At 60.7% G+C, this 113,129-nt stretch carries 103 protein-coding genes (1 of these 103 running past the window's edge); 40 read left to right on the top strand and 63 right to left on the bottom strand.

What is annotated here, in order from left to right; all coding sequences use genetic code 11:
• The 4 genes from QA648_RS12240 to QA648_RS12225 all read right to left on the bottom strand — a co-directional run.
• Positions 1–5,119 carry the 5' portion of a hypothetical protein gene (locus tag QA648_RS12240; RefSeq protein ID WP_283047180.1) on the bottom strand. Its footprint begins 1,340 nt before the window's first position, so 5,119 of the gene's 6,459 nt are visible here — the first part of the coding sequence; its start codon is at positions 5,117–5,119; its stop codon lies beyond the left edge, outside the window.
• A gap of 478 nt (positions 5,120–5,597) precedes the next feature.
• Entirely contained in the window at positions 5,598–5,840 is a 243-nt protein-coding gene (locus QA648_RS12235; RefSeq protein ID WP_104824123.1) for a DUF982 domain-containing protein, read from the bottom strand.
• A 114-nt stretch (positions 5,841–5,954) separates the two neighbouring features.
• On the bottom strand, positions 5,955–6,215 hold the full coding sequence (locus tag QA648_RS12230) for a DUF982 domain-containing protein (protein ID WP_104824122.1): 261 nt from the start codon (positions 6,213–6,215) through the stop codon (positions 5,955–5,957).
• Positions 6,216–6,368: 153 nt separating this feature from the next.
• Complete coding sequence (locus QA648_RS12225; RefSeq protein ID WP_283047178.1) at positions 6,369–7,025, bottom strand: TetR/AcrR family transcriptional regulator; 657 nt, start codon at positions 7,023–7,025, stop codon at positions 6,369–6,371.
• A gap of 321 nt (positions 7,026–7,346) precedes the next feature.
• Here QA648_RS12225 and QA648_RS12220 point away from each other — a divergent pair, with 321 nt between their 5' ends.
• From QA648_RS12220 to QA648_RS12210, 3 genes are all read left to right on the top strand, one after another.
• Positions 7,347–8,549, top strand: a complete 1,203-nt coding sequence (locus QA648_RS12220; RefSeq protein WP_283047176.1) for a multidrug effflux MFS transporter — start codon at positions 7,347–7,349, stop codon at positions 8,547–8,549.
• 132 nt (positions 8,550–8,681) lie between these two features.
• Positions 8,682–9,377 (top strand): DNA-3-methyladenine glycosylase I, encoded by a 696-nt coding sequence (locus QA648_RS12215; RefSeq protein ID WP_283047174.1) that lies wholly within the window; start codon positions 8,682–8,684, stop codon positions 9,375–9,377.
• A 56-nt stretch (positions 9,378–9,433) separates the two neighbouring features.
• On the top strand, positions 9,434–10,465 hold the full coding sequence (locus tag QA648_RS12210; protein ID WP_283047172.1) for a hydroxyacid dehydrogenase: 1,032 nt from the start codon (positions 9,434–9,436) through the stop codon (positions 10,463–10,465).
• A 155-nt stretch (positions 10,466–10,620) separates the two neighbouring features.
• Here QA648_RS12210 and QA648_RS12205 read toward each other — a convergent pair whose 3' ends face one another.
• From QA648_RS12205 to QA648_RS12190, 4 genes are all read right to left on the bottom strand, one after another.
• Positions 10,621–11,277 (bottom strand): methionine ABC transporter permease, encoded by a 657-nt coding sequence (locus QA648_RS12205; RefSeq protein WP_283047171.1) that lies wholly within the window; start codon positions 11,275–11,277, stop codon positions 10,621–10,623.
• Entirely contained in the window at positions 11,267–12,352 is a 1,086-nt protein-coding gene (locus QA648_RS12200) for a methionine ABC transporter ATP-binding protein (RefSeq protein ID WP_283047170.1), read from the bottom strand. Before QA648_RS12200 ends, QA648_RS12205 begins: the two co-directional genes overlap by 11 nt.
• Before the next feature lie 121 nt (positions 12,353–12,473).
• Positions 12,474–13,319, bottom strand: coding sequence for a MetQ/NlpA family lipoprotein (locus QA648_RS12195; RefSeq protein ID WP_283047169.1), 846 nt, complete (start codon positions 13,317–13,319; stop codon positions 12,474–12,476).
• A 211-nt stretch (positions 13,320–13,530) separates the two neighbouring features.
• Positions 13,531–14,022, bottom strand: a complete 492-nt coding sequence (locus QA648_RS12190) for a cupin domain-containing protein (protein ID WP_104824115.1) — start codon at positions 14,020–14,022, stop codon at positions 13,531–13,533.
• Positions 14,023–14,365: 343 nt separating this feature from the next.
• Between QA648_RS12190 and QA648_RS12185 the strand changes: the two genes are divergently transcribed.
• Positions 14,366–14,758, top strand: a complete 393-nt coding sequence (locus QA648_RS12185) for a hypothetical protein (protein ID WP_104824114.1) — start codon at positions 14,366–14,368, stop codon at positions 14,756–14,758.
• 63 nt (positions 14,759–14,821) lie between these two features.
• Here the strand turns inward: QA648_RS12185 and QA648_RS12180 are convergent, their stop codons facing one another.
• Complete coding sequence (locus QA648_RS12180; protein ID WP_283047167.1) at positions 14,822–15,235, bottom strand: carboxymuconolactone decarboxylase family protein; 414 nt, start codon at positions 15,233–15,235, stop codon at positions 14,822–14,824.
• Positions 15,236–15,428: 193 nt separating this feature from the next.
• Between QA648_RS12180 and QA648_RS12175 the strand changes: the two genes are divergently transcribed.
• A complete protein-coding gene (locus QA648_RS12175; protein ID WP_283047165.1) occupies positions 15,429–16,589 on the top strand; it encodes a CaiB/BaiF CoA-transferase family protein in 1,161 nt (386 codons plus the stop codon).
• 42 nt (positions 16,590–16,631) lie between these two features.
• Entirely contained in the window at positions 16,632–17,909 is a 1,278-nt protein-coding gene (locus tag QA648_RS12170) for an L-fuconate dehydratase (protein WP_104824111.1), read from the top strand.
• 39 nt (positions 17,910–17,948) lie between these two features.
• Here the strand turns inward: QA648_RS12170 and QA648_RS12165 are convergent, their stop codons facing one another.
• Together QA648_RS12165 and QA648_RS12160 are read right to left on the bottom strand one after the other, a co-directional pair.
• Entirely contained in the window at positions 17,949–19,502 is a 1,554-nt protein-coding gene (locus QA648_RS12165) for an alpha/beta fold hydrolase (protein WP_283047164.1), read from the bottom strand.
• A gap of 143 nt (positions 19,503–19,645) precedes the next feature.
• Entirely contained in the window at positions 19,646–19,873 is a 228-nt protein-coding gene (locus QA648_RS12160; protein WP_199773483.1) for a hypothetical protein, read from the bottom strand.
• A 506-nt stretch (positions 19,874–20,379) separates the two neighbouring features.
• Here QA648_RS12160 and QA648_RS12155 point away from each other — a divergent pair.
• Positions 20,380–20,589, top strand: a complete 210-nt coding sequence (locus QA648_RS12155) for a cold-shock protein (protein WP_104824108.1) — start codon at positions 20,380–20,382, stop codon at positions 20,587–20,589.
• A 126-nt stretch (positions 20,590–20,715) separates the two neighbouring features.
• On the opposite strand, the gene QA648_RS12150 is transcribed toward QA648_RS12155, so the two are convergent.
• Positions 20,716–22,170 carry an MFS transporter gene (locus QA648_RS12150; protein WP_104824107.1) on the bottom strand — a complete coding sequence of 485 codons (1,455 nt, stop codon included), beginning with the start codon at positions 22,168–22,170 and terminating at the stop codon, positions 20,716–20,718.
• Positions 22,171–22,656: 486 nt separating this feature from the next.
• Here QA648_RS12150 and QA648_RS12145 point away from each other — a divergent pair, with 486 nt between their 5' ends.
• Entirely contained in the window at positions 22,657–23,526 is an 870-nt protein-coding gene (locus tag QA648_RS12145; protein WP_283047161.1) for an NmrA family NAD(P)-binding protein, read from the top strand.
• 3 nt (positions 23,527–23,529) lie between these two features.
• On the opposite strand, the gene ggt is transcribed toward QA648_RS12145, so the two are convergent.
• Complete coding sequence (gene ggt / locus QA648_RS12140; protein WP_283047160.1) at positions 23,530–25,275, bottom strand: gamma-glutamyltransferase; 1,746 nt, start codon at positions 25,273–25,275, stop codon at positions 23,530–23,532.
• A gap of 542 nt (positions 25,276–25,817) precedes the next feature.
• Positions 25,818–27,083: a glycerate kinase gene (locus QA648_RS12135; protein WP_104824104.1), complete on the bottom strand. Its 1,266-nt coding sequence runs from the start codon at positions 27,081–27,083 to the stop codon at positions 25,818–25,820.
• Positions 27,084–27,236: 153 nt separating this feature from the next.
• Here QA648_RS12135 and QA648_RS12130 point away from each other — a divergent pair, with 153 nt between their 5' ends.
• On the top strand, positions 27,237–27,665 hold the full coding sequence (locus QA648_RS12130; RefSeq protein ID WP_104824103.1) for an OsmC family protein: 429 nt from the start codon (positions 27,237–27,239) through the stop codon (positions 27,663–27,665).
• A 22-nt stretch (positions 27,666–27,687) separates the two neighbouring features.
• Here QA648_RS12130 and QA648_RS12125 read toward each other — a convergent pair whose 3' ends face one another.
• The 3 genes from QA648_RS12125 to QA648_RS12115 all read right to left on the bottom strand — a co-directional run bounded on the left by QA648_RS12125 (position 27,688) and on the right by QA648_RS12115 (position 30,625).
• Positions 27,688–28,230: a hypothetical protein gene (locus tag QA648_RS12125; RefSeq protein ID WP_104824102.1), complete on the bottom strand. Its 543-nt coding sequence runs from the start codon at positions 28,228–28,230 to the stop codon at positions 27,688–27,690.
• Positions 28,231–28,243: 13 nt separating this feature from the next.
• Positions 28,244–29,581: an LLM class flavin-dependent oxidoreductase gene (locus tag QA648_RS12120; RefSeq protein ID WP_283047157.1), complete on the bottom strand. Its 1,338-nt coding sequence runs from the start codon at positions 29,579–29,581 to the stop codon at positions 28,244–28,246.
• A 132-nt stretch (positions 29,582–29,713) separates the two neighbouring features.
• Positions 29,714–30,625: a LysR family transcriptional regulator gene (locus tag QA648_RS12115; RefSeq protein ID WP_283047155.1), complete on the bottom strand. Its 912-nt coding sequence runs from the start codon at positions 30,623–30,625 to the stop codon at positions 29,714–29,716.
• A gap of 124 nt (positions 30,626–30,749) precedes the next feature.
• Between QA648_RS12115 and QA648_RS12110 the strand changes: the two genes are divergently transcribed.
• From QA648_RS12110 to QA648_RS12100, 3 genes are all read left to right on the top strand, one after another.
• Positions 30,750–31,490: an SDR family oxidoreductase gene (locus tag QA648_RS12110; RefSeq protein ID WP_283047153.1), complete on the top strand. Its 741-nt coding sequence runs from the start codon at positions 30,750–30,752 to the stop codon at positions 31,488–31,490.
• A gap of 43 nt (positions 31,491–31,533) precedes the next feature.
• The gene (locus QA648_RS12105) at positions 31,534–32,436 is read left to right on the top strand and encodes an SDR family oxidoreductase (protein WP_283047151.1); all 903 of its coding nucleotides are present in this window, start codon (positions 31,534–31,536) and stop codon (positions 32,434–32,436) included.
• Between the two features lie 159 nt (positions 32,437–32,595).
• Positions 32,596–33,807 (top strand): adenylate/guanylate cyclase domain-containing protein, encoded by a 1,212-nt coding sequence (locus tag QA648_RS12100; protein ID WP_104824098.1) that lies wholly within the window; start codon positions 32,596–32,598, stop codon positions 33,805–33,807.
• 6 nt (positions 33,808–33,813) lie between these two features.
• Here the strand turns inward: QA648_RS12100 and QA648_RS12095 are convergent, their stop codons facing one another.
• Genes QA648_RS12095 through QA648_RS12060 form a run of 8 tightly spaced genes read right to left on the bottom strand, consistent with a single transcriptional unit; the run spans position 33,814 to position 42,952 of the window.
• Positions 33,814–35,781, bottom strand: coding sequence for a 3-hydroxyacyl-CoA dehydrogenase NAD-binding domain-containing protein (locus tag QA648_RS12095; protein WP_283047149.1), 1,968 nt, complete (start codon positions 35,779–35,781; stop codon positions 33,814–33,816).
• A gap of 12 nt (positions 35,782–35,793) precedes the next feature.
• Entirely contained in the window at positions 35,794–36,189 is a 396-nt protein-coding gene (locus tag QA648_RS12090) for a RidA family protein (protein WP_104824096.1), read from the bottom strand.
• On the bottom strand, positions 36,167–36,598 hold the full coding sequence (locus QA648_RS12085) for a thioesterase family protein (RefSeq protein WP_107109043.1): 432 nt from the start codon (positions 36,596–36,598) through the stop codon (positions 36,167–36,169). Before QA648_RS12085 ends, QA648_RS12090 begins: the two co-directional genes overlap by 23 nt.
• Positions 36,599–36,606: 8 nt before the next feature.
• A complete protein-coding gene (locus tag QA648_RS12080; protein ID WP_283047145.1) occupies positions 36,607–37,788 on the bottom strand; it encodes an acyl-CoA dehydrogenase in 1,182 nt (393 codons plus the stop codon).
• 15 nt (positions 37,789–37,803) lie between these two features.
• On the bottom strand, positions 37,804–38,985 hold the full coding sequence (locus tag QA648_RS12075; protein WP_283047143.1) for an acyl-CoA dehydrogenase family protein: 1,182 nt from the start codon (positions 38,983–38,985) through the stop codon (positions 37,804–37,806).
• 4 nt (positions 38,986–38,989) lie between these two features.
• Positions 38,990–39,841, bottom strand: a complete 852-nt coding sequence (locus tag QA648_RS12070; RefSeq protein WP_283047140.1) for an enoyl-CoA hydratase family protein — start codon at positions 39,839–39,841, stop codon at positions 38,990–38,992.
• The gene (locus tag QA648_RS12065; protein ID WP_283047138.1) at positions 39,838–40,626 is read right to left on the bottom strand and encodes an SDR family NAD(P)-dependent oxidoreductase; all 789 of its coding nucleotides are present in this window, start codon (positions 40,624–40,626) and stop codon (positions 39,838–39,840) included. The genes QA648_RS12070 and QA648_RS12065 overlap by 4 nt, the downstream gene beginning before the upstream one ends.
• 7 nt (positions 40,627–40,633) lie before the next feature.
• Complete coding sequence (locus tag QA648_RS12060) at positions 40,634–42,952, bottom strand: bifunctional salicylyl-CoA 5-hydroxylase/oxidoreductase (protein ID WP_283047136.1); 2,319 nt, start codon at positions 42,950–42,952, stop codon at positions 40,634–40,636.
• Positions 42,953–43,253: 301 nt separating this feature from the next.
• Between QA648_RS12060 and QA648_RS12055 the strand changes: the two genes are divergently transcribed.
• Complete coding sequence (locus tag QA648_RS12055; protein WP_104824090.1) at positions 43,254–44,864, top strand: AMP-binding protein; 1,611 nt, start codon at positions 43,254–43,256, stop codon at positions 44,862–44,864.
• 5 nt (positions 44,865–44,869) lie between these two features.
• On the opposite strand, the gene QA648_RS12050 is transcribed toward QA648_RS12055, so the two are convergent.
• From QA648_RS12050 to QA648_RS12030, 5 genes are all read right to left on the bottom strand, one after another.
• Positions 44,870–45,718: an ATP-binding cassette domain-containing protein gene (locus tag QA648_RS12050; protein WP_283047134.1), complete on the bottom strand. Its 849-nt coding sequence runs from the start codon at positions 45,716–45,718 to the stop codon at positions 44,870–44,872.
• Positions 45,715–46,587, bottom strand: a complete 873-nt coding sequence (locus QA648_RS12045; RefSeq protein WP_104824088.1) for an ABC transporter ATP-binding protein — start codon at positions 46,585–46,587, stop codon at positions 45,715–45,717. The genes QA648_RS12050 and QA648_RS12045 overlap by 4 nt, the downstream gene beginning before the upstream one ends.
• Positions 46,584–47,474, bottom strand: a complete 891-nt coding sequence (locus tag QA648_RS12040) for an ABC transporter permease (RefSeq protein WP_104824087.1) — start codon at positions 47,472–47,474, stop codon at positions 46,584–46,586. Before QA648_RS12040 ends, QA648_RS12045 begins: the two co-directional genes overlap by 4 nt.
• A complete protein-coding gene (locus tag QA648_RS12035; protein ID WP_104824086.1) occupies positions 47,467–48,474 on the bottom strand; it encodes an ABC transporter permease in 1,008 nt (335 codons plus the stop codon). The genes QA648_RS12040 and QA648_RS12035 overlap by 8 nt, the downstream gene beginning before the upstream one ends.
• Positions 48,475–48,701: 227 nt before the next feature.
• Entirely contained in the window at positions 48,702–50,237 is a 1,536-nt protein-coding gene (locus QA648_RS12030; protein ID WP_283047131.1) for an ABC transporter substrate-binding protein, read from the bottom strand.
• A gap of 378 nt (positions 50,238–50,615) precedes the next feature.
• Between QA648_RS12030 and QA648_RS12025 the strand changes: the two genes are divergently transcribed.
• The gene (locus QA648_RS12025) at positions 50,616–52,769 is read left to right on the top strand and encodes an indolepyruvate ferredoxin oxidoreductase subunit alpha (protein ID WP_283047130.1); all 2,154 of its coding nucleotides are present in this window, start codon (positions 50,616–50,618) and stop codon (positions 52,767–52,769) included.
• Positions 52,770–52,778: 9 nt separating this feature from the next.
• The gene (locus tag QA648_RS12020) at positions 52,779–54,338 is read left to right on the top strand and encodes an indolepyruvate oxidoreductase subunit beta family protein (RefSeq protein ID WP_283047128.1); all 1,560 of its coding nucleotides are present in this window, start codon (positions 52,779–52,781) and stop codon (positions 54,336–54,338) included.
• Positions 54,339–54,526: 188 nt separating this feature from the next.
• On the opposite strand, the gene QA648_RS12015 is transcribed toward QA648_RS12020, so the two are convergent.
• The 3 genes from QA648_RS12015 to QA648_RS12005 form a co-directional block, all read right to left on the bottom strand.
• Positions 54,527–55,033: a MarR family transcriptional regulator gene (locus tag QA648_RS12015; RefSeq protein WP_283047127.1), complete on the bottom strand. Its 507-nt coding sequence runs from the start codon at positions 55,031–55,033 to the stop codon at positions 54,527–54,529.
• A gap of 27 nt (positions 55,034–55,060) precedes the next feature.
• Positions 55,061–56,650, bottom strand: a complete 1,590-nt coding sequence (locus tag QA648_RS12010) for an NAD(P)/FAD-dependent oxidoreductase (protein WP_283047125.1) — start codon at positions 56,648–56,650, stop codon at positions 55,061–55,063.
• A gap of 74 nt (positions 56,651–56,724) precedes the next feature.
• The gene (locus QA648_RS12005; RefSeq protein WP_283047123.1) at positions 56,725–57,507 is read right to left on the bottom strand and encodes a cyclase family protein; all 783 of its coding nucleotides are present in this window, start codon (positions 57,505–57,507) and stop codon (positions 56,725–56,727) included.
• 401 nt (positions 57,508–57,908) lie between these two features.
• On the opposite strand from QA648_RS12005, the gene QA648_RS12000 reads away from it, so the two are divergent.
• Complete coding sequence (locus QA648_RS12000) at positions 57,909–59,477, top strand: NAD(P)/FAD-dependent oxidoreductase (RefSeq protein ID WP_283047121.1); 1,569 nt, start codon at positions 57,909–57,911, stop codon at positions 59,475–59,477.
• A gap of 98 nt (positions 59,478–59,575) precedes the next feature.
• Positions 59,576–60,091, top strand: a complete 516-nt coding sequence (locus tag QA648_RS11995; RefSeq protein WP_104824078.1) for a MarR family transcriptional regulator — start codon at positions 59,576–59,578, stop codon at positions 60,089–60,091.
• 113 nt (positions 60,092–60,204) lie between these two features.
• Here the strand turns inward: QA648_RS11995 and QA648_RS11990 are convergent, their stop codons facing one another.
• The 7 genes from QA648_RS11990 to QA648_RS11960 all read right to left on the bottom strand — a co-directional run bounded on the left by QA648_RS11990 (position 60,205) and on the right by QA648_RS11960 (position 65,646).
• Positions 60,205–60,879 (bottom strand): amino acid ABC transporter permease, encoded by a 675-nt coding sequence (locus tag QA648_RS11990; RefSeq protein WP_104824077.1) that lies wholly within the window; start codon positions 60,877–60,879, stop codon positions 60,205–60,207.
• 94 nt (positions 60,880–60,973) lie between these two features.
• Positions 60,974–61,771: an ABC transporter substrate-binding protein gene (locus tag QA648_RS11985; protein ID WP_283047118.1), complete on the bottom strand. Its 798-nt coding sequence runs from the start codon at positions 61,769–61,771 to the stop codon at positions 60,974–60,976.
• Positions 61,772–61,850: 79 nt separating this feature from the next.
• Positions 61,851–63,059: a pyridoxal phosphate-dependent aminotransferase gene (locus QA648_RS11980; RefSeq protein WP_283047117.1), complete on the bottom strand. Its 1,209-nt coding sequence runs from the start codon at positions 63,057–63,059 to the stop codon at positions 61,851–61,853.
• A 209-nt stretch (positions 63,060–63,268) separates the two neighbouring features.
• Complete coding sequence (locus QA648_RS11975) at positions 63,269–63,745, bottom strand: DoxX family protein (protein WP_283047115.1); 477 nt, start codon at positions 63,743–63,745, stop codon at positions 63,269–63,271.
• A 73-nt stretch (positions 63,746–63,818) separates the two neighbouring features.
• Positions 63,819–64,295, bottom strand: a complete 477-nt coding sequence (locus tag QA648_RS11970; RefSeq protein ID WP_283047113.1) for a tetratricopeptide repeat protein — start codon at positions 64,293–64,295, stop codon at positions 63,819–63,821.
• A 19-nt stretch (positions 64,296–64,314) separates the two neighbouring features.
• On the bottom strand, positions 64,315–65,292 hold the full coding sequence (locus QA648_RS11965) for an MBL fold metallo-hydrolase (protein ID WP_283047111.1): 978 nt from the start codon (positions 65,290–65,292) through the stop codon (positions 64,315–64,317).
• A gap of 51 nt (positions 65,293–65,343) precedes the next feature.
• Positions 65,344–65,646 (bottom strand): hypothetical protein, encoded by a 303-nt coding sequence (locus tag QA648_RS11960; protein ID WP_283047110.1) that lies wholly within the window; start codon positions 65,644–65,646, stop codon positions 65,344–65,346.
• A 60-nt stretch (positions 65,647–65,706) separates the two neighbouring features.
• On the opposite strand from QA648_RS11960, the gene QA648_RS11955 reads away from it, so the two are divergent.
• A complete protein-coding gene (locus QA648_RS11955; protein ID WP_283051318.1) occupies positions 65,707–66,402 on the top strand; it encodes a sigma-70 family RNA polymerase sigma factor in 696 nt (231 codons plus the stop codon).
• On the top strand, positions 66,402–67,208 hold the full coding sequence (locus tag QA648_RS11950) for an anti-sigma factor (protein ID WP_283051317.1): 807 nt from the start codon (positions 66,402–66,404) through the stop codon (positions 67,206–67,208). Before QA648_RS11955 ends, QA648_RS11950 begins: the two co-directional genes overlap by 1 nt.
• 14 nt (positions 67,209–67,222) lie before the next feature.
• Here the strand turns inward: QA648_RS11950 and QA648_RS11945 are convergent, their stop codons facing one another.
• The 4 genes from QA648_RS11945 to QA648_RS11930 all read right to left on the bottom strand — a co-directional run bounded on the left by QA648_RS11945 (position 67,223) and on the right by QA648_RS11930 (position 71,237).
• Positions 67,223–67,993 carry an aldolase/citrate lyase family protein gene (locus QA648_RS11945; RefSeq protein ID WP_283047109.1) on the bottom strand — a complete coding sequence of 257 codons (771 nt, stop codon included), beginning with the start codon at positions 67,991–67,993 and terminating at the stop codon, positions 67,223–67,225.
• 67 nt (positions 67,994–68,060) lie between these two features.
• The gene (locus QA648_RS11940; RefSeq protein WP_283047107.1) at positions 68,061–69,341 is read right to left on the bottom strand and encodes a cysteine desulfurase-like protein; all 1,281 of its coding nucleotides are present in this window, start codon (positions 69,339–69,341) and stop codon (positions 68,061–68,063) included.
• Between the two features lie 101 nt (positions 69,342–69,442).
• Complete coding sequence (locus QA648_RS11935; protein ID WP_283047105.1) at positions 69,443–70,168, bottom strand: GntR family transcriptional regulator; 726 nt, start codon at positions 70,166–70,168, stop codon at positions 69,443–69,445.
• Between the two features lie 97 nt (positions 70,169–70,265).
• Positions 70,266–71,237, bottom strand: coding sequence for a DMT family transporter (locus QA648_RS11930; protein WP_283047104.1), 972 nt, complete (start codon positions 71,235–71,237; stop codon positions 70,266–70,268).
• Between the two features lie 123 nt (positions 71,238–71,360).
• On the opposite strand from QA648_RS11930, the gene QA648_RS11925 reads away from it, so the two are divergent.
• Positions 71,361–72,122 carry a helix-turn-helix transcriptional regulator gene (locus tag QA648_RS11925; RefSeq protein WP_283047102.1) on the top strand — a complete coding sequence of 254 codons (762 nt, stop codon included), beginning with the start codon at positions 71,361–71,363 and terminating at the stop codon, positions 72,120–72,122.
• Positions 72,123–72,127: 5 nt separating this feature from the next.
• Here the strand turns inward: QA648_RS11925 and QA648_RS11920 are convergent, their stop codons facing one another.
• The gene (locus tag QA648_RS11920; RefSeq protein WP_283047100.1) at positions 72,128–73,012 is read right to left on the bottom strand and encodes a sigma-70 family RNA polymerase sigma factor; all 885 of its coding nucleotides are present in this window, start codon (positions 73,010–73,012) and stop codon (positions 72,128–72,130) included.
• Between the two features lie 139 nt (positions 73,013–73,151).
• Here QA648_RS11920 and QA648_RS11915 point away from each other — a divergent pair, with 139 nt between their 5' ends.
• Positions 73,152–73,610, top strand: coding sequence for a carboxymuconolactone decarboxylase family protein (locus QA648_RS11915; protein WP_104824065.1), 459 nt, complete (start codon positions 73,152–73,154; stop codon positions 73,608–73,610).
• A gap of 40 nt (positions 73,611–73,650) precedes the next feature.
• Here the strand turns inward: QA648_RS11915 and QA648_RS11910 are convergent, their stop codons facing one another.
• Positions 73,651–74,562, bottom strand: coding sequence for a LysR family transcriptional regulator (locus QA648_RS11910; RefSeq protein ID WP_283047098.1), 912 nt, complete (start codon positions 74,560–74,562; stop codon positions 73,651–73,653).
• Between the two features lie 233 nt (positions 74,563–74,795).
• On the opposite strand from QA648_RS11910, the gene QA648_RS11905 reads away from it, so the two are divergent.
• The 6 genes from QA648_RS11905 to QA648_RS11880 all read left to right on the top strand — a co-directional run bounded on the left by QA648_RS11905 (position 74,796) and on the right by QA648_RS11880 (position 85,064).
• Positions 74,796–75,608, top strand: coding sequence for an alpha/beta hydrolase (locus QA648_RS11905; protein WP_104824063.1), 813 nt, complete (start codon positions 74,796–74,798; stop codon positions 75,606–75,608).
• A 79-nt stretch (positions 75,609–75,687) separates the two neighbouring features.
• On the top strand, positions 75,688–76,878 hold the full coding sequence (locus tag QA648_RS11900; RefSeq protein WP_283047095.1) for an efflux RND transporter periplasmic adaptor subunit: 1,191 nt from the start codon (positions 75,688–75,690) through the stop codon (positions 76,876–76,878).
• 126 nt (positions 76,879–77,004) lie between these two features.
• Complete coding sequence (locus QA648_RS11895; RefSeq protein WP_283047093.1) at positions 77,005–80,202, top strand: efflux RND transporter permease subunit; 3,198 nt, start codon at positions 77,005–77,007, stop codon at positions 80,200–80,202.
• Between the two features lie 207 nt (positions 80,203–80,409).
• Complete coding sequence (locus QA648_RS11890) at positions 80,410–81,294, top strand: NAD(P)-dependent oxidoreductase (RefSeq protein ID WP_283047092.1); 885 nt, start codon at positions 80,410–80,412, stop codon at positions 81,292–81,294.
• Between the two features lie 7 nt (positions 81,295–81,301).
• Positions 81,302–83,086 (top strand): IlvD/Edd family dehydratase, encoded by a 1,785-nt coding sequence (locus QA648_RS11885; RefSeq protein WP_283051316.1) that lies wholly within the window; start codon positions 81,302–81,304, stop codon positions 83,084–83,086.
• A gap of 139 nt (positions 83,087–83,225) precedes the next feature.
• On the top strand, positions 83,226–85,064 hold the full coding sequence (locus tag QA648_RS11880) for a GGDEF domain-containing phosphodiesterase (protein WP_283047090.1): 1,839 nt from the start codon (positions 83,226–83,228) through the stop codon (positions 85,062–85,064).
• Here the strand turns inward: QA648_RS11880 and QA648_RS11875 are convergent.
• On the bottom strand, positions 85,027–86,049 hold the full coding sequence (locus QA648_RS11875) for a YeiH family protein (RefSeq protein WP_283047089.1): 1,023 nt from the start codon (positions 86,047–86,049) through the stop codon (positions 85,027–85,029). The two genes, QA648_RS11880 and QA648_RS11875, sit on opposite strands and share 38 nt — an antisense overlap.
• Positions 86,050–86,165: 116 nt before the next feature.
• Here QA648_RS11875 and QA648_RS11870 point away from each other — a divergent pair, with 116 nt between their 5' ends.
• Positions 86,166–87,047, top strand: a complete 882-nt coding sequence (locus QA648_RS11870) for a LysR substrate-binding domain-containing protein (RefSeq protein WP_283047087.1) — start codon at positions 86,166–86,168, stop codon at positions 87,045–87,047.
• A gap of 62 nt (positions 87,048–87,109) precedes the next feature.
• Here the strand turns inward: QA648_RS11870 and QA648_RS11865 are convergent, their stop codons facing one another.
• Entirely contained in the window at positions 87,110–87,919 is an 810-nt protein-coding gene (locus QA648_RS11865) for a DeoR/GlpR family DNA-binding transcription regulator (RefSeq protein ID WP_104824056.1), read from the bottom strand.
• Between the two features lie 333 nt (positions 87,920–88,252).
• Here QA648_RS11865 and QA648_RS11860 point away from each other — a divergent pair, with 333 nt between their 5' ends.
• From QA648_RS11860 to ung, 4 genes are all read left to right on the top strand, one after another.
• Complete coding sequence (locus tag QA648_RS11860) at positions 88,253–89,131, top strand: choline kinase family protein (RefSeq protein WP_283047085.1); 879 nt, start codon at positions 88,253–88,255, stop codon at positions 89,129–89,131.
• Between the two features lie 9 nt (positions 89,132–89,140).
• Complete coding sequence (locus QA648_RS11855) at positions 89,141–91,588, top strand: FAD-dependent oxidoreductase (protein WP_283047083.1); 2,448 nt, start codon at positions 89,141–89,143, stop codon at positions 91,586–91,588.
• A gap of 15 nt (positions 91,589–91,603) precedes the next feature.
• Entirely contained in the window at positions 91,604–92,317 is a 714-nt protein-coding gene (locus tag QA648_RS11850; protein ID WP_349254290.1) for a septation protein IspZ, read from the top strand.
• A gap of 89 nt (positions 92,318–92,406) precedes the next feature.
• Positions 92,407–93,108, top strand: a complete 702-nt coding sequence (gene ung / locus QA648_RS11845; protein ID WP_283047081.1) for a uracil-DNA glycosylase — start codon at positions 92,407–92,409, stop codon at positions 93,106–93,108.
• On the opposite strand, the gene QA648_RS11840 is transcribed toward ung, so the two are convergent.
• Both QA648_RS11840 and QA648_RS11835 read right to left on the bottom strand, forming a co-directional pair.
• Positions 93,102–93,512, bottom strand: a complete 411-nt coding sequence (locus QA648_RS11840; RefSeq protein ID WP_260303102.1) for a type II toxin-antitoxin system VapC family toxin — start codon at positions 93,510–93,512, stop codon at positions 93,102–93,104. The genes ung and QA648_RS11840 overlap by 7 nt on opposite strands.
• Positions 93,512–93,766, bottom strand: coding sequence for a type II toxin-antitoxin system Phd/YefM family antitoxin (locus QA648_RS11835; protein ID WP_104824050.1), 255 nt, complete (start codon positions 93,764–93,766; stop codon positions 93,512–93,514). Before QA648_RS11835 ends, QA648_RS11840 begins: the two co-directional genes overlap by 1 nt.
• Positions 93,767–93,998: 232 nt before the next feature.
• Between QA648_RS11835 and QA648_RS11830 the strand changes: the two genes are divergently transcribed.
• Positions 93,999–94,931 (top strand): VOC family protein, encoded by a 933-nt coding sequence (locus tag QA648_RS11830; protein WP_104824049.1) that lies wholly within the window; start codon positions 93,999–94,001, stop codon positions 94,929–94,931.
• A gap of 13 nt (positions 94,932–94,944) precedes the next feature.
• Positions 94,945–95,562: an alpha/beta hydrolase gene (locus QA648_RS11825; RefSeq protein ID WP_104824048.1), complete on the top strand. Its 618-nt coding sequence runs from the start codon at positions 94,945–94,947 to the stop codon at positions 95,560–95,562.
• Positions 95,563–95,583: 21 nt separating this feature from the next.
• On the opposite strand, the gene QA648_RS11820 is transcribed toward QA648_RS11825, so the two are convergent.
• On the bottom strand, positions 95,584–96,030 hold the full coding sequence (locus QA648_RS11820; protein WP_283047077.1) for a hypothetical protein: 447 nt from the start codon (positions 96,028–96,030) through the stop codon (positions 95,584–95,586).
• Between the two features lie 199 nt (positions 96,031–96,229).
• On the opposite strand from QA648_RS11820, the gene QA648_RS11815 reads away from it, so the two are divergent.
• Both QA648_RS11815 and QA648_RS11810 read left to right on the top strand, forming a co-directional pair.
• Positions 96,230–97,126 carry a DMT family transporter gene (locus QA648_RS11815; RefSeq protein WP_283047075.1) on the top strand — a complete coding sequence of 299 codons (897 nt, stop codon included), beginning with the start codon at positions 96,230–96,232 and terminating at the stop codon, positions 97,124–97,126.
• Between the two features lie 112 nt (positions 97,127–97,238).
• Positions 97,239–97,628 (top strand): RidA family protein, encoded by a 390-nt coding sequence (locus QA648_RS11810; protein WP_283047073.1) that lies wholly within the window; start codon positions 97,239–97,241, stop codon positions 97,626–97,628.
• A gap of 44 nt (positions 97,629–97,672) precedes the next feature.
• Here QA648_RS11810 and QA648_RS11805 read toward each other — a convergent pair whose 3' ends face one another.
• The 6 genes from QA648_RS11805 to QA648_RS11780 all read right to left on the bottom strand — a co-directional run bounded on the left by QA648_RS11805 (position 97,673) and on the right by QA648_RS11780 (position 103,783).
• A complete protein-coding gene (locus QA648_RS11805) occupies positions 97,673–98,254 on the bottom strand; it encodes an NAD(P)H-dependent oxidoreductase (RefSeq protein ID WP_283047072.1) in 582 nt (193 codons plus the stop codon).
• Positions 98,251–99,660 carry an FAD-binding oxidoreductase gene (locus tag QA648_RS11800; RefSeq protein ID WP_283047069.1) on the bottom strand — a complete coding sequence of 470 codons (1,410 nt, stop codon included), beginning with the start codon at positions 99,658–99,660 and terminating at the stop codon, positions 98,251–98,253. The genes QA648_RS11805 and QA648_RS11800 overlap by 4 nt, the downstream gene beginning before the upstream one ends.
• A gap of 1 nt (position 99,661) precedes the next feature.
• Entirely contained in the window at positions 99,662–100,975 is a 1,314-nt protein-coding gene (locus QA648_RS11795; RefSeq protein ID WP_283047068.1) for a cytosine deaminase, read from the bottom strand.
• A complete protein-coding gene (locus QA648_RS11790) occupies positions 100,975–101,841 on the bottom strand; it encodes an ABC transporter permease (RefSeq protein ID WP_104824042.1) in 867 nt (288 codons plus the stop codon). Before QA648_RS11790 ends, QA648_RS11795 begins: the two co-directional genes overlap by 1 nt.
• Entirely contained in the window at positions 101,841–102,665 is an 825-nt protein-coding gene (locus QA648_RS11785) for an ABC transporter ATP-binding protein (RefSeq protein ID WP_283047066.1), read from the bottom strand. The genes QA648_RS11790 and QA648_RS11785 overlap by 1 nt, the downstream gene beginning before the upstream one ends.
• A gap of 101 nt (positions 102,666–102,766) precedes the next feature.
• Positions 102,767–103,783 (bottom strand): ABC transporter substrate-binding protein, encoded by a 1,017-nt coding sequence (locus QA648_RS11780; RefSeq protein ID WP_283047064.1) that lies wholly within the window; start codon positions 103,781–103,783, stop codon positions 102,767–102,769.
• A 184-nt stretch (positions 103,784–103,967) separates the two neighbouring features.
• Here QA648_RS11780 and QA648_RS11775 point away from each other — a divergent pair, with 184 nt between their 5' ends.
• Entirely contained in the window at positions 103,968–104,936 is a 969-nt protein-coding gene (locus QA648_RS11775; protein WP_283047063.1) for a LysR substrate-binding domain-containing protein, read from the top strand.
• Here the strand turns inward: QA648_RS11775 and QA648_RS11770 are convergent.
• Entirely contained in the window at positions 104,924–105,721 is a 798-nt protein-coding gene (locus tag QA648_RS11770; protein ID WP_104824038.1) for a creatininase family protein, read from the bottom strand. The two genes, QA648_RS11775 and QA648_RS11770, sit on opposite strands and share 13 nt — an antisense overlap.
• 318 nt (positions 105,722–106,039) lie before the next feature.
• Between QA648_RS11770 and QA648_RS11765 the strand changes: the two genes are divergently transcribed.
• Positions 106,040–106,570: a flavin reductase gene (locus QA648_RS11765; protein ID WP_104824037.1), complete on the top strand. Its 531-nt coding sequence runs from the start codon at positions 106,040–106,042 to the stop codon at positions 106,568–106,570.
• Here QA648_RS11765 and QA648_RS11760 read toward each other — a convergent pair.
• Genes QA648_RS11760 through QA648_RS11750 form a run of 3 tightly spaced genes read right to left on the bottom strand, consistent with a single transcriptional unit; the run spans position 106,533 to position 108,304 of the window.
• A complete protein-coding gene (locus tag QA648_RS11760; protein ID WP_283047062.1) occupies positions 106,533–107,345 on the bottom strand; it encodes an alpha/beta hydrolase in 813 nt (270 codons plus the stop codon). The genes QA648_RS11765 and QA648_RS11760 overlap by 38 nt on opposite strands.
• A gap of 28 nt (positions 107,346–107,373) precedes the next feature.
• Entirely contained in the window at positions 107,374–107,673 is a 300-nt protein-coding gene (locus QA648_RS11755; RefSeq protein ID WP_283047060.1) for an AzlD family protein, read from the bottom strand.
• Positions 107,666–108,304 (bottom strand): AzlC family ABC transporter permease, encoded by a 639-nt coding sequence (locus QA648_RS11750; protein ID WP_199773582.1) that lies wholly within the window; start codon positions 108,302–108,304, stop codon positions 107,666–107,668. The genes QA648_RS11755 and QA648_RS11750 overlap by 8 nt, the downstream gene beginning before the upstream one ends.
• A 271-nt stretch (positions 108,305–108,575) precedes the next feature.
• On the opposite strand from QA648_RS11750, the gene QA648_RS11745 reads away from it, so the two are divergent.
• Positions 108,576–109,034, top strand: coding sequence for an Lrp/AsnC family transcriptional regulator (locus QA648_RS11745; RefSeq protein ID WP_104824033.1), 459 nt, complete (start codon positions 108,576–108,578; stop codon positions 109,032–109,034).
• Positions 109,035–109,082: 48 nt separating this feature from the next.
• Here QA648_RS11745 and QA648_RS11740 read toward each other — a convergent pair whose 3' ends face one another.
• Together QA648_RS11740 and QA648_RS11735 are read right to left on the bottom strand one after the other, a co-directional pair.
• Positions 109,083–110,087: an NAD-dependent epimerase gene (locus QA648_RS11740; protein WP_283047059.1), complete on the bottom strand. Its 1,005-nt coding sequence runs from the start codon at positions 110,085–110,087 to the stop codon at positions 109,083–109,085.
• Between the two features lie 71 nt (positions 110,088–110,158).
• Positions 110,159–111,481, bottom strand: a complete 1,323-nt coding sequence (locus tag QA648_RS11735) for a UDP-glucose/GDP-mannose dehydrogenase family protein (RefSeq protein ID WP_283047058.1) — start codon at positions 111,479–111,481, stop codon at positions 110,159–110,161.
• 244 nt (positions 111,482–111,725) lie between these two features.
• Here QA648_RS11735 and QA648_RS11730 point away from each other — a divergent pair, with 244 nt between their 5' ends.
• Entirely contained in the window at positions 111,726–113,024 is a 1,299-nt protein-coding gene (locus tag QA648_RS11730) for an amidohydrolase family protein (protein ID WP_283047056.1), read from the top strand.
• The last annotated feature ends 105 nt before the right edge of the window (positions 113,025–113,129 follow it).

The following is a 113,129-nucleotide window of genomic DNA, read 5'->3' as shown; positions in this document are numbered from 1 at the left end:
CGGAGGAGAGACCGGAGAGGGCTGCAGTACTGATCGCTGCGATCTCGTCGGTCGAGAAGGTTGCGAGGTCGGCGGTGGAAAGGGCGCCAACTTCGGTTGCCGACAGGGCTGCGACCTGGGTCGAGCTCAGAGCGGCAGCCTGATCCGTGGAGAGGGCGGCGATCTGCGAAGAGCTCAGCGCGGCGACCTGGCCAGTCTTCAGCACACCAATCTGAGCGGTGGAGAGGACGGCGACGTCGTCGGTCGAGAGCGCACCGATCTGGGTCGAGGACAGAGCCGCGACCTGGTCGGTGGTCAGAACCTTAGCCTGGTCGGTGGAGAGAGCGCCGATCTGGCTGGTGCTCAGCTTGGCGATCTGGCTGGTCTTGAGAGCAGCAACCTGATCCGTGGAGAGAGCAGCAACCTTTTCAGAGGACAGGCCGGAGAGGGCTGCAGTCGAGAGGGCTGCAATCTCGTCGGTGGAGAAGGTTGCGAGGTCGGCGGTGGAGAGAGCGCCAACTTCGGTAGCCGTCAGGGCCGCGACTTGCGAGCTCGTCAGAGCGGCAGCCTGGTCGGTGGAGAGGGCTGCGATCTGCGTGGACTTCAGGGCGGCGACTTGGCCGGTCGTCAGGACACCGATCTGAGCGGTGGAGAGGACGGCGACGTCGTCGGTGGAGAGTGCACCGATCTGCGAGCTTGTCAGAGCAGCGACCTGTTCGGTGGTCAGAACCTTGGCCTGGTCGGTGGAAAGAGCGCCGATCTGAGTGGTGCTGAGCTTAGCGATCTGGCTGGTCTTCAGAGCCGCAACCTGATCGGTGGAGAGCGCTGCAACCTTATCGGATGTCAGGCCCGACAGAGCTGCGGTCGAGAGAGCTGCGATCTCGTCGGTGGAGAAGGTTGCGAGGTCAGCGGTGGAGAGCGCGCCGACTTCGGTTGCCGACAGGGCTGCGACCTGGGTCGAGCTCAGAGCGGCAGCCTGATCCGTGGAGAGGGCGGCGATCTGCGAGGACTTGAGAGCTGCGACCTGTGCGGTCTTCAGGGCACCAATCTGGGCAGTGGAGAGGACCGCGACGTCATCGGTAGAGAGCGCACCAATCTGGGTCGAGCTCAGAGCGGCGACCTGATCGGTGGTCAGAACCTTGGCCTGATCGGTCGAAAGAGCGCCGATCTGGCTCGTGCTGAGCTTGGCGATCTGGCTGGTCTTGAGAGCGGCCACCTGATCCGTGGACAGCGCTGCAACCTTTTCGGAGGACAGGCCGGAGAGGGCTGCGGTCGAGAGGGCTGCAATCTCGTCGGTCGAGAAGGTTGCGAGGTCAGCGGTGGAAAGGGCACCAACTTCGGTTGCCGACAGGGCTGCGACCTGGGTCGAGTTCAGCGCGGCAGCCTGATCCGTGGAGAGAGCTGCGATCTGCGAAGAGCTCAGCGCGGCGACCTGGCCAGTCTTCAGCACACCGATCTGAGCGGTGGAGAGGACAGCGACGTCATCGGTGGAGAGCGCACCGATCTGCGTCGAGGACAGAGCCGCGACCTGGTCAGTGGTCAGAACCTTAGCCTGGTCGGTGGAGAGTGCGCCAATCTGGCTGGTGCTGAGCTTGGCGATCTGGCTGGTCTTGAGAGCAGCAACCTGATCCGTGGAGAGCGCTGCGACCTTATCAGAGGTCAGGCCGGAGATGGCCGCGGTGCTGATTGCTGCGATTTCGTCGGTGGAGAAGGTTGCGAGGTCGGCGGTGGAAAGTGCGCCAACTTCGGAGGCCGTCAGGGCACCGATTTGCGAACTCGTCAGAGCGGCGGCCTGGTCGGTGGAGAGTGCTGCGATCTGCGAGGACTTCAGCGCGGCGACCTGTGCGGTCTTCAGCGCACCAATCTGGGCGGTGGTGAGGACAGCGACGTCGTCGGTGGAGAGTGCACCGATCTGGGTCGAGGACAGAGCAGCGACCTGGTCGGTGGTGAGAACCTTGGCCTGGTCGGTCGAAAGTGCGCCGATCTGGCTGGTGCTGAGCTTAGCGATCTGGCTGGTCTTCAGAGCCGCAACCTGATCGGTGGAGAGCGCTGCAACCTTATCGGATGTCAGGCCCGACAGAGCTGCGGTCGAGAGAGCTGCGATCTCGTCGGTGGAGAAGGTTGCGAGGTCAGCGGTGGAGAGCGCGCCGACTTCGGAGGCCGTCAGGGCAGCGACTTGCGAGCTCGTCAGAGCAGCAGCCTGGTCCGTGGAGAGAGCTGCGATCTGCGAAGAGCTCAGCGCGGCGACCTGGCCAGTCTTCAGCACACCGATCTGAGCGGTGGAGAGGACAGCGACGTCATCGGTGGAGAGCGCACCGATCTGCGTCGAGGACAGAGCCGCGACCTGGTCAGTGGTCAGAACCTTAGCCTGGTCGGTGGAGAGTGCGCCAATCTGGCTGGTGCTGAGCTTGGCGATCTGGCTGGTCTTGAGAGCAGCAACCTGATCCGTGGAGAGCGCTGCGACCTTATCAGAGGTCAGGCCGGAGATGGCCGCGGTGCTGATTGCTGCGACTTCGTCGGTGGAGAAGGTTGCGAGGTCGGCGGTGGAAAGTGCGCCAACTTCGGAGGCCGTCAGGGCACCGATTTGCGAACTCGTCAGAGCGGCGGCCTGGTCGGTGGAGAGTGCTGCGATCTGCGAGGACTTCAGCGCGGCGACCTGTGCGGTCTTCAGCGCACCAATCTGGGCGGTGGTGAGGACAGCGACGTCGTCGGTGGAGAGTGCACCGATCTGGGTCGAGGACAGAGCAGCGACCTGGTCGGTGGTGAGAACCTTGGCCTGGTCGGTCGAAAGTGCGCCGATCTGGCTGGTGCTGAGCTTAGCGATCTGGCTGGTCTTCAGAGCCGCAACCTGATCGGTGGAGAGCGCTGCAACCTTTTCGGAGGAGAGACCGGAGAGGGCTGCAGTGCTGATCGCTGCGATCTCGTCGGTGGAGAAGGTTGCGAGGTCAGCGGTGGAGAGCGCGCCGACTTCGGAGGCCGTCAGGGCAGCGACTTGCGAGCTCGTCAGAGCAGCAGCCTGGTCCGTGGAGAGAGCTGCGATCTGCGAGGACTTGAGGGCTGCGACCTGAGCGGTCTTCAGCGCACCGATCTGGGCAGTGGAGAGGACAGCGACGTCATCGGTGGAAAGAGCGGCGATCTGGGTCGAGCTCAGAGCGGCGACCTGGTCGGTGGTCAGGACCTTGGCCTGGTCGGTCGAAAGAGCGCCGATCTGGGTGGTGCTCAGCTTGGCGATCTGGCTGGTCTTCAGAGCGGCCACCTGATCGGTGGAGAGGGCGGCAACCTTTTCAGAGGACAGGCCGGAGAGGGCTGCGGTCGAGAGGGCTGCGATCTCGTCGGTGGAGAAGGTTGCGAGGTCAGCAGTGGAGAGGGCGCCAACTTCAGTAGCTGTCAGGGCAGCGACTTGCGAGCTCGTCAGAGCGGCAGCTTGGTCTGTAGACAGGGCTGCGATCTGCGAGGACTTGAGAGCTGCGACCTGAGCGGTCTTCAGCGCACCGATCTGAGCGGTGGAGAGGACGGCGACGTCGTCGGTGGAGAGCGCACCGATCTGCGTCGAGCTCAGAGAGGCAACCTGGTCAGTGGTCAGAGCCTTGGCCTGGTCGGTCGAAAGAGCGCCGATCTGGGTGGTGCTGAGCTTGGCAATCTGGCTGGTCTTCAGAGCAGCAACCTGGTCGGTGGAGAGCGCTGCGACCTTATCAGAGGTCAGGCCGGAGATGGCCGCGGTGCTGATTGCTGCGATTTCGTCGGTGGAGAAGGTTGCGAGATCAGCGGTGGAGAGGGCGCCAACTTCGGAGGCCGTCAGGGCTGCGACCTGGGTCGAGCTCAGAGCGGCAGCCTGGTCGGTGGAGAGAGCTGCGATCTGCGAGGACTTGAGAGCAGCGACCTGTGCAGTCTTCAGGACACCGATCTGAGTGGTGGAGAGAGCGGCAACATCGTCAGTGGAGAGGGCGCCGATCTGCGAGCTTGTCAGAGCGCCGATCTGGTCGGTGGTCAGGACCTTCGCCTGGTCAGTGGAGAGCGCAGCGATCTGGCTGGTGCTGAGCTTAGCGATCTGGCTGGTCTTCAGAGCGGCAACCTGATCGGTGGAGAGCGCTGCGACCTTATCGGAGGACAGGCCCGACAGAGCTGCGGTGTTGATTGCCGCGATCTCGTCAGTGGAGAAGGTTGCGAGGTCAGCCGTGGAAAGGGCGCCAACTTCGGAGGCCGTCAGGGCTGCGACCTGGGTCGAGCTCAGAGCGGCCGCCTGATCCGTGGAGAGGGCTGCGATCTGCGAGGACTTGAGGGCTGCGATCTGCGCGGTCTTCAGCGCACCAATCTGAGTGGTGGAGAGGACGGCGACGTCATCGGTGGAAAGCGCACCAATCTGGGTCGAGCTCAGAGAGGCAACCTGGTCAGTGGTCAGAACCTTGGCCTGGTCGGTGGAGAGTGCGCCAATCTGGCTGGTGCTGAGCTTGGCGATCTGGGTGGTCTTGAGAGCAGCAACCTGATCCGTAGAGAGCGCTGCGACCTGATCGGTGGTCAGGCCGGAGAGGGCTGCGGTGGAGAGGGCTGCGACTTCGTCGGTGGAGAAGGTTGCGAGGTCAGCAGTGGAAAGGGCGCCAACTTCGGAGGCCGTCAGGGCTGCGATCTGGGTCGAGCTCAGCGCGGCAGCCTGATCCGTGGAGAGGGCTGCGATCTGCGTGGACTTGAGGGCTGCGACCTGTGCGGTCTTCAGGACACCGATCTGATCGGTGGAGAGAGCAGCAACGTCGTCAGTGGAGAGGACTGCAACCTGCTTCGAGGTGAGAGCGGCAACTTGGGTGGTGGTCAGACCCTTGGTCTGATCGGTGGAGAGGCCTGCAACATCGGCTGTGGTAAGCGCGGCGACCTGCTCGCCGGAAAGGCCACCCAACTGGGTCGTGGAGAGAACGGCAAGTTGGTCTAGGCTCAAACCGAGAATGGCGCTCGTCGATACGGCGCCCATCTGCGTGGAGGTGAAGGTGGAGATATCCTGCGTTTCAAAAGCGGAAATCTGCGTCGAGCTCAGCGCCTTGATCTGGGTGGTGCTCAGTGCCGCGACGTCGTCGGTCGTCAACTGCTTAATCGTTGAGGTGGTAAGAGCTTTAATCTGATTGATGCTCAGAGAAGAAATAACTGAAGTCATGGACGCGCCCCTAGTGTGTTAGCTGACTGCGAGTATCATTCCTCTGCCGTCGGCCGCGCGCGAAGACCAGCAAAGTCCTTTTACGGCGCCCCCGGGCGCACGTTTGCTGGCAGCTTACCCTCGTAATCAGACACCAATACCGGCGTCGACAATTCGGGCGTCCTGTCGGAAGAGAATGAAGTTACACGGAACATGGCTCGGACGAGCCGGCGCGTTGGAAGGGCATCATGCTTCCAGAGCCATGCATGGCCCTGATCCCTACGCCATTGGACGCTGACGTCCTGCCTGCAAATTCCGGTTCGCCCAGATCTGTCGTTTACTCATGGGCGAATCGCGTTTTTCAGCAGAATTCTAGCGACCCAAGAACGCTTTTATTCGGTTGCTTTTAATTTTGAATTAACGACCGGCAAGCTCAGGTTTTTTCCAGCAACGGATTTAGCCCAATACTTGTTCGCACCTCGAAGGCGGCCTTTCGGTATTACGCGCTTATCAGAGCATTCGCCTCGCGACAGGCGGCGACGAAAGCCACGCGGGTTTCGTTCGCGGTCGTATAGCCTTCGAAACAATCAATGCAGGCGCGCAAGGCCGCCTCGTAGGCGTTTCCGTGGCGTACCGGCCAATCCGCGGTCAAGCAATCCGTGGCCTCGGCTGCCGTCCGGATGATGCGGATATTTTTCGGCAGGCGTACGACGACAGGCTTTCTCCAGGCGGTTTGAAACATCGCGCTCCTCGTTTGGCATTTTAAAACGGGATAGCGACGGTTTCGTTCCAAGCATTGTTGCGGACAGCGGCACGAAGCCAAGGCGCGAGAGGAGGATCGGGGGACGCAGGCGACTTATTCGACCATTGTGGCTTCGATCGGTACGCCAGCTTCCCTGGCCGCGGCGACGAAGCTGTTGCGCGCGTCCAGCGGCTGCCTGATCCCGCTTTCAACATCCGCACATATCTGCAGGGCCATCATGAACGCCTTGCCTTCGGCAACGGGCCATGCATTCAGCAGCATGTCCAATGCCTCTTTCGTGGTGCCAACGGTATAGATTTTCCCCGTTCGCTTGCAGATGACCATCACCGGGAAATTCCAATGTCTATTGCTCATCGTACAAGCTCCGACCCCACGCACTCACGTTAACGCTGCGGATGGCAAGGGCACAAGCAAAATTAGATAAGGTGTCTGGCGCGCGTTTGAGGCGCTGCGATCGTTGTAAAAAGGGCTTGAGAAACGCTGTAGACTCAGGGCTCAGAGTCCGGCTTATGCCCGAACTCCGTACCCCCGCAAAAACATATCTACGGCTTGTTCCGCCGATCCCCGAATCTCTGCCTCCGTCGGCGTTTGACCAAAGAGTGTGGTCATCTGCAGGTCGGCGTTGATCAGCGCGCTGAATTGGCGAGCGGCGAGGTCGCAGTCGGGAATGTTAAGGAGGCCCTGGTGGTGGAGGCGGGCGAAGATGGCGCCCAATGCCTTGCCGATCCTGCAAGGGCCGTGTTCGCGCCAGGCTTCGAAAAGGTGCGGATAGCGGGGGCCTTCGGACTGGACGAGCTTACGCAGGAATTTTCCGTCCTGATTATAAAGACAATTATTGTTGATATCGACAGCGAAGGCGATCAGATCCTCCCGAAGGTTTTCCGGTCTGTCAGGGAAGGCGGCCAGCGCGGAGAACAGAGCCGTATTGGCGCGCCCGCTCACGTCGGCGATGACGGCGATGAACAATGCCTCTTTTTCGCGGTAGTGATTGTAAATGGTCTGCCGGGAGACGCAGGCTTCCTCGGCGATCTCGTCGATGCTCGCGCCGGAAAAACCCTCGCGACAAAAAACTTCCGCCGCAGCGTCGAGGATGGAAATACGCTTCAGGCATTGGGCGGGTCTTACGGTCTTTGCCTGCGAGGCGGCGGTGCTTCGGCTTTTCATGGGATCAAGATAATCCGCATTGACGATTTGGACAATAGTGTCTATTTTTACAATCATGTCCAAAACGATGGGCATACTTGTAAAGTATATCTCAGGCCCGCGCTTTCCTCCCAAGACCGTGCGGCGTTCTTAAAACCCAACCCAAGAATTCGTTGAGCATTCCGTCGATTTTCGGGTGGTTTGCTCTTCGAAGAGAAGGCAGTTGAGCCTTTGTCGGGCTCGATTGGCGGATGCAGCATTTTGTTTTCAACGTCTCCTGCGGGAGACGCGGCGCGAAGGCAATCCGGTCTCCACGCTCAAATTTTCTGAAAGATCATCATCATGACGACGTCTTTCCTTCGCTATGCGATCATCCTTGGCCTGCTTTCGGCCATCGGTCCCTTCGCGATCGACATGTATCTTCCCGCTTTGCCATCGATCGGCAAGGATCTTGCGGCGGAGAACAGTGTCGTTCAGTTGAGCCTGTTGTTCTTCTTCATTCCCTTCGCCGTCTTTCAATTGCTCTATGGGCCGCTTTCGGACATGTGGGGACGCAAGGCGCCACTTTATCTCGGCATCGGCCTGTTCGCAGTGGCGAGCATAGGTGCGGCGACGGCGAGCAATATCGAGACGCTGATCGCTTTCCGCTTCCTGCAGGGCATCGGCGGCGCGGCCGGCATGGTGGTACCGCGCGCCGTCGTGCGCGACATGCATACCGGCGTTCAGGCGGCGCGGCTGATGTCGCTGCTGATGCTCGTCTTCAGCATTTCGCCGATCCTCGCGCCGCTGACGGGCAGTGCCGTCATCGCCTTCTACGGTTGGCGCGGCGTGTTCTGGGCGGTGACGATCGCGGCGGTGATGGGGCTGATCCTGCTGTCTACCCAACTCGAGGAGACCCGGGCGAAAGCAGAGCGCTCGCAAAGCGGCCTGCGCAGCGCGATGGCGGCCTATCGTCTGCTGCTGAGTGACCGTAATTTCTTGACGCTCACTTTCATTGGCGGCCTCGGCATATCGAGCTTTCTCGTCTACCTCGCCAATTCGCCCTTTGTGCTGATCGACCATTACGGCCTGACGCCGACGCAATACAGCTTTGCTTTCTCGATCAATGCCGTCTCCTTCTTCTCGGTGTCGCAGCTCACCGGCTGGCTCGGCGAGCGTTTCGGTCTGGTGCGGGTGATGCGCGTCGCGGTTACCGCTTTTGCCACGACCATGGCACTGCTGGCGGTGGTCATGAGCCTCGGCTTCAACCAGTTGCCGGTTCTCATCGTGTTTCTCTTTATCGGTTTCGGTTTTCTGGGTCTGGTCATTCCCACGACGGGCGTGCTGGCGTTGGAAGATCATGGCGAGATTGCCGGTACGGCCTCGGCGCTGATGGGCACGCTGCAATTCGCTGCCGCCGCCGTCGCGATGATCATTGCCGGACTGTTTTTCGATGGCTCGGCGCTGCCCATGGTCGGCTGCGTCGCACTCTGCGCCGTCGCCGCACTCCTGCTGACGCAGGCGACTATCGCCCGCCGGCCGGCTGCGGAAGCGGCCGCGGAATAGCGACTATCTCCCACGTGGGTTTAAAAGGCCGGGCTTTGCCCCGGCCTTTTGCGTTCCGGCTGTCGCGCATCATCTTGCGCGCAAGCACAAGATCGTAAAAGACTTTGAGCGGTCATCGAAGGGGAGAGAAATGTGGGCAGCTTCGCGGAAATTCTGGAGCGGGCGCAAAAGCGCAAGGGTGGGGCGGAAGCTCTGAAGGCACTCATGCCAAAAGCGCCCGATCACGATGCCTTGCGCGCCGTGCCGGACGACAGGTTGCTGTCGGAAATGACGCGCTACGTCTTCTATGCCGGCTTCGTGCGCAATGTCATTGATTCCAAATGGCCGGGTTTCGAGGCGGCTTTCTCCGGTTTCGACCCGGCTTTCCTCAACCTCGCACCCGACGACTACTGGCATGATCTGACCTCCGACGCGCGCATCGTGCGCAACGGCGCCAAGATCATGTCCGTGCGGGACAATGCGCATTTCATTCGCCAACTTGCCGAGGAGCATGGCAGCGCCGGGCGCTTCTTTGCCGATTGGCCGGTGGACGATCATATCGGCCTGCTCGCCGTGCTCGATAAGCGTGCCAACCGGCTTGGGGGTATGAGCGGTCAATATTTCCTGCGCGCCATCGGGCGCGATAGTTTCGTCACGAGCCACGATGTACTCGTCTGCCTGCGTCTTTCCGGCCTGCCGATCTCGGAGCCGAAGCCGGCCAAGAAGGAGCTGCGCCTGATCCAGGATCAGTTCAATGCCTGGGGCGCCGAAACGGGCCTGCCGCAAACCTATCTCTCGCGCATCTGCGCCTTCTCTGTGGGCATGCCGGGGGAAGAGGAAGAGCTCTGATTGATTTGGCTGGTCGGATGATATTGGATCGTCTTTGGGAATAAGGAGAGACTTTCATGTCGACCGACAACAGGCCTTTGGCCATCAGTGCGCCTGAGCCGCGCTCGCTTGAGCTCATCTTCACCAAGGATGCGCTGTCGCTCCTTCATTCGAAATACCGGATCGTCGAGGCTGATCCGGAGAATATTGCTGGGCTTGGCGACGACGTACTCGGCGAGGCGCGCTATATCATCGGCCAGCCGCCGCTTTCGAAGGATACGCTCGACCGCATGCCGCGCCTGCGCTGCATTTTGAATGTCGAAAGCAATCTCATCAACAACATGCCCTATGATGTGCTGTTCGAGCGCGGCATCCATGTCGTTACCACCGGACAAGTCTTCGCTGAGCCGGTGGCGGAGATCGGGCTTGGATTTGCGCTCAGCCTGGCGCGCGGCATCGTCGATGCCGATCTCGATTTTCGCGAGGGCAGAGAGCTTTGGGGCGGTGACGGCAATGCCAAGGCCCGTCTGCTCTCTGGCAGCGATATCGGTATCGTCGGGTTCGGTGATCTCGGCAAGGCGCTGAACCGGGTGCTGTCGGGCTTTCGCGCGACGATCAGGGTGTTCGATCCCTGGATGCCGCCTTCGATCCTCAGGGAACATGGCGTCCAGCCGGCCAGCCTCGACGAGGTGCTTTCGGGCAGCGATTTCGTTTTCGTCGTCGCCTCCGTCACCAGCGAAAACAAGGGCTTCCTCGGCGCAGAAGCTTTTGCACGCATGCGCAAGGGGGCGGTCTTCATCCTGCTCAGCCGCGCCGATGTCGTGGATTTCGACGCATTGATGGCTGCGGTCGCCTCCGGCCATATCGTTGCGGCAAGCGATGTCTATCCGGAGGAGCCGCTTGGCAAGGATCATCCGGTGCGCGGCCTCAAAGGCTTCATCCGCTCGGCGCATCGCGCCGGTGCCCTCGACAGCGCCTTCAAGAAAATGGGCGACATGGTGCTGGAAGATATGGACCTGATGGACCGGGGCCTGCCGCCGATGCGCTGCAAGCGGGCGGAGCGCGAAACGGTGTCACGGATGCGCTCGAAGCCGGTCACTCGAAACTGAAGTTGCAGGTTGCCATGCAGACGGCAGCGGGTGAATTCGCGCCGACGCCTATGAGCCGGCGACGTTGCAGGAGAAGTTGTTCATCCAAGCTGATGGGCGGCTGCCGTCGAACCATCCGGCAGCCGCATTCCGTCATCGGATTTGACCGATGAGTATCAACGATGATCGAGCTTTGCGATCAGGCGGTCGCCGAGCCATTGCATGCCGCAGACGAGGATGATCAGCACGATGACGACGGCGATCATTACGCCGGTCTCAAAGCGCTGGTAGCCGTAGCGGATCGCGAGGTCGCCGAGGCCGCCGCCGCCGATGGTGCCGGCCATGGCCGAGGCGCCGATTAGGGTGACCAGCGTCACCGTAAAGCCTGCGACAATCCCGGGCAGTGCTTCCGGCACCAGCACTTCCCGGATGATGGTCCAGCGGTTGCCACCCATGGCGCGTACAGCATCGATCAGGCCGCGATCGACCTCGCGCAGCGAAACTTCGGCGATGCGGGCGTAATAGGGTATCGCCGCGATGGTAAGCGGCACGATTGCCGCAGTCGTGCCAAGCGCGGTGCCGACGAGCAGCCGCGTCAGCGGGATGAATGCGATCAACAGGATGATGAACGGCACGGCGCGGAAGCCGTTGACCAACGCCGCGAGGATGCGGTTGACGGTGAGCTGTTCGGCGATGCCGTCATGGCCCGTGACGACCAGCGCGAGGCCGAGCGGCAGGCCGATGACGAGTGAGATCAGGCCGGATGCTCCGGTCATCCAGATCGTTTCCCAGAAGGAGCGCCAGAGCAGGCCGAGGATGATGTCAGTTGTCATAGCCTAAAACCTCCACCCGGGCGGACCGGGCCGTCAGAAATTCAGTCACCTGCGCTGGCAGCGTTGCGTCGCGGGTCGGCACGGCGATGAAGAAGCGGGCGACGGGCTGGTTCTGAATATGGTCGATGCCGCCGTGCACCAGGCGGAAGGAATGCGGCAGCGCTGCCGAAAGCTCGGCGAAGAGCGCGCCTTGCGCGGCCGGGCCGGCGAGATCGACGCTTAAAATCGCCTCGGTGCCCGGTGCCTGCGACAGTCGCTCGGCGATATGTTCCGGAAGCTGCGGGCGGATGGTGCTGAGCAGGCTTGCGGTGATCTCAGTCTGCGGATTGGCGAAAATCTGCCAGACCGGGCCTTTCTCAACGATGCGGCCCGCATCGATGACGGCCACACGATCGGCAATCGCGCGCACCACTTCCATCTCGTGGGTGATGAGCAGGATCGTCAGGCCAAGCTTGCGGTTGATATCCTTCAGCAGCGTCAGGATCGAGCGTGTCGTCTCGGGATCGAGGGCGGAGGTCGCTTCGTCGGAAAGGAGAAGGGCGGGGCGGGCGGCCAGTGCCCGGGCGATGCCGACGCGCTGCTTCTGCCCGCCAGAGAGAGCCGAGGGATAGGCCTTCGCCTTGTCGGCAAGACCGACGAGTTCGAGCAACTCGCGGGCACGCGCCAGCCGCTCCGCCTTGGCGATACCTTCGATCTTCAGTGGAAGGGCGACATTGTCTTCGACGGTCTTTGCCGAAAGCAGATTGAAATGCTGGAAAATCATGCCGATGCGGCGGCGCAGCGGCTGCAGTTCGTTTTCCGACAGGCCGACGATATTGCGTCCTTCGATATGGATTTCGCCGCTGTCGGCACGTTCCAGCCCGTTCAGGCAGCGGATCAGCGTTGACTTGCCGGCACCGCTGCGGCCGATGATGCCGACGATCTCGCCACGGCGGGCCGTGAGCGAAATACCGTCGAGCGCAGGGTTCGTGCCAAACCGGCGCCTGACATCAACGAGGCGGACGATCTCATCGCCCTGCGACGTGCCGGGCGGGGCATGTCCTTTGATGGCAGTGGCGGAAACGAAGGAATTCATATCAATCTTCTTTCGGCTTTGCGTCGTCGGGCATTGATATCCTGGAACACCGAAGGCGGCCCGAGCAAAAAATGCCCCAGCCGCCTTGGTGCTCAGCGCTGCCCCCGGCGCCGAGTTGGTGTTAGTAGGCGCTGAGGCCGGTGCCTTTGTAGACCTTGTCGAACTCAGTCTTGACCGTATCGTTCTGATAGGAGGCGACCAGCGTCTTCACCCAGGACTCATTCTCGCTGCCCTGCTTGACGGCGATGAAGTTGCGGTAAGGGTTGCCATCGATCGGCTCCTGCGCAATGCGGTCCTTCGGCGAAAGCCCGCTCTTCAGCGCCCAGTCGGTGTTGACGACGGCGGCATCGAGATCGTCGATCGAGCGACCGACGATGCCGGCGTCGAGCTCCTTGATTTCGACATTTTTCGGGTTCTCGATGATGTCGGCGGTGGTGGCGAGAATGCCGGTGCCGTCCTTGAGCTTGATGACGCCCTCATTCTGCAGCACGCGCAAAGCGCGGCCCTCGTTGGACGGATCGTTCGGCACGCCGATGACCGCGCCCTTCGGCAGGTCGGCAACCGCCTTGTATTTCTTGGTGTAGAGGCCGATGGGCCAGACGCCGGTATAGCCGACGCGGACGATATGATAGCCGTGTTGCTTGATCTGGTTGTCGAGATAAGGCTGGTGCTGGAAGGCATTGGCATCGACCTCGCCGCGCTCCAGCGCTTCGTTTGGCTGGGTATAGTCGTTGAAGGCCACGGTTTCGATCTTCAGGCCCTTCTTGGCGGCTTCCGCAGTGACCACGCGCCAGACATCTTCATCTTCGCCGCTCATGATGCCGACCTTGATCGTCTTGTCGGCGGCAAAGGAGGGGGTGGCTGCCGTCAGGCCGAAAACGGCGACAGCGGAGGCAATGAGAGCCGCAAGGCCGGTCCGGCGCGAGAAGCGCAAGGCAGCGAGACCTTCAGAAGACTTTTTCGTCATGGGAAATCCTGTTCCATGTGATTGAGACGCCATTGTCTCGTTGACCGTATGGATCATCTCAGACGGTTGTGGGTCACGCGAAGCAGGATCATTTGTTGTGCGCCGCACTTCTGAAAAACTCTTTTTGGCGCATCGCAGATCGAGAACTAATTTTCTATAGAGATAGTCGATTTTGTGCCGCGACGATTCCAACTGCATCGAAATTGTGCAATCAGCGATGGATTGGATCTTTCCAGAGCACTTCTTCCGGCTTTTCCACCGGTTCGATGTCGAGATTGACGACGACGGGCTCCTGACCGGAGCGGACGAGCACGCATTCCAGCGTTTCGTCGCGGCTGGCGTTGATCTCCTGATGCGGCACGAAGGGCGGCACGTAGATGAAGTCGCCGGGGCCGGCTTCGGCGACGAATTCCAGGTTTTCGCCCCAACGCATCCGCGCCTTGCCCTTGACGACATAGATGATGCTTTCGAGATCGCCGTGATGATGCGCACCGGTCTTGGCGTTGGCGTGGATCGTCACCGTTCCGGCCCAGATCTTCTCGGCGCCTGCGCGGGCATGATTGATGGCGGTAGCCCGGTTCATGCCCGGCGTCTGCGCCGTATTCGGATCGAGCGCATTGCCGGGGATGATCTTGACGCCATGTTCGCGCCAATCGACAGGTTCGTGGTGGTGGCCGTGATCGTGTCCATGATCGTTGCTCATGGCTGTCCTTTCGCTACGGAAGGGGCGAGTCGAGCCTCTTCCAAAGGTGAAGTATTCTATCAGCCTACGGCGAAACCCTTCAAAAATATAGGGAATCACAGAAACTTTCGAAAGAGGCTTTTCAAGTCGAGATTAATCTATAGACTCTATCAAGTTAAATGACCGGTGGGAACATTTCGTGTTATCCCGCGTTGCGCCGGTCGGAAAATGGTTTGCCGCGCCGCTCGTCCGATCAAATGCGTTCGGGGCGCGCCAGATTCAGAAGCAGCGCGTAGGCCTCTCCGCGAGAGACCGGATAGTTTTTCAAATTATGCGCCGGACTTCCACTTGAAAGGAGACAGACATGAGCAATGCCTTGCCGCCCCTTCATGAGGGTCATGCCCCCATTACTTTGCAGCAGCTCTTCAGGGAAGCGCTCTATGCTTTCGAGGAATGGGACACAGAAGTCACTGAACCGATCGTGATGTTCGAAGGGAAGGTCGTTCCCGTGAGCGTCGTTTTCGAAGCCATGCGTGAATGCACCGATATCGTGCCCAACAACATCGTTTCGGCCGTCACCGAGCGGTTGACCAAGCCCTGGGAGGGCGAAGGTCCTCTCGATACAATGACCTTTTCGACCGCAGCCCGGGTCATGGGCGTTCTCGTTCGCAAGCGCCTTCTGGTCGTCAACAATGGTGTCGATGTCGCCGCCGTTGTTGCTGCCGAGACCCAGGCGGCGGAACAGTCAGACCGGTAAGAAATAGCGCATGATTTATTGAGGAACCCGCTGGTTCGCGCCAGCGGGTTCTTTTATGCGATATCAGCGGCGGCTGACGTCAAATTCCGGATCGACGGGGATCTGCATTGCCGTCACCAGATGGTTCGTCTGTCCGGCAAGGCCGATGACGGCCAGCAATTCGCCATGCTGTGCGTCTGTCATGCCCTTTGCCCTGGCGGCGGCGGTATGGGAATGAACGCAGTAGGTGCAGCCGTTGGCGCTGGACACGGCGATATAGATCATCTCGCGAACCAGCGGATCGAGTGCGCCGTCCGCCATCATCACCGCCTTAAGCCCCTCCCAGGTACGCTTCAATAATGCCGGATCATTGGCGAGGCCACGCCAGAAATTATTGACGAAATCGGATTTTCTGACGGCGCGGATGTCATCGAAAACGGCCTTCACCGCCGTGATCGCCTCGGCTTCCGCGTCATCGAGCAATTTGACTGTCGTCATTCCCAAATCTCCTTCCAACAATCCGCATGGGTGCGAAAGCTATAGCGCATTTTCGCGTGGGCTTCGCTGAAGGATCGCGTGATCACGGCAACTCTTTTCATTTGCAAAAGTCATCCATATGTGAAAATACTATTCACATAAGAAAAATGCGGTGCGGGACGCAGGGGATTCGGCGGGGGAAGCGGAAATAGTCATGGTGGTGGAGAAGGAATTGCCGCTGGCCGGCCTGGTGGTCGTGGATATGAGCCAGTTCCTGTCCGGCCCCTATTGCACTCTGAGACTGATGGATCTCGGCGCCCGGGTCATCAAGATCGAGCGGCCGGAAGGAGGCGATCTCTCGCGACGGCTTTATCTGAGCGATAGCGAGAGCGGCGATTCGACCATTTTCCACGCGATCAACCGTTCGAAGGAAAGCCTGGCGGTCGACTTGAAAAACGAGCGCGACATACAGGCGCTGCGCAAGCTGATCGCCAAGGCCGACGTCCTGGTACAGAATTTCCGGCCGGGCGTCATCGAGCGGCTTGGGCTGGATTATGAGGCTGCGCAGAAGCTCAATCCGCGGCTCGTCTATTGCTCGATCAGCGGCTATGGCGGCGAAGGTCCTTGGGTGTCGCGTCCGGGGCAGGATTTGCTGGCGCAATCTCGCTCTGGTGTCATGTGGCTGAATGGCGATGAGGGGCAGGGGCCGGTGCCGTTCGGCTTGGCGATCGGCGATATGCTGGCGGGTGCGGCCGCCGCCCAGGGTATTCTGGCGGCGCTGGTGCGCCGCGGCGTCACCGGCGAGGGCGGGCTGGTGGAGACGAGCCTGCTGGAGGCACTGGTCGATCTGCAGGTGGAGGTGCTGACTGTCCACATGAACAGCGGCAACAAGCTGCCCCAGCGCTCCGGGTTCCGCAGTGCGCATGCCTATCTTTCCGCGCCATATGGCGTTTATCCCGCCACCGACGGCTATCTCGCCATCGCTATGACGCCGATTTCGAAGCTCGCCGACCTGCTCGGCATGGAGGAGCTCGCGCCCTACCGCGACGATCCAAAAAGCTGGTTTACGGCGCGCGACGACATAAAGGCGCTGATCTCGGCGCGCATAGCCACCCGCACCGTGGATGAATGGCTGGCCATTCTGGAACCGGCAGACATTTGGTGTGCCAAGGTGCTGAACTGGCCGGAACTGTTGCAGAGCGAGGGATTTGGCGTGCTGGACATGCTGCAGACGGTTGCCCGCGACGACGGCGTTTCCGTACGCACCACGCGCTCGCCGGTTCGTATTGACGGGCAACGGCCAAAATTCGAACGTGCGGCCCCGCATGTCGGCGAGCATAATGCGGCGATCTGGGAAGAGTTCGGCCTCGGGTGAGTGTCGGAGAGATCGCCCGACGGAATTAGAAGGAGTTTTCCCATGACGCGCATCACCAATCTCCGCGTATTCGATCTGCGCTTTCCGACTTCGCAGAGCCTCGACGGCTCCGATGCGATGAATCCCGATCCGGATTATTCGGCGGCCTACGTCATTCTTGATACCGACAAGCCGGGCCTCGAAGGTCACGGCCTTACCTTTACCATCGGTCGCGGCAACGACATCTGCTGCATGGCGATCGAGGCGATGCGCCATCTGGTCGTCGGCACGGAGCTTGCCGGCGTGTTGGAAAATCCCGGCAAATACTGGCGGCATCTGACCAGCGACAGCCAGCTTCGCTGGATCGGCCCGGAGAAGGGCGCGATGCATCTGGCCACCGGCGCCGTCGTCAACGCTGTCTGGGACCTGCTCGCCAAGGAGGCTGGCAAGCCGGTCTGGCGGCTGGTGGCGGAGATGGATGCGGAGCACATTGCCGATATCGTCGATTACCGCTACCTGACCGACGTTTTAACCCGCGACGAAGCCGTGGCAATCCTGAAGAAGGCCGAGGCGGGCAAGGCGGAGCGCATCGCCACCCTCGAGCGTGAAGGTTATGCCTGCTACACGACCTCGGCCGGCTGGCTCGGCTATGATGACGCCAAGCTGCGCCGTCTTTGCCAGGAGGCAATCGATGCCGGTTTCAATCATGTGAAGATGAAGGTTGGCCGCGATCTTGCGGACGATATCCGCCGTCTCACCATCGCCCGCGAAGTGATCGGTCCCGATCGCTATTTGATGATCGATGCCAACCAGGTCTGGGAGGTGGGCCAGGCGATCGATTGGGTGCAAAAGCTCGCTTTTGCGAAGCCCTTCTTCATCGAGGAGCCGACCAGCCCCGATGATGTTGCCGGCCATCGCAAGATCCGCCAGGCGATCGGGCCGGTAAAGGTCGCGACCGGCGAGATGTGCCAGAACCGCATCATGTTCAAGCAGTTCATCGCCGAAGGCGCCATCGACATCGTGCAGATCGATTCTTGCCGCATGGGCGGGCTGAACGAAGTCCTGTCAGTGCTTCTCGTTGCCGCGAAATATGGCCTGCCTGTCTGGCCGCATGCCGGCGGCGTCGGCCTCTGCGAATATGTGCAGCACCTGTCGATGATCGACTACGTCGCCGTCTCCGGCACCAAGGATGGTCGCGTGATCGAATATGTCGACCACCTGCATGAACATTTCATCGACCCTTGCGTGATCCGCGACGCTGCCTACATGCCGCCAAGTCTGCCTGGCTTCTCGATCGAGATGAAGCCTGAGTCGATCGCCGCCTATACGTTCAAGGGGTGATCCGTCACCTGAAGGTTCCAATTACAAGAGTTGAAGCGCTCAGTTCGAGCGCTTCAACCATGCCTGGATGATCGGCACATCCGCGTCTGTCAATTCGTGGCCGTAGGGGATCGTTTGCTGGTTCACCGCCGCGCCGCCGGCATTAAGCCGTTCGGCGAGCGGTTGCGCGTGGTGTCCATAGTCGTCCTTCTCGCCAGCGATGATCAGTACATCGGCGTCCGACATGTCCGCCGGCGGCGGATCGGTCAGCGCGGCCATGGAGCGGAGCAGCACGGCGCGGCGGATGAGATGCGGCTGCAGCGACAGCATGGCATTGATGAGGTTCGCGCCGTTCGAATAGCCGATATAGACGATACGCTCGGGATCAAGGCCGTAGGCATGGATCGCGCCATCGATGAAGGCGGCGAAGGCTTCGGCTTCGCTGGCGATGTCGGCCTGATCGAAGGAGAAGGGTGTGACACGGCGGAACCAGCGCGGCGAGCCTTCCTCGAGCGCGCGGCCACGCACGCCGAGCAACGTTGCCCGCGGGTCGATCTTATGGGCAATCGGCATCAGTGACGTTTCGCTGGCGCCCGAGCCATGCAGCAAGATGAAGACGGTACCGTCCGGCTCCTCCGGCGTGAAGAAGCGGTGCACGAACGGCAGATCGCGATAGATGACGCGCGGCTCGCCGGGCATTGAGAATTGCGGCAGGATCACGCTCAGCTCCGCCAGCCGTTCCGGTTTGTCATCGGGGGCGAACAGGCGCGTGCCGAGTGTTGCCTCGTCTTCGTCGATCAGCATGCCCGGCGCATCGGTTGCGAGTTCGAACAGGATGCGGCCGGGTTCGCGGACATAGAGCGAGCGGAAATATTTGCGATCATGCATCGCTGTCGGCCAGGAATTGATCGCCTGCAGCGCCGTACGCACCGCTTGCAGTTCGGCATCGTCGGAGGCACGAAACGCCACGTGGTCGACCGTGCCGGTTCCCGGCGCACTTGCCCAGAAACCACGGGCATCGCGGATGTCGATGATATCACCGGGTTCGGAAATGAGGCGGCTGATCGCGCCATCGACCGCTTGCAGCCGGTAGCCGAAATGCTCCAAGAGGAGCTTCTGCGTCTCCTCGGGCGTCTCGCTGAACAGCGTCGCGCCGCGAATGCGCCGGATGGCATGTTCTGGCGGGATTTTGTCGCTTGCCCAAGGTGCGGCCGATTGTAATTCACCTACGCCGACAAGTTTGACGATAACGCCATCCGGGTCTTTCAGCCGTAGAACCGGTTCGCCGAATTCCTCGGAAGGGCCTTCGGGTTTCAGCCCTGCGCTCAAGGCGCGCGTCAGCCAGAAACCGATGCTCATGGGATCGATGGCCAGCGAGATTTCGCCGACTTGTCCGACGCCGGGACGTCCCGGAGAGCCGTCCTCCCAGACAAGGAAGGTCACCAGCGAGCCCGGCGATCCGATCGCGTCGCCATAGATGAGGTGCAACTGCGTGGCGTCTTCGAAGCCGCCGGTGCGTTTGACCAGCCGTAGGCCGAGAAAGCCGGCGTAGAAATCGACATTCGCCTGCACCTTGCGAGTGATGAGCGTGATGTGGTGAATGCCGGCGACCATGACGATGCTCCAGATGGATTGTGCAATTGGTCGCTATTTAGGGCGGAAGCCTCCGCCAGTTCAATGCGCAGTCCGTGGAGGCTGTGTTCACCAAAAGCGCAACGTCCGCCTCTGAACCGTGCCAGGCACGGATCAAGTTTTGCCTATTTGGCTGCCTTGGCCGTCTTTCGTTTGGCCTTTGTCTTCGGCTCCGGTGGCGGCTGAAGCGCCTCTTTCTCGAGGCGCAGTTCCCTCAGGCGTGCCGTTTTGCGTTCGCGGGTCATCTGTTCGCTGGCGATGATTTCCTTGACGGTGGAGTCGAGCTGGCTGGACTTGACCAGCGCTGCCTCTCTCTTGGACCCGAAAAGATTGTCTTTATTGGGCGGCGCCATCTTGGCCTCCAGGGTTTGTGTCGGCGTTGGCGTTTCCTGTGGGTTTGAGCGGGTAAGCATCCGCGCCCACAAGGAGGGAGATCCATCCTGTATCGGGTGGCATTCGTATTGCTGGGAATTCCAGCGCTCCCCGGAAATAAGGCGGAATTGCCGCAATGAAGCCGGGGGGACGTAAAAAGAAAAGTGCCGATGAATCTTATATAGGACGACGCAAAAAACTCGGAAATAGCTACAAAAAGACTATTCGAATTTGATCCTCGATAAACGATAGTTTTATGTCACGCGAGTCGATTTATGCGAAATATCTAGTCATTTTCGATATTTCTGATATTTCGCCTTGTGGGGTATCCAGCCCTCAGCTATAAGCTGTGCATCGATATTGGTGAACGAACTTTGCCTCGACGCACTCTGCGCGACATTGACGAACTTCCCTCTCAAAATCGGTCTACTGCACCAGACGGTTGTCTGGATGCGATCTCTACATGAGTGATTGAAAGGTCATTGTTATGAGCACAGGTACTGTAAAGTGGTTCAATGCTACCAAGGGTTTTGGTTTCATTCAGCCTGATGACGGCGCGACGGACGTCTTCGTGCATATTTCCGCGGTTGAACGCGCTGGAATGAGCACTCTTCGTGACGGCCAGAAGATTTCCTACGAGCTTGTCAAGGACAAGCGCTCGGGCAAGATGTCGGCTGACCAGCTCGAATCCCTGTAAGGCATTGCTTTCGGTCTTTGACCATGGACGTACTGGCAAAGATCGTTGAGGCGATGAAGGAAGAGGTCGGGTTAGCCCGGCCTTTTTTGTATCTTGTTCCTGACGAGCTTTTCGACACTCGGGGAATCAGTGTCCCCCGAGTGAATCCTCGGGCGATTTCTTGCGGTGGCCGCTGATCTCCGTGCCGGCGGTGCGCGAAAAGCTGGCGTTCCAGATCACCGCGAGCAGCGCAATGGCCGTGACGACGATGAAGGCGACGGAGAAGTCGATCATCTCGGCCTTCGCATGGCCGCCGAACTGCATCGAGCCATGCAGGGCAAGAGCGGCGACGCAGATGCCGAGCGAGAGCATCAACTGCTGGAAGGTCGAATAAAAGCTGGTCGCGATGCTCATCCGGTCACGTTCGATCTCGTCATAAGCGATCGTGTTGTAGGCCGTGAACTGGAACGACATGAAGAAGCCGCAGAAGAACAGGATCACGAAGATGACAGGCAACGGCCAATTCGGCTGGAAAATGGCGCACATTCCATAGCCGAGCGTGCCAATCAGACCGAAGACGATAAGGGCGGTGCGGAAGCCGAGCGTGCGCAGGATGCGGACCTGAAAAGGCTTCATGGCCATGGAGCCGAGCGCGGTCGCAATGGCGATCTGGCCGGCTGTAGCGGCCGAAAGACCGAAGCCGAGCTGCAGCATCAGCGGGATAAGGAAGGGATGGGCGCCCTGGCTGATGCGCGTCAGCGAGCCGGCGATGACCGAGGTGCGGAAAGTCGGCACCTTCATCAGCGAGAAATCCATGATCGGCGACGGATGCTTGCGGGCATGTCGCAGATAGGCGATGCCGAACAGTAGGCCAATCGAGATCAGGAAGACGGCCAGAAAGCCTTCGCCTTCGCGGCTCGACATTTCGAAACCGAAGAGCAGCGAGCCAAGCGAGATGCCTGACAGGATGAAGCCGGAAAGGTCGAAGCGGCCATTGCGCGGCCCTTTTACCTCTTCGATGAACATCGACACCAGGATGAAGCCGATAACGCCGATCGGCACGTTGATGTAGAAGATCCAGCGCCAGTCGAGATAGGTCACGAACATGCCGCCGACGGGCGGGCCGAGGATGGGGCCGACAAGCGCCGGGATCAGTAGCCAGGACATGGCGTTGACCATGTCCTTACGGGCGACGCTGCGCATCAACACGAGACGTCCCACAGGCAGCATCATCGCTCCGCCGAGACCCTGCAGCAATCGCGCGATCACGAGGAAGAACAGGTTCGGCGCCTGCGCGCACAGAAGCGAGCCGACGACGAAAACCGCGATGGCGGACCGGAAGACGGTGCGCGATCCGAAGCGGTCTGCAATGGCGCCGCTGGCGGGAATGAAGATCGCGAGGCTCAGCAGATAGGACGTGAGCGAGATACTCATCGCCGGCGCGCTGACGCCGAAGTCTCTCGCCATGGTCGGCAGCGCTGTGGCGAGCACGGTCGCGTCAAGCTGCTCCATGAACATGGCGCTTGCTACGATAAGCGCGATTACACGAAAATTAGGTACGGCCCGCCGGGTTGGGGCGGCCTGGAAAATCTGGTCCGACATTGTCGGGGATCGCTCTCGATGGCGCGGTGGGGTCCAAAGACAGAACCGCGAGTCTGGTGACGGCGCAAAGGCCGATTGGAACGGGGCCCGGTATACTCCCGCTCACGCGGGATGACTATATCCGAATTTGCAAATCTTATTGATCGAAATGGAAAAAACGTCGCAGCCGGGCAGGAATGTCACAGCCGATGAATGCCAGATGAACAGGTGATGGCGGCAGCGGCGGTTGCATCGATCACAGTCTGTTTTCCCGCGTAAGATGGTGTGTCTCGATTGTTGATTCTACGTCATGAATAAGCTGACATAACGGCACTTAAGTCATGAGCTATCCTATTGCATGATGTTTACGAAGCCAAAGCGGGGCCTGCCATGAACATCCTCAGGAAGTGTTGCATTCGTCGCCGCGCCGCGTGATGCGGGCGATTTTTGACGGCGTACCGGCCCGCTTGACTTCCAAAACCTAACAACATCTTCAAGGAGAAGATCATGTTTGCAATCACTGCCGTCACTGGCAAGGTCGGTGGTACGACCGCACGCGCGCTCATTAGCGCTGGGCATAGGGTCCGGGCCGTCCTTCGCGATCGGGCGAAGGGCGCGGAATGGGAAAAGCTCGGCGCTGAAGTCGCCGTCGCCACCTTCGATGATGCCGATGCGCTGACGCGAGCTTTCGACGGTACCGAAGGCGTCTTCGTCATGGCCTCGCCGAATTTCGCACCCGATCCGGGCTTCCCGAGCGCCCGCAGGGATGCGGCGGCGCAGGCGGCCGCCATCCAGCGCGCGCAGCCGGGCAAGGTCGTGATGTTGTCGTCGATCGGTGGCCAGCGTACCTCCGGCCTCGGGCTCATCACTCAGGTTCACATGCTGGAAGAGGCGCTGGCGCCACTGACCATGCCGGTTGCCACTCTGCGGCCGACCTGGTTCATGGAGAATTCATTGTGGGATATAGCGCCGGCGCGCGCGACCGGTGAAATGCCGAGCTATCTGGCACCGCTCGACAAGCCCTATCCGATGATCGCCACCGCCGATATCGGCGCCATCGCCGCCAGGACAATGACCGAGATCTGGACCGGCCGCCGGGTGATCGAGATCGAAGGGCCGAAACGTTATACCCAGATCGAAATCGCAACCCTGATCGGCCAGGCCATCGGTCGTCCGGTCGTTGCCAAGCCTGTCCCGCGCGGCGAGTGGGAAGAGCGTTTCAGGGCACAGGGGGCTGCCTGGCCGGAGCCGCGCATCGAGATGATCGAAAGCTTCAACTCCGGCTGGATTGACTTCGAGCCAGCAGGCGTCAACGAACATGTGGTTGCGCCGACGCCCTTTGAAACTGTCCTGGCCGAACTCGCCAAGATCGCCTGAAGATCAGTACCCTTCAGCCAAGCCCGAGCCGGCGCGGCTATCCATTGCGCCGTTATAGCGCGCGCCGCCTCCCTCGGCGATTTGACCGAGGCTCTTGCCGCCGACGAGGATGCCGGCGGCCTGACCCCAGACCGGCCAATCGCCGCCGACCTGGACATTATAGCCCATGCCGGTCAGCAGTTTGATCGTGTCGGGAGACAGCGTGTAGGGCTCGGTATAAACCTTATCCGGCAGCCACTGATGATGTATCCGCGGTGCGTCGATCGCCTGCTGAATATCCATGCCGAAATCGATGACGTTGACGATCGCCTCGAGCGTAATGGTGATGATGCGCGCGCCGCCGGGGCTGCCGATCACCATGAAGGGCTTGCCGTCCTTGGCGACGATCGTCGGGCTCATGGAGGAAAGCGGTGTCTTCTTCGGCTGGACGGCGTTGGCCTCGCCTTGAACCAGACCGTAGAGGTTCGGTACGCCCGGTTTGGCGGTGAAATCGTCCATCTCGTTGTTGAGCAGGATGCCGGTGCCGGGTGCGACCACGCCGGCCCCGAAGGAGCCGTTCAGTGTATAGGTGACGGCAACCGCATTGCCGTCATTGTCGATGATCGAATAATGCGTCGTCTCATGGCTCTCGCCGAGGCCCTTCGGCATCAGATCCTTGGAGACGCCGGCGCGATAGGGATCGATGCTGTCGCGGATCTTCTTTGCGTAGTCCTTATCCAGCAGCTTGCTGACGGGATTGTCGACGAAATCGGGATCGCCGAGCGCGGAATTGCGATCGACATAGGCATGGCGCATGGCCTCGACCATGAGATGCACGGTGTCAGCCGAAGCGTAGCCGGTAAAGGGAAGCGGATAGCCTTCCAGCACATTGAGAATCTCGCAGATGATCACGCCGCCGGAAGAGGGCGGTGGTGAGGAGATGATCTCATAGCCCCGGTAATTGCATTTCACCGGGTCGAGTTCGCGGACCTTGTATTGCTCGAAATCCTCCTTGGCCAGGATGCCACCCTTGTCGTGGCTGGCCTTGACGATCGCATCGGCGGTCGAGCCCTTATAGAAGCCATCAGGACCTTGTTCCGAAATGCTGGAGAGGGCCGCGCCAAGCTCCGGCTGGGTCAGTGTATCGCCGGTGGCGAAGGGTTTGCCGTCCCCTTTGACGAAGATTGAGGCGGTGGCCGGATCGCGCGCCAGCCATTTCTTGCCGTGGTTCAACTCGGCGGCATCGGCCTGGTTCAGGGTAAAACCTTCCTTGGCGTAGCGGATTGCGGGCGCCATCAGTTCCTGGCGGGATTTCGTGCCGTATTTCTCACGCGCGGTCTCGAAGCCCATGACGGAACCCGGCACGCCGACGGCGAGATAGCCATCCGTGCTTGCGCCTTTGACGACGTTGCCTTTGTCGTCGAGATACATGGTCTTGGTTGCAGCGAGTGGCGCGCGCTCGCGGAAATCGAGGAAGGCTGTCTTGCCGTCCTTCAGCCGGATGGTCATGAAGCCACCGCCGCCGATATTGCCTGCGACCGGATAGACCACAGCCAAGGCATAGCCGACCGCAACTGCGGCATCCACGGCGTTGCCGCCGTTCTTCAGCACGTCGACGCCGACATCGGTCGCGAGATGCTGGGCAGTCACCACCATCCCATGCTCGGCTTCGACCGGCTGCGGTGCTGCGGCTTGAACGGTAGTGATGGAAAAGAGCCCGAAGGCAAAGATAGTGGCCGCGGATATTATCCGCTGGCGGAAATGGTACATGATGGTCCCTCCAAAATCATATTTTAGGTAAGAGAGCCTTTCGCTGCGTCTAGTGCCGCAGAGATAATTTCTGCTGCCGAATCCCGACTGGGTCGCGGCTCCGAAATCCGAACCGGGCGAAAGAAGGCAATCCGTATCGGGACGAGCAACTCGTGCTTCAGTCGATCCGGGCTAATCCGAAAGGATTAGAGTGAAGCTGTTTGTTCGATCTTTCGTATTAGCGCTTTGAAAATGTGCGGGATAAGTGCCTTCTCACGCTCGCAATAATTCTTTCATAAGGGCAGTCTACTTTAGGTAAGTCATAATCGAGGCGGAAAGTAATGAGTTGGGGGAAAATGATGGCCGTCACGAAGCTTGAGCAATGGAAGAACGAGCGCAACAGTAAACCTAAGCCGTTCGTCATTGCCCAAAAAACGCATGTCGTCGAAATCGAATGCATCCATTGTCATCGCCATTTCTTTCGGTGGACATCGACAGCGCCGGCCTACTGGCGCTGTGAGGATTGCCCCACCAATCACACTGATATCGTCCGGTCCTTTCGATCAAGCGATCAGGATGGCTCGGAAATCATTGACATTCGTTCCCGTCGGTCCGGGTACGAAGAGGTCACCGATCGCGTTGAACGCCGACCAGGCGTCGTTGTTTCTCAGCATTTCGGCGGGTACCAGCCCAGCCTTGCGCAGCCGCGCCACCGTGCTTGCATCAGCAAAGGCGCCGGCATTGTCCTCGCTGCCGTCGATGCCATCGGTATCGGCCGCCATGGCGTGGATGCCGGCGTGACTGTCGATGTCGATCGCGAGCGATAGCAGAAATTCAGAGTTTCGGCCGCCCTTGCCCTTGCCGGTCAGCGTTACCGTCGTCTCACCACCCGACAGCAACACGATCGGCTTGGTGAAAGGCCGGTTGCGATGCAGGATCTCGCGGGCGACGGCGGCATGTACATGCGCTGCCTCCCGCGCTTCACCTTCGATCGCATCGGACAGGATCGCTGCCTCGATGCCGGCCTCGCGCGCCGCTTTGGCCGCGGCTTCCAGCGAGACACCGGCCGAGGCGATGACATGCACCTCGTTGGCTGCAAAGCGCGGGTCATCTGGCCGCGGTGCATCAGCTTCCGGCTTTTCGATATGTGCCAGAACGGCGGCGGGCAGCTCGATGCGGTAGAGGCGGATGAGGTCGAGCGCTTCGGCGCGCGTGCCGGCGCCGGGAACGGTCGGACCGGAGGCGACGAGGGCCGGATCGTCGCCCGGAATGTCTGAGACCACCAGCGAGACGACCTTTGCCGGATAGGCCGATGCCGCGAGGCGGCCGCCCTTGATGGTCGATAGATGCTTGCGGATGACGTTCATCGCCGAAATCGGCGCGCCGGAGGCGAGCAGTGCCTTGTTGACGGCGATCTCGTCGGCAAGGGTAAGGGCGCCCGCCGGAGAGGGCAGCAGCGCCGAACCGCCGCCGGAGATCAGCGCAATCACCAGGTCATCCTCGGTCAATCCCTCAACCAGTTTCAACAGTCGACCGGAGGCGACGAGGCCGGCCTCGTCAGGCACGGGATGAGCGGCTTCGATGATTTCGATGTGGCGGCATGGGGTGGCGAAGCCATAACGCGTCACCACCAGCCCTTCCAGCGGTCCGTCCCAGCATTGCTCCAGGGCGGCTGCCATCTGCGCCGAGCCCTTGCCGGCACCGATGACGATCGTCCGCCCTTTCGGTTTTGCCGGTAGATGGGCGCGGATGCCGGTCAAGGGATCGGCGGCGCGGACGGCGGCATCGAAGAGGGAGGTGAGGAAGGCGCGGGGATCGGAAACGGTCATGTCGAAATCTGCCTGTCTGCGATGGGCTAGTAACCATTTGGTGACTCAACTGACGCGAACGCGCAAGGGCAGGGAACGCCAATTGTGTCCTGTGAGGGGAATCCCTATGTTTTGGGGAGCAGTTTCAACGATTATATCCGAGGGATTTTCAAGATGGCCGAACTGAAGGTGAAGACGAGACAGACCGGCGCGACGGCGACGGTCGGCCGCACCGGCCTTCCGCATGTGACGACGGTGACAGGCGGTGAGATCGATATCGTCACCTCGCCGTCGCAGCCGGGCTTCAATCCGCTCGACCTGCTTTATTCCTCTTTGTCCGCCTGCCTCGTGCTCAGCGCCCGTATGGCTGCGAGCAGCCTCGGCGTGCTCGACAAGCTGACGGAGGTCACCGCCGTCGTGACTGGCGAAAAGGCGACGGAAGGGCTGACGCGCGTCGAAAAATTCAACATCGCCTTCACCATCAAGGGCGATTTCGGCGACGAGATTCGTAACGCCATCGCGCATGCCGCCGAGGACGAGATCTGCACGGTCAGCAATACGATCCGGGGGAATCCCAAGTTCGAGACGGTGATTTCGGGGTGAGATTGGATTGAATGGCTTTTCGTTACTTCGAGGGTAGCTCAAATCCCTCCAAATACGGCCCAAGCTCCGGATCGATATCCACCTTCACCACATTGTTGTAGATCGCGGTGGCGATCATGATGCCGGCGAAAGCGACGAGGTTTGCGAGCGTGGGTTCGTCATAACGCGCCTTCAGCCGGTCCCATAATTCTTCCGGCACGGCGTTGGAATCCCTGACGATGGCCTTGCCGAAATCGATCAATAATGCCTCGTCTTCGGTGGGTACGATGGTTTCCGGCGCCAGGCCGGCATTGATCAGCGCACGGCGGAAAAAGCCGACCGGGATGATCGAGCGGCTTTCCAGCGAAATCGCATGGCAGAAAAGCCAGACCGCGCGGTCGTCCAGCGCCGGGCGGAGCTCTTCGCGCAGCGTGAACCATTCGGCATAGATGCGGTGTGCCACCGGCGAATGCAGCAGCGTCCGCTTCATATTGGTCATGCGGCCGCGCAGTTGCACTTCGCGGTCATGTTCGGCGCGGACGGCGTCGGAGGCGGTATCGTAATCGATTGGTGTGATATGGCTCATCGGCTGTTGTCTTTCACTGCGCCGCTTTGGAGAAGAACCGGTTCTGCGGGCGCGGCAAGCCGAGATGATCACGCAATGTCGTGCCCTCGTATTCGCGACGGAAGATACCGCGGCGCTGCAGTTCCGGAACGACACGCGTGGTTACGTCCTGCAGGCCCTGCGGCAGGAAGGGGAAGACGACATTGAAGCCGTCGGAGCCTTCCTCGTGCAGCCATTGTTCCATTTCATCGGCGATCGTCTGCGGCGTGCCGATGAAGGCGAGGCCGGCATAGCCGCCGAGACGCTGGGCAAGCTGGCGCACGGTCAGCTTCTCCTCCTCTGCCAATGCGATGACGCGCTCCCTGCCGCTTTTGCTGGCATTGGTTTCCGGGATTTCCGGTAGCGGGTCGTCTGGGTCGAAGCCCGAGGCGTCGTGGCCCAGAGCGATGGACAGCGAGGCGATGGCGCTTTCGTAATGGACGAGGCTGTCGAGCTTGGCACGTTTGGCCTTCGCCTCCTCGACCGTATCGCCGACGACGATGAAGGCGGCGGGGAGGATTTTCAGATGATCCGGATTGCGGCCGATGCGCCGCATCCGGCCCTTGATGTCGGCGAAGATCGCCTTGCCGTCGGCGAGGTTGCGGGGAGCGGCGAAAACCGCTTCCGCCGTTTCGGCGGCAAGCTGGCGGCCGGCATCCGATTGCCCGGCCTGGACGATCACCGGCCAGCCCTGGGGCGGGCGGGCAATGTTGAGCGGCCCGCGAACGCTCAGCTCCTCGCCCTTGTGGGCAAGCACATGCATCTTTTGCGGGTCGAAGAAGATGCCGCTTTCGGCATCGTGAAGGAACGCGTCGTCGGCAAAGCTGTCCCAAAGGCCGGTGACGACATCGTAGAACTCGCGGGCGCGGTGATAGCGCTCGCCATGCTCCATATGCTCTTCAAGGCCGAAATTCAGCGCCGCGTCCGGATTGGATGTGGTGACGATATTCCAGCCGGCGCGACCGCCGCTGATATGGTCGAGAGAGGCGAAACGGCGGGCGATGTGATAGGGCTGGTCGAAGGTGGTGGAAGCCGTGGCGACGAGGCCGATCTTTTCGGTGACGGCGGCAAGCGCAGACAGCAGCGTGAAGGGCTCGAAGGACGTCACGGTATGGCTGCGCTTCAACGCCTCGACGGGCATGTTCAGCACGGCAAGATGATCGGCCATGAAGAAGGCATCGAATTTTGCCTGTTCCAGCGCCTGCGCAAAACTCTTGATGTGCTTGAAATTGAAATTCGCATCCGGATAGGAGCCGGGATAGCGCCATGCGCCCGTATGCAGGCTGACGGGGCGCATGAAGGCCCCAAGCTTCAGTTGCTTCTGTTCAGTCATGGGGTCCATCCCTCTCGAACATCACTGGTTCCTGGCGGCCTGGCGCCGGCGAGAATATCCCTTCCGACGTAGGAGCCCTGTCGGCGCATTCAAAGAGCCGATTTCATTTATTTGATCGGTTCGAGGGAATATTCATCCGACCCCGCTTTCCGCGTCGCTCTGTCGGGCAAAAACCTTGACGAGCCAGTCGATGAAGACGCGTACGCGTGGGGAGAGTTGGCGGCTGCGGGGATAGAGCATGGAGACGGGTGTCTTCGTGAGTGGAAAGTCCTTGAGGACATGAACCAGCTCGCCGGATTTCAAGGCATGTTCGGCGTGATAGCGCGGCACCTGGATCAGGCCCAGGCCGAGCTTGGCCGCTGAAAAATAACTTTCGGCGGCATTGACCGAGACCGTTGCGGGCAGGGTAATGCCGCGCACCGCCCCGTCGACGATGAATTCCAGCGGCAGCAATCCACCCGTCGCCGAGGAGCGGAAGCCGACCATGCGGTGGCCGTCGAGAGCTTCTGGATGCAGAGGCATGCCGAAGCGCTCGATATAGGCAGGCGCGGCCAGGGTGATTTCCTCCAGCAGGGCGACGCGGCGGGCGATCATGTCGCTGTCCTGTGGCGTGCCGACGCGCAGCACGCAATCGATGCCTTCGCGAACGAGGTCAACGAAGCGGTCGCCCTCGGTCATATAGAGCTCGATTTCCGGATAGGTCGCAAGGAAAGACGGCAGGTTCGGCAATACGAAATGCCGAGCCAGCGTGCCGTGCACATCGACGCGCAGGAGGCCCTTCGGCTTGGCGCCCGCAAAGGCACCCTCGGCATCTTCAATATCGGATAGAATGCGCAGGCAGCGTTGATAATAGGCCTCGCCATCGAGCGTGGGGCTGACATGCCGCGTGGTCCGCTGCAGCAGGCGAACGCCGAGCCGCGCCTCCAGTTGTTTGACGGCATCCGTCACCGTGGAGCGTGGCAGACCGGTGTCTTCGGCCGCCAGCGTGAAGCTGCGCCGCTCCACGACGCGGGAAAACACCCGCATGGCATCGAATCTGTCCATTTTTCTTTGTTCGGCAATTTCGGATAGTGATGCCGAATAATGGCTGATTATCCGCCGGCTGAAAAGAGGCATCTTCCTCTCATCGAAACGCGCTGCGGCGCACTCACAGCAAAGGATGAAGACAATGACCAACAATTCCAACAAGGTAGCTATCATTACCGGCGCATCCCGCGGCATCGGCGCCGCGATTGCGGAACGCCTCGCAAAGGACGGCTTCACCATTGTCATCAACTACTCCGGCAGCGAAGCCGCCGCCGAGGGGCTGGCTCGCAAGATCGAGGAGAAGGGCGGTAAGGCGCTGACCGCCAAGGCCGATGTTTCCGATGCCGAAGCCGTGCGTCGCATGTTCGATGCCGCCGAAGCCGCTTTTGGTGGCGTTGACGTCTTGGTCAACAATGCCGGCATCATGCAGCTTGCCAAGATCGCCGATGCCGACGACGCCCATTTCGACCGGCACATGGCTATCAATCTGAAGGGCACGTTCAATACGCTGCGCGAAGCCGGCAAGCGTCTGCGCGACGGCGGCCGCATCATCAATCTTTCCACCAGCATCGTCGGGCTCAAGCTCGAGACTTACGGTGTCTACGCCGCCACCAAGGCCGCCGTCGAAACGCTGACCGGCATCATGTCCAAGGAACTGCGCGGACGCTCGATTACCGTCAACGCCGTCGCTCCCGGCCCGACGGCCACCGACCTCTTCCTCAATGGCAAGAGTGACGAATTGATCGACCGCATGGCCAAGATGAACCCGCTGGAACGGCTGGGCACGCCGGAAGACATCGCCGCCGCCGTCTCCTTTCTTGCCGGTCCCGATGGCGGCTGGATCAACGGCCAGACGTTGCGCGCCAATGGCGGCATGATCTGAGCCTTCCCACTCGCAGCACAGCCACCTCGAAAGGAACAGGATCATGAGCAAGCAAGTTATCGTCATCACCGGTGCATCGAGCGGCTTCGGCGCGCTCACTGCCCGTGCCCTCGCCAAGGCTGGCCACACCGTCTATGCCAGTATGCGCGAAACAGAAGGGCGCAACGCGCCGCGAGTGGCCGAGGTCGCCGCCTTCGCCAAGGAGAATGGCATGGACCTCAAGGCGGTCGAACTCGACGTCGCCTCGGATGCCTCCGTCGAAGCTGGTATCGCTAGGGTTATTGAGCAAGAAGGCCGTATCGACGTCATCATTCACAATGCCGGCCATATGTCCTTCGGTCCAGCGGAAGCCTTCACGCCGGAACAGTTCGCCCAGCTCTACGACATCAATGTCCTGAGCACTCAGCGCGTCAATCGTGCGGCACTTCCCCATCTGCGCAAGCAGGGCAAGGGCCTGGTGGTTTGGGTATCGTCGTCCAGCGCCCGCGGCGGCACTCCGCCGTATCTTTCGCCCTATTTCGCCGCCAAGGCCGCCATGGATTCGCTTGCCGTCTCCTACGCCTCCGAACTGACCCGCTGGGGCATCGAGACCGCCATCATCGTACCCGGCGCCTTTACCAAGGGCACCAATCACTTTGCCCATTCCGGCGCCCCCGCCGACAAGGCTCGCGCAGCCGAATACGACAATGGTCCCTATGCCGGCGTTCCGGATCAGGCGCTGAAGGGTCTGGCTTCGCTGGAGCCCGCCGATGCGGATGCCGCCTCGGTCGCCACCGCCATCGTCGATGTCGTCAACATGCCCTTCGGGACGCGTCCGTTCCGCACCCATATCGATCCCTCTGAAGACGGCGCGGAAATCGTCAACGGCGTCGCCGACCGCGTCCGCGCCGAACTCTTCCGCCGCATCGGATTGGAAGATCTGTTGAAGCCGCATGTGAAAGATTGAATCGGTCGTCCTGCTACACCATCTCAATGAGTCGAATCGCCGCCTCTGTGCCACAGGAGCGGCGATCGTTTGTTTTCTATTGGCCTATTTGCGTTGTGCGGCGTTCCAAGGCTGCCTATTTCGTATTAAACCGAATCTATTCTGGGTCGGGAGATATCCATGAACGATAAGGACATTGGCGAAATCGCCTCCTGGCTCATGCAGAGCGGCCTTAAGGGCATGGGGGAAGCCGACATCCTGGCAGGTTTCTGCGAGGGATGCCGCGAGCGTGGCCTCAACGTCGACCGAGCCATGGCGCTGATGGATACGCTGCACCCGGTCTATGAAGGCCGCGCCTTCCGCTGGGACGGCAACCAGGTGGTCGAACGCGAGTTCGAATATGGCCCGTCGCATCAGGGGATCGCCGCCGAGAACTGGCAGCGTTCCTCCTTCTATCATTTGCTGACGACAGGCGGGGACGAGGTGCGTCGCCGCATCGGCTTCGGCGACCCGATCGATTTCTTCGGACTCGATACGCTGAAGACCGATGGTCATACCGACTACCTCGCTCTGGTGCACCGGTTCGAGGAAGGGGGCACCATCGGCGAGATGGATTGTTTCTATTCTCATTTCGCCACCACCGCCGGAGTGGGTTTCCCTGACGAAGACCTGCGCGTTCTGCGCAAGCTTACACCCGCGCTGGCCTTGGCGATCAAATGCACCGCCATGGGACGCATTGCCCGCACCATCGCCGAGGTCTATCTGGGCGAAGATGCCGCCCGGCATGTCCTCGAAGGCAAGATCACGCGCGGTAAGGCCGAGCGCATCTCGGCGGCGCTATGGTTTTCCGACCTCGCCAACTATACCCGCATTTCGGACACGGCCGAGCCCGACGAAATCATTCCGATGCTGAACGCGTATGCCGACGCGGTGATTTCCTCGATCCACGAGGCGGGCGGCAATGTGCTGAAACTGATCGGCGATGGCACGCTGGCGATCTTCAAGGCGCGCGATTCAGGCGATGCCTGCGCTGCGGCGCTGATGGCGGAATCGCTGCTGCGCCAGCGGCTGCGTGATCTCAATGCCCAACGGCAGATTGAGGGCAGGCCGGTAACCGACGTCTATCTCGGCCTGCATATCGGCGATGTCTTCTACGGCAATATCGGCAGCATGGACCGGCTGGATTTCACCGTCATCGGCCCCGCCGTCAACGAGGTCAGCCGCATCGCCTCCATGTGCCGTTCGGCCGACCGCAACATCCTGATGTCGTCGAATTTCGTTGAGGCGCTGTCATCCAGCCAGAGCAACGATCTTGTCTCCGTCGGCCGCTATGCGCTACGCGGCGTCAACCGGCCGCAGGAGCTGTTCACGCTGCTCTCATCGGCGGCTTGATGATTTTCAGCGACGCCCAGCCGCGAACATCGGGCCGCCCTTGTGAGGCGGAAAGCCGTAGCCGTTGATCATCACCAGATCGATATCGCTGGCGCGGGCGGCGATCCCCTCGGCCAGGAGTGCATCGCCTTCATCCGCCATGGCCTTCAACAGCCGGGTGACGATCTCATCTGCGGTAAAGCTCTTTGGTGTTATGTCCTTTTCCGCGCGGGCGGCTTTGATCAGCGCCGTGACTTCGGCGTCCACCGTGCGCTTGCCATCCGGATAGCTGTACCAGCCGCGCCCAACCTTTTGGCCGAAGCGACCGGCTTCGCAGAGGCGATCGGCGATGACGACATAGCGGGCGGCGGGATCGCGCGTTGCCGCCTGGCGTTTGCGCCGCGCCCAGGCGATTTCGAGGCCGGCCATATCGTAGACGGCAAAGAGGCCCATGGGGAAGCCATAGACCTCCAGCGCCGCATCGATTTCATGCGGCAGCGCGCCGTCTTCGACCATGAATTCGGCCTCTCGGCGATAGGCGGAAAAAATGCGATTGCCGATGAAGCCTTCGGTGACGCCGCAGACGATGGGAAGTTTGCCAAGCCGCTTGGCGAAGGCCAGCGCGCTGGCGAGCACATCCGGCGCAGTCCTTTTGCAGTTCACGACCTCCAGCAGCCGCATGATGTTGGCGGGCGAGAAGAAGTGCAGGCCGACGACCCGCTTGGGATGGGCGGTTGCGGTGGTAATGGCATCAGGGTCGAGATAGCTTGTGTTGGTTGCAAGGATGGCGTCGGTGCGAAGGATACCGTCGAGGCGTTGGAAAAGCTCGGTCTTGACGGTCAGATCATCGAAGACGGCCTCGATGACCAGATCGGCTTGCGCGAGTTCTGCCGCATCGGCGGCGACCGTCAGCCGGCTCAGGCGATCGTCCCGGCCTGCGGTATCGAGGCGGCCTGATTGCACGGCCTTGTCGAGGATGCCGGCTATGCGCTCACGGCCCTTGTCTGCAGCTTCGCGGGTTTGCTCGATACCGATGACGCTATAGCCGGCGTTCAGCGCGGCCACCGCAATGCCGGACCCCATCAGGCCGGTACCGACGATACCGACGGTTTCGATTTTGCGCGGCGAGACCTTTTCCAGGCCGTCGACCTTGCCGGCGGCGCGTTCCGCAAAGAAGACGTGGCGTAGCGCCGCTGCCTCATCGCTATCGCGAAGGGTGACGAACGTGCGGCGTTCTTCGGCTAGCCCTTCTGCAAGAGAGGCCGTCGCGGCGAGGCGAACAAGGCGCACGGCTTCGGCGGGTGCTCGCTGACCACGCGCCTTGCGAAGGGCTTCCGCGGCAGCTTTGTCGACGGCTTCCTGAGAGCCTGGCGGGACGGGCAATGTACCGGTACGTCTCAAAGGGACATCGGCTGCGCTTCTGGCGCTGACAATAGCTGAGTCGATCAGCGAGTTTTCGATCAGGCTATCGATGATACCGAGCTTGTCCGCTTCATTGGCCAAGACAATGCGGCCGTTGGCGATCAGTTCGATGGCTGCGACGGTGCCGATCAGGCGTGGCAGGCGTTGCGTACCGCCGGCACCGGGAACGATGCCGAGCTTGACTTCCGGCAGGCCGATTTTCGCGGAAGGGCTGGCAATACGCTCATGGCAGGCAAGCGCCACTTCCAGGCCGCCCCCCAAGGCTGCACCGTTGATGGCGGCGACAACGGGTTTGGCAAACTTTTCGACGCGGGCGATAACCAGCGGCAGCAGCGGCTCGATCGGCGGCTTGCCGAACTCCTTGATGTCGGCGCCGCCGATGAAGGTGTTTCCGGTCCCCGTCAATATGACGGCAACGACTGCACTATCCTTTTCGGCATGATCGAGTGCCGCCATCAAACCGGCGCGGACATCGGCCGAGAGCGCGTTGACGGGCGGATTGTCGATGGTGACGACGAGAACGTCATCGGTCAGCGTCGCCGAAACAGTATCCGAAAAGCGCGATGCCGACATGGTGAGCCCACCCTATTCCGGAATAACGGCGGTCGCCTGGATCTCGATCTTGGCGCGGTCCTCTACGAGGGCGACGACCTGCACGGCGGCCATGGCCGGAAAATGCCGGCCGATGATCTCGCGATAGACCTGGCCGATGCCCTTGAGATTGGCGAGATATTCGCTCTTATCGGTGAAATACCAGGTCATCGAGGTGATGTGCTGCGGCTTGGCGCCGCCCTCGGCGAGAATGGCGACGACATTCTTCAGCGTCTGGCGCACCTGCTCGACGAAATCGTCACTTTCGAATTCGCACGCGGCGTTCCAGCCGACTTGGCCGCCGACGAACACCATGCGACCGGTTGCCGCCATGCCATTGGCATAGCCGATCGGCTTGGCCCAGCCTTCAGGTTGCAGGATGGTGTGCATCGGTCATCTCCAGATGAGAGGTCAGCGCAGCGCGGATATCGTCCGGCCACGCAAGCGATTGATGGGTGTCGAGGGAGGTGGAAACGACACGATGGCGGGCGGTCCATAGGACTTGACCATTCGCCGAAACCTGATGTTCCAGATCGAGCGAGGAACGACCGATGCCGCGCACCGCCACCACGAAATCAAGCTCATCGCCCTGAAAGCCAGGGCGCACGAAGGTCAAGTCGAGCCGTACGGTCGGCACGCCGATGCGGCGGTCGTTGACCAGCGCCTTCCAGGGGAAACCCAAAGAGCCGAAAAAATCCTCCAGCACCCCGACGAGGATGTTCAGATACGACGGGAAATAGGCGATCCCCGAGGGATCGCAGTCTCCGAAGCGCAGGGGTCTGGTGGTTTTGAATGCCAAGGCCGGCCTCAGTTCGAAAAAGCGGCGATGCCGGTGATGGCACGGCCGAGGATGAGGGCGTGGATGTCGTGCGTGCCTTCGTAGGTGTTGACGACTTCGAGGTTGACGAGATGGCGGGCGATACCGAACTCGTCGGAAATGCCGTTGCCGCCGAGCATGTCGCGGGCGGCGCGGGCGATCTCGAGCGCCTTGCCACAGCTATTGCGCTTCAGGATCGAGGTTAGCTCCACCGGCGGATGGCCGTCTTCCTTCAAGCGGCCGAGCCTCAGGCAACCCTGCAGGCCGAGGGTGATCTCGGTCACCATGTCGGCAAGCTTCTTCTGGATGAGCTGGTTGGCAGCGAGCGGCCGGCCGAACTGTTTGCGGTCGAGCACATATTGCCGCGCCTTGGCGTAGCAATCCTCGGCCGCGCCGAGAGCGCCCCAAGCAATGCCGAAGCGGGCCGAGTTCAGGCAGGTGAAGGGGCCTTTGAGGCCGGAAACGTTCGGCAGCAGGTTTTCTTCCGGCACGAAGACATTGTCCATGACGACTTCGCCGGTGATGGAGGCGCGCAGGCCCACCTTGCCGTGGATTGCGGGGGCTGACAGGCCCTTCCAGCTCTTTTCCAGGATGAAACCTCTGATAACGCCGTCTTCAGTCTTGGCCCAGACGACGAAGACGTCGGCGATCGGTGCATTGGAAATCCAGGTCTTGGCACCGGTCAGGCTATAGCCGCCATCGACCTTTTTGGCGCGGGTCACCATCGAGCCGGGATCGGAGCCGTGGTTAGGTTCCGTGAGGCCGAAGCAGCCGATCCATTCGCCGGTGGCGAGCTTCGGCAGATACTTCTGCTTCTGTTCTTCTGAACCGAAGGCATTGATCGGCACCATGACGAGCGAGGATTGCACGCTCATCATCGAGCGGTAGCCGCTGTCGACGCGCTCGACCTCACGGGCGATCAGGCCATAGGCGACATAGCCAAGGCCGGCGCCGCCGTACTCCGGCGCGATCGTCGGACCGAGCAGGCCGAGTTCGCCCATTTCACGGAAGATCGACGGGTCGGTCTTCTCATGACGAAAAGCTTCAAGCACGCGAGGCGCCAGTTTCTCCTGCGCGTAGGAATGTGCGGTATCAAGCACCATGCGTTCGTCGTCGCTCAACTGCTCCGCCAGCCGGAACGGGTCGGCCCAGTCGAAAATCTCGCGGCTCATGCTCTCAATCTCCTATCAACTTGTCTTCAGAAGTTCGCGCGCAACGATCAGTTTCTGAACCTCCGTCGCACCTTCGTAAATACGAAGTGCGCGTATCTCCCGATAGAGTTTTTCCGTTATTTCTCCTGCCTTGACGCCTCGCCCGCCGAAAAGCTGGACGGCGCGGTCGATGACGGCTTGCGCGGTTTCCGTGGCCGTCATCTTGGCCATGGCCGCCTCGCGCGTCGTCGGCAGATGCTGCACGTCGCGACGCCAGGCCGCTCGATAGGTGAGCAAGGCCGCCGCGTCGATGCCGGTCGCCATATCGCCGAGGGCTGCCTGCGTCAACTGAAGGTCGCCGAGCGTCGCGCCGAACATCGGCCGCGTGCGGACATGCGCCAGCGACTCATCCAGCGCCCGCCGCGCAAAGCCAAGGCTGGCGGCGGCAACGGAAGCGCGAAAGATATCGAGCGTGCGCATGGCAATCTTGAAGCCTTCGCCCGGCGCGCCGAGACGCCGCGAAGCGGGAACGCGGCAGTTCTCGAAACGGATCGTCGCCAGCGGATGCGGCGCGATCACTTCGATGCGTTCGGCGATCGAGAAGCCCGCATCGTCGGCGAAGATAACGAAGGCGGAAATGCCGCGTGTGCCCGGCGCCTCGCCGGTGCGGGCAAACACGGTGTAGACGTCGGCGATGCCACCATTGGAGATCCAGGTCTTTTCACCGTCGAGGACATAGTGATCGCCATCGACGCGGGCCGCACAGCTCATCGCCGCAACATCCGAGCCGGCATCCTTTTCCGACAATGCGAAGGCGGAAAGCCAGTCGCCGGCGCGAACTTTCGGCAGCACGGCGGCACGCAGTTCCGGCGAGCCGGAAAGGCCGATTGCGCCGGTGCCGAGGCCCTGCATGGCGAAGGCGAAATCGGCAAGACCATCGTGCCATGCGAGCGTTTCGCGAGCGAGGCAGACGAGGCGGGAATCGATCAGCGGATCACTATCTGAGGTGCCGGTTGCTGCCGCGAGGAGGCCGGCACTGCCAAGCGCCTTGACCAGCTTGCGGCAAGCGCCGTCGACATTCCTGTGGTCGATGGCGGCCATAACCGGAGATTTGGCGAAAGCGTCCACTTCAGCCGCGAATTCACCGTGGCGTTCATCGAAGAACGGCCAATCCAGATGATCCCGGTTCGGACCGGAGAGGCTTGACGCGGCGGACATCGCCTTAATTCCCCTGGAATTCAGGTTTGCGCTTGGCGGCGAAGGCCTCGAAGGCGCGGCGGAAATCCTGAGTTGCCATGCAAACCGCTTGGGCTTGCGCCTCGGATTCGATCATCTCGTCGATACCCATTGCCCATTCCTGGTTCAGCATGGTCTTGGTCATGCCATGGGCGAACCATGGCCCATCGGCCAGCGAGCGGGCGAGCTTGACGGCTTCCTGCTCCAGATCGGCGCTCACATGCAGGCTGTTGTAAAAACCCCAGGCATGGCCCTCAGCCGATGTCATCGAGCGGCCGGTGAACAGCAGTTCGGCGGCACGGCCTTGGCCGATGATGCGGGGAAGGATGCCGCATGCGCCCATATCGGCGCCGGCGAGGCCGACGCGGGTGAAGAGGAAAGCCGTCTTGGCTTCGAACGTCGCCAGGCGCAAGTCGGAGGCCATGGCGAGGATGGCACCGGCACCGGCGCAGATACCGTCGACGGCGGAAATGATCGGCTGAGGGCACTTGCGCATGGCCTTCACCAGATCGCCGGTCATGCGGGTGAAGGCGAGAAGCTCGGGCATCGCCATGCGGGTCAGCGGCTCGATGATCTCGAAGACATCGCCGCCGGAAGAGAAATTGCCGCCCGCTCCGGTCAACACCACGGCGCGTATATCCGATGCATAGGTGAGATCACGGAAGAGATCGCGCAGCTCGGCATAGCTGTCGAAGGTCAGCGGGTTTTTACGTTCCGGCCGGTTCAGCCGGATCGTAGCGACGCGGCCGTCATCGCTGACCTCCCAGAGGAAATGTTGCGGCTTGTAATCTTTGAAGGGCTTGAGATGGCCCTGCATCGTCATGTCCCGATCGCTCATCCCGCTAAAACCTCCCCACCGGCAACCGCGATTGCCTGTCCATTGATCGATGCCGCCGCCGGCGATGCCAGCCATAGAACGGTGTCCGCAACCTCCTCGGGTTTGACGAGCCGTCCCTGCGGATTGGATTTGGTGAACTCCGAAAGCGCCTGTTCCGCCGTGCGTCCCGTCTTGGCGGCGATGGTGGCGATCGAGCGTTCGATGATCGGCGTATCGGTGAAGCCGGGGCAGACGGCATTGACGGTGATGCCAGTCTTTGCAAGCTCCAGCGCCAGTGACCGCGTCAGGCCGACAACGCCGTGCTTGGCAGCAACATAGGCGGATACGTAGCCGTAGCCGGTCAGGCCCGCCGTCGAGGCAATGTTGACGATACGCGCGCCGGCGCCATGCGCTTTGAGGTCCGGTAGGGCGGCCTGCGTCACCAGGAAAACGCCGGTGAGATCGACCGTCAAGACGCGGTTCCACATGTCCAGGCTGGTCTTCTCGAAAGGCGCAGTCGGCGCCTCGCCGGCATTGTTGACGAGAATATCGACAGGACCGAATTTTTCGCGCGCAATGTTCAGCCCACTCGCGATCGCTTCGACGCTGGTGACGTCGAAACCGTCGACGACGATGGCATTCGCGCCGATCTCGGCGGCGACGACCTCCAGCGGTTCCTTTCTTCGCCCAGCAAGCGTCACGCGTGCGCCCTCCGCCGCGAGCGCCCGCGCGATCGCCGCGCCGATGCCGCTCCCGGCGCCGGTGACGAGGGCGTGACGGTTCGCGAGTTTGCCAGACGTCGTCATGCGTGCCTCACTTCGCCGGCGCGGCGGCGGCCGCGCGGGCAAGATTGGTTTCGTATTGCGTCTTGCCGGAGAGATATTGCTTCGGCCAGGGGATCGAGGTCAGGCCGATCTTGGCGGCTTCGTGCAGCGACCAGGCGGGATCGGCCAGATGCGCACGGGCGACGGCGCAGAGATCGGCGCGGCCGGCCGCGATGATCGAATTTGCGTGGTCGGCCTCCGAGATCGCGCCGACGGCAATGGTCGGAATGCCGATTTCATTGCGGATCTTGTCGGAGAACGGCGTCTGGAACAGGCGGCCATAGACCGGCTTTTCCTCCTTCGACACCTGACCGGATGAGCAATCGATCAGGTCGGCACCGGCATTCTTGAACATGGCCGCAAAAATTGCCGCATCTTCCGGCGTGTTGCCGCCATCGGTCCAGTCATGGCAGGAAAGACGGACGGACATGGGCTTGTCCTCCGGCCAAATTGCACGCATGGCCCGGAAGATTTCGAGGGGGTAACGGGCGCGGTTTTCATGGCTGCCGCCATATTCATCTTCCCGCAGATTGGTGAGCGGCGACAGGAAGCTCGACAGGAGATAGCCGTGGGCGCAGTGCAGCTCCAGCCAGTCAGCGCCGGTGGTGATCGCTAGCTCCGTCGCGCGGACGAAATCGGCCTTGACGCGATCCATGTCGGCACGGTCCATGGCCTTCGGTGTCTGACTGTTCTTGAGGTAGGGGACAGCGGAGGCTGAGATCAGCGGCCATTCGCCTTCGGCGACCGGCTGATCGATCCCTTCCCAAGCCACTTTCGTTGCGCCTTTACGGCCGGCATGGCCGAGCTGGATGCCGATTTTGGCGGCGCTGTTTGAATGCACGAAATCGACAAGCCGCTTCCATTGTGCCGCCTGTTCTTCGTTCCAGAGGCCAAGGCAGCCGGGGGTGATGCGGGCATCCGGCGTGACGCAGGTCATTTCCGCAAAAACGAGGCCGGCGCCGCCGAGCGCCCGGGAGCCGAGATGGATGATGTGGAAATCGTTCATGACGCCGTTTTCCGCCGAATACATCGCCATCGGCGAGACGACGATACGGTTGATGAGCGTCACGTCGCGTAGCTGATAGGGCGTGAACATCGGTGGCAGGCAGCGGTCGTTGCCGACGGCAAGGCCCGATTTCCTGGCGAACCAACGCTCGTAGCCCTCCAGCCAGCTCTTATCCCGCAGTCGCAGATTCTCGTGGCTGATGCGCTGGGAGCGGGTCAGCATCGAATACATGAACTGCTCGGGTTCGAGCGTGTCGGCATAGCGCCGTCCGACCACTTCGAACCATTCCATCGCGTTGCGCGCCGCATTCTGGATGCGGGCGACGTCGACGTGGCGGATCTCCTCATAGGTTTCGAGAACAGCCGGTATCTTGTCCCTGCTGTGCCCGTGAATCTGGAATTGCCGGGTCAGCTCGATGGCGTCGTCAATCGCAAGTTTGGTGCCGGAGCCGATGGCGAAATGGGCGGTGTGGGCGGCGTCGCCCATTAGCACTACATGCGAATTGCCGTTGAAATGGCTCCACTTGCCGCAGATCAGCCGGCTGAAGTTCAGCCAGGCCGAGCCGCGGATATGGCGGGCATTGGTCATCAGCGACGCGCCGTCGAGCACTTCGGAAAACAGATTTTCGCAGAAGGCGATCGAGCCGTCCTGCTCCATCTTGTCGAGACCGTGGGCGAGATAGGCTTCCTCGGTGGTTTCGACGATGAAGGTCGAGGTCTTGTCGTCGAATTTGTAGATATGCGCCTGGAACCAGCCATGCTCGCTCTTGCGGAAATCGAAGGTGAAGGCGTCGAAGAGCTTGTTGGTGCCGAGCCAGATATAGCGGTTCGGACGGGTGATCATGTCCGGCTGGAAAACGTCGGGATAGTGGTTGCGGATCTTCGAGTTCAGGCCGTCCGAACCAATGATCAGATCGGCGTCGGGGAAATCGAGGTCGGAGGTGACCTCCGTTTCGAAGATCAGCTCGACGCCGAGGGCTTCGCAGCGTTTCTGCAGGATATTCAACAGCTTCTTGCGGCCGATGCCGACGAAGCCGTGGCCGGAGGTGCGCTGGCGCGTGCCCTTGAACCAGACCTCGATATCGTCCCAATGATTGAAGGCGTCCTCGATTTCGGTGGCGCTTTCCGGATCCCATTCGCGCATCGACACCATGGTGGCATCGGAGAAGACGACGCCCCAGCCAAAGGTGTCGTAAGGACGGTTGCGCTCGACGACCTTGATCGAATGTTCGGGATGCAGCTTCTTCATCAGAAGCCCGAAATAGAGCCCCGCGGGTCCGCCGCCGATACAGACGATTTGCATCGCTTATCCCTCCTGTGACGCCGAAGTCGGGTCACTCGAATTATTTAAGTTTAAAATATCTTGTCGCCATCATTCGTCAAGAGTTGTCTTGCGGGATTTCCCGCACGAAATCCGATCCCGACGGTGCAATAAGATCGAAATATGCTTTGGAATCAATGCTCATTAGAAATTATTTTAGGCTTAAAATTTCTTGCTTGAACATTTGTGTCTTCGGTGCAATCATTTTCGACAATGCCGCACGCGCTGCCGGGAGATTGGGTGTTGGGTGGCAATTGGGTCGAGAGGAATGCGGGAGCGAACCATGCTTGGACCGACCGGTCATGCCGATACATTCACGCGGGACAACCTGCCGCCGGCGGGGGAATGGCCGGAGCTGTTGCTGGATGGTTTCGACTATCCCGACTGGTTGAATGCGGGTGTCGAGCTCAGCGACCGCATGGTCGAGCGCGGCTTCGGCGATCACGTCGCGCTGATCGGCAACGGCCGCCGGCGTACCTACAAGGAACTGGCGGACTGGACCAATCGCATCGCTCATGCGCTCGTCGAGAATTTCGGTATCAAGCCCGGCAATCGCGTTCTGATCCGCTCGGGCAACAATCCGGCGATGATTGCCTGCTGGCTGGCGGTGACTAAGGTCGGCGCTGTCGCGGTCAACACCATGCCGATGCTGAGAGCAGGCGAACTCTCGAAGATCATCGATAAGGCGGAAATCTTCTTCGCTCTCTGCGACACGAGGTTGCTGGAAGAACTCGTTGCGGCGGCGAAGGACAGCCGGTTTCTGAAGCAGGTCGTCGGCTTCGACGGCACCGCCAATCACGATGCCGAGCTTGACCGTATCGCGCTCAACAAACCGGTGCGTTTCGAGGCGGCAAGGACAGGGCGGGACGATGTCGCACTGCTCGGTTTCACCTCGGGGTCGACGGGCGTTCCCAAGGCCACCATGCATTTCCATCGGGACATCCTTATCATCGCCGATGCCTATGCCAAAGAAGTCCTGCAGGTCACGCCAGAGGATGTTTTCATCGGCTCGCCGCCGATCGCCTTTACCTTCGGGCTTGGGGGTCTCGTCGTGTTCCCGTTGCGGTTCGGAGCGTCGACGGCGCTTCTCGAAAACGCCTCGCCGAAGAATATGATCGAGATTATTCAGGAATATGGCGCGACGATCAGCTTTACCGCGCCGACCGCCTATCGCGCCATGCTGACGGCGATGGAGGACGGGGCGGACCTTTCCTCCCTCCGCATTGCGGTTTCCGCCGGCGAGACGCTGCCGGGGCCGATCTTCGAAGAATGGACGCGAAAGACCGGAAAGCCGATCCTCGACGGTATCGGCTCGACCGAGTTGCTGCATATTTTCATTTCCAACCGGGTCGACGACGCCAAGCCCAACTGCACCGGCAAGCCGCTTGCCGGCTATGAGACGCGCGTCGTCGATGATGACATGAACGAAGTTCCGCGCGGCACGATCGGCAAGCTCGCGGTTCGCGGCCCGATCGGGTGCCGCTATCTCGCCGACGACCGGCAGGCCAATTATGTCAGGGATGGCTGGAACCTGACCGGCGACAGCTTCATCGAGGATGAAGACGGCTATTTCCATTTCGCCGCACGCTCCGACGATATTATTCTTTCCGCCGGCTATAATATCGCCGGGCCGGAAGTGGAGGCGGCACTTCTATCGCATGCCGACGTGCTGGAATGCGCCGTCATCGGTAAGCCGGACGAAGATCGTGGCCATATCGTTCAGGCACATGTGGTATTGATGCCCGGCATCGCCGGCTCGGATTTGCTGGTGAAGACGCTGCAGAATCACGTCAAAGCAGTGATCGCGCCCTACAAATATCCACGGTCGATCGTCTTCGTGGACGCTTTACCGAAAACGGAATCGGGCAAGATCCAGCGCTTCCGACTTAAATAGCTGGCTTACGCCGCATCCTCCTGCGCGGTTGCGCGGCCGAGCCAGGTCGGGTCGATCTCCGGCAATGGTATGGCGTCGAGCAGCATGCGGGTGTAGCCAGAGGCTGGCGCCGCAAAGACACGTTCGCAATCTCCTTCCTCTACGACGCGGCCGCGGCGCATCACATAGACGCGATCGCAAACAGCGCGAATGACGGAGAGGTCGTGGCTGATAAAGGCCATGGACAGGCCGAGGTCGCGGGAAAGCTCCTTCAGCAAATTCAGCACCTGCGCCTGCGTCGAGACATCGAGGCCTGAGACGATTTCGTCGGCAAGCACGAAATCCGGCTCGAGCAGGGCGGCGCGGGCGATCCCGATGCGCTGACGCTGGCCCCCGGAAAGTTCATGCGGATTGCGGTCGAGACAGGCATGCGGCAGCGTCACCCGGTCGAGGATCGCCGCGACGCGGCGTTCGGCGGCCTGCCGGTCGGTTGCCAGTCCATGCAGCAGCAGCGGTTCAACCAGGATACGGCGGATCGTATGGCGCGGATTGAGCGACGCCATCGGGTCCTGGAAGATCATCTGCATGCGCCGGCGCAGCGGCCGCATCTCGGCATCCGGCATATGGGTGATGTCCTTGCCGTCGAAATGGATCGTGCCGGCGGAGGGGTCGACCAGCCGCAGCAGCGCCCGACCGAGCGTCGTCTTGCCGGAACCGCTTTCGCCGACGATACCGACGGTCTCGCCGCGGCGGATATCGATATCGACGCTGTGCAGCACCTTGTTGCCGCTGTCACCCGGGCCGAACAGATGGCGTTTGGCGCCGTAGATGACGTCGAGGCCTTTTGCGGAAAGGAGGATGTCGGATTGACTCATCTTCCGCCCTCCCGAATGCCGATCTCACGGCGCAATTGTTCGAAGACCGCTTGCGGCACCGGCGTCAGCCCGGCATCGGGCCGATCATAGCGCGGGCCGGCGGCGATGAGGGATTTCGTATAGACGTGTTGCGGATTGCCGAGCACATCGGCGGTGCGGCCTTCCTCGATGACCTTGCCGGCATAGAGCAAGGTGACAGTATCGCAGATCTGTGCGACGACACCGAGATCATGGGTGACGAAGATGACGGCGGTGCCGTGTGCCTCCTGCAGGCCACGGATCAGCCGCAGGATCTGTTTCTGCACCGTGACATCGAGGGCCGTAGTCGGCTCGTCGGCGACCACCAATTTCGGCTCCAGCGCGAAGGCGGCGGCGATCAATATGCGCTGGCGCATGCCGCCGGAAAGTTCGTGCGGATAGGCGCGCAACACGCGTTCGGGATCGCGGATATGCACCTCCTCCAGCAACTTTAGAGCCTTCAGCCTGGCATCGCGCGAAGACAGGCCGCGCTTCAGCCGCAAGCCGTCGGTCAGTTGTGCCTCGATGCGGCGGCCGGGATTGAGGGCGGTTTGCGGGTCCTGCGGGATCAGGGAAATCTCGTTGCCCATGATGTCGCGAAGGTCCCTCGCTGGCAGCTTCAGCAGATCGCGGCTTTCGAACAGAATGGAGCCATGGGTAACGCGCACGGTGCGCGGCAGGATGCCGAGCAGGGCCTTGGCGATCGTGGATTTGCCGGCACCGCTTTCGCCGACGAGGCCGCGGACTTCGCCGCGCTCCAATGTCAGCGAGACATTGCGCAGGATCGGTGCGCCGCCGTCGCGGTCGGAGATGGCGTTCAAGCCGGTGATGGAGAGGAGCGGTTCGGTCATCGGCGCATGACCGGATCAAGGGCGCGGCGCAGGCCGTCGCCGAGCTGGTTGAAGGCGAGCACGGTGGCAAAGAGGGCAATGAGCGGCACGACGAGCACCCACCAGCCGTCATAGATGATCTGCCTCCCTTGGGCGATCATGCCGCCCCAGGTAGGCGTGTCTGACGAAACCGACAGGCCGACGAAGGAAAGGATGGCCTCGACGATGACGGCGATGCCCATCTCCAGGCTGACGAGGGCGATCAGCACCGGCGCGACATTCGGCAGGATTTCGCTGAAGAGGATTTTTGCGCGCGAGAAGCCGATCGTGCGAGCGGCGGTGACATAGTCCATCTGTGCCTGAGCCTGGGTTTCTGAGCGTATGACGCGGCAGAAGCGCGTCCAGTCGATGATGACGATGGCAGCGATGACCGAATGCACGCCGGAGCCGAAGACGGCGACCAAGAGGATCGATAGCAACACCGGCGGAAAGGCCATCCAGATATCGACGAGGCGGGAAATCACCTTGTCGATCCAGCCGCCATACCAGCCGGCGACGAGGCCGAGCAGCGTGCCGATCAGGGCTGCCAAGCCCGCCGCAACGAAAGCGACGGTAAGGGCGACGCGCGAACCGAAGATGGCACGAGACAGCACGTCGCGGCCGAGATCGTCCGTGCCAAGGAGAAAGCCCGGATCGGAGCCATTGAGCCAAACGGGCGGCAGGGTGCCGGACATCAGATCCTGCTCCAGCGGGTCTTTCGGCGCGATATAGGGCGCGAAGATCGCAAGGATGATCAGGATCAGGATGAAGCCGCCGCCGAAGATCACCTTCGGTTCCGACAGCAGCGCGCGCAGCCGCATGGCGGTGCGCGACGGTTTGGGGGAGGCAGTCGCGGCGACATCAGCCATGGGCGAGCCTCGGATTGAACGCAGCCACCAACAGGTCGACGGCCAGATTGATGAGAATGAAGAGGGCGCCGAAGACCAGCACAAGACCTTGGATCAGCGGCAGGTCGCGATTGATGACGGCGTCGATCGCCATATTGCCGATGCCGGGATAGGCGAAGATGCGCTCGACGATGACGGTGCCGCCGATCAGAAAGGTGAATTGCACGCCGGTGAGCGCGATCGTCGGGCCGACAGCGTTGCGAAGCGCTTCCTGCAGCACCAGGCGCAGGTTCGACATGCCCTTGAGCTTTGCGAGCAGGATATAGTCCTGCACCATTGCTTCCGAGAGCGTTGCCTTCAACACGCGGGCGATAATGGCGGCGAGCGGCAGGCCGAGCGCCAGCACCGGCATGACCATATGGGACGCGATATCGGCTGATATCTGGAAGCGGAAAGTCACCAGGCTTTCGATGAGATAGAAAGGTGTCGCGAATTGCGCATCGATACTCGGATCGATGCGGCCGGAGAGCGGGAAAAGCGGAAAGAGAACGCCGAGGACCAGCACAAGGGCGAGTGCCCAGACGAAATCCGGCACGGCGAGAAAGAGCCCGTTGAGGCTGTCGATGACGGGTTCGAGCGGCGTACGCCGGACAAGTGTGCCTGTTATCGCTACGGCGCCGCCCAAGAGAACGGCAAGGATGAGGGCTGCAAAAGCAAGTTCCAGCGTCGCCGGCAGTCGTTCGCCGAGCAAGGAGAGAACGTCACGCTTCAAGGAGATCGAGGTGCCGAAATCGCCCGTCAGAACCGATTTCAGCCAGATGCCGAATTGCACCGGCAGGCTGGCGTCGAGGCCGTAATGGGCACGCAGGGCGGCGATATCGGCGGGACTTGCCCCCGGCGATATCATCATCGCAATCGGATCGCCCGGAACGACGCGCAGCAGTACGAAGACGATCAACGCCACGCCAAATAGCGTAGCTGCGGCCATGAGCAGGCGATTGAGAATGGAGACTGCTATCATGTGTTCAGGATTCCGATGGCATCCGCTGGTGGTGATGAGAGCCCCAAGCCCCTCATCCGCCCTGTCGGGCACCTTCTCCCCGTTCTGACGGGGAGAAGGGGAAGGAGGCACCCGCAGCCTAGCCCTAACGACGTGTTCACGCGAGGGAACCGGGGTCGTTCCCTCTCCCAGTCATAACGGGGAGAGGGCTAGGGTGAGGGGCAGCGCCGCAAAAGCGGAGCCAAACATCAAGCCTTTGATACCAGCGTCGGCTGCAAGGCGCCGGAAACATTCGGCGTCACCTTCAGGCTCGACTTGTAGACGATCGGCTGGACATATTGCAGCAGCGGGATCACATAGCCCTGTTCGGCGATGTATTTGATCGCGGCCTTCCAGCCGGCGATGCGTTTGGCCTCATCCTTTTCCACCCAGAGCGGCCCCAGCATGTCGTCGACATCCTTGGTCTTCCAGGCCGAGTGCGGCGAAGGACCGAACATGGCGAAACCGGTCGAGGTCGTGGGATCGCCGATGGCGTTGCCCCAATTATAGAAGGCGGCCGGACCGAGCTTGTGGGCGGCACGTAGCTCGTAGTGCTTGGCGATTTCGTAGACTTCGATATCGGCTTCGATGCCGACCTTGCGCCACATGCCGACGATCGCCTGGATCATCTCGTAATCCTTCGGCTTGAAGCCGCGGGTGGTCTTGATGCCGAATTTGACCGGCTTTTCCGGCGAATAGCCGCTGGCTGCCAAGAGTTTCTTGGCCTGTGCAGGGTCATGGGGGATTTTGATGGAAGGATCGTAGGCATCATATTCCGGCGCTTCCAGCGTCGAGAGCGGCTTGCCGTAGCCGCGCAGCAACCGTTTGATGATCGCTTCCTTGTCGATCGCCATGTTGGCGGCAAGGCGGACATTCTTGTCGAGCATCGGATCGACATTGCTGATGAAGATCATGCCGATATCGGAGATCGGCGTGGCGACGCCGGCAAGGCCGGATTTCTTTTTCAGGCGGTCGAAATCCTCATAGGGGATTTCGAGCGTCACGTCGGAGGAGCCGGACTCGATCTCGGCGACCCGGCTGGTCGTATCGGGCACGAATTTGAAGATGACCGTATCGAACGCCGGCTTGCCGCCGAAATAGTTCGGGTTCGCCTTCAGCCGCAGGTAGGAATTGCCTTCATAGGCGTCGACCATATAGGGGCCGGTGCCGACGGGCTTCTTTTCGAAGCCTTCCGCGCCAACCTTGCTATAGTAGTCCTTGGGCAGGACATAGCCGGTCAGGAAGGCCATCCATTTGAAATAGGTCGGTTCGAACCGGACGACATCGCCGGTGATGCGATTGCCCTCCACCTTGTAATTGTTGGCCGTCGACCAGATGAACTGGATCGGATTGCCGGTTTCCTGTTTGGCGGCGCGCTCCAGCGACCAGACGATGTCGTCGGGCGTGAATTTAGAGCCGTCGTGCCAGGTGACGCCTTCGCGAACATCCATCCAGACCTTGGTCTTGTCGTCGTTCCAGCCCCAGGCGGTGAGCAAGCCCGGCTGGAATTTCAGATCCGGGCCCTGGCCGATATATTGGTCGAAGACCGAGCGATAGATCGCCTGGATTGTGGGGTTGACCGCCGATGGACCGGTGGTCGGGTCGAAAGAGGGCAAATTGACGTTGAAGGCAATGGTCAGCGTGCCGGCTTCGGCGGCTTCCACGCTCGTCCTGCCCGCGAGAATTCCAGCAATAAAAGCGGCCGCGCCGAGGCTCAATGCCTCGCGCCGAGTAAGCGTTGTCATGGTCACTCCGTTCCCCTGTTAAGCGGCAGAAAAGCGTGACGCCCGCCTGCCGCTGGCGATTTATTTTCGGAATGTTTTAATCTTAAAATAAGCCTCCCGAACCGGCAAGCGCTTTCTCTGGGCATTCCGCAGATTCCGGCTCAGCTTTTTGAGCGATGATTTAGGCGGTGAAGCTCATAATTTATGCATACACATATATGTACGTTCGTCATTTATGACTCAAAATAGTATTTTTCCGAACCTCAACCCTATGCATGGCTCTGGCAATTAGGCGGGTTTTGGGGTTTCCCATTTGTTCATTGACAGCCAGACGGCGTTCAAAATATGATTTTGCAAATGATTTAAGAGCAAGCCCGATAGGGCAAAGGGGTAGCTTCGATGGCCGAACGGTCGTTTGTGCGCGAAGTCGAGGATCTGAAGCTCGGAGAAGGCGATATTTTCCGCGGCGAAGGCATTCTCGCAATCACCAAGGCGCTGTTGCAATCCGGTGTTTCCTATGTTGGTGGCTACCAGGGATCACCGATTTCCCATCTCATGGATGTGCTGGCGGATGCCAAGGACGTGATGGAGGACCTGGGTGTCCATTTCGAGACGTCCGCTTCGGAAGCTGCTGCCGCCGCTATGCTGTCGGCTTCGGTCATGTATCCGGTGCGCGGCGCCGTTACCTGGAAATCGACGGCGGGCACCAACGTTGCCTCCGATGCGCTCTCCAACCTCTCATCCGGCGGTGTCACCGGCGGCGCGCTGATCATCATCGGCGAAGACTATGGCGAAGGCTCCTCGATCATGCAGGAGCGCAGCCATGCCTACGCCATGAAGTCGCAGATGTGGCTGCTCAATCCGCGTCCAAACCTGCCGTCGATCGTGCAGGCGGTCGAGGAGGGCTTCGAACTGTCGGAAGCCTCCAACACGCCGGTCATGCTGCAGGTCGGCATCCGTAGCTGCCATGTTCACGGCCAGTTTGAAGCCAAGGACAACAAGCGGCCGAACTATACGCTCAAGCAGGCGCTGGAAAATCCGGTACGCGACGTCAACCGCATCGTGCTGCCGCCGGCTTCATTCCTGCATGAGAAGGAGAAGCTGGAAAAGCGCTGGCCGGCGGCTGTCGACTTCATCAAGAAGCGCCAGCTCAACGAGTATTTCGGCCCGTCCGAGGGCGAAGTCGGCATCATCCTGCTGGGCGGCATGTATAATGGCGTCATGCGCGCGCTGCAGCAGCTCGGCCTCGCTGATGTCTACGGCAACTCCTCGGTGCCGCTTTATGTCCTCAATGTCGCCTATCCGCTGGTTGACGATCAGATGGCCGAATTCTGCGCGAACAAGAAGGCCGTGTTGATGGTCGAGGAGGGCGCGCCGGAATATATCGAGCAATCGCTCAACACCATCCTGCGCCGTCGCGACATTCAGACCAAGGTCTCTGGCAAGGATGTGTTGCCGATGGGCGGTGAATATACCCCGCCTGTGCTGGTGAAGGGTATCAAGAACTTCCTGGAAACGCATCAGCGCATCTTGCTCGGCAACCAGCCGCCATTGCCGGACCCGACGCCTGTTCTCAACGACCCGAAGGTCAAGGCGCTGACCGAAGTCGTACCGCCGCGCCCGCCGGGATTCTGCATCGGCTGTCCCGAGCGGCCGATTTTCGCGGCGATGAAGCTGGTCGAGAACGAACTCGGCCAACATCACATCTCCGGCGATATCGGCTGTCACCTGTTCTCGATCCTGCCGCCTTTCAATATCGGCAGCACTACAATGGGTTACGGCCTCGGCCCGGCCGCCGCCTCCGCCTTCAATATCGCTGCCGACAAGCGGGCCATTTCCGTGATGGGCGATGGCGGTTTCTGGCATAACGGCCTGGCGACATCGGTCGGCAATGCGGTCTTCAACAAGCAGGACGGCGTCATCCTCGTCGTCGACAATTACTATTCGGCGGCGACCGGTGGCCAGGACATCCCATCTTCGCGCGCGCTGAACCCGCGCCGCAAGACCAACAATTCGATCGTCAACGCCGTCAAGGGCATCGGCGCCACCTGGGTCCGCCAAATCGACCGGACCTATGACGTCGGCAAGATGCGCGACACGCTGCGCGAGGCGCTGACGTCGAAGGAGCCAGGACCGAAGATCATCGTCGCGTCGTCGGAATGCATGCTGAATAAGCAGCGGCGCGTAAAGCCGCAATTCGCCAAGGCGGTGAAGGACGGCAAGCGTATGGTCAAGGAGCGCTTTGGCGTCGATGAGGATGTGTGCACGGGCGATCACGCTTGCATCCGTCTTTCCGGCTGTCCGTCACTGTCGGTCAAGCATACCGATGATCCGCTGAGGGACGATCCGGTGGCGGCGGTCGACAATAATTGCGTTGGCTGCGGCAATTGCGGCGAAGTGGCGGAGGCGGCGGTGCTCTGTCCCTCCTTCTACCGCGCCGATATCATCCATAATCCAACCGGCTGGGATCGCTTCCTCGCCCGCATGCGTGCCGCCGTCATCGGCTGGCTGCAGGCCCGCCGCCAGGCCGGCCGCATCGTCTTTGCGGATTGAGGGATCGATATGAACGAGCATGTCAGCATGACCGACATAGGCACCCAACGTCTGTCGACCGACAAGCCGCTGTCGCTGGCCGTCCTTGCCATGGGCGGGCAGGGCGGCGGGGTCTTGGCGGACTGGATCGTCGGGCTTGCCGAAGCCGAAGGCTGGATGGCGCAGACTACCTCCGTTCCCGGCGTGGCGCAGCGCACGGGCGCGACGATCTACTATATCGAGATGCTGCCGGCCCGGGATGGTCACGCGCCGATCTTTTCGCTGATGCCGACGCCGGGCGATGTCGATGTCGTTATGGCTGCCGAGCTGATGGAAGCCGGCCGGTCCGTGCTGCGGGGTCTCGTCACGCCCGACAAGACCGTGCTGATCGCCTCGACGCATCGTTCCTTCGCTGTCGGCGAAAAGGAGAAGCCGGGCGACGGCATCGGCAATCCGGAAGTGGTGGTCGACGCCACGGATTTTGCCGCCAAGCGCACCATCGCCTTCGATATGGAGGCGCTGGCGGTGAAGAACGGCAGCGTGATTTCCGCTTCGATGTTCGGTGCACTGGCAGCTTCCGGAGCATTGCCTTTCGCCAAGCAGGCTTTCGAGGCGATGATCCGCGCCGGGGGCAAAGGTATCGAACCCAGCCTGAAGGCCTTCAACGCCGCTTTCGATCGCGCCAAGGACAAGCCGCGCGATGCTGTTTCCGCGACGCCAACAAAGCATTTCGATGCCTTGCCGGAAACGGCCGGTCACCCGGCGCTCGACGGTCTGGTGCATCGCATCCGTTCCGAGTTTCCGGAGGAAGCCTGGCCGCTGTTGTTTGCCGGCATCAAGAAACTCACAGACTATCAGGACCCGGCCTATGCCGATGAATATCTGACCCGGGTTGCAGCGCTCTACGCGTTCGATCGTAAAGCCGGCGGTGAGGCGAAGGGTTTCGCTTTCACGGTGCAGGCGGCGAAATACACCGCGGTCGCCATGGCCTATGACGATGTCATCCGCGTCGCCGATTTGAAGGTGCGCGCTTCGCGCTTCGATCGCGTGCGCAAAGAAGTGGGCGCCAAGGACGACCAGATCGTCTATATGACCGAATATATGCATCCGCGCATGGAAGAGGTCTGCGGCACCCTGCCGAAACGTCTCGGCCTCTGGATCGAGAGCCGGCCCAAGCTTTTCGGTCGTCTCGATCGCATCGTCAACAAGGGCCGCCGTGTGCAGACGGGCACGCTGTTTTGGTTCCTCGGACTTTATGTCGTTTCAGCGCTGCGCCGCACGCGTCGAGGTACGCTTCGGCATGCGCGCGAAGTCGAGCATCGGGAGGCCTGGCTTTCCGTTGCCACCAATCTCCTCGGCACCAACTATGATCTCGCGGTCGAAGTGCTGAACAATCGCCGTCTGGTAAAGGGCTATTCGGACACGCATGCGCGCGGTCTGTCGAAATTCGATCGCGTGATGTCGGCGCTATCGATGCTGCGCGATCGTGACGACGGAGCTGCGTGGATGCGTCGGCTGAGACAGGCGGCGCTGATGGACGAGAAGGGGATTGCGTTGGACGGTGCGCTGAAGACGGTGGCGACGCTGTGATAGGTGTGTTTCAGCCACCCGCCCTCGTGTCGAGGCTCAGGGCCTTCGGTCCTCCGCACCTCACCATGAGGGCTAGCCTTCGCGCCAATTGCGAATTTCGCTCCGCCTCATCCTGGGGTGCATCTTAACGCGTAGCGGAAAGATGCCTCGAAGGACGGGGCGACCACAGGCGTCACCCCTGCCTTGCCTCAAATCTCATGCTTGCGGATATTGTGCAGTACCTTGTGCAGCGTCGAGATGAACGCCCGGTATTCCGTTTCTTCCACGCCATCGAACATCTGCAGAAATAGGTCGTACATGGTCGGCCAGACCTTTTCGAAGGCGGTGCGGCCTTCTTCGGTGATGGAGACGTCACGGATGCGCATGTCCTCGGTGCGGGGCTGGCGGCGAATGAAACCCTGTTGCTCCAGGGAGTCCAGCGTGCGGCTCATTGTCGATTGTTCGGTGACGGCAAAGACGGAGAGTTCGTTGATGGTGACCGAGGAAGAGACGCTGAGAACGGCGAGCGCCCGCATTTTTGCGGTCGTCATGTCGTATTCGCGCAGCTCTTCCGACATGTTGATGTTCCAGCGGGCCATCAGCCGGTTCATCAGATAGGGGGCGAAATGATTGAGCCCTATTTCGCCCATGGTCGGACGCTTCTCGGTATTCTCTTGGCTACGCCGCAAAACGGTGCCTGAAAACCGCTCCTCCATTAGACGATATCTCCCTGTGGAATCCTGTTATTTTAATGATGACGCGAGCAGGAAACCGGAGCCGCCGCCAAGACCCGGGCCGGGATGCGTCGAAGCACCAATGTGGTATAAACCTGCTACGTGCGTGCGGTGGTTAACAGACGACTTGAAGGGGCGCCAGAGGAAAAACTGGTCGATGCCGCAGTAGCCGCCATAGGGGTCGCCGCCAACGAGATTCACGTTCATGGCTTCGAGATCGGCGGGCGAATAGCTGCGCCGCGCGAGCTTTATGCCGGAGAATTTTTCGATATGGCTTTCGAGCAAGGACTCGATGCGGTCGGCATAGCGCTCTCGTACTTCCTCTGTCCAGCGGCCGTCCGGCGGTATGGCGATCTCGCCAGCCGCATCGCCCTTGATGTGCCGCGGCGCTTCGGGAAGCTGCAGCCAGAGGATCGATTTACCCTCCGGCGCACGGCTGGGATCAAAGGAAACCGGCTGGCCGATGCAGACGGTTGGTTCAGCCGGCAGCAGCCCGCGTTCGCATTCGTTGGCGGCGCGCGAAACGCCGTCGAGGCCGGGTGTCAAATGAAGAAGAGCGACCTTGCCAAGTTCGTCATCAGCCTTCCAGCGTGGCGGTTCGGATAGGGCGTAGTGTATCTGCATATTGCCTTTGCCGTAACGATAGCGGGCAACGCTGGTTTTGACGTCCGGAGGGAGGGGCGACGGCCAGTCCTTCATCAGCCGCTCGTAGAGCTGGTTTGGTGTCACGGAGCAGATGACGCCGGCATTGGCGTTCAGGGTTTCGCCACCGGCAAGTTTGACGCCGCCGGCGCGCCCACCCGGGCCGGGGGCGACACTTTCGACATCGGCACCCGTACGGATCTCCCCGCCATTGTCCGTGATCAGCCGTTCGAAGGCTGTCAGCAGCGCGCCCGCGCCGCCTTTGACGACGGGAGCGCCCGCGAGCTCTATGGCAAAGCCGATGACCTTCAGCATCTCGGCCGAATAGGCGCTTTCCGGCCCGAGGCCGCAATGCAGCACCCAGGGCGCCCAGAGCGCATGAATGTCTTCCGAGCGATAGGTGGTTTCCAGATAGCTGCGGGCCGGCATCAGGGCGTTGCCGAACCAGGCGGCGAGTTTGCGCAAACCGCGGCCCCAGCCTTGTTTTACGACAGTCCTTAACGTGGAGCCTGACCAAAGTGCTCCACCGAGCAGCGCAAACAGGAAGGGAGCGTCGGCGGCAAGCGCATCCATCTCGCGCAAGAAAGTCTGGCCATCGCCGAGCGACAGCTCGTCGAAGGTGGCGATGTTGCGGCGTCGGTCCTTCGAGAAGATGACGTGCGAACCATCCGGCCTCAGCACGCCGGTGGGCAGATCGGCGTGGGCGAATTCGAGGCCGCGGGCCTCCAGATCCTTTCCGATGGCGCCATAGGCCGGCGACGTCAGGAACAGCACCATCGTCGTTGCCATGACATCATGGATGAAGCCCGGTTCGGTGATTTCCTCGCTGCGCAGGCAACCGCCAATGCGATCATTGCGCTCGAGAACGAGTATTTTGCGTCCCTTCTTGCCGAGCATGGCGGCCGCGACCAGCGCGTTGATGCCGCTGCCGACGATAATGTAGTCATGGTCGCTCATGCCGCCGCCCCAGGCAAAGAGGAGTTTCGAAGAAGAGGGTCAAAGCATCCCCACGCTTCGACCCTCCCAGTCCATCAGGCTATCAAGGCCAGCGCGCGCACCGGAGAGCCCGTGCCCTTGACGAATTTCAGCGGTGCGGCGATCAGCACGGCGCCCTTGGGCGGAAGCTGATCGAGGTTGGAGAGGCTGGCGAGGCCGTAGCGATTGTTCTTGTGCATCAGGTTATGGGCCGGGAAAGGCGGGTTCATGCCGCCCGCGGAGCCGGCGTCGGTGCCGATCGTTTCCGAACCCCAGCCGATGATGCCCTTCGTCAGTAGATATTCGATCGCCTCGGCGGTCGGGCCCGGCGAATGCGGGCCGTTTTCATCGGCATTGAGAAAGGCTTCGGTTGAGCCGTTGCGCTTGTACCAATCGGTGCGCAGGACCACCCAGGTGCCGGCTTCGATAGCGCCATGCTCGGCTTCCCATTCCTTGATGCTGTCGACCGTCAGCAGATAGTCCGGATTGGCCGCGGCTTCCTTCGAACGGTCGATGACGTTGACTGGAGCGACGAAGTTCTGCGGCGGGATGGTGTCGGTCGTATTGTTCGGATTGTCCTTGCCGGTGATCCAGTGGCAGGGCGCGTCGAAATGCGTGCCGGTGTGCTCGCCGAGTTCCAGCCAGTTCCAGGCCCAGAACGGACCGTCCTGATTATATTCGGAAATCTTGTGTACTTTGACCGACGGCGTGTTCTTGCCGAACTGCGGTGGCAGGTAAAGCACCGGCGTTTCGGGGCCGAGCGGCGCGGTCAGATCGACGACCTTGATAGAGCCCGAAACAAGGGCCGTGGCTAAGCTGGCAAGAGTATCGGTAGTCATGTTGGGTTCCCCTTGGTTTGGTATGGTCTTGTTCCGAAAACCCTGCTGGAGCCTTCGGTTCAGGACCAAGCTCGAAAGCCGTTGCCGCCGAGAGCGCGACCGCGTTCCTCACATCGCAAAGGCCGTCCAGCGGCGGCTGGATGATGGCGAGCCTATGTTACAATATATGATATTGCAAGCATTCCGCCGGTGGCTCAGGGACCAAAAACGGCATAGGTGAGCCGTCATCTGCAACGCACGCAATCGCCGGAAAATAAAGGCTATTTATGCGCTATTTTCCTGCGGAAACGACATTTGGTTGTGGTCGTTCACAGCAATTTTCCGTCGCCGGTACTTGAAGCTTAAAGCTTAAAATGTATGCATATGCCAATAATAATCACGACATAAGAGGGATCAAATCAATGAGCTATGATGCGATCATTGTAGGCGCCGGTCATAATGGCTTGGCGGCGGCGGTGCATCTGGCGGCGAAAGGCTGGAAGGTTGCCGTCATCGAGGGCAATGCCGAGCCGGGCGGTGCCGTGAAAACCCGCGAGGTGACGCTGCCGGGCTTTCGGCATGACCTCTGCGCCATGAATCTCTCGATGTTCGCCGGCTCCGCCTTTTTCGCGCAGTACAAGAACGAGTTGATCGCCGAGGGTCTCGGCTTTGTGCCGGCGGCCGATTGTTTTGCCAGCGTCTTCCGCGACGGCACCTATCTCGGTGTCAGCACCGATCTGGAAAAGACCACGGGTGCGATCGCCGATATTTCGCCGCAGGATGCTGCTGCCTGGCGGGCCATGCTGTCGGAATTCGGTTCGGATGCGCCCCATATTTTCGGCCTGCTAGGCGCACCGATGCCGTCGGCGGCTGCGGCAGGAGTCGTCTGGAAGGCGTGGCGGGCAAAGGGGGCCGGCTGGCTCTATGAGACCGCGCGGATGCTGTTTGCCTCGCCGCGCGATTTTCTCGATGCGCGATTCCAGAATGCCGAGCTCAAGACGATGATGGCCGCCTGGGGGCTGCATCTCGATTTCGCTCCCGATGTCGCCGGCGGTGCACTTTTTCCCTATCTTGAATCGATGGCCAACCAGGCATTCGGCATGGTGATCGGCAAAGGGGGTGCAGATACGATTGTCAAGGCGATGGTCGGCGTGCTCAAGGCCAAAGGTGGCGAGCTGATGTTAGGCACGCGCGTCGACAAGATCGTCACCAGCGGCGGCAAGGCGACTGGTGTCGTGCTTGCCGATGGGCGCCGTTATGAAGCCAAGCGCGCTGTCATCGCCAATGTCCATCCGCAGATCCTGTTCGGAAAGCTTCTCGATCAGGATGCTTCGCGCCAGGAGTTCGATCGCAGGCTTGCCCGCTTCCGCGCCGGACCCGGTACGATGATGATCCATCTGGCGCTGTCCGGCCTGCCGGATTGGACGGCGGGCAAGGAGCTCAAGACATTCGCCTATGTCCACATTGCGCCGGATCTGGAGATGATGTCGCGTGTCTATGCCGAGGCAATGGGCGGGCTTTTGCCGGTCGAGCCGGCATTGGTGGTGGGCCAGCCCACGGCGATCGATCCGTCGCGTGCGCCGGATGGACAGCATGTGCTCTGGGTACAGGTGCGTGTTCTGCCGGCGGAGTTCAGTCGCGATGCGGCTGGTGAGATCAATGGAGGAAGTTGGGACGAGGTGAAAGACGCCTATGCCGAGCGTGTGCTCGACATCATCGAGCGCTATGCGCCGGGTTTGCGGACGAAGATATTGGGCCGGTCGGTGTTTTCGCCCCTCGATCTCGAACGTGAAAATCCCAATCTGATCGGCGGCGATAATCTTTCCGGCAGCCACCACCTCGACCAGAATTTCCTGTTTCGCCCGGTCGCCGGCTATTCGCGCTATAAGACGCCTGTCGGTTCCCTCTATATGTGCGGCGCGTCTACCTGGCCGGGCGCGGGTACGGGCGCCGGCTCCGGCTTCATGCTGGGCAAAATGCTGGCGAAATGACTGTCTTCGAGCTTGACGCGTAAACCTTTGACATTTGAAATATTGCTCCGTAGACCGTTCGTGTATGAAATTGCAACGCGGTGATTTGAGCTGACATCATGGCTGAGTCCGAAAGTGAAACCGTCGATCTGGAAATCATCGTCCAGGGGACGCAAGAGGGCAAAAAGCAGGAGCTGCGGCTCTGGCTGCGCATGCTGTCGACCACAAAGCTGATATCGCAGGAAATCCGCCGCCGCCTTCGCAACGAGTTCGGCGCGACCTTGCCGCAATTCGACCTGATGGCCCAGCTCTATCGTGAGCGCGAGGGCCTGCGGCTTGGCGAACTTTCCAAGCGTACGATGGTCACCAACGGCAACGTGACGGGATTGGTCGAGCGGCTGGAAACGGATGGCCTGGTTCTGCGTGCGACGCCCGACGGTGACCGGCGCGTGACGGTCGCCAGGCTGACGAAGAAGGGCGAGGAGCTGTTCACCGCCATGGCCGCCGCCCATGAGGGCTGGTTGCGGGACATGATGGCCGATGTCGATCCCGCCATAATCGCCGAAGTCTGGAAGGATATTGGCGGAGTGAAGGCGTCCGTCAACAATCACCTTTCCGGTGCTGCCTTCGATTGATGGCTATTACCGCCTACCGGTTCAGCTTTTCACGGAATTGCAGAACCGCTCTATCTCTTTGTTCTTTCGCAATTCCGGACGGAAAACCGCTACGCACTTTTCCTGGAATTGCTCTACCGCGCCTTCTCGCTCTTGAATCTCTTTTCGAGCACACTCACAAGCCGCACCATCGGCCAGAGCAGGATGATATAGATCAGCGCGGCCATGATCAGCGGCGAGGGGTTAGCATAGAAGCCCTGCGCATTCTGTCCCTCCTTCAAGAGTTCCGGCAAAGCCACGGTCGAAGCGAGCGACGTATCCTTGAACATCGAGACGCAATTGCTGGTGGTCGGCGGAATGACGATGCGGATCGCCTGCGGCAGCACGACCTTATAGAGCGTTACCAGGAAGGGAATGCCGAGAGCGGCGGCGGCTTCGAACTGACCGCGCGGCACGCTTTCGATGCCGGAACGGAAGACTTCCGCGGAATAGGCGGCCAGCACGATCGAGAAGCCCAGGATCGCGGACCACCAGGCCGAGAAGCTGATGCCGACAAAGGGCAGGGCGTAGTAGATCAGGATCAGCACCACCAGCATCGGCATGGCGCGCATGATGTCGATATAGGCGACCGTCAGCAGCCGGAAGGGCTTCGGCGCATAGAGGCGGATCAGGCTGACGACGAGCCCGCCGGAAACGCCGATGAGGATGCTGACCACGCCGAGCGCCAGCGTCATCCAGAGACCGCGCAGCAATTGGGGGAAGGCCGAAATCATGACGTCGGAATTGAAGAAAGTATCGACGAGCGACATTGGCACTCCCATCAGGCGAACAGAATGAAGGTCTAGCACAATTACGCCGGCTGAGAGGGCCGGCGTAGAGATTTCAACGAAAATGATCTTTTGATCACGCTTTGGGGATAGGCATTTCGGTGACGGTGGAGGAGCCGGCGGGCGCCTTGCTGCCAAACCACTTTTCGTGGATCTTTTCGAGCGTACCGTCCTTCTTCATCGCAGTGATGGCGTCGTTGATCTTGGCGACGAGCGACGAATCCTTGGTCATCATCAGGCCGTATTGTTCGCCGGTCTTGATGCGATCCTTGATGGCAAAGCCCTTGGTCTTGACGAAGAGATATTGCATGCCGGGAATGTCGCTGACGACGGCATCGATGCGGCCGGCGCCGAGATCGAGGAACATATCTTGCTGGGCGTTGTAACCCTTGACGTCGGCGAAGCCGTTGGCGGCCTTGTTGTCGTTTACCCACTTCTCGCCGGTCGAGCCGGAAAGGACGCCGATGGTCTTGCCCTTGAGATCGGCGAGCCCTTTGATCGCGCTACCGTCCTTGGTGGCGATACCCATGTCGGAATCGTAATAGGGCTGGGTGAAGGACTGGGACTTCAGGCGTTCCGGCGTGATGGTGATCGAAGAGATCGCCACATCGATGCGCTTGGAGCTGGTCGCGGCGAACAGGGCCTGGAAGCCGTAGTCGGCAATATTGGTGGTCATGCCGGCGCGCTTGGCGGCTTCGTTGACGATATCGACCTCGAAGCCCTCGAAGGTCCCGCTGTCAGTCTTGTATTCGAATGGCGGGTTGTTCGGATAGGAGCCGACATTCAGCACGTCGGCGGCATAGGCGAAGTGGCTGCCGCCGGCCATGCCGACAACGGTCGCCAGGACCAGTAGATTACGACGGGTAAAATTCATTTGATTGTCTCCCTCTGGTTATGACCGCCGGCGCCATCTGCCCGCGGGTATTGCCGGTCCGCCGCTATGGGCGGGGCCGTCATTTCATCGCGTCGACCATGCGATCGAGTGCGACACGCATCTGTTCGGTGTCACGGAATGTGCACATGCGCAGGAATGCGCGCGAGGATTCCCCGAAGTGATAGCCGGGCGCGAGGCCAACGCGCGCTGTTTCGAGAATGCGCTCGCAGACTGCCGTCGCATCGGCTTCGCCTTCAAGCGCGAAGAAAGCATACATGCCGCCGCGCGGCTTTTCCGGCAGGATGATGCCAGGTATCTGCGGCAGCTTTTCATAGGCGAGATCGAGGCCGGCTTTGATCCTGGCGCGGATTTCGGCGATCAGCGGCTCGCCTTCGCGTATCGCCGCGACGCCGCCCGCCTGGATCATCGCCGATGTGCCGCTGTTGACATACTGCGTCATGGCGCCGAGCTGATCGGCGATATCCGACGGGTGCGTGAGCCAGCCGATGCGCCAGCCAGTCATCGCCCATGCCTTGGAGAAACTGTTGACGGCAATCACCCGGTCGCCATCTTCGGCCACCTGAAGGATCGACGGTGCGATCTCTCCGTGGAAATAGAGGCGGGCATAGACTTCATCGGAGATGATCCAGATGCCGGTACGGCGGCTGAAATCGAGCAGCGCCTGCATCTCCTCGCGTGTTGCCGTCCATCCGGTTGGATTGGCAGGCGTCGACAGAAAGATGGCGCGGGTGCGGGCATCGCAGCGCGCGAAGAGCTTGTCGATGTCGAGCCGCCAATCTGTGTCGAAATCGAGCGACACCGGGCGTGGCTCACCGCCGATTAGATGGATGGCATTGTGGATATTCGGCCATTGCGGCGCGACATAGACGACATTGGTGCCGACATCGACCAGCAGCTCCAGGGCCATGTAGAGCGCCTGCATGCCGCCGGGCGCGACGGTGGTGCGCTCGATCGGGATGGGGCGGCCATGCCATTGGGTCTGATAGTCGCAGAGGGCTTCGTTCAGGGCCGGAAGGCCGCGCATGTTCGGCACGTAGAAGGTCTGGCCCTCGTCCAGCGCCTTCTTGGCTGCGTCGCGGATGAAGGCTGGTGTCACCATGTCGCTTTCGCCGAACCATAGCGGAATAACACCGCCGAGCTCGCGAGCGCGCTTGGCAAGCACGGCGATATTGTCGGTTCGCAGATCACGGATCTGGGCGCGAATGCCTTCGAAGGCGTTTCGGTTGCGTGCGGTTTCGGACAAGCTGTGCGATGGCGGAGGAGACAAAGAACTTTTCCTGAAATCCTGATGTCAACGGGTCGTTCCGTCGCGAATGACGGCGCTCGGATTTGCCCTTCATCGTGGGATGGTTATCCAAAACGAGACGCATTTCAAGGAAAAAGTTTTAAGCTTAAAAAATCTGTTAGAATGTCGAAAACAGCCCGTGACAGGCTGTTTTCGACAAGGATTTCACGTCGATGGATATTATGAGGCGTTCAGAGAATGCCTCTCGACCGCGCGCGGCGTATTGGTTTGCGAGACTTGTCGCCCGAAGTCATGATGCGGCGTTCGAGGAAGCGGTCCACGGAGAGTGCGCCGGCACCCGTCGTGACCAGAACGAACATGCCGCCGGCGATGGCAAGGTCCTTTTCGAAATGCAGGATTTCGTTGTGGTTGGCGAAATCGGTATGGAAGATCAATGCTGTCGACAGGCAGAAGAGCCCGAGCGACAGGGCGCCGAGGCGGGTCAGCAAACCGAGCGCTATCGAAAGGCCCGCGCCAAGCTGCAACGCGATTACGGCGACCACCAGCAGCTCGAAAACACCAAGCTTCGCCATGGCGATGACAGCGGCGTCGAAATTGAGCGCCAACGTCATGCCCTCATGCAGGAATATCCAGGCCATCAGCAGCCGGCCGGCCAGCAGCGTCATGTCCATTGGATGCACGACGTTTAAATTTTCTGAATAGTCCATGTGTCACCTCCCATTGGGGCGGTGCGCCTGCGAGGTGCCGTTCGGCGTCATAGGCGCACGCGTGGGTCTCAGGTTAATTGGAAGCCTTGGCATCGGCAGTCTTGACATCGATCGCCTTTTGCAGGTCCTCGAGCTCTTCGCAGCCGCTTGGGCAAAGCTGCTTCAGCGTCGCCAGTTGCTCCTTTGCCTTGTCCATATTGCCGGTCTCGACATAGAGCTCGCCGAGATATTCGCGGGCGCCCTTGTGATCGGGCTGCAGTTCCAGTGCCTTGGTGTAGTAGGTCAGCGACGTCTGGAAATCGCCGGTCTTTCTGAGCGTGAAGCCCAGAAGATTGTAGACGTCCGCCTGCTGATGATCCTCGGCCAAGCCGCGGAGTTCGGCCAATGCGCCGGTATAGTCCTTCGCGTCGATCTTGGCGCGAACGGAGGTCAGGTCAGGTGCATCCGTGGTTTCCATGTTGTCGACGGCGAAAGCCGGAAGCGCGATGGCCGCGGGAAGGATGGTGGCGGCGCAAAGGCTGGCGGCGCCGAAGATTGCGTATTTGAACATGATAGGTCTCCTTGAGTGTTCAGGCCTGTGTTGTCGGGGTAAAGCCGTAGGCGTCGCCGTCCTTCACGAAGGTGCCGGACCCCGGGAAGGGGAAATGCGAGCCGCAGATCTTGATGTTGTCGGCGATGACGCGATCGACCAGCTTGCGCCGCGTGACGACGGCTGCCGGCCCGTCCTGATCGTAGCTCCCCTCCCATTCCGGGTGGGGAGCGAGCAGCGCCGGCACGTACATGACGTCGGCGGAGACGAGTAGCTGTTCCTTGCCCGAGGCGACAAGGAAGGTGGAATGGCCGGGCGTATGGCCGGGTGCGGCGACGAGGTGAACGCCGGGAGCCACTTCTGCGCCATCGCCGACCAATTTCCAGTTGTTCCATTTCGGAAAGACGGCGCCGATGCGTTTTCCGGCGTCCTTGCGGCCTGGGGCTAGTTTGTCGACACGGTCGGGCGCCGTCCACCAATTGAATTCGTCGGCATTGGTGACGAGTTCGGCGTGGGCGAAAACCGGTTCATTCGTGCCTTTTTCCATCAGGCCCCAGACATGATCGGGATGGAAATGCGAGATGATCACCGTATCGATATTCTTGTAGTCGATACCGGCCGCGGCCATGTTGGCGGGCAGATGGGTCGCATTGGCCTGCCATTGGCCGACGCCGGAGCCCGCATCCATCATGACCAGCCGGTCGCCGATCTTCAGGACGACGACGGTGAGTGGAATGGGCATGAATTCTGTGGTCTGGCCGGCGGCGGCCAGCGCCTGTTTGGTATCCTCGACCGAGGCATTCTTGATGAAAGCGGGATCATGAGGCTTGCGCCATATGCCGTCATAAATGGCGGTGACTTCGACATCCCCGACCTTGTAGCGATAGAAACCGACCTCCGGTTCAAGCGGTGTTGCGGCCTTGGCCAGCGACGGGATGAATTCCAGCTTCGCCGACAGGCCGAAAGCGGCTGCTGCCGCGGCCGAGCTCAAAACAGTGCGGCGCGTCATGTTGAACATTGCCTTGTCTCCTCTTTGAGTGGCATCGCCACGCGAAGCGGAGGACAAGGATCAATCAATGCCTCCGCTGTCGAAGGAGATCGCCGGTCTTGGCGGATTATTCTCGGCTAACGGCATCTTTCTTATAAGCTTTTGATATAATTTATTTAATTCTGCTGGTGTGGTGGAATAAGCGGGTGCACAGTGGGGCAGGCTGCTGCAAGGCATTGTCGCCGACGAAAAATATTTGCGAGCTGCGAGAATAAAATGCCGCCCGAAACGATCTGGAGAGTGAAGAGCAATATTCGCATCAGGGACTAGCCCGACCGAAACCGACGCTGGAGCAATGCAGGGATCATGACGACGGATATCCATTTTGCCTTCTTCGCATTCGGCGACCGGCCCCCGTCGGGTTTCGTTTCTGTATTGACCCGGATGCGTGCCGTTGCCGCCTTTGTCGGCCAATCCTTCGTTTCATTCACGCAATTGCGCCCAGCCGTCGCCATCGATGCGGTTGGTCCGATGCTGCAATCGATGCACCGCGAAAATGTCGGGGGCCTTTCGCCGGCATCGCGCGATCTGATGTTACGGTTTCAGAATACGATCGTTCCGCATCTGGATGCCGCCTATAATTTCGCACGCTTTCTCAGCCGGGATGCCGATGCGGCGCAGGACATCGTGCAGGAAGCGTTCCTGCGTGCCTATCGCAATTTCGAGAACTACCGGGGCGGCGAGCCTCGGGCCTGGATGTTTGCCATCGTCCGGAACTGTTACTACGTCTGGCTGAGCGAAGGCCGGCGCAAGGCGCGTTTCGAGACGCCGATGACGGCAAACGATGTGGGGGACGAAGATCTGTCACACGGCGGTGCCCACGACGTTGCCTCTGAGGAGGACTCGCCCGAGGCCGCCTTGATCCGCAAGTCGGAGTCGCAGCGGGTCCGGCAAGTTATCAGCTCTCTTGCGGACCTGTCGCGGGAAGTGCTGGTGCTGCGGGAGCTGGAAAACCTGTCTTACCGCCAGATCGCCGACATAACCGATGTGCCGATTGGAACCGTAATGTCGCGGCTTGCCAGGGCGAGGCGTGAATTCTGCGAGGCATGGCAACTGGGCGAGAAAGGCGGGGCCGCATGATGAGCGAGAAAACCCCGGAAAGCTGCCCGGAATGGGAATCGATCCTTCATTGCTACGTGGATGATGAACTCGATGCAGTTCACACGATACAATTCGAACAGCATCTTGCGACATGCCCGCAATGCACCGCCGCCTTGGAAGGGCTCAAAGACATGAAGCGGGTCGTCGGTCGGGACGGTGTTAAATGGAAAGCGCCCGATGAGGTTCGCTCGCGTATTATGACGGCCATTTCTCTTGAGGAGGCTCAGCGGCAGGCGCAGGCTCCGGGGACACGGCGCCACGAAACCGTATGGTGGTGGCGTGGTCTGCAAATGTTTGGGCAATGGAGCTTCATACCGTCACTGGCGGCCCTAGCGGCTAGTCTTATGCTTGTGCTTGGCAATCCGCAGGTGAGTGCGCCCATTCAGAACGAGTTGCTGGCAAGCCATGTGCGCTCGATGCTCGCCAATCATCTCGTCGACGTGCAGACATCCGACCAGCATACGGTCAAGCCGTGGTTCAACGGCAAGATCGACTTTTCGCCGCCGGTGGTCGATCTTGCCGCGGACGGTTTTCCGCTGATCGGCGGCCGGGTGGATTATATCAATGGCCGGGTCGTAGCGGCGCTCGTCTATCGCCGCCATGGCCATGTCATCAATCTCTTCGTCTGGCCGGGCGCAAAGGTCGTGCAGAGCGCGACGATGCATGATGGCTATAACCTCACCGAATGGTCCGGCGGCGGGCTGGTCTTCTGGGCGGTTTCGGATGTCAGCGCGCCCGACCTTGCTGCTTTCCGCGATAATTTTTCACGAGCAGCCGGTCTCTAGAGCCCTTGGCACTTCTATGATTTGGCCGCGCCCTGTTGACGTGCCTGGGCAACCCCATCAGCAATGCCAGCGCCCAGAAACATGGTGTCGCTGGCGAGTAGGAAGAAGCTAATGCCGGCGGAAAGCCAGGCGCCGATATCGTCTGGAGACGGTCGGAAGATGCCGACCGTGCGGTCGGCGGCGAGCGCGGTTTTCGTGATGGTTTCGATCGCGGCGTTGAGCTTGTCTTTCCCTGCAGGACCCATGGCATCGATCGAGACGGAGAGGTCGCCGGGGCCGATGAAGATGACGTCGACGCCATCGACGGCGGCGATCTCCGCAATATTGGCGAGCCCTTCCGCCGTCTCCACCTGAACGGCAAGCACGAGTTCGGCATTGGCCTTGGCGAGATAATCCGGAATGCGATAGCCGTAAGCGGCCGCCCGACCGGGACCAACGCCGCGTTCGCCGATCGGCGGATACCGGGTCGCCAGCACGGCAGCTTTTGCCTGCGCCGCCGTTGACACGCGCGGCACGAGAACGCCCGCCGCGCCTGCATCCAGCGCCGAGGCGATGGAATCCGGCGCATGGCCGGGCACGCGGACCATGGCGGGAACACGATGGACATCGGCGGCGCGGATCAGGTCCTCGATGCGCTCGCGGCCGATCTGCGAATGTTCCCAATCGATGCAGAGGAAATCGACGCCGGCCGCTGCCGTAACCTCGATGGCGACGGGATGCGGAATGGCGGCGAAGGTGCCGATGAGCAGGTTTTTCTCGATGCAGTTCTTGCGGAAATTGCCCATGGTTTTTCTGCCTCTCCAACGATCTCTGCGAAGAGGGATAGCCTCAAATCAAATCTCTGCGAAGCGACTATTTGTACCGCGCCATGACCTCTGTAAGCACTTTCTCGAACCGCGCGATTTCCTCGACCTTATTGTAATGCACGAGAGATACGCGGATGGCACCGGTTTCCATGGAGAGGCCGAGGCGTTTCATCAGGCGCGGGGCAAACATATGGCCGTCGCGCAGCCCGATACCCGCTTCGCCCAAGTCCGCAGCGAATTCCTGCGGCGTGATCCCCGGCATGTTGAAGCAAATGGTCGGCACGCGCTGTTCGAGGCGGGCATCGTCGGAAATGCCGTAGATGACAGCGCCGTGGCGCTTCAGAACGGCGATCATCTCGCGCGAAAGCATCAGCTCGTATTCGCGGATGGCACCCATGGCAGCGGCAAGCGCCCCGCGGCGGGTGTGTTGGCCCGCCGGCAGGAAGCGGAGGCCGAGGGCTTCGAGATATTTGACGGCGGCGTTCATGCCCGCGACGTTTTCATAGGTGAAAGTGCCGACTTCGATCTTGTAGGGCGGCACGTCCGGGATGAAGTCTTCCTTGAAGGTCGGCAGCTTGACCAGCGCGTCGTAGCGGCCCCAGAGGAAGCCCATATGCGGCGAGAAATTCTTGTAGCCCGAGCAGACGAGATAGTCGCAATTCCAGGCTTGCACGTCCATCAGGCCATGCGGGCCATAGTGGACGCAATCGAGGAAGACTTCGGCGCCGGCCGCATGCGCCAGCTTGCCCACAGTGGCGACATCAACGATCGTGCCGATGGAGTGGGCAGTCACGGTGCAGGCGACGAGGCGGGTCTTGTCGTTCAGCAGCGGCTTCAGGTCTTCGGTGTGCAGCGCGCCGTCTTCGCGCATGCGCCACCAGACGATTTTGGCGCCATCGGCCTCCAGCGCCAGCCAGGTGGCGATGTTGGCGTCATGGTCCATATCGGTAATGACGATCTCGTTGCGCTCGCCGAGCAGCTTGGCGATGCCGAGGCTTACCAGGCGGATGAACGACGTGGCATTTTGGCCGAAGGAGATTTCTTCGGGACGATAGGCGTTGACCAACATGGCAACGCTCTCGCGCGCCTCATCCAGATTGCGGTCGACGCCCTGGCTGTGCTGGTATTTCGCCATGCGCTGGACATTGTAGTCGATCAGATGATTGGCCACCGCATCGACCACCGTCTGCGGCACTTGCGAGCCACCGGCATTGTCGAGAAACACGAAATCGCCGGCCTTCTGAATAGCCGGAAACATGGCGCGGATTTCATCGACCGGAAAGCTGTTATGGCCAGAAAATTTCGATGGCGAAGGGGAAACGCTCATGAGGATCTCGCTCACAGAAAGGGATTGAAAATGTCGTTATGATCATTTGATCACAAAATATTTGAGGGTTCAACTAAATTCCTCGCCCTATATCGGACGGTTCACCGCCGCAGCGCTGAGGCCGGTCCCTTGGCGCGAGGTTCGTCTTCTGTAGGGCAATAGTCGCGCAGGATCTCATGGGTGCGACGGATATCAGCGACGACGCCATCCCGGGCGCGGGCGAAATCGCCGGCCTTTAGCGCTTCGATGATCGGGAAATGCGGGCCTGCGGGATCGATCTCGCCGCTGCGCATCAGCGGCTCGACGGAGGCCGACAACATTCGCATATAGGGGCCGAAACGCAGCCACAGCGTTTCGATCAGTTGTAGCAGCACCTCCGAGCCGGAGGCGCGGTAGATGGTGAAATGGAACTGCTGGTTCCTCGCCATGAGTTCGTAGACATTGCTGCTGCGGCCGATGGCGTGCTGTTCGGCGGCGATGCGCTCCAATGTCTGGATATCGGTGGCCGTCAGACGGGGAATGCCAAGCTCGGCGGCCAATCCTTCAACGGCAATGCGGGCGCGGCAGAGATCGTCGAGGCGGGCAAGCGTCACGATTGGGATGCGGGCAGAGCCATTCGGCGCGACCTCCAGCGCATTTTCCGCCGCAAGCCTCCGCAAGGCTTCGCGCACGGGCATGTTGCTGGTGCCGAATGTTTCGGCGAGCGAGGCGATGGTCAGCGTCTGGCCGGGATCGAAATTGCCGGCCATCAGCGCATTGCGCAACTGTTGGTAAACGCCCTCCTGGATGGTCGTTCTCGAAGACACCGGTTCCAAGGCTATGCGCACACTCGTTTCCTTCTTGCTCGGGCGACTCCCGTCGCATCGTTCATCGTAGAACGAAGGACGGCCCGATGAAAAGAGTTTCGACGCGAAGACCGGACTTTCAGACTTCCTCCGTCTCCCAAGCAGCCTGATCCGCGCCCGGCTCTGTCTCGCCCTTGGCGATCTTCGCCTGCCGGAGGCCAAGCCCGACGCCGATGAGAGCGAGCGCGCCGCCAATAGTATGATAGGCGTATAGCTGCTCGTGTAGGATTGCCCAGGCGAGGACCGCCACGATGATCGGCAGGAGATTGATGAGCAGTGAGGTGCGGGCGGCTCCAAGTTTCTGGATGCCGATCATCCAGCAGAGCGGTGCGACCAGCGATGTCGGAATGGCCGCATAGAGGACCAGCGGCAGATTGGCCGAGTTGATCGCCGAGATGTCGCCCATCAGGAAAACCGGAATCAACAGAATGGTCGAAAAGCCGATCTGCCAGAATAATTGCTGCCACATGGAAATTGGCATCGCCCAGCGTTTCAACATCACGCCATACAGCGAGTTTGACAGTACAGCAACGATCATCAGGCCGTCGCCGATATGGAATCCGCCACTCAGTAGGGTCGCCGGATGCCCCTGGGATGTCAGATAAATCAGGCCGATCAGCGAGATGGCTCCGCCTGCGAGATTGGTGGCCGTCAGCTTTTCGCCGGCGAGTGCGCTGGCAAGCAGCGTCGATAGCAGCGGCATCAGCGCCACAATGACGCCCATGTTGACCGCCGAGGTGGTCTTGGCGGCCTCATAGGCAAGGCTTTGATAGATGACCATCCCGAGTGCGCTGAGGGTGGCGAGCTTCAGCCAGTATTGCTTGAGGACGGTACGGTTCTGCCATGCGGCCCGGCCAACGAAGGGCAGGAGAACGAGAAAGGCCAGCAGCCAGCGATAGAAGGAGATCGAACCGGGCGAGATGACGCCGGATGCTGCCTTGGTGACGATGGTATTGCCGGACCAGATGAGCACGGTGCAAAGCGGCGCAAGCGCGGCGCTCGTCATGATGGAGGTCGTGCTATTGGCCGGAGGGGTCGTGTTGCTGCTCATGGCGGTCCTCCTATCGGATGGTCGGCCTGGCCGGATCGGTCGAGATTATGGTGAAGCCACTTTTATGCTCTGTCTGATTACTGGTATATAGCGAGTTTCAGACATCGGTAGCGGATTACGGACATGAGTGCGCGCGAACCACGTATCCAGGGAGACCCGCCGCAGCCGGTCTCCTTCCGGACGGAGAATTACAAGGGCGGCACGATCTTTCCCGCCAAACGCCAGACCTGGGGCGAGCTGAATTATGCGCTCGCCGGCGTCGTCGATTTCGATATTCAGGGCGTGCGCTATCTGTCGCCGCCGCATTATGCCATCTGGATTCCGCCTGATGTGCTGCATGAGGCATGGAACCAGTACGATGTTCGCTATGTCACCGTTTATGTCGAGCGCTCGCTCTGCGCCAATCTTCCGGCGGCACCGGCAACGCTTGGCCTCAGCCCGCTTCTGAAGGCAATCCTTGCCGACTTCGCCACTCGTGACATCACCGTGCCGAAGAGCGAGGAGGACCTGCGGCTGGCCGAGGTGCTGGTCGATCAGATACGCCTGGCGCCGCGCAGCGAGAGCTATTTGCCGCTATCAGACGACGCGTTGCTCGGACCGGTTCTGAGGGCACTGCAGGCCGATCCTGGCGACCGCCATTCCCTGGCGGAATGGGCGCATCGGATGAAAACGACCGAGCGGACGCTTTCCCGTCGCTGCCACGATCAACTCGGCATTTCCTTCAACGAGTGGCGCCAGCGGCTGAAGCTGGTTGCGGCGCTGGCGATGATCGAAGCCGGCCAGCCGGTACAGCGGATTGCGGCGCAACTGGGTTACGGCAACGCCTCCGCTTTCATCGCGATGTTCCGCCGGCTGACGGGGACGAGCCCGACGCAGATGCGCTGACACCGTCACCGATCGATGACCAGCACATCAAGATTACGCAGTTGCTCGGGATCGGCCATCGCCTCGATGCTGACAATACGGCCGCCATCGTCAACGGCAAAACGAAGCGCGATGCGCAATTTTCCGCCGAGGACGACGACGGCGCCAACGGCGCCATCGATGACGGCGGGCAGGGCTCCTTGGGCTCGGCCGCGGAAGGTTTCGGCCACCGCCGTCCGACCACGGATTTCCGCCAGCGAGCCCATTTTCGTTGCCACGGCATCGGCGCGGAAGATGACGTCGGGATCGAGAGCGGCAAGAAGTGCATTCAGGTCGCCGCCGCGCGAGGCCGTCAGAAAGGCGTCGACCACATGGCGCTGGCGGCTGAGATCGGCTTCCGCAGCGACCGGCGCTCCCTGCACTCGGCGGCGGGCACGGCTGGCGAGCTGGCGTGTTGCGATCGTCGTGCGACCAACGATCAGCGCGATGTCGTCGAAGGGCATGTCGAACATGTCGTGCAGCACAAAGGCCAGCCGCTCGGCTGGGGTCAGCTTTTCCAGTACCACCAGCAGTGCCAGGCCGACGGAATCGGCGAGCAGCGCGTCCTGCTCCGGGTCGTTCCCTGTACCGGCTTCATGGCTGACGACCGGTTCGGGGACGCGGATGGTCAGCGGCTCTTCGCGCCGGGATTTACGGGAGCGCAGCCAGTCGAGACAGATGCGGGCGGTCACCGTCGTCAGCCAGCCGCTGAGATTTTCGACGTCAGAAATATCTGCACGGCTGAGTCGCAGCCAAGCCTCCTGCACCGCGTCCTCCGCCTCTGCCCGCGAGCCGAGCATGCGGTAGGCGACCGCACGCAAATGCGGCCGGTTGGCCTCGAATTTTTCTGCCTGCCACTTTTTTTCGTCCATCGGTCACATTCCTTGTGCGTGCTCCGTCATGCCCATGACGAACGAAACCCAGCCGATGTGACAAAGGATCGACATGGAGCCGCGTCGTCAAGATCGGGCCCATGTTGGGCTCACCTGAAAACACCTCAAGGAGAGAATGATGCAAGCCCGCATGAAGAACCCCGCCGTCATCCTGCCGGAAACCCTGCAAGCCCTCTTGGCGGTCAGCGCCTCGATCAAGGATCGCGGTGTGTCTGAGAACACCATGGATCTCGTGCATCTGCGTGTCAGCCAGATCAATGGCTGCAGCGTCTGCACCGACATGGGTTTCCGTAAGCTGCAGAAGGAAGGCGAAAAGATCGAGCGCATCGTCGGCGTTTCTGCTTGGCGCGAAATGCCCTATTTCACCGATGCCGAACGTGCCGCCCTTGCGCTTGGCGAAGCGATGACCCGGCTTGCCGACCGGCCGGACGCGGTGAGCGATGAAGTCTGGAATGAAGCAGCCAAATATTATGACGAAAAAGCGCTATCCGCTTTGATCATCTCGGTTGCCGTGGACAATGTCTGGAACCGGCTGAACGCGACGGTCCGGCATCCGGCAGGAGCCTCCTGGAGCTGATAGCACCAGCATCACCTTCTCCCCGCCGGGGAGAAGGTCGTTAAACCGCTCCAACCTTCGACGTCACCAGCAGTTTTGCCAGCCAGTCGACGAACACGCGCACCTTGTTGCTGAGATGCCGGTTCGGAGGATAGACGATGTGCAACGGCACAGGGGCGTGGGTCCAGCCGGGAAGGATGGGGATGAGATCGCCCTTGGCGAGCGCGTCACGAACCATGAAGGCCGGCGCCTGGGCGATGCCGAGACCGGTCAGTGCGGCGTTGATGTAGCTGCGGCTATCATTGACCGAGAGGATGTAGCGCGGGCTGATCTCCAGCGATTCGTTGCCGCGTTGGAATTCGAACGGAACCGTTCGACCGGTCTGTGCACGGAAATAGCTGACGGCATAGTGGTTGCTTTCCAGCTCTTCCGGCCGTTCGGGCATGCCGAATTTTTCGATGTAGCGAGGAGCAGCACAGGTGATGAGATGTATCTCTCCGACGCGCCGGGCAATCAGCGACTGATCGCTCGGCATGCCCGCACGCAGGGCACAATCCACATTCTCCGCCAGATAATCCACCAGCCGGTCGCCGACGCCGAGGTCGATGCGGATGTCCGGATAGCGCTGATGAAAATCGCAAAGCGCCGGCATGACGATGTTGTCAGCGAAAGCCCCCGCCATTTCGACGCGCAGGCGGCCGCTCGGCAGGCTTTGCGAATTGCTGATGCTGCCATCCAGTTCCTCGATTTCGGAGAGGATCTGAATGGCGCGCTCGTAATAGAGTGCTCCGTCTGTCGTAACCATGACGCGGCGGGTCGTGCGGTTCAAAAGCTTGGTGTGCAAATGCGCCTCTAGCGACTGGATGAGCGTCGTTACCGTCGCCTTCGGCATAGAGAGGGTCGTGGCGGCGCGGGTGAAATTGCCCGTCTCCACCACGCGTGCGAAAGCCCGCATCGCTGATAGCTGGTCCATCTTAAGGCGCCCTTCGACCAAAAACGAAAAAAAGGTCGATTGTTTGTTTTGGTGAATAGTCTGATCGAATATAGGCCACTTATTCTCAGAACGGAATAACAATATGTTGCGGATGTGATTGTTGCAACGCGGCATGGGGCGCTTGGGCCGCGTAACTCAGAACGTGATCCTGGAACGTGTGACACGGTTTTCGGAAAGATCATGTTCAATCGAACAGATGAGGATATGGGTCCATGAGCGCGCCGTGGAAAGATGTGATGCTGGAAAACGTGCCCACCGGGCCGGTCGCAGCGCGGATCTACAACGGCGAAGGTATGAAGAAGGCGGCACCCATCGTGCTTTACCTGCATGGTGGCGCCTTTATTGATACCGAGCATGCGATTGACCGACCGGTGGCTGCAAGTCTTGCTGAAGCCGGTGCGATCGTGGTTGCTGCCGATTACACCAGCGGCAATCAAAATGCCTTTCCGCAGGTGCTGGAGTGCGCCTACGGGATTCTCGCCTATCTCGGCAATAAGCGGAACATGCTTGCGCTGGGCGGGGCGAAAAAATCGCTGCTCTTTGTCGCCGGTGAGGAATCGGGTGGCAATGTTGCAGCGGGAGTGGCTTTAAAGGCGCGCGATCAGATGCCCGGTTCGCTGGACGGACAGGTGTTGATATCGCCGCTGCTTGATCCCTTCATGGGATCGAAATCTTTCCTCCAGGCGGAGGAGAGCGGCATGCGCGAGCGTTGGACTGAGGGTTGGAACCGTTACCTGGGTTTTCTGGGCGGTGTCTGTCACCCCTATGCGGCGCCTCGATACTGTTCGCGGCTTTCGGGCCTCGCGCCGGCATTGGTGCTCACGGCCGAGGACGACCCGCTCCGCGACGAGGGCATGGAATACGGCAGCCGCCTGAAAGGGGCCGGCGTCCGTGTTCGCCAGCAAGTCCTTCCCGCCGGGACGGGCTGGCCCACCATCTATGGCGGGCAGTCTAAGGATAAGCCGTCATGGCAGCAGGATGTCTGCTGTAGTTTCAGGCAGTTTGTCGAGGATGTGCAGACTTGATCGGCAAAGTCTGATGATGTCGAGACGATAGGCATTTTCGATCCCGTGCCCCAAGCCGGGATCAACAGGAGAGACTAACATGAAGTCCAACGGTAAGCGCTGGGCCCTATGGGGCGCCGGCATGGGTATTGCTGCGGCCGTTGCAGGCGCGGCGTTCTATCTGGATTTGCCCCGCGGCGCTCAGGCGACCGAGACGGCCGCCCCGGCTGCAAAGCCTGCGATCCCCGTCACCGTCGCCGCCGTCGAGGCGCGCGACATCACGACCTGGCAGGAGTTTTCCGGCCGGCTCGAAGCTATCGACCGTGTGGAAGTCCGTCCGCGTGTGGCCGGCGCCATCGAGTCGGTGCACTTCCGCGAAGGCGCGCTGGTCAAGCAGGGCGACCTGCTGGTGACGATCGACCCGGCACCCTATGAGGCGGCCGTCGCCCAGGCGCAGGCGGAAGTTGGCGCAGCCAAGGCCAAGCTGGATCTCGCCAAGGTTGAAGTCGACCGTGGCCAGAAGCTCTCCGACAACAAGACGATCTCGCAGAGCGACATGGACACGCGCGCCAGCAACTACGCCGAGGCTGATGCCAATCTGAAGGCGGCGCAAGCCGCGCTGCAGACTGCGCAGTTGAACCTCGACTATACCGAGGTTCGCGCTCCGATCGCCGGTCGCGTCGGTAAGATAGAAGTGACCGTCGGCAACCTCGTTGCTGCCGGCTCCGCTTCGCCGGCGCTAACGACACTGGTCTCGGTCGATCCGATCTATGCCAGCTTCAATGCGAGCGAACAGACCGTCACCCAGGCGCTCGCACAGCTCCCATCGACGAATGGCGCGGTTCCGCCGGTCGAACAGATCCCCGTGCAGATCGGCACCGCCAATGATAACGGCACGCCGATCAACGGCAAGCTGCAACTGATCGACAATGAAGTCGATGCGGCAAGCGGCACCGTTGCCGTACGTGCCGTCTTCGACAATCCGGGCGGGCGTCTCATCCCCGGTCAGTTCGTGCGCGTGCGCATGGGCCAGCCGAAGGCCGAGAGCAAGCTGGTCATCAGCGAGCGGGCGATCGGCACCGATCAGGACAAGAAGTTCGTCTTCGTGGTCGATGGCGACAACAAGGTTGTCTATCGCCAGATCAGCCTCGGCGACACGGCCGATGGCCAGCGGATCGTCGAATCTGGCCTGAATGCCGGTGATCGGGTCATCGTCAACGGCCTGCAACGGGTTCGCCCGGGCGCCGTGGTCGATCCGAAGCCGGAAGAAAAAGTCGCCGCCGCTCAGTAATCGAATTCGCCGGGAGGCCTAGTCTCCCGGCGATCATGCAATGCCCTGATTTTGAAATGCTCGCGGCATATCGCCGACGGGCCTGGACTTCGTGTCCTTGCGTTTACCCCTGGAGAGGGTTCTGCCATGAACATCTCAAGATTTTTTGTCGACCGTCCGGTGTTTGCCGGAGTTCTGTCGGTCCTTATTCTGGTCGCCGGCCTGATCGGCATGAAGCTGCTGCCGATTTCGGAATATCCGGAAGTCGTGCCGCCGTCGATCGTCGTCACGGCGCAATATCCGGGCGCCAACCCGAAGGTCATCGCCGAAACCGTGGCAACGCCGCTGGAAGAGCAGATCAACGGCGTCGACGGCATGCTCTATATGAACAGCCAGGCGACATCGGACGGTCTTCTGACGCTGACCGTCACCTTCAAGCTCGGCACCGATCCGGACAAGGCGCAGCAACTGGTGCAAAACCGCGTCTCGCAGGCCGAGCCGCGATTGCCGCAGGACGTTCGCGACCTCGGCATCACCACGGTCAAGAGCTCGCCGGATTTAATGATGGTGGTCAACCTCATCTCGCCGGACAATCGCTATGACATCACCTACCTGCGCAACTACGCCACGCTGAACATCAAGGACCGGCTTGCCCGTATCGAAGGCGTCGGCCAGGTTCAGGTGTTCGGTTCGGGCGACTATTCGATGCGCGTCTGGGTCGATCCGCAAAAGGCCGCCGAACGTGGTCTGGCTGCGAGCGACATCGCCACCGCCATCCGCCAGCAGAACGTCCAGGCCGCAGCCGGCATCATCGGTGCTTCGCCCAGCGTTCCCGGTCTCGACGTCCAGCTCTCCGTCAACGCCCAGGGCCGCCTGACGACGCCGGAAGAATTCGGCAACATCATCGTCAAGAGCGGCACCAACGGTGAAATTACGCGTCTGCGCGACGTCGCTCGCGTCGAGCTCGGTGCATCGGATTATTCGCTGCGCTCGCTGCTCGACGGCAAGCCCGCAGTTGCCGTGCCGGTCTTCCAGGCTCCGGGTTCGAACGCCATCACCATCTCGGACGAGGTCATCAAGACCATGAACGAGCTGCAGACGGCGATGCCCGATGGCGTCAAGTATGAGATCGTCTACGATACCACACAGTTCGTACGCGCTTCGATCGACAAGGTCGTTCATACGCTGCTCGAAGCCATCGCGCTCGTCGTGGTCGTCGTCATCCTGTTCCTGCAGACCTGGCGCGCGTCGATCATTCCGTTGATCGCCGTTCCTGTCTCGATCATCGGCACTTTCGCGGTGATGTATGTCTTCGGCTTTTCGATCAACGCGCTCAGCCTCTTCGGGTTGGTGCTGGCGATCGGTATTGTCGTGGACGACGCCATCGTGGTCGTCGAAAACGTCGAGCGAAATATCGAAAACGGCCTCAGTCCACGCGATGCGACCTATCGTGCCATGAAGGAAGTCTCCGGCCCGATCATTGCGATTGCCTTGGTGCTGGTCGCCGTCTTCGTGCCGCTCGCCTTCATCTCCGGTCTGTCGGGCCAGTTCTATCGCCAGTTCGCGCTGACGATCGCCATCTCGACCGTGATTTCCGCCTTCAACTCGCTGACGCTGTCTCCGGCGCTGGCAGCCATGCTGCTGAAGGATCATCATGCGCCGAAGGATCTGCTGACGCGCGTGATGGATGTGTTGTTCGGCTGGTTCTTCCGCGGCTTCAATAAGGTGTTCCACCGCGGATCGAATGCCTACGGCAAGGGCGTCGGCGGCATTCTGTCGCTGAAGAGCCTGGTGATGGTGGTCTATATCGCGCTGATCGGTGCGACCTACTATCTGTTCCAGGCCGTTCCCGGCGGCTTCGTGCCACAGCAGGACAAGCAGTACCTCATCGGCTTTGCGCAGTTGCCTGACGGTGCCACCCTCGACCGCACGGATGACGTCATTCACCGGATGAGCGACATCGCCATGCAGCAGCCGGGCGTCGAACATGCGATTGCCTTCCCCGGCCTGTCGATCAACGGCTTCACCAACTCGTCCAACGCCGGCATCGTCTTCGTGACCTTGAAGGCTTTCGAGGAGCGCACGACGCCGAACCTGTCGGGCGGCGCCATCGCCATGCAGTTGAACCAGAAGTTCGGCGCGATCCAGGATGCCTTCATCGCCATGTTCCCGCCGCCGCCCGTCCAGGGCCTCGGGACGACCGGCGGCTTCAAGATGCAGATCGAGGATCGCGCGGGTCTCGGCTATCAGGCGCTCGATGAGGCCAACAAGGCGTTCCTTGCCAAGGCCTATCAGGCGCCGGAGCTCGCCGGTCTGTTCTCGAGCTACCAGATCAACGTGCCGCAGCTCTTTGCCGATCTCGATCGCGCCAAGGCTGAGCAACTGGGTGTCTCGGTGACCGATGTCTTCGACACGCTGCAGATCTATCTGGGTTCGCTCTATGTCAACGACTTCAATGCTTTCGGCCGTACTTACAGCGTGCGCGTCCAGGCGGACGCCAAGTTCCGCGCTCACGCAAGCGATATCGGCCAGTTGAAGGTTCGTTCGGCATCGGGCCAGATGATCCCGCTGTCGGCGCTGTTGAAGGTCGAGGCCAGCACCGGTCCGGAGCGGACGACGCGTTACAACGGCTTCCTTGCCGCCGATATCAATGGCGGTCCGGCGCCGGGCTTCTCGTCCGGCCAGGCCCAGGCTGCCGTGGAGCGCATCGCCAACGAAACGCTGCCCAAGGGCATTGGCTTCGAATGGACGGACCTGACCTACCAGCAGATCCTGGCCGGCAGCTCGGGCGTCATCATCTTCCCGCTGGCTCTGTTGCTCGTTTATCTCGTGCTGGCAGCCCAGTATGAAAGCGTCAGTCTGCCGCTCGCGATCGTCATGATCGTGCCGATGGGTGTGCTCGCCGCGTTGACGGGTGTCTGGCTGATCGGGGGCGACAATAACATCTTCACGCAGATCGGCTTGATGGTGTTGGTGGGCTTGTCGGCGAAGAACGCGATCCTGATCGTGGAATTCGCCCGCGAGCTGGAATTCGAGGGCCGCACCCCGGTTCAGGCCGCTGTCGAAGCCAGCCGTCTGCGTCTGCGCCCGATCCTGATGACCTCCATGGCCTTCATCATGGGTGTCGTGCCGTTGGTCACCTCGACGGGCGCCGGCGCCGAGATGCGCGCTGCTATGGGGGTTGCGGTGTTCTCAGGCATGATCGGCGTCACGTTCTTCGGCATCTTCATGACGCCGGTGTTTTACGTGCTGATCCGCAGGCTGACGGGCAACCGTCCGCTGAAGCAGCATCACCATAACGACAACAACCATTCGGCAGAGGTTCTCCCGATCGCCGCCGAATAGGAATATCGTGTCGGGCAGTACCCCCAGTGCCCGATATGTCGTGGGCGAGACCGCAAGGTCTCGCCCCTTATTTTATTTCACGTCGGTTCGATATTTTCCATTTCGGCCAATTTGTTTTTCGAAGATTTAGTTCCGGCCTGCCAATTTCGTTTGCATGCGGATGCCATGGGTCTATCAAACAGTCAGGCAAAGTGAAGGACGCCTTGCATGACCGATCGGAAGATAGCTTTTCTCGGGACCGGATTGATGGGAGCCCCGATGGCGCGACGGCTGCTCGCTGCCGGTTTTGCCGTCACCGTCTGGAACCGTGACCGAAGCAAGGCGGACGCATTGGCGGCCGATGGTGCGACAGTCGCCGCGACGGCGGTGGAGGCGGCCAAGGGTGCCACTGTCTTGTTCACCATGCTGACCAATGCCGGCGCGGTCAGTGAGGTCCTGTTCGGAAGCGGTGTCGCTGAAGCATTGGAGCCCGGCGCCGTCGTGGTCGACAATAGCTCCATCCCGCCGCCGCTCGCCCGCGAGAATGCCGCAAAGCTGGCTGAGCGCGGCGTTCATCATATCGACGCCCCAGTCTCCGGCGGCGTGGTCGGCGCGGCCGCCGGGACGCTGGCGATCATGGCCGGTGGTGACGCCGAGGTCATCGATAGCGTCCGCGATGTGCTGGCCCCGCTCGGCCGCGTCACCCGTGTGGGACCCAGCGGCGCCGGCCAGCTTGCCAAGCTCGGGAACCAGCAGATCGTCGCGGTCACCATCGGCGCAATTGCGGAAGCCATGTTGCTCGTCGAAGCCGGCGGCGGTTCGCCCGAGGCGTTTCGCGCCGCCATTCGTGGCGGCTTTGCCGAAAGCCGGATTCTGGAACTGCACGGCCAGCGCATGATCGAGCGTAATTTCATACCCGGCGGCACGTCGCGCAACCAACTGAAAGACCTCGATGCCGTTCTCGCCGCCGCTCAAAGCCTGTCGCTGCATCTGCCGTTGACCGAAGCCGTCAGGGCGGAGTTTGCCGAATTCGTGGAGCAGGGCGGCGGTGAAAGCGATCACAGCGGCTTGCTGCAGTATCTCGAAGACAAGAATGCTCGAGGAAAGACTTGAGGAAGACATGACCGACAAGGGTATCTCCAAACGCCGCCTGCGTTCGCAGGACTGGTTCGACAATCCGGATCATATCGACATGACCGCGCTCTATCTCGAGCGCTTCATGAATTATGGCATCACGCCCGAGGAGCTACGCTCCGGCAAGCCGATCATCGGCATCGCCCAGAGCGGTAGCGACTTGACGCCTTGCAACCGTCATCACCTCGATCTCGCCAAGCGTGTCCGCGACGGCATTCGCGATGCCGGCGGCATTCCGATCGAATTCCCGACCCATCCGATCTTCGAGAATTGCAAGCGCCCGACCGCGGCGCTTGACCGCAATCTTGCCTATCTCGGCCTTGTCGAGGTGCTTTATGGCTATCCGCTCGATGGCGTTGTGCTGACGACCGGTTGCGACAAGACCACGCCATCGGCGCTGATGGCGGCTTCGACCGTCAATATTCCGGCTATCGTCCTGTCCGGCGGTCCCATGCTCGACGGCTGGCATGAGGGCGAGCTTGCGGGCTCCGGCACGGTGATCTGGCGCTCGCGCCGCAAGCTGGCGGCGGGCGAGATCGACGAAGAGGAATTCATGGAGGCGTCGCTCGCCTCGGCGCCCTCGATCGGCCATTGCAATACCATGGGAACTGCTTCGACCATGAATGCCATGGCGGAAGCGCTTGGGATGTCGTTGACCGACTGTGCCGCCATTCCCGGCGCTTATCGCGAGCGCGGCCAGATGGCTTATCGTACTGGCCGGCGTGCGGTCGAGCTGGTTCTCGCCGACATCAAGCCTTCGGACGTGCTGACGCGTCAGGCCTTCCTCAATGCCATCCGCGTGAATTCTGCCATCGGCGGCTCGACCAATGCGCAACCGCATCTTGCGGCCATGGCGAGGCATGCGGGCGTCGAGCTTCATCCCGAGGACTGGCAGGTGCACGGCTTCGACATTCCGCTGCTGGCCAATGTGCAGCCGGCAGGCGCCTACCTGGGCGAGCGCTTTCATCGCGCCGGCGGCGTGCCGGCGATCATGTGGGAGCTGCTGCAGGCGGGCAAGCTCGATGGCGACTGTCCGACCGTCACCGGTAAGACCATGGCGGAGAACCTGAAGGGTAGGGAAGCGACGGACCGCGAGGTTATCCGTCCTTTCGCCGAGCCACTGAAGGAGCGGGCGGGCTTCCTGGTGCTGAAGGGCAATCTCTTCGATTTTGCTATCATGAAGATGAGCGTCGTTTCGGAGGATTTCCGCAGCCGCTATCTGCAGGAGCCGGGCAGGGAGGGCGTATTCGAAGGCAGGGCGGTGGTGTTCGATGGATCGGAGGACTATCACAAGCGCATCAACGATGCGGATCTCGGCATCGATGAGAATACGATCCTCGTCATTCGCGGGGCAGGGCCGATCGGTTGGCCGGGCTCTGCCGAGGTGGTCAACATGCAGCCGCCGGATGCGTTGCTGAAGCGGGGCATCCGCAGCCTGCCGACGATCGGTGACGGCCGCCAATCTGGGACCGCCGACAGCCCGTCGATCCTCAACGCCTCACCGGAAAGTGCGGCCGGCGGTGGGCTTGCCTGGCTCAGGACTGGCGACACCATCCGCATCGATTTCAATCACGGCCGCTGTGACATGCTTGTCGACGAGGCGGAAATCGAGCGACGCAAGGGTGACGGCATTCCGGCGATTCCGCCGGACGCAACGCCGTGGCAGCGCATCTATCGCCGTTCGGTCACGCAACTTTCCGATGGCGCGGTGCTCGATGGCGCTGCCGATTTCCGCGATCTTGCGGCCAATCCGCCGCGCCACAATCATTAACCACAAATGGATTGCGCCGAGAGTTGCGGGCAAAAGCCCGCAACTATTGAGGGCCTATTAAATATCGCTAAAGGCACTGGTGCAAAGATGCCGCCGAAATCATGCAAACTTTCCACATATCAGGAGGGGTTCGAACTCGGTGGAAGAGACGGTGTCAGGGCGATCCGAACAGGAGTTCCAAGACCTCTTGAGGAGGCTGGAATTGGCACTGGAGACGTCTCAAATCGGCGTCTGGCAGCATAGCCTGAACCAGGAGGAAATCCTCTGGGATCTGCAGATGCACAAGCTCTACCAGACTGGCGGTACCGATCGCAAAGTGTCCTCGGCGGTCTGGCTGAACGCTCTTCATCCCGACGATGTCGAGCGGGCAATCGCCGAGTTCGAGGCAGCCACTGCGGAAAAGGGTTTCTACAACTCGCAATTTCGCATCATCCTGCCCGAAGGAGAGATACGTTATCTGCGCTCGCGCGCCCATTTCTATGAGGGGCCTGACGGCGAGCCGTCCTTCATCGGCGCGGAGTGGGATGTCACGGCCGATGTCCTGCTTAACCGCGAGCTTACCAATCAGAAGGCGGTCGCGGAAGCCCGCGCAATCGCGCTGGAGCAGAGCCGCGCCCGCATCGAACATGCCGCCGACCACGACTATCTTACCGGCCTCCCCAACCGTCGCTACTTCGATCGCCGCTTGGCGGAGCTGCGCGCCGATCCGGCGGTCAAGACGCTGGCCGTCCTCCACATCGATCTCGACTGCTTCAAGCAGATCAATGACAAATGGGGGCACGCAGCCGGTGACGTGACGCTGCAGAATGCGGCGGTACGGATTTCCGGGTCGATTACGGCTAAAGACATGGTCGCCCGCATTGGCGGCGATGAATTCGTCGTGGTGCTGGTCGACATCGATGGTGCCGACGACCTCAAAACCATTGCCGAGGATATTTTATGGCGGCTGCGGCGCGACATCCGCTTCCATCATGAGATGCTGCCGGTGGGCGCCTCGATAGGCGCAGCCTGGAGCGTCGTTGGCGAGGCCGGCAATCTACTGGCGGAATCCGACATCGCCCTCTATCAAGCCAAGAAATCTGGCCGCAACCGCGTCGAATTCTTCACGCCGAAACTGCAATCCGATCTGCAGGCCGAACGGCAATTGGCAGAGGAATTGCGACTGGCGCTGATACGGCACGAAATCGTGCCTTACTACCAAATCCAGGTGGATGCGCGCAGCCGACGGATTGTGGGGCTGGAAGCTCTGGCCCGATGGTGGCACCCGGAGAAGGGGCTGCTGGCGCCGGCAGCCTTCCTCAAAGTGGCCGAGGAATATGGGCTGACGGCCGAGATCGATGCGGCCATCCTGAACCGCGTACTGTTCGACCGAGCCAACTGGGCCATGCAGGGCCTGACGCCGCCGCGCATTGCCGTCAACATCTCGGGGAGCCGTCTGGCTGATCCAAACCTGATCGAACGGCTGCAGGCTCTGAACATACCGCCTCATACCATCACCTTCGAGCTGATCGAAACGATCTTCCTCGACGATCCCGACGACAAAACGCTCGCCAATATCGACGCGATCAAACAGATGGGCATCGAGATCGAGATCGACGATTTCGGCTCTGGCCATGCTTCACTGATTGGCCTCGTGAAGCTGAAACCGAAGCGACTGAAGATCGACCGGCAGTTGGTGACCGCAATTACCGTCTCGGACGAACAGCGCCGCCTGGTGGGTTCGATCGTGGAAATAGCGAGGGCGCTCAGCGTCGAGGTCATCGCCGAGGGGGTCGAAACCGAGGACCATGCGCGGCTCCTGGCGCGTGCCGGTTGTGACGGACTTCAGGGGTATGCGATCGGTTATCCCTCGCCGGGCAACGAGATCGCGGTGCTGTTGACATCGGTACAGAGGCCAGATCAGCACCCGGCTTCTGGCAATTCCCAAGGCAATGCCGGGCCTACTGGATTTGCAGGGCGGCAATCAGCCCATAGCTGATGACACCGAGCGTCAGTAGCGACAGCGTAGCTGCCGTGATCACCCGGCCGCCGGCATGCGCAACGGAGCGGATGTTCACCGACAGGCCAAGTGCGGCCATCGCAATCACCGTCAGGATGTTGGAGGTCAGGGCCATCGGCGCGACCAGGGCGCCCGGAATCAGGCCGAAAGAGCGTAGGGCCATCAGTCCCAGAAAGCCGCAGATGAACCAGGGAACCAGCGAGTGGCGGTGGCCTGTGCGGCCGTCCATCCCCGCCGTTTCGGTCTTGGTGATGATGCCGAGCAAGAAGATGACGGGCCCGAGCATCAATACGCGCACCAGCTTGACCAGGGTGCCGGTCTGCACAGCAAGCATGCTGACAGGTGCGGTGGCGGCAAGCACCTGGGGCACGGCATAGACGGTCAATCCCGCCAGCACGCCATATTGCGGCACGCTCATGCCGGCGTGGAAATAGAGAAGCGGCAGCAGGAAGACGGCGGCGATGCCGAGCACGGCAGTAAAGGCGAGGGCGGCGGCGATCTCTTCAGAGCCGGCCTCGATGACCGGGGCAACGGCAACGATGGCCGAGTTGCCGCAGATGGAGTTGCCGCAGGCAATCAGCGTCGCCAGTTTCGGCGGCAGGCCAAGCAGCCGGCCGATCGCATAGGTCGCTACGATCGACAGCACGACGACGATGGCGATGCCGGCGATCAACCAGACACCGGCGCCGCTGATCGCCGAGAGGCTGATCGAGGCGCCGAGCAGGACAATGGCGATTTCCAGCAGGATCTTGGCGCTGAAATCGATCCCGGGGCGCAAGGTGGGTTTCAGTGGCTTTACGGTGCAGACGACGATACCGAGCGCAATGGCGAGCACCAGGCTCTCGATCCATCTGCCGCCGAGAATACCGATCTCGATGCGCTCGCCGGCATAGGCGAGAAGGGCGACGGTACTCGTCAGGGCAAGGCCCGGGAGGATCATATTGGCTCGGTGGAAAAGGGGCATGCAGAACCGCCATTCGGATAAAGAGACTTTGCTATGACGAGAAAGTCTCACCTCCTGACGTCGACATCCATCGAATATTATCCTATGTTTCATTCGATAAATTAGAATGATTTCCTATGACCTTCGAGCAACTCGCTATCTTCGTCGCCGTCGCCGAGCGGGAGCATCTGACCCATGCGGCAGAGGCTATTCATCTGACGCCGTCTGCCGTCAGCGCGGCCATCAAGAACCTCGAAGCCTATTACGGCGTCGAGCTGTTTCATCGTGTCGGCCGGCGGATCGAGCTTACGGAAACCGGCCGGACCTTTCTCGGCGAAGCGAAGGCGACGCTGGCCCGCGTGCGATCGGCAGAGCTCATGCTTTCCGAACTCGGTGGCCTGCAGCGCGGCCGGCTCAGCCTGCGCGCCAGTCAGACCATCGCCAGCTACTGGCTGCCGCCCGTGCTGATGCGCTTTCACCGCGACTATCCCGGCATCGAGCTCGATTTGACCATCGGCAATACGCGTACGGTCACCGAGGCGGTCATCGAAGGCACCGCCGAATTGGGCTTTGTCGAAGGGGAGGTGGATGCGCCGGTTCTGTCGATGAAAGTCGTGGCGCAGGATGCGCTTGTCATCGTCGTGCCGCCAAGTCATCCCTGGGCAGACGGCCGGAAGCTGACCGTTGCCGAGCTTGCCACCGGTACATCGTGGGTGATGCGGGAGGAAGGTTCGGGTACGCGGTCCGAATTCGAAAACGCCATCATCAAGCTCGGTACTTCACCGCATGATCTCAGTGTGGCGCTGGTGCTGCCGTCGAACGAGGCCGTGCTGTCGGCGGTCTGCTCCGGGCAGAGCGCGGCGGCTATTTCCAGCGCGGCGGCCATGGCTTATCTGCAGCAGGGATTGCTGGTGCGCGCGGCCTTCGACCTGCCGGTCCGCAGCTTCCGTCTGCTGCGCCACAAAGAGCGCCATGCCAGCAAGGCGGCGCTGACCCTGGAGGCCATGTGCCGGAGCTGAAGCAATAACACGAATAGTGCAGCGCTTTTCCATTGGGAATCGCGAAGGCTGAACCGCTCTCGTCAGAACTGCTCCATCCGGCGCTGGCTGGCGACGACGAGGTCGATCTCGTTGCGGTCGAGCATGGCACGGATATCGGGAGGCGGCAGCTCGTCGGTGACCATCATGTCATAGATGCCGGGATCATCGATGACGATCGGAGCGCTGCGCCCAAATTTGGCGCTGTCGGCGACGATGATGCGGTTTTCGGCCCGTCGCGCTGCTTCGCGGGAATATTCCGCCTCCTCCAGATCATGCAGCATGAAGCCGGAGACGGCGTTGACGGCGCCCACGGACAATATGGCATGGCGAACATTAAAGCGGCGCAGGAAGTTGGTCGCTTCCATGCCGAAGGCGCCACCGTCGTGGCTGCGCAGCTCGCCGCCGGCAAAGAAAACGCGATTGCCGTTGCGGGTCGCGAGCGCATGGGCGACCGAGACGGCATTGGTGACGATGAACAGGTTTTGATGCTTCTGCAGCGCAACGGCGATGAAGGCCGTCGTGGAACCTATGTCGAGGAAGAGCGTATCGCCGTTCTGGATCATTGCCGCGACGCGGGCAGCGATCATGCGTTTGGCCTCGGCATTCTCGTTCATCCGGAAATGCAGCGGCTGCTCGATGATGGAGTCCTTGATATGGACACCGCCATGAACCTTGGTGACGAGACCATTGGCCTCCAGGCTGCGGATATTGCGGCGGATGGTCTCCTCCGAAACCGCCAGCCGCTCGGCGAGAAACTGAATGCGGCTTGCGCCGCCGGCGAGCCGAAGCTCCTCCAGGATCTCGCGTTCCCGATGGTTCGAATGAAGCGGCACCTGCGAGATGTCCGACATGGTATCGATCCTATCTAAGGCATGGTCCCAAAACGTGCGAAGCGGCTTGCGGATAAGACCATGCCTGATCAAACATCTAGAGCGGGATAACGACTCAAACGCAAGTCATCTCGTTCCAATCACCTCGAGATTGAATTTTTAAGTCAAATCTCACTTACGGTGAAGCTTTCTGTTGCAAATATCCATAGCCCAATACGGATTAGACCTTATTCCCCGCATAATCCAACAAAAAACCAAATGGGCGTTTCATTTTGTGGGTAGTTCTTGACAGTTCTCCTTTTGTGAGGAACCTTTTGCATCTAAAAGACGCGCGATTATTGCGCTGGAGGAGGGATGGTCGTCACGCCCGAAGACAAGATCCAGGCTCTTGGTATCTGGCGCGGATCGATCGAGATCGCTCCGCTCGTGGGCGGCATCACCAATCGTAATTATCTGGTCACCGATAGCGGCCGACGTTTCGTCGTCCGGCTCGGGACGGACATTCCGGTGCACCATATCAGCCGCGCCAACGAACTGGCCGCGAGCAAGGCCGCGCATGCGGCGGGGTTGTCGCCTGCTGTCATTCACCATGAACCAGGCATCCTTGTGCTGGACTACATCGATGGAAAACCGCTTGCAGCGGAGGATATTCGCGGCCCTTTGATGCTGGAGCGCATTGTACCGCTTGTCCGTTCCTGCCACCAGAATGTCGCGACACATTTTCGTGGCGCCGCGATGATCTTCTGGGTTTTTCATGTCGTGCGCGACTATGCCGCTGTTCTCAAAGAAGGCGGCAGCCGTCATAAAGCATTGCTGCCTTCCTTCCTCGAAATTGCCGAGCGATTGGAGCAGGCTGCTGGGCCTTTTGACATCGCTTTCGGCCACAATGATCTGCTGGCCGGCAATTTTCTCGACGATGGGACAAGGCTCTGGCTGATCGATTGGGATTATGCGGGATTCAACACGCCGCTCTTCGATCTCGGTGGCCTTGCCTCCAACAATGAATTCTCCGAAAGCCAGGAAACGGCGATGTTGGAGGCCTATTTCGAGGCGCCGGTGAGTGAGGATCTGCGTCGGCGCTACCAGGCGATGAAATGCGCTTCGCTGTTGCGCGAGACGATGTGGAGCATGGTTTCCGAAATCCATTCCCATATCGATTTCGATTATTCAGCCTATACGAGCGAAAATCTGGCGCGATTTCAACGTGCCTATCAATCATTCCGGAATTCTTGAGGTGATGCGATGAGGGAACTGCCACATACAGCAAAGGCGGTCGTCATCGGCGGAGGGATCGTCGGCTGTTCAACAGCCTATCACCTTGCCAAGCTCGGCTTGACAGACACGGTCTTGCTGGAGCGAAAGAAGCTGACCTCGGGAACTACGTTCCATGCGGCCGGTCTTGTCGGACAATTGCGGACCAGCGCCAATATCACCCAGATGCTCGGCTATTCCGTCGATCTTTACAGGAGGCTGGAGGCCGAGACCGGGCTTGCCACCGGCTGGAAGATGAACGGCGGCCTGCGCCTTGCCTGCAATGAGGAACGCTGGACGGAAGTGAAGCGGCAGGCAACGACGGCGCAATCCTTCGGGCTGCAGATGCATCTGCTGACGCCTAAGGAGGCCTTCGATCTCTGGCCGCTGATGGATACAGACGATCTCGTCGGTGCCGCCTATCTGCCGACCGACGGGCAGGCCAATCCCTCCGATATCACCCAGGCGCTGGCGAAGGGCGCCCGCATGGCCGGTGTTTCGATTTTCGAGGATACCGAAGTTCTCGATCTGGAGATCGATAAGGGCAGGATTCGTGCCGTTATCACCGACAAGGGCCGCATCGAATGCGAGCGCGTCGTGGTCTGCGCCGGGCAGTGGACGCGGAGCTTTGCGGCGCGCTTCGGTGTCAACGTGCCGCTCGTCTCCGTCGAGCACCAGTATCTCATCACCGAATCCTTCGGGGTCCCCTCCAACCTGCCGACGCTGCGCGATCCCGACAGGTTGACCTATTACAAGGAAGAGGTCGGCGGGTTGGTGATGGGCGGTTATGAACCCAATCCGATCCCCTGGGCGGTCGACGGCATTCCCAAGGAGTTTCACTACACGCTGCTCGACAGCAACTTCAATCACTTCGAGCAGATCATGGAGCAGGCCCTGATGCGTGTGCCGGCGCTGCAGACGGCGGGCATCAAGCAGCTTCTGAACGGGCCTGAGAGCTTTACGCCCGACGGCAATTTCATCCTCGGCGAGGCGCCGGAACTCCGGAACTTCTTCGTCGGCGCCGGCTTCAACGCCTTCGGCATCGCGTCGGCCGGCGGGGCCGGTATGGCGCTCGCCGAGTGGGTGGCGAAGGGCGTGCCGCCCTACGATCTCTGGCCCGTCGACATCAGGCGCTTCGGCCGCCCGCATTTCGATACGGATTGGGTGCGCACCCGCACGCTCGAGGCCTATGGCAAGCATTACACCATGGCCTGGCCGTTCGAAGAGCATTCAAGCGGTCGCCCCTGCCGCAAGTCGCCGCTTTACGACCGGCTGAAGGCGCAAGGCGCCTGTTTCGGCGAAAAGCTCGGCTGGGAGCGGCCAAACTGGTTCGCTGATCTTTTTGCCGGCGAGGAGCCGAAGGATATCTATACCTATGGCCGTCAGAACTGGTTCGATGCGGTCGGTCGCGAGCACCGAGCGGTGCGCGAGGCAGCCGTGATCTTCGATCAGACGTCTTTTGCAAAATTCGTGCTGAAGGGACGAGACGCCGAAGCGGCGATCTCGTGGATCGCCTCCAACGACGTCGCCAAGCCGGTCGGCGCCCTGACCTATACGCAGATGCTGAATGACAAGGGCGGCATCGAGTGCGATGTCACCGTGGCGCGCGTCGCCGAGAACGAATTCTACATCACGACAGGCACAGGCTTTGCCACGCATGATTTCGACTGGATCGCCCGGAATATTCCGGCCGACATGCATGCCGAACTGGTGGATATCACTTCCGCCTATTCCGTGTTGTCGTTGATGGGACCGCATTCGCGCAGAGTGCTGGAATCCGTCACCTCGGACGATGTTTCGAACGCCGCGTTTCCCTTCCTGCGGGTAAAGACCATCGGTATTGCCGGCTGCCCGGTGCGAGCGCTGCGCATGACCTATGTTGGCGAGCTTGGTTATGAGCTGCATGTGCCGGTGGAATATGCGGCCACGGTCTACGATACGCTGATGGCCGCCGGTCGCAACCATGGGCTCGTCAATGCCGGCTACCGCGCGATCGAAAGCTGCCGGCTGGAAAAGGGCTATCGCGCCTGGGGCTCCGACATCGGCCCCGACCACACACCGGTCGAGGCCGGGTTGAGCTGGGCGGTGAAGATGAAAAAGAATATCGCCTTCCGCGGCCGGGAGGCCATCGAGCGGCAGTTGGTTTCTGGGGTGAAGAAGCTGTTTGCCTGCTTCGTGCCTGATGATCCGGAAATCGTGCTGCTTGGCCGCGAAACGATCTATCGTGACGGCCAGCGTGTCGGTTGGTTGTCGAGCGGCGGCTATGGCCACACGATCGGCAAGCCGATCGGCTACGGCTATATCCGCGATCCCGATGGCGTGACCGAGGATTTCGTGCTTGGCGGCCGATATGAGCTGGACGTTGCCCAACGCCGTGTGCCTTGCCAGGTTTCATTGGAGCCGCTCTATGATCCGCAGATGGCGCGGGTTAAGGGGTGATTACGGAAAGATTGAGTGCCATCTCTTGATGGCGATAGCTGGTGGCTTTATGACCCTTACAGAAGTCGCGACAAGGGCCGAAGTGCGGTGAAAAGCTTTTTCGATGCGGTCAGGCTGCTGCTCGCCGATTTGGCCTCCAGCCTATTTTTCATCGTTCTGCTTTCCCTCACGCATAATGCGACCCTTTCGGCTTGCTCGGCGATAGCGTTTGGCCTTGTCCAAATCGGGATTCAATATCTCCGACGGAAGCCAATCGATACCATGGAGTGGCTGAGCCTCCTTCTGGTCATTGCTGCAGGCGCGGCAACGCTGCTGACGGGCGATCCGCGTTTCGCGCTATTCAAGCCGAGCATTATCTACTCGATTGTCGGCGTGGTGATGCTTAAGCCGGGCTGGATGAATCGGTATCTGCCGGCTATCGCCCGCACAGTCGCGCCCGATGTCGCTATTTATGTGGGCTTTGCCTGGGCTGGCCTGATGTTCCTGTCCGCTGCGCTCAATGTGTTCGTTGCCATCGCCTTTGATCTATCCATATGGGCGGTCGTCATGCCGGCCTTCGGTATCGGCAGCAAAGTGGTGCTGATGCTGGCCGGATTTGCTGCGATCCGCCTCACCGTGAGGCGACGAGTACGTGCCATGCCTGAGGCCGAACGCGAAGCCTTGCTGATCTCGACGGGGGAGAGAGTGCAATCGCCGTCTCTGGCGACGTCCACCGCCGGAAAGCTGTGATCTGCCTGCCGTAATGGAAGTCCTTTCCTTGACACGCCGTCCCTTTCATCCTCAATCGACATGCTGACAAAGGATGGAGGCGAGGGACGATGGCGGAAGCGGGCATCAAGCTGGAGGAAAGCTGGAAAGAGGCGCTGTCGCAGGAATTCGTCAGCCCCTATATGCAGCAGCTCAAATCCTTTCTCGTCGAAGAAAAACAGCGCGGCAAGGTGATCTTTCCGCGCGGCAGCGAATATTTTCGAGCCTTGGACCTGACGCCGCTCGATGAAGTGCAGGTCGTGATCCTTGGGCAGGACCCCTATCATGGCATCGGCCAGGCGCATGGGCTTTGCTTCAGCGTTCGCCCCGGCGTACGTATCCCGCCGTCGCTGGTCAATATCTACAAGGAACTGGAGACCGATCTCGGCATCCCGCCGGCGCGTCATGGCTTTCTCGAAAGCTGGGCGAAGCAGGGCGTGCTTCTGCTCAACAGCGTGCTCACGGTCGAGGAATCCCAAGCCGCCTCACATCAGGGCAAGGGCTGGGAGCGCTTCACCGATGCCGTCATCCGCCGCGTCAACGACGAATGCGACGGCGTGGTCTTCATGCTCTGGGGCTCCTATGCGCAGAAGAAGGCTGCCTTCGTCGATACTGAGCGGCATCTCGTGCTGAAAGCCGCGCATCCATCGCCGCTTTCGGCCCATAACGGCTTCCTCGGCTGCCGGCATTTCTCCAAGGCGAATGCCTATCTTGCCGAGCATGGCAAGGATGCGATCGAATGGGCTTTGCCGAGTGATCCGAGCCATCAGTAAGATGCCTGATCCCAAGGATTGATCACCGACACGCCGGCATCGTCAAAATCGCTGACATTGCGCGTAACGATAATCAGATCATGGACGATTGCAGTGGCCGCGATCAGCCCGTCGGCATCGCCGCGAGGGCGCAGCGCGGAGATGCGGCCCCATTCGACGGCGATTTGGTCCGTGATTGGCAGGATGCGGCCGCTGTGATCGTGGCGAAGCTTGCGCAGCCATTCTTCCAGATGTGCGGCGGCGCGTGGATCGGTCCTTCGCTTAAGGGCGATCCCGCGCATGACTTCGCCGAGTGTGATGACGCTGAGATAGACGGTCGACGGGTCGGCTATGCGCAGCCAGGATATCGCTTCGATAGTGCCGCGACGCGCTTCAGAAATGATATTGGTATCGATCAGATACATCAGAAGGCGACATCCCGGCTTGGCGTCTTGTCTCGCGTTGTCACCGCGTCAGCCAACTCGTCATCCCAGGCTGGCCCCGATAGCAGATCATCCACCAGGCTCGGCTTTCCCGCGCGCAAGGCGTCATAGTCTTCCGCGGAGAGAACAACGACCGCGCGCTCGCCGCGCAGTGTCACAGTTTGCGGACCTTCGCTGCGTGCCTTCTGCACGACTTTCGAGAATTGATTCTTGGCGTCTTGCAATGGCCAATCCATCGACCGATCTCCTGGCTAGACTGTCTAGATTAAGTTAGTATGCGTGCTCGCCTTAGGCAATAGGCTACAGGCTGGACATTGAGCAAAGCGGCTTCATTGAACGATCGCAATTTATCGTTCAACAATCGGAGACAATCCGTTTGGCTATTGGGGGCTATCGAAAAGCGGCCTCTGGGACCATCTTCTGCTCATGAGAAACGCCTGCCGTTGCGGGCGAGACAAGGGGTTAGAGATGCTCAATCAGATCAAGGGTCTTCACCACGTTACCTCGATGGCGGAAGATGCCCGAACCAACAACAAGTTCTTCACGGATACGCTCGGCCTGCGCCGCGTCAAGAAGACGGTCAATTTCGACGCACCCGATGTCTATCACCTGTATTACGGTGACGAGATCGGCACGCCCGGTACGATCATGACCTATTTCCCGTTCCCGAAGATGGCTCGCGGCCGTCCGGGCACCGGCGAAGTCGGCAATACCGTTTTCTCCGTTCCGGAAGGCGCGATCGGCTATTGGACGGACCGGCTTGGCAAGCAGGGCGTCGAGGCTCTGAAGGCCGATGAGTCCTTCGGCCAGAAGCGCCTCCATTTCGCCGGCCCGGATGGCGACGGTTTCGCGCTCGTCGAGGTCAAGGACGATCGTCGTGAGCCCTGGACGCATGGCGGCGTCGATGCCGAGCATGCCATCAGGGGCTTTCATTCCGTCGCCATGCGGCTGCGGGACGAGGGCGCCACGGCTGAGCTGTTGAAATATATGGGCTATGAAGTGGTCGACACGCATGAAGGCGTCAAGCGGCTCGCCATTCCCGGCGGCAATGGTGCCGATTTTGTCGATCTTGAAACCATGCCGAACATCGGCCGCGCGCTTCCCGGCGCGGGTTCGGTCCACCACGTCGCCTTTGCCGTCGAAAACCGCGCAAAGCAGCTCGAAGTGCGTAAGGCGCTGTTGGACACGGGATATCAGGTGACGCCCGTCATCGATCGTGACTACTTCTGGGCGATCTATTTTCGCACGCCAGGCGGCGTGCTATTCGAGGTCGCCACGAACGAACCTGGTTTCAATCGTGACGAAGATACGGCCCATCTTGGCGAGGCACTGAAGCTGCCGGAACAGCACGCTCATCTGCGGGCGCTGCTCGAGCAGCATCTCGAACCGCTGGATGCTTAATGCGGGGGGAATCATGACGGATACGACTTATGTGCACCGGGTAAAGCCCGGTGCACCTGGCAAACCTATTCTATTCACCTTCCACGGTACGGGCGGTGACGAGAACCAGTTCTTCGATTTCGGCAGCCGCCTGCTGCCGGAAGCGACCATCGTCTCGCCGCGTGGCGATGTTTCGGAACATGGTGCGGCGCGCTTTTTCCGGCGCACGGGCGAGGGCGTCTACGACATGGCGGACCTTGCCCGCGCAACGGAAAAGATGGCGGCCTATGTCAAAAGCCTGGCGGTCGACCACGGCGCTTCGCAGGTGCTTGGCCTCGGTTTCTCCAATGGCGCGAATATTCTCGCCAATGTGCTGATCGAGCATGGCGATCTCTTCGACGCCGCCGTGCTGATGCATCCGCTCATTCCGTTCCAGCCGCGCGACAATGCCAGGCTCGACGGCCGCCGGGTGTTGATCACCGCCGGTGAACGCGACCCGATCTCGCCGGCGCCGGTGACCAAAGCGCTGGCGGATTATTTCACGCGGCAGAAGGCCGTGGTGACACTCGATTGGCATCTAGGCGGCCATGATATCCGCCAGAACGAGATCGAGGCGATCCGAGGTTTCTTCGCGCCATATGCTGAAATGTGAAGGAAATCGGGCGCGTGGCGACTATCGGCCGCTACGCGCCCAGTCCTTTTCCGATGAGTTCCAGCATTGTCTGCGCCTGAGCTTCGGCTGCTTGCCGTCCGGCGTGATCGACATAAGCGGGCCGCAGAACTGCTTGAGATTCACGGTGTCGGTGTTGTCCAGTTCCGCGTGTCTCGAATTCATGATGACGATGCGCCAGGCGCAGCCGAGCACCTTATCGGGCTGGATGGCATTGTCACAGCCTGTGCTCAGGCAGAACGCGACATTTCGCTGGTCCTGATATTGTCCGGTGGTCGCGGCGTCATATTCGGTCTTCCACGTATCCCGCGTGTGCCGGCAATTGCCTGGATCGGCGCTTTGACTGCAGTCCATCGTCGTATCGATGTAGCTTTCGGCACGCGGCCATAGCGGGCCGTCGACCAAGCTCACGCAGCCGCATGCAAACAGGCCTGCCAGCAGTAGCTGCATTGATTCTCCCTCTGCCGAATATTTGGTACCCTAAACGCATCCGGAATATCTGCAAGACTGGGAAGCTGGTTTGGGCTGGGCAGGCGTGGCGGTTCTGCAACTTCTTGCACCAACGACATCATGCGCCGCTGGCTTCGCTTGTAGGCTCTCCCAGCGCTCGCTAATAGTCGAAGCCTAAAAGGTTGGGGGAGGATTCGTCGTGACGCTGGCGGAGCAGCAGCAATATCGGCTGGGTGTGATCTATGTGGCGTTTTCGGCGCTGGCCTGGTCGACGTCCGGTCTGTTCGTGCGCTTGATTCACGCCGATCTGATGACCATCCTCTTCTGTCGGGGCATCGTCTCCGGCCTCGGCGTCTTTACGCTGTTTTTCTATATCGAGCGCGGCAGGGCCTGGCGCATTCTTCGCTCCATGCGTTGGCCGTCGCTGGCAGCAACGGTGTTTTCCACCGCCTCCATGATCAGCGGCATCGGCTCGATCTATTACACCTCCGTCGCCGATGCGATGGTCATCTATGCGACGGTGCCCTTCGTTACCGCCGGCGTCGCCTATGTCTTCATCAAGGAGCGTCCAAGCATGGCGACGCTCGTCGCCAGCGCCGTGGCACTCCTCGGCGTGATCGTCATGCTCTCCGGTGAGGCGGTTGGCAGCGGTGGTTGGCTCGGCAAGGTCCTGGCCGGCGTCATGACGTTCACAGTTGCCGGTCTCGCCGTCGTCATGCGCCAGCACCGGGACGTGCCAATGCTGCCGGCGATGGCCTTGTCTGCCTGGCTCTGCTCCTTCATCACCTTCTGGTTCGCGTCGCCGACGATGGTGTCGGGACATGATCTCGGCCTGATCATCGCCTTCGGCATCGTCCAGAACGCCATGGGTCTTAGCCTTTATACCTTCGGTTCGCGGCTGATACCGGCAGCCGATGCCAGCCTGCTGACATCGCTCGAAGTGCCGCTGACGCCGCTGTGGGTGTGGATGTTCCTCGCGGAACGGCCGTCGCAGGCGACGTTGATCGGCGGCCCGATCGTGCTTGCTGCGCTCTTCGGCCATATCCTGCTGGAAGTGCGGCGAAACCGGGCGGTAGAGCCGGCGGAGGCGCTCTAAAGCGCGTGTCGTTATCGCAGCCGCTGCACTCTTTTGCGCGACATGCTCTAAGCGGCTTGCCCGGCTGACGGTGAAATGCTGAAATCGGCGCGACCATAGGGAACCGATGCCGATGAAGAAAACGTTCAATCCGCCCTCCGTTCGCGGCCCCTTCGGCAACTATAATCACGGGCTGCTCGTACCGCCGGGCGCATGCCTGCTGGTCACCTCCGGCCAACTCGGCATCGGCCTCGACGACGGCATTCCACCAGACATCACCAGCCAGGCGGAACTCTGCTTCGAGGCGATCAAGGCGATTCTCGATGAGGCGGGCATGAGCTTTGCCGACGTCATCCGCATTTCCGGCTTCGTTACCAAACGCGAGGATTTCCCAGCCTATATGGCCGTGCGCGACCGCTACACGCTTGATCCGAAGCCGGCCTCCACGCTGATCATCGTCAACGGGTTTACGCGGCCGGAGTTTTTGGTGGAGGTCGAGGTGACCGCGGCGAAGGTGATGTGAGTGAATGTCTTCGCTGCGAAGCGTGGCTCTGTCGACTGCGCCGGTCAGAACCGCTCCATTTCCCGTTTCACCCTTTCCAGAAACCGCTTTCTCGTCTCGTCGGTGGAGCGGTTCATGTCGTAATGGGCGAGGAAGACTACCGGGGCGAAAGGTTTGATCATGGCGCGGAGCATGCGCTTGACGATTTTCTTCGGCGGGTTGCCGACGATGAAGGCGCGGAAGGGATCGGCGCCGTAGGTCATCACAGCTCCGAGCTTGCGGATATGCCGCAGTTTCGAGGTCACCTTGCCGTTCACCAGCTCAAACGTGACACCCGGCAGCCAGACGCGGTCGAAATAGCCTTTCAGGATCGCGGGAAAGCCGAAGTTCCAGACCGGCGTGACGATGACAAGCGCTTCTGCCCATTGCAGGCGATCGACATAGGGTTTCACGGCCTCGGTGTTCTCCGGATAGTCGTGATAGATCATCCTATCGTGGCGCGACATTACGGGGTCGAAGCCCTCTGCGTAGAGATTGCAGTCGTCGACCTCATGGCCGGCCGCTTTCAGGCTCTCGATCGTCTGCCGATGTAGGGCTGCGCCGTAGCTTTCCTCGACCGGATGCGAATGGAGGACGAGAACCCTCATGAGGCCTCCATCAGCGCCGCAAGACCGGGGAAGAGATAGTTCTGGCCGGCCGTGAAATCGAAGTCGGGATTGTCCCAGGCGATCATCTTGCCGGGGTTCAGCAGGCCTTTCGGATCGGTCTCCTTCTTGAAGGCGAGCTGGACGGTATCCGTCTGCTTCATGCCGCCTTCTTCCAGCGTGTAGCGATGCGGATTGAAGATCGGGCAGCCGTGATCCTGATGGATGCGGATGATCTCTTCCAGCCGCGCCTCCGACGTGTAGCGCACCAGCGGCAGGCCGGAGCACTGGATCTGGCCGTCGAACTTGATGAATTCGAGATGGCCCGGCACTTCGTCGCCGAAGATCTCGACCATCTTCTGGACCTTGGCGACGTGATCCGGGCTGGGATACTGTACCTGTAGATAGGTTATGGTCGGGTCGATCTTGATGGCGCGCAACGTCGTGTGGTTCCAGGCGAGTTCATAGGCATGCGGAATGCCCTTCATGCTCTCGACTTTGTCGGAGCGGAAGGTGATCTCGCCCTTCTGCTGGCTAGCGAAGGCCAGGAACGGGTCCATGGAATGCGGCGCGATCATCAGCGCCACGATCGATTGGCCCTGGCGGATATAGGGCTTGTGGCGGGCGAAATATTCGTAAGGGATGGGTGCCGCAATCGGCGCGATCTCCTTGACCAGGATGCCGTTGCATTTGGCGAGCGCGTCCGAGAAGCGCACGGCATCCATGAAATCGTCGTAGCCGACCAGCACGTCCACCCAGTCATAGGCCGGGGCGAGCGGCATTTCGATCTCGGTGATGATGCCGTTGGTGCCGTAGGCGTGGCTGACCTTAGTCAGGTCCCAGCCGGTGAGGTCGAGCACGCGCGGCTCGGCTTCCATGGTGACGACGCGTAGTCGCAGGATATTGCCGATATCGCGCAATCCACCCCAGGTGATCGAGCCGACGCCGCCGGAGCCGCCGGCGATGAAGCCGCCGATGGTCGCCGTCTGCGCCGTGGAGGGGTGGAAGCGCAGCTCCTGGCCGGAATGCGCCTTGGTTTGGCGGTCGAGTTCGGCGATGACGATGCCCGGTTCGCAGATAACGCGGCCCGGATGGATTTCCTTGATCTTGTTCATGGCCGCGAGGTTCAGCACGATGCCGCCGGAGAGCGGCATGGCCTGGCCGTAATTGCCAGTGCCGGCGCCGCGCGGGGTGACCGGCACATCATGGGCATAGGCGACCTTCAGCGTTCGGATAACCTCTTCCTCGGTCTTCGGTGTGACAACGAGGTCGGCGATGACATTGTCGAGCTGTGCCTTCAGGATTGGCGAATACCAGTAGAAATCGCGGCTCTTCTGGCGCACCAGCGCCGGATTGTCTTCGACGGCGATGCCTTCGAGTTCTTTCTTGATGAGCTGATAATCCGGCATGTCACGCTCCAATAACGGTATCGAGTTCGCGGTAGTCCGGCAGGCTGCGGTCGATCACTTTGCCTTTGCGAAGGACGACGCGGTCGGACTGCGGACGGGAGAGGAATTCGCTCCAGCGTCTGGCGCTGAAGAGGACGAGATCGGCAGGGCCGCCCACGACGATACGGCCAATATCGGGGCGGCCGAGAATATCGGCAGGCGAGGTGGTGACGACGCGGGCAGCCGTATCCAGCGGATGATCGAGATGCAGGATGCGGACTGCCTCGCGGAAGACTTCGACGGGGTCGAGGTCGCCGTAGGCGTAGAAGGGATCGCGTGTGTTGTCGGAGGCAACGGCGGTTGGCACGCCGGCGGCTGCCAGCTCATGGAATAGGGTGACTCCGCGCCAGCGGGGCGTCCGGCCCGCATGGCGGTCCTGCAAATACATGTTGCACATCGGCAAGGAAACGACGGAGATCCCGGCTTTGGCGACAAGGTCGATAGTGGCGGCGGCAACATCCTCATCCTGGCGGGAAAGCGAGCAGCAATGGCCGGCGGTGACCTTGCCGGTGAAGCCGTTGCGCAGTACGGCCTCGGCAATCGCCTTCAGCGTCAGCACCTGCTTGTCCTCTGTTTCGTCGACATGCAGGTCGATATCGAGGCCGTTGTCCATCGCGGCGCGGATCAGCTTGTCAAGCTGACGGTCAATATCGGGGCTCATCTGCGTGACGCCGCCGATGAGGCCGCCGGCATCGCGGATGACCATCAGGAGATCGGCGAAGAACGCGTCCTCCGCCATGGCATCGAGTGGGAAAAGGGCGACGGCCTGCAGCGCGATCTTGTCTTTCCAGGCCTCGCGCACCTCCGAGAACACCTCGAAGGAAATGCGGTGCTGCGGCGCCAGCGAGTCGAGATGCGTGCGGATCAAGCTGGTGCCGTGGGCATAGGCCGAGCGCAGCGAAAATTCCATGCGCTTCCTGACATCGGCAGCCGACCAGTTGGCTTCGCGGTCGGCGCGCACGGCGTCGAGAGCGCCCACGAAACTGCCGTCCGGATTGGCGCGGCGCTCCCAAATATGGCCCTTGTCGATATGGGTATGCATATCGGCGAAGGTCGGCCAGACCATGCCGTCCCTCACGTCGGCCTTGGCGAATTCTGCCGGCGCGCTGTCCGCCGGCAGGATATCCTTGATGAGGCCGTCCGCAACGACGATGTCGGCCTTGACAAGACCTTCGCTTGCCTGACCGGTAAACCCGACGAGCGTCACGGCGGGGACGGTGGCGTTGCTCAGCACGAAGCGCGCGGCGTTCGGCGGGGACATGAAGGAATAGGACATCAGTTTTCCCGCTTGAGGCTGCTTTCGTGCCAGCGATGCAGGCTCAGCCATGAGATGAACGAGGTGAGGGCGAAGATGGCGACGCCGAGTGCCGAAAGCAGCAGCAGGGCGGCGAACAGGCGCGGCATGTTCTGACGATATTGCGCTTCGAGCAGGCGGAAGGCGAGGCCGGAATTGGGACCGCCGGAGCCTGCGGCGAATTCCGCGACCACGGAGGCGATCAGCGACAGGCCGCCGCCAATCCTGAGGCCCGTCATGAAATAGGGCTGGGCTGCCGGTAGCTTCAGATGCCACAGCGTCTGCCAGCGCGAGGCGCCATAGAGATCGAAGAGATTCAGGAGGTTATGGTCGACGCTCTTCAGTCCCTGCACCATGTTTGAGAGGATTGGAAAGAAGGCGACGAGGAAGCCGCAGATCAGCAGCGCGGCTTCGCGGGTCGGCGCATAGATCAGGATCAGCGGCGCGATCGCCACGATCGGCGTTACCTGTAGGATGACGGCCAGCGGATAGAAGGCGAGTTCGATCCAGCGCGATTGCACGAGGAAGATCGCAATGCCGACGCCGCCGATCAGCGCCAGCGCCAGCGAGATGAAGGTGATCTCGGTCGTTACCCAGAGCGCCGGCGAGAGGATGCCCCAATCGGACACCAGCGCTTTCGCGACGGCGAGAGGGCTTGGCAGAATATATTGCGGAATGCTGGCGCCGACGACGAGAAGCTGCCAGAGGACGACCAAGACGAAGACGGTCAGCAGCGGTACGAAAATTCCGAGGAGTCGCTCGGTAATTCCCGCGCGCACGGCCGATTCCGCCGGCTTTTCGGTCGTCTCTGCGGAGAGGTTGGCGGGCAGGCTGGTGCTGTCGCTCATCAATGGGCCTCCAGCCAACCAATGGCCTCGATCAGGGAGCGAGACACTTTTTCACAAACCTGTCGGTATTCCTCGGAAGACCGGTAGAGAATGTCGCGTTCGCTGCGGGTATCCAGTGGAAAGTCGGCGTGGACACGGCCAGGGCGCGCCTTCATCACGACGATGCGGTTTGAGAGATAGGCGGACTCGTAGACGGAATGGGTGACGAAGATCACCGTGATACCGGTGGACTTCCACAGCCGCAGCACATCGTCGTTGAGCTTTTGGCGAGTGATCTCGTCGAGGGCCGCAAAGGGCTCGTCCATCAGCAGCAGCTTCGGCTTGGTGACCAGCGCGCGGGCAATGGAAACGCGCATCTTCATGCCGCCGGATAATTCGCGCGGATAGGCGTCGGCAAAATCCTGCAGGCCGACTGTCGCCAATGTTCCCATGATCTGCTCGTACGCCGCCACTTTGGAAACGCCGCGCAGTTTCAATGGCAGGTGGACATTGCCGAAGACCGTCTTCCAGGGCAGGAGTGTCGGCTCCTGGAAGACGAAACCGATATCGCCCTCCGGCAGGCCCTTGGAGTTGATGCGTGAACTCGGCCAGTCGATCGTGCCGCTGGAAGCTCCGCCGAGGCCCGCGATGATGCGCAGCGCCGTCGACTTGCCGCAGCCGGAGGGACCGAGCAGGCTGATGAACTCGCCGCTTTGAACGTTCATCGACATGCCGGAGAGCGCCAGCGTGCCGTTGGAGAAGACTTTGGAGACTTGCTCCATGACGACCAGCGGCCGCTTGTGCGCTTCTGTCGAGGAGACAGCGGTTGCATTGGGTATGCTCATAGTTCGGCTCTCTGTCGATGTCAGCAATCGGCTTTGGAGCAAGAATTGACCCTCACCCTAACCCTCTCCCGCAAGCGGGGAGAGGGCTGCTCTGCTTGCCGTCACTTCTTCAGCGTCATCCCGACGCCCTTGCAGGCGAATTGCGGGTCAAAAGCTTTCTTGTAGTCCGTATCGGCGGTAAACACCTTGATCTGCACCATTTCGTCGAAGAATTTCTTATAGTGCGCGTCGGTGATGCAGCCGATACCCTTGTCCAGCGCGTCGCCGGATTCGACGATGCCGTATTCCTTCATCTTGGCGATGGAATAGGCGATCTGGCCATCCGTCATATCGGGATTGTCTTTCTTGATCAGATCGTTGGCCGCTTTGTTGTCGCCGTAGAGATAGTTGTACCAGCCTTCGATCGAGGCGCTGACGAAACGCTGCACGAGGTCGGGGTTCTTTTGAACGAGCGATGTCTGCGTGGTGATCATCGTCGAATAGGGCGAATAGCCGTTGTCAGCGAGGAGGAAGACCTTCGGTTCCCAGCCGGTCTGCCTCTGGATTTCATAGGGTTCCGAGGTCAAATAGCCTTGCTGCGCCGATTGCTTGTCGGCCAGGAACGGCGCCGGGCTGAAATTGTAAGGCTTGTATTGCTCGTCCTTGAAGCCCGGGAAATTCGCTTTCATCCATTCGAAGAACGTGACGTAGCCGTCCTTGCCGAGGAAGATCGTCGGCAGCTTGGCGAGGTCCTCGAATTTGTCGACGCCGGCGTCCGGATGGGCGATCAGCACCTGCGGGTCCTTCTGGAAGATGGCGGCAACGTCGACAATCGGGATGCCTTGTTTGACCGCATCGATTTCCTGCTGCGGGCTGCCCATATAGAAGTCGATCTTGCCGGAAATCAGCAGCGCCTGGTTGGCAGCGTTCGGGCCACCCTGGACGATTTCAACATCCAGGCCGTATTTTTTGTAGGTTCCGTCGGCGATCGCCTGATAGAAGCCGCCATGTTCCGCCTCGGCCAGCCAGTTGGTTCCATAGGTCACTTTGTCGAGGGCGTTTGCCGGCAGAGCAGCGGCGACGGCGGCCACCAAGCCCATGACGGCGAGAAATGCTTTGGTCTTCAATGCATTGGACATGGCCGGTTGTTCCCCTTATCTGCCATGGGACGCCACCAGCGACGCCCATTTTCCGCATTTGAGCGATTGCGTTGCGCTTTGAAAAGCATCAAAATTCGTGCGCATTGATGCCTTTTAGGCATCTCAGCCTGCGCCCGTGCCTAAATTGTGCGGCCTGGGCAAAATTTATGCAATGGGGATGCGAATGCTGCACTCGAGGCGACTTCTTTATATCAACGAGATCGCCCGCTGCGGTTCGATCCGCAAGGCGGCGGCGAGGCTCAATGTGGCATCCTCGGCGATCAACAGGCAGATCCTGGCGCTGGAAGAAGAGATGGGAGCGCCGCTGTTCGAACGGTTGCCGCGTGGGCTCAGGCTGACGGCGGCAGGCGAGCTCTGCATCGAGCATATCCGCGAGGTGCTGAAGAACTACGACCGGCTGGAGGGGCGCATCCGCAGTCTCAAGATGCAGCAGGCCGGCAAGGTCAGGATCGTCACGACGGTCGGGCTCGCCTCCGGACCTTTGCCGGAGATCATCGCGCGTTTCCTGTCGGAACATCCACGCGTCTTCATCCAATTGCGCAACGATGCCGGCTCCACGACCATGGCGCCGGTGCTGTCAGGCGAAGTCGATATCGGCCTGGGTTTCAACATCCCGGCGACACCCGGCATCCGTTCGCTCGGCAATTTCGACATTCCGATCGGCGTCGTGCTGCCGCCGGGGCATCCGCTGATCGGACCTGGGCCGATCAATCTCGCCGATGTCGTGGAAGAGCGGCTGCTGCTGGCGCAGCCGGGCACCAGCCTGCGCGAGATCATCAATCTGACGCTGGCGCGGCTATCGGTGCAGGTCGAGCCGGTGCTGGAAAGCAACGCGTCGGAGATGCTGAAGCAACTGGTCAAATGCGGGGCAGGGCTGACGCTGTTGAACCCGCTCGACGTCATCGCCGAATGCCGGCGCGGCGAACTGGTGTTCCGGCCGATCGCCGAGCCGCATTCGCGGCATCAGCCGATGAAGCTCTTTGCCCGCACGCGCGCGCCGCTCGATGCGGCGACCAGCCTGTTCGTGGAATATCTGCTCGCCGAACTGGCCGGCCTGGTGGAGGAACTGCAGGCCAAGGGACATATTCTGGCGGTGCCGGAACGCCGCCGGCCGGACGCCTATTTCGAATAGAGGTTCGACAGGGGATAGTCCCGGAGATCGCGCAGCAATTCAATGAAGCCCTGCACCTGATGACGGCAGATGAGGGAGCCCTTTTCCGCCGTGCCGTTGGCGGCATTGCCGACGACGCCGTTCGGATTGAGATCGTGGGCGATCCAGGCGAGCGAATGCGGCGGCAGCGGCTGCAGATAGTTGGACTGCTCCTTCATCCATTCCGCCTTGGAGACGAAATTCTCGGCCTTGTCCATGCGGACCAGTTCGGGGCGGAAATGCAGCATCAGCGAGGTCTCTACGTCGCCGCCATGGATGCCATAGCGCTGTTCATGGTCGCTGATCATGCCGTCCGGCGTGCCGAAGCGTGTCCATTGCGTGGCAACGACCGCCATCTGGTGGCGTACGCGCAATTCGCGCGCAACGATGCCCATGATATCGAGATTGCCGCCATGGGAATTAACGATAACCATCTTGCGGAGGCCGGCTTCGGCAACCTTGGCGCCGATCGCCGTCCAGACGGGGATCAGCAGTTCCGCGCCGAGTGAGAGCGTGCCGGGGCCGTAGATATGTTCGTTGGCCTTGCCGATTTCCTGGGTTGGCAACACCAGGAAGTCGAGATCGTCAGGACGCTGCGCCTTCAGTTCAGCCAGCATGCCGTTGGCAATAGCCACGTCGGTGGCGATCGGCAGATGCGGGCCGTGCTGCTCGGTCGAGGCGATCGGCAGAACGGCAATGGTGGTGTCGGGCGAGAGACCGGCGAAATCGTAGGTCGTCAGTTCGTTCCAATAGAAGGGCTTCGCCATCGCCATTTCCTCTCATGCGCTTCTCTTCCGTAACGGATAAGGCAAGGATGATAGCGGGGGAAAGCATCAATTTGCGGGCGTGCCGCTGCCTTTTTGTGTGCACCTGCGATGATGGCCGCCGTGCGTGGCGAACCTGGCGTGCGGTGGGAGGAGAGAGGCGCGAAACGCAGGGAGGAATTGTTTTTCTTTTTGTATATAGATTTTATAGAGAACTTATTGCTCCCTAAGTAGGGTTTCCGAGAAACATCCTTGCTTGAGGCAAACGTCTCGACCCACTAGGTTTGCCAGGGTCCGGCACAAACGGTGGGGATGATGGGAATGAACATGAAAACGTCCGTGGCGATCGAGAAGGCGGTACCCGTCGCCGATCCCGATGTGGTCAAATCCGAGTTCCGCAACGCCATGGCGCGGATGGCGGCGGCCGTCAGCATCGTGACGACCGATGGGCCGGCGGGACTTGCCGGTTTTGCCGCGACCGCCGTCTGCAGCGTCTCCGACAGTCCGCCGACGCTGCTTGTCTGCCTCAATCGCACCGCTTCGGTTCATCCTGCTGTCACGCAAAACGGCGTGCTTTGCGTCAATGTGCTTTCCGAGGGGCATCAGGACCTGTCGCGTCTCTTCGGCGGCAAGACGCCGGTAGCGGAGCGTTTTGCCGCCGCCGCATGGTCGGAACTGTCGACCGGTTCGCCAGCATTGGAGGATGCGCTCGTCTCGTTCGACTGCCGCATCGTGCACCGCGCCAATGGCGGCACGCACGATATTCTGATGTGCGAAGTCGATGCCATCCGTCTGCGCGACGGAGGGCAGGGGCTCATTTATTTCGACCGGGCCTATCATCCGGCCGGATAGGCCGGATCAGCAAGAGGTCTTCGATTACCTTGATGACCAGGGCGGGATGTTCACGATGCGGCGAATGTCCGGTGTCCGGCAAAATATGGAATGATCCGCGCCCAGCCGCGATCCGACGTGGATGGGCAAGTGAACCATATTCATCCCGGTCGCCGTGAATGGCAATCACCGGACAACCCAGTTTCTCAAGTGCGGCATCGAGGTTCCATTCGGCGAATTCCGGAGCCAACCAGGTTTCGATCCACGCGCGCAGCACCCAATCAGCTTTCTCACCGTGATATTTGGCGAGCCGGGCAATATTGTCGACCGACGCAAATTCCTGTTGCGAGGTCCTAATACCCTGCACGGTTCTATCTTCCACGAAAGCCTGGGCGGCGATGGTAATCACGGCATTGCAGCCGGCAAACCTGGCCCCCGTTTCCACCGCCATGCCGCCACCCACGCTATGCCCACAGGCGATAAATTCCCCAACCGCCAATTGCTCGCACAGGAGGGGAACGAAGCGTTCCGCTTCCTGGGCAATGAAGTCTCGCTCCAAAATGTCCGTACGAGCATCGGAACGACCAAAGCCCAATCGATCATAGGCGATCACACGTCGGCCGAGAGAACGAGCCAATAACTGCGGGAAATCTTTCCAGAGTGCGACGCATCCGAGAGAGTCGTGAAACAGGATGATCGGAGATTTGAAATTCAGATCGCGCGGCGCCCATGATTTGGCATAGAGGCGCCCGGCGGGGCTCTCTATCCAGTACTCTGCTTCCACGATTTCTGTCATTTTTCCAGCCTACCTGGAGAGTAGGGATTCAAGCCAGAATGTGGCGCAGAATACCAGCCGAAGCGATTGCGATCAGCACCGTGGGAAGCACCGGTAGTCGGGTCGCCGCCAACATCGTGAGCGCGAGGGTGATGAGATCGGCTGGCCGTCCGGTGGCGAAGCCTGGCGCGATGACCGTGATCAATACGCAACCCGGGGCGTTCTCCATTACAGTCCGCAAACGGGGACTTAGCGTGCGGTTGCGCAAGAAGACGTATCCTCCGATACGCGTCAGATAGGTGACCGCCGCCATGCAGATGATGGCAATAACAAATGAAGGATCAAACATCGGTCCGTGCCAGCAGAAATGCAGAGAATACACCGGAGACAGCCCCGGCGGGAACATACCAAGCCCCAGGAAACACCAGGTATGTGGTTGCGGCGACAAGCAAACTGACCAGCCAGGGAAGTGCCGCCTTTGCGCCTTTCCACATTCCGGCCAGCATTACGAAAAATACCGCGGGGAATGCCATGTCAAAGCCATATCGTGTGACATCGCCAAGAACAGGTCCGACGAATGCTCCTATCGTCGTGAAGATGACCCAACTGAAATAGAGGCCGAGAGCGACGCCGAAGAAATAACCGAGACTCAAGGTCGTATTCGACTTTTTTGCGTCGGCGAGACCTATTGCCCAGCTTTCATCACACATGAAGAACAGCGCCATGAACGCCTTTTTCTTCGACAGATGCAGAATAAAGGGAGCTAGCGCCGCGCCCATCAGGAGGTGGCGGCTGTTGACCAGAAACGTGATGGCGACAATGAGGAGAACGTGCGGAGGAGACGTCCAAAGCTCGACAGCCGCGAACTCCGATCCGCCACCGAAGTTCAGCCCCGTCATCAAGGGCACTTCCCCGAGACTGAACCCTTTAGCGGTCGCCCTTGCCCCGAGCACCAGTGCAAAAGGCACGAAGCCCAACATCACCGGTATCGAATCCTTGAGGCCTCGCCATCCTTCCGAGCGTGCCTGCGACCGGACGCTGACATCACCTGAAACGCAGTCCGTCACCTGCACAACCTCTTCTCGTCTTAAATTGCCAACACCTTGCGCGACACAGGAGGGAGATAATAGCGCGACACAGGAGGGAGATAATAGCGCAGTCGTCTGCGATTTTGGTTGCGTTTTGCGGCTGAAATCGTCAAAAATTGGCATCTTATGCCAAGAATTGCGTATTTCCCGGCGGAAAACTCCAATGAAACTTGATTCCTTAGATCGCGCGATACTCCGCGTCCTGCAGCAGGATGGGAAAATCCAGAACACCGAGTTGGCTGCAAAGGTGGGACTGTCTCCGTCTCCATGTCTAAGGCGAGTCAAATTGTTGGAAGAGGCCGGTATCATCAAGCAATATGTCGCCATCCTGGACCCCGCAAAGCTCGATATGGGCTTTACGGTTTTTGTGCGAATATGGCTTTCAAGTCAGGACGAAGAGACAACGACAGCTTTCTATGAGGCGGCCGAAAAGCTTCCGCAGGTGGTCGAGTGCCACCTCATGGCGGGCGACTGCGATTTCCTCCTTCGGGTCGTAGCATCGGATTTGGAGGGATACAGACGGTTCCAGATGGAGCATCTTGGCCGTATCAAGGGGGTCAGAAACATCAAGACCGAAATTCCGATGCAGAAAATCAAGCAGTCGTGGCAAGTGCCAATCTGATGCCGCGGTATCGATTTCCGGCAAGGAGCCGCCTATGGCGGCATCGGCTCAATAGTTTTCCTGATACCATTCGACGAAACGGCGCACGCCTTCTTCGACTTCGATCTGCGGCTTGAAGCCGGTCAGCGCCACCAGTAGGTCCGGCACGGCATAGGTATTGTGCACGTCGCCGGGCTGCATCGGCAGCATGTGCCGGATCGCCTTCTTGCCGAGCATCGCTTCGATGGTCTCAACAAAGGTCATCAGCCCGACCGGCTGGCCGCCGCCGATATTGACGACGCGGAAGGGTGCGTGTTTCGACAGCGTATCGGTGACCGTTTCGGAAACGACGCGGTTTTCCTCTGAGGGCACGACGCCGATAAGGCGGACAATGCCTTCGACGAGATCGTCAATATAGGTGAAATCGCGGCTCATCTTGCCTTCGCCGTAGATCTCGATCGGCCGGTCGTTCCTGATGGCATCGACGAACTTGAACAATGCCATATCGGGACGGCCCCAGGGACCGTAGACGGTGAAGAAACGGAAGGCGGTCGTCGGAATGCGGAAGAGGTGGGCATAGCTATGCGCCATCAGCTCCATGCTCTTCTTCGTCGCCGCATAGATCGTCATCTGCTCGTCGGCCTTGTCGCTTTCCGCGAAGGGGATCTTCTCGTTGGCGCCGTAGACCGAGGAGGTGGAGGCAAGCAGCAAGTGTTTCGGCTGCAGGCTTTTCGCCAGCTCCAACACGTTGAACGAACCGGTGACGTTGGAATCCACGTAGGAGCGCGGATTTTCCAGGCTGTAACGCACGCCTGCCTGTGCGGCGAGATGGACGATGACGTCAGGTTCCGCCAGTTCCGCCGCGTGATCCAGCGCCGCCTTGTCTTCCAGCATGCCTGTGACGGCCTTGAAACCGTTGGAGCGGGCGAGGATGGCGGTGCGCTTCTCCTTGAGCTTGACGTCGTAATAGGGCGTCATGCCGTCGAAGCCGACGACGAAATGACCTTCGTCGAGCAGGCGCTTGGCAAGATGGAATCCGATGAAGCCGGCGGTGCCGGTGATGAGATAACGCATTGATCGGCCTTTGCTTAAAGCATTTCCAGGAAAAGTGCGTAGCGGTTTTCCGTTCGGAATGCGTAAACGCTCTAAAGTGTGTCGTCGCTGGAGGGTCTGCCGACGCTTGTATAGGCAAAGCCGTGCTTTGTGACCTCGTCATGGCGATAGATGTTTCTGAGGTCGACGAGAACCGGGGCATTCATAACGGATTTGAGCCGGCCGAAATCGAGTGCGCGGAACTGGTTCCATTCCGTGATGATAACGAGCGCGTCGGCGCCGCGTGCGGCGCTATAGGCATCGTCTGCATAGGTGATGTTGTCGATCAACTGGCGAGCATTATCCATACCCTCCGGATCGTAGCCCGCCACCGAGGCACCGGCATCCTGCAGCGCCTGGATGATCGAGATCGAAGGGCTGTCGCGCATGTCGTCGGTATTCGGCTTAAAGGTCAGGCCAAGGACGGCAATGGTCTTGCCCCTGATATCGCCGCCCATGGCCGCGATCACCTTGCGGCCCATGGCGCGCTTGCGGTTGTCGTTGATCGAAACCGTCGTCTCGATCAGGCGCACGGGGCTGTCGTAATCCTGTGCGGTTTTGGCGAGCGCCAGCGTGTCCTTCGGGAAGCAGGAGCCGCCATAGCCGGGGCCGGCATGCAGGAATTTCGAGCCGATGCGGCCGTCGAGACCGATGCCGCGCGAGACTTCCTGCACATTGGCGCCGACCTTCTCGCAGAGATCGGCCATCTCGTTGATGAAAGTGATCTTCATCGCAAGGAAGGCATTGGCGGCGTATTTAATCAACTCCGACGTGCGGCGGGAGGTAAAGAGCAGCGGCGCCTGGTTGAGGTAGAGCGGCCGATAGACTTCCGTCATGACGCCGCGGGCGCGTTCGTCGTTGAGGCCGATGACGATGCGGTCGGGACGCTTGAAGTCTTCGATGGCAGCGCCTTCGCGCAGGAATTCCGGATTGGAGACGACTGCGACATCGGCATCCGGATTGGTCTCGCGCACGATACGCTCGACTTCGTCGCCGGTACCGACGGGCACGGTCGATTTGGTGACGATGACGGTAAAGCCCTTGACGTGCTGGGCGATCTCGCGGGCGGCGGCATAGACGTAGGAGAGATCGGCGTGGCCGTCACCGCGACGCGACGGCGTGCCGACGGCGATAAAGACGACGTCACTTGCGGCAACGCTGCTTTCAACCTCGGTCGAAAAGGAGAGGCGACCGGCGCGGACATTGTCGGCAACCAATTGTTCAAGGCCGGGTTCGAAGATCGGGATTTCACCCCTGCGCAACGCCTCGATCTTGCCGGCGTCCTTGTCGACACAAATCACGTCATGACCGAAATCGGCAAAGCAGACGCCGGACACCAAACCCACATAACCGGAACCGATCATCGTGATGTGCATGAAACTTCAATCCTTTTGCTAGCGCAGGGCTCAGCGTCGGAACGCACGCCCGTCTTTGGCGGCCATCTGCGCTTATATACACAGGATCGTCGGTGACTCCTATACGTTGCGGTGCTTATCCAGGCGGTTGAGACAGAAGTGTCATAAAGACGGTACCACGCCGGCGCACCGGACGAGCGGCTTGCCTGCCCACCGTGTCATGCTAGACATTCCGGATAGACCTTCCAATCCAAAGGCAACTCCCATGGTGCTCGATCTCATCGTCCGCAATGCCAGCCTTCCCGATGGCCGCGAGGGGCAGGACATCGCCATTGCCGGCGGCAAGATCGTGGCTGTTCAGCCGGGCATGGAAGGGGAGGCGGAGCGCGTGATCGATGCCGATGGGCAACTGGTTTCGCCGCCGTTCATCGACTGCCATTTTCACATGGATGCGACGCTGTCGCTTGGCCTACCGCGGCTGAATACATCGGGGACGCTGCTCGAAGGTATCGGGCTCTGGGGGGAGTTGAAGCCGCTGCTGACGCATGAGGCGGTGGCAGAGCGGGCATTGCGTTATTGCGATCTTGCTGTGTCGCAAGGGTTGCTCGCCGTGCGGACCCACGTCGATATCTGCGACGACCGGTTGCTTGCCGTCGAAGCGCTGCTGGATGTGAAGAGAAAAGTCGCACCTTATCTCGATCTGCAGCTCGTCGCTTTTCCGCAGGACGGCTATTACCGCTCGCCGACGGCGGCGCAGAACCTGGAACGCGCGCTGGATCTCGGTGTCGATATTGTTGGCGGTATCCCGCATTTCGAGCGGACGATGGACGAGGGCGCGCATTCGGTGCGTGCGCTCTGCGAGATCGCCGAAAAGCGCGGTTTGATGGTCGACATGCATTGCGACGAGACCGACGATCCGCTGTCGCGCCACATCGAGACGCTGGCCGCCGAGACGGTGAGGCTCGGGCTTCAGGGCAGGGTGGCCGGCTCGCATCTGACGTCGATGCATTCGATGGACAATTATTATGTCTCCAAGCTCCTGCCGCTGATTGCTGAGGCGGGCGTGCACGCGATCCCCAATCCGTTGATCAACATCGTGCTTCAGGGCCGGCACGATACCTATCCGAAGCGGCGCGGACTGACCCGGGTCAAGGAGATGCGCGAATTCGGCATCAATATCGCCTTCGGTCAGGATTGCTGCATGGACCCATGGTATTCGCTCGGCGGCGCCGACATGCTGGATGTCGCCCATATGGGACTGCATGTCGGTCAATTGACGTCGCGCGAAGCCATGCGGTTCTGCTTCGACGCGGTCACCGTCAATCCGGCCAAAGTGATGGGGCTCGACGGTTACGGGCTGGAGGTCGGCTGCAACGGCGATCTCGTCGTGCTGCAGGCGCGCGATCCGATCGAAGCGGTGCGATTGCGTGCGGCGAGGCTTTTTGTTGTCCGGCGCGGCAAGGTAATCAGCGAGACGCCGGCGCGGATCGCGAAACTGTCGCTCGAAGGCCGGCCGCAATCGGTCGATCCGGCCGCCTACGCGCCAATGCCACCAAGAATTTAACCCATTAGGCATAGCATCGCTTATCGCTTGTGATTGCTATCGCGTTGCAGCATGATGAATTGGGTGCAATCGTTCCGGCGGGGACGATGCATAAGGGGCGGTTCA

Origin of the sequence: Rhizobium sp. CB3171, assembly GCF_029714265.1 — a bacterium.
In the GTDB taxonomy this organism is placed as follows: domain Bacteria; phylum Pseudomonadota; class Alphaproteobacteria; order Rhizobiales; family Rhizobiaceae; genus Rhizobium.
The sequence above is the reverse complement of the archived record's forward strand: the minus strand, read 5'-3'. Positions and strand labels throughout refer to the sequence as shown.

Excerpts from the sequence above, each read along its gene's own strand:
- QA648_RS12235 (WP_104824123.1), bottom strand. The coding sequence starts at position 5,840 with ATGTTTCAAACCGCCTGGAGAAAGCCTGTCGTCGTACGCCTGCCGAAA.
- QA648_RS12230 (WP_104824122.1), bottom strand. The coding sequence starts at position 6,215 with ATGAGCAATAGACATTGGAATTTCCCGGTGATGGTCATCTGCAAGCGA.
- QA648_RS12225 (WP_283047178.1), bottom strand. The coding sequence starts at position 7,025 with ATGAAAAGCCGAAGCACCGCCGCCTCGCAGGCAAAGACCGTAAGACCC.
- QA648_RS12220 (WP_283047176.1), top strand. The coding sequence starts at position 7,347 with ATGACGACGTCTTTCCTTCGCTATGCGATCATCCTTGGCCTGCTTTCG.
- QA648_RS12210 (WP_283047172.1), top strand. The coding sequence starts at position 9,434 with ATGTCGACCGACAACAGGCCTTTGGCCATCAGTGCGCCTGAGCCGCGC.
- QA648_RS12205 (WP_283047171.1), bottom strand. The coding sequence starts at position 11,277 with ATGACAACTGACATCATCCTCGGCCTGCTCTGGCGCTCCTTCTGGGAA.
- QA648_RS12200 (WP_283047170.1), bottom strand. The coding sequence starts at position 12,352 with ATGAATTCCTTCGTTTCCGCCACTGCCATCAAAGGACATGCCCCGCCC.
- QA648_RS12195 (WP_283047169.1), bottom strand. The coding sequence starts at position 13,319 with ATGACGAAAAAGTCTTCTGAAGGTCTCGCTGCCTTGCGCTTCTCGCGC.
- QA648_RS12190 (WP_104824115.1), bottom strand. The coding sequence starts at position 14,022 with ATGAGCAACGATCATGGACACGATCACGGCCACCACCACGAACCTGTC.
- QA648_RS12185 (WP_104824114.1), top strand. The coding sequence starts at position 14,366 with ATGAGCAATGCCTTGCCGCCCCTTCATGAGGGTCATGCCCCCATTACT.
- QA648_RS12180 (WP_283047167.1), bottom strand. The coding sequence starts at position 15,235 with ATGACGACAGTCAAATTGCTCGATGACGCGGAAGCCGAGGCGATCACG.
- QA648_RS12175 (WP_283047165.1), top strand. The coding sequence starts at position 15,429 with ATGGTGGTGGAGAAGGAATTGCCGCTGGCCGGCCTGGTGGTCGTGGAT.
- QA648_RS12170 (WP_104824111.1), top strand. The coding sequence starts at position 16,632 with ATGACGCGCATCACCAATCTCCGCGTATTCGATCTGCGCTTTCCGACT.
- QA648_RS12165 (WP_283047164.1), bottom strand. The coding sequence starts at position 19,502 with ATGGTCGCCGGCATTCACCACATCACGCTCATCACTCGCAAGGTGCAG.
- QA648_RS12160 (WP_199773483.1), bottom strand. The coding sequence starts at position 19,873 with ATGGCGCCGCCCAATAAAGACAATCTTTTCGGGTCCAAGAGAGAGGCA.
- QA648_RS12155 (WP_104824108.1), top strand. The coding sequence starts at position 20,380 with ATGAGCACAGGTACTGTAAAGTGGTTCAATGCTACCAAGGGTTTTGGT.
- QA648_RS12150 (WP_104824107.1), bottom strand. The coding sequence starts at position 22,170 with ATGTCGGACCAGATTTTCCAGGCCGCCCCAACCCGGCGGGCCGTACCT.
- QA648_RS12145 (WP_283047161.1), top strand. The coding sequence starts at position 22,657 with ATGTTTGCAATCACTGCCGTCACTGGCAAGGTCGGTGGTACGACCGCA.
- ggt (WP_283047160.1), bottom strand. The coding sequence starts at position 25,275 with ATGTACCATTTCCGCCAGCGGATAATATCCGCGGCCACTATCTTTGCC.
- QA648_RS12135 (WP_104824104.1), bottom strand. The coding sequence starts at position 27,083 with ATGACCGTTTCCGATCCCCGCGCCTTCCTCACCTCCCTCTTCGATGCC.
- QA648_RS12130 (WP_104824103.1), top strand. The coding sequence starts at position 27,237 with ATGGCCGAACTGAAGGTGAAGACGAGACAGACCGGCGCGACGGCGACG.
- QA648_RS12125 (WP_104824102.1), bottom strand. The coding sequence starts at position 28,230 with ATGAGCCATATCACACCAATCGATTACGATACCGCCTCCGACGCCGTC.
- QA648_RS12120 (WP_283047157.1), bottom strand. The coding sequence starts at position 29,581 with ATGACTGAACAGAAGCAACTGAAGCTTGGGGCCTTCATGCGCCCCGTC.
- QA648_RS12115 (WP_283047155.1), bottom strand. The coding sequence starts at position 30,625 with ATGGACAGATTCGATGCCATGCGGGTGTTTTCCCGCGTCGTGGAGCGG.
- QA648_RS12110 (WP_283047153.1), top strand. The coding sequence starts at position 30,750 with ATGACCAACAATTCCAACAAGGTAGCTATCATTACCGGCGCATCCCGC.
- QA648_RS12105 (WP_283047151.1), top strand. The coding sequence starts at position 31,534 with ATGAGCAAGCAAGTTATCGTCATCACCGGTGCATCGAGCGGCTTCGGC.
- QA648_RS12100 (WP_104824098.1), top strand. The coding sequence starts at position 32,596 with ATGAACGATAAGGACATTGGCGAAATCGCCTCCTGGCTCATGCAGAGC.
- QA648_RS12095 (WP_283047149.1), bottom strand. The coding sequence starts at position 35,781 with ATGTCGGCATCGCGCTTTTCGGATACTGTTTCGGCGACGCTGACCGAT.
- QA648_RS12090 (WP_104824096.1), bottom strand. The coding sequence starts at position 36,189 with ATGCACACCATCCTGCAACCTGAAGGCTGGGCCAAGCCGATCGGCTAT.
- QA648_RS12080 (WP_283047145.1), bottom strand. The coding sequence starts at position 37,788 with ATGAGCCGCGAGATTTTCGACTGGGCCGACCCGTTCCGGCTGGCGGAG.
- QA648_RS12075 (WP_283047143.1), bottom strand. The coding sequence starts at position 38,985 with ATGTCCGCCGCGTCAAGCCTCTCCGGTCCGAACCGGGATCATCTGGAT.
- QA648_RS12070 (WP_283047140.1), bottom strand. The coding sequence starts at position 39,841 with ATGAGCGATCGGGACATGACGATGCAGGGCCATCTCAAGCCCTTCAAA.
- QA648_RS12065 (WP_283047138.1), bottom strand. The coding sequence starts at position 40,626 with ATGACGACGTCTGGCAAACTCGCGAACCGTCACGCCCTCGTCACCGGC.
- QA648_RS12060 (WP_283047136.1), bottom strand. The coding sequence starts at position 42,952 with ATGCAAATCGTCTGTATCGGCGGCGGACCCGCGGGGCTCTATTTCGGG.
- QA648_RS12055 (WP_104824090.1), top strand. The coding sequence starts at position 43,254 with ATGCTTGGACCGACCGGTCATGCCGATACATTCACGCGGGACAACCTG.
- QA648_RS12050 (WP_283047134.1), bottom strand. The coding sequence starts at position 45,718 with ATGAGTCAATCCGACATCCTCCTTTCCGCAAAAGGCCTCGACGTCATC.
- QA648_RS12045 (WP_104824088.1), bottom strand. The coding sequence starts at position 46,587 with ATGACCGAACCGCTCCTCTCCATCACCGGCTTGAACGCCATCTCCGAC.
- QA648_RS12040 (WP_104824087.1), bottom strand. The coding sequence starts at position 47,474 with ATGGCTGATGTCGCCGCGACTGCCTCCCCCAAACCGTCGCGCACCGCC.
- QA648_RS12035 (WP_104824086.1), bottom strand. The coding sequence starts at position 48,474 with ATGATAGCAGTCTCCATTCTCAATCGCCTGCTCATGGCCGCAGCTACG.
- QA648_RS12030 (WP_283047131.1), bottom strand. The coding sequence starts at position 50,237 with ATGACAACGCTTACTCGGCGCGAGGCATTGAGCCTCGGCGCGGCCGCT.
- QA648_RS12025 (WP_283047130.1), top strand. The coding sequence starts at position 50,616 with ATGGCCGAACGGTCGTTTGTGCGCGAAGTCGAGGATCTGAAGCTCGGA.
- QA648_RS12020 (WP_283047128.1), top strand. The coding sequence starts at position 52,779 with ATGAACGAGCATGTCAGCATGACCGACATAGGCACCCAACGTCTGTCG.
- QA648_RS12015 (WP_283047127.1), bottom strand. The coding sequence starts at position 55,033 with ATGGAGGAGCGGTTTTCAGGCACCGTTTTGCGGCGTAGCCAAGAGAAT.
- QA648_RS12010 (WP_283047125.1), bottom strand. The coding sequence starts at position 56,650 with ATGAGCGACCATGACTACATTATCGTCGGCAGCGGCATCAACGCGCTG.
- QA648_RS12005 (WP_283047123.1), bottom strand. The coding sequence starts at position 57,507 with ATGACTACCGATACTCTTGCCAGCTTAGCCACGGCCCTTGTTTCGGGC.
- QA648_RS12000 (WP_283047121.1), top strand. The coding sequence starts at position 57,909 with ATGAGCTATGATGCGATCATTGTAGGCGCCGGTCATAATGGCTTGGCG.
- QA648_RS11995 (WP_104824078.1), top strand. The coding sequence starts at position 59,576 with ATGGCTGAGTCCGAAAGTGAAACCGTCGATCTGGAAATCATCGTCCAG.
- QA648_RS11990 (WP_104824077.1), bottom strand. The coding sequence starts at position 60,879 with ATGTCGCTCGTCGATACTTTCTTCAATTCCGACGTCATGATTTCGGCC.
- QA648_RS11985 (WP_283047118.1), bottom strand. The coding sequence starts at position 61,771 with ATGAATTTTACCCGTCGTAATCTACTGGTCCTGGCGACCGTTGTCGGC.
- QA648_RS11975 (WP_283047115.1), bottom strand. The coding sequence starts at position 63,745 with ATGGACTATTCAGAAAATTTAAACGTCGTGCATCCAATGGACATGACG.
- QA648_RS11970 (WP_283047113.1), bottom strand. The coding sequence starts at position 64,295 with ATGTTCAAATACGCAATCTTCGGCGCCGCCAGCCTTTGCGCCGCCACC.
- QA648_RS11965 (WP_283047111.1), bottom strand. The coding sequence starts at position 65,292 with ATGTTCAACATGACGCGCCGCACTGTTTTGAGCTCGGCCGCGGCAGCA.
- QA648_RS11960 (WP_283047110.1), bottom strand. The coding sequence starts at position 65,646 with ATGGATATCCGTCGTCATGATCCCTGCATTGCTCCAGCGTCGGTTTCG.
- QA648_RS11955 (WP_283051318.1), top strand. The coding sequence starts at position 65,707 with ATGCGTGCCGTTGCCGCCTTTGTCGGCCAATCCTTCGTTTCATTCACG.
- QA648_RS11950 (WP_283051317.1), top strand. The coding sequence starts at position 66,402 with ATGAGCGAGAAAACCCCGGAAAGCTGCCCGGAATGGGAATCGATCCTT.
- QA648_RS11945 (WP_283047109.1), bottom strand. The coding sequence starts at position 67,993 with ATGGGCAATTTCCGCAAGAACTGCATCGAGAAAAACCTGCTCATCGGC.
- QA648_RS11940 (WP_283047107.1), bottom strand. The coding sequence starts at position 69,341 with ATGAGCGTTTCCCCTTCGCCATCGAAATTTTCTGGCCATAACAGCTTT.
- QA648_RS11930 (WP_283047104.1), bottom strand. The coding sequence starts at position 71,237 with ATGAGCAGCAACACGACCCCTCCGGCCAATAGCACGACCTCCATCATG.
- QA648_RS11925 (WP_283047102.1), top strand. The coding sequence starts at position 71,361 with ATGAGTGCGCGCGAACCACGTATCCAGGGAGACCCGCCGCAGCCGGTC.
- QA648_RS11920 (WP_283047100.1), bottom strand. The coding sequence starts at position 73,012 with ATGGACGAAAAAAAGTGGCAGGCAGAAAAATTCGAGGCCAACCGGCCG.
- QA648_RS11915 (WP_104824065.1), top strand. The coding sequence starts at position 73,152 with ATGCAAGCCCGCATGAAGAACCCCGCCGTCATCCTGCCGGAAACCCTG.
- QA648_RS11910 (WP_283047098.1), bottom strand. The coding sequence starts at position 74,562 with ATGGACCAGCTATCAGCGATGCGGGCTTTCGCACGCGTGGTGGAGACG.
- QA648_RS11905 (WP_104824063.1), top strand. The coding sequence starts at position 74,796 with ATGAGCGCGCCGTGGAAAGATGTGATGCTGGAAAACGTGCCCACCGGG.
- QA648_RS11900 (WP_283047095.1), top strand. The coding sequence starts at position 75,688 with ATGAAGTCCAACGGTAAGCGCTGGGCCCTATGGGGCGCCGGCATGGGT.
- QA648_RS11895 (WP_283047093.1), top strand. The coding sequence starts at position 77,005 with ATGAACATCTCAAGATTTTTTGTCGACCGTCCGGTGTTTGCCGGAGTT.
- QA648_RS11890 (WP_283047092.1), top strand. The coding sequence starts at position 80,410 with ATGACCGATCGGAAGATAGCTTTTCTCGGGACCGGATTGATGGGAGCC.
- QA648_RS11885 (WP_283051316.1), top strand. The coding sequence starts at position 81,302 with ATGACCGACAAGGGTATCTCCAAACGCCGCCTGCGTTCGCAGGACTGG.
- QA648_RS11875 (WP_283047089.1), bottom strand. The coding sequence starts at position 86,049 with ATGCCCCTTTTCCACCGAGCCAATATGATCCTCCCGGGCCTTGCCCTG.
- QA648_RS11870 (WP_283047087.1), top strand. The coding sequence starts at position 86,166 with ATGACCTTCGAGCAACTCGCTATCTTCGTCGCCGTCGCCGAGCGGGAG.
- QA648_RS11865 (WP_104824056.1), bottom strand. The coding sequence starts at position 87,919 with ATGTCGGACATCTCGCAGGTGCCGCTTCATTCGAACCATCGGGAACGC.
- QA648_RS11860 (WP_283047085.1), top strand. The coding sequence starts at position 88,253 with ATGGTCGTCACGCCCGAAGACAAGATCCAGGCTCTTGGTATCTGGCGC.
- QA648_RS11855 (WP_283047083.1), top strand. The coding sequence starts at position 89,141 with ATGAGGGAACTGCCACATACAGCAAAGGCGGTCGTCATCGGCGGAGGG.
- ung (WP_283047081.1), top strand. The coding sequence starts at position 92,407 with ATGGCGGAAGCGGGCATCAAGCTGGAGGAAAGCTGGAAAGAGGCGCTG.
- QA648_RS11840 (WP_260303102.1), bottom strand. The coding sequence starts at position 93,512 with ATGTATCTGATCGATACCAATATCATTTCTGAAGCGCGTCGCGGCACT.
- QA648_RS11835 (WP_104824050.1), bottom strand. The coding sequence starts at position 93,766 with ATGGATTGGCCATTGCAAGACGCCAAGAATCAATTCTCGAAAGTCGTG.
- QA648_RS11830 (WP_104824049.1), top strand. The coding sequence starts at position 93,999 with ATGCTCAATCAGATCAAGGGTCTTCACCACGTTACCTCGATGGCGGAA.
- QA648_RS11825 (WP_104824048.1), top strand. The coding sequence starts at position 94,945 with ATGACGGATACGACTTATGTGCACCGGGTAAAGCCCGGTGCACCTGGC.
- QA648_RS11820 (WP_283047077.1), bottom strand. The coding sequence starts at position 96,030 with ATGCAGCTACTGCTGGCAGGCCTGTTTGCATGCGGCTGCGTGAGCTTG.
- QA648_RS11810 (WP_283047073.1), top strand. The coding sequence starts at position 97,239 with ATGAAGAAAACGTTCAATCCGCCCTCCGTTCGCGGCCCCTTCGGCAAC.
- QA648_RS11805 (WP_283047072.1), bottom strand. The coding sequence starts at position 98,254 with ATGAGGGTTCTCGTCCTCCATTCGCATCCGGTCGAGGAAAGCTACGGC.
- QA648_RS11800 (WP_283047069.1), bottom strand. The coding sequence starts at position 99,660 with ATGCCGGATTATCAGCTCATCAAGAAAGAACTCGAAGGCATCGCCGTC.
- QA648_RS11795 (WP_283047068.1), bottom strand. The coding sequence starts at position 100,975 with ATGTCCTATTCCTTCATGTCCCCGCCGAACGCCGCGCGCTTCGTGCTG.
- QA648_RS11790 (WP_104824042.1), bottom strand. The coding sequence starts at position 101,841 with ATGAGCGACAGCACCAGCCTGCCCGCCAACCTCTCCGCAGAGACGACC.
- QA648_RS11785 (WP_283047066.1), bottom strand. The coding sequence starts at position 102,665 with ATGAGCATACCCAATGCAACCGCTGTCTCCTCGACAGAAGCGCACAAG.
- QA648_RS11780 (WP_283047064.1), bottom strand. The coding sequence starts at position 103,783 with ATGTCCAATGCATTGAAGACCAAAGCATTTCTCGCCGTCATGGGCTTG.
- QA648_RS11775 (WP_283047063.1), top strand. The coding sequence starts at position 103,968 with ATGCTGCACTCGAGGCGACTTCTTTATATCAACGAGATCGCCCGCTGC.
- QA648_RS11770 (WP_104824038.1), bottom strand. The coding sequence starts at position 105,721 with ATGGCGAAGCCCTTCTATTGGAACGAACTGACGACCTACGATTTCGCC.
- QA648_RS11765 (WP_104824037.1), top strand. The coding sequence starts at position 106,040 with ATGAACATGAAAACGTCCGTGGCGATCGAGAAGGCGGTACCCGTCGCC.
- QA648_RS11760 (WP_283047062.1), bottom strand. The coding sequence starts at position 107,345 with ATGACAGAAATCGTGGAAGCAGAGTACTGGATAGAGAGCCCCGCCGGG.
- QA648_RS11755 (WP_283047060.1), bottom strand. The coding sequence starts at position 107,673 with ATGTTTGATCCTTCATTTGTTATTGCCATCATCTGCATGGCGGCGGTC.
- QA648_RS11750 (WP_199773582.1), bottom strand. The coding sequence starts at position 108,304 with ATGTTGGGCTTCGTGCCTTTTGCACTGGTGCTCGGGGCAAGGGCGACC.
- QA648_RS11745 (WP_104824033.1), top strand. The coding sequence starts at position 108,576 with ATGAAACTTGATTCCTTAGATCGCGCGATACTCCGCGTCCTGCAGCAG.
- QA648_RS11740 (WP_283047059.1), bottom strand. The coding sequence starts at position 110,087 with ATGCGTTATCTCATCACCGGCACCGCCGGCTTCATCGGATTCCATCTT.
- QA648_RS11735 (WP_283047058.1), bottom strand. The coding sequence starts at position 111,481 with ATGCACATCACGATGATCGGTTCCGGTTATGTGGGTTTGGTGTCCGGC.
- QA648_RS11730 (WP_283047056.1), top strand. The coding sequence starts at position 111,726 with ATGGTGCTCGATCTCATCGTCCGCAATGCCAGCCTTCCCGATGGCCGC.